A 114237-nucleotide genomic window follows, 5' to 3' on the forward strand; every position below is an offset into this window, starting at 1 on the left:
TTTCCCTGTTCCCCGGCGTGGACCGCACGCTGTCGCTGGTCGATGGCGGCAGTGTCGTGCTGGACGTGGGCAACGAGCGCAAGGTGGCGCTCAGCGACCGCGAACCGGTGGTCGCCTTTCCCGGCGAGATGCCTGTTTCCGCCACCGTGGACGGCACCCCCACCGTCGATTTCAACGTGATGACGCGCCGTGGCCGCTGCTCGCACCAGGTGGAACGCCGCGTGTTCCGCGACTATTCCGAGCTGGAGCGGCGCAGCGCGCTGACGGTGCTGTTCCTGGCCGAAGGCGACGCGCTCACCGTGCACAGCGAGCGCGAGCGCATGTCGATGGTGCTGTACGACGCCGTGGTGCTCGACCGCGAACACACGTGGATGCTGGAGGCGCCCCGTGCCACCGTCTATATTGTTGATATCATCCCCGATCACGACAAGGATGAGGATATGGCCGAATGAGTGGATGGGACCTGCTGATCGAGAACGTGCACCTGGCCACGCTGGCCGGCGATGCGGGACATGACGGAAACGAAGGCTATGGAACCATCCGCGACGGCGCGATCGCCGTGCGCGGCGGGCGCATCGCCTGGCTCGGCCCACGCGCCGAAGCGGCGCTGCACGGCAGCGCCCGTGAAGAGCGCGACGGCGGCGGCTGCTGGCTTACGCCGGGGCTGATCGACTGCCACACGCACATCGTCCATGCCGGCAACCGCAGCGACGAATTCGAAGCGCGCCTGAACGGCGCCACCTACGAGGACATCGCCCGTGCCGGCGGCGGCATCATGTCCACCGTGCGCGCCACCCGCGCCGCCAGCGAGGAAGCGTTGCTCGCGCAGAGCCTGCCGCGCATCCGCAGCCTGCTGGCGGAGGGCGTGACCACGCTGGAGATCAAGTCCGGCTATGGCCTCGACGAGGCCTGCGAAGCGAAGATGCTGCGCGTGGCAAGGCGCGTGGGGCAGGTGCTGCCGGTGCGCGTCGCCACCACGTTCCTGGGCGCGCACGCGCTGCCGCCCGAGTACGCGGAGCGGGCCGACGACTATATCGACGCGGTGTGCGGCATGGTGCCGGCGCTGGCGGCCGAGGGGCTCGTCGATGCCGTCGACGCGTTCTGCGAGCGCATCGGTTTTACGGCGGCGCAAACGGAGCGCGTGTTCGAAGCGGCGCGCCGCGCGGGCCTGCCTGTCAAGCTGCATGCCGAGCAGCTGTCCGACGGGGGCGGTGCCGAACTGGTGGCCCGCTATCGGGGGCTGTCCGCCGACCACCTGGAACATGTGAGCGGGGCGGGCATCGCCGCGATGGCGGCAAGCGGCACCGTTGCCGTGCTGCTGCCCGGCGCGTATTACTTCCTGCGCGATACGACGCCGCCGCCCATCGCGGCCTTGCGCGCGGCCGGCGTGCCGATGGCGGTCGCCACCGACAACAACCCGGGTACTTCGCCGATGACGTCGCTGCTGCTGGCGCTGAACATGGCCTGCACCTTGTGGCGGCTCACCCCGCAGGAAGCGCTGGCCGGCGCCACCGTCCACGCGGCGCGCGCGCTCGGGCTGCACGGCGAGATTGGTTCATTGGCCGTGGGCAAGCGTGCCGATTTCGCGCTGTGGCGGGTCGCCCGGCCGGCGGACCTGTGCTACGCGATCGGCTTCAATCCCTGCGCCGCGGTCGTCAACGGCGGCGTGTGGCGCGCACCGGCGGTGCCCGCGTGAGGGCGGCCGTTCTTGCGGCGTTCCTGTTGCTGTTCGCATCGCTTGCCTGGTCCGCGCCGGAAGACCAGGGCACGCTGCGCATCGGCTCGAAGCGCTTTACCGAATCGTACATCCTCGCCGAGGTGGTGGCGCAGACGGCGGCGCCGCATGTGAAAGTCGAGCACCGGCAAGGGCTGGGCAACACGGCGATCGTGCTGGCGGCGCTGAAGAACGGCGACATCGACCTGTACCCCGAATACGTGGGCACGATCGACCAGGAAGTGCTCAAACACGACACGCCGACGAATCTGGCGCAGATCCGCCGCGAGCTGGCGGCGCTGGGCTTCGGCATCGCCGTGCCGCTCGGCTTCAACAATACCTACGCGCTGGCGGTGCGCGGCGATGCGGGCATCGGCACGCTGTCCGATCTCGGTCGCCACCCGGAGATGCGCTTCGGTCTTTCCCACGAGTTCATCGGCCGCACCGACGGCTGGCCGGGGCTGGCGCGCCGCTACGGCCTGCCGCAGCAGCCGCGCGGCCTCGATCACGGCATCGCCTATGAAGCGCTGGCGGCGCGGCAGGTGGACGTCATCGACATCTATTCGACCGATGCGAAGATCGCCCGCTACGGCCTGACCGTGCTGCGCGACGACCGCGCCTACTTCCCGCGCTACGACGCGGTGCTGCTGTACCGCCTCGATACCGCGCAGCGCTTTCCGCGGGCATGGCGCGCCATCGGGCAGCTGGAAGGCAAGATCACCGAACGCGACATGATCGGCATGAACGCCGCCGCGGAACTGGAGTCGCAGCCGTTCGCCGAAGTGGCGCGGCGCTGGCTGGCGCGGCAGGGCGCGGCGGCCTCGTCGCAACCGGCTGCCGATACCGCGGGGGACCGGGAAAAAACGGCGCGCTCGCTGGCCGGCGTGCTGTTCGGTTCCGATCTCGCACGGCTGACGGGCCAGCATGTGATGCTCGTGGCGCTGTCCGTGCTGCTGGCGTGCATTGCCGGCGTGCCGCTCGGCGTGCTGGCCGCGTTCCGGCCGGGGCTGCGCCAGCCGGTGCTGGCGCTGACGGGCATGCTGCAGACGGTGCCGTCGCTGGCGCTGCTGGCGATGCTGATCCCGCTGCTGGGCACGATCGGCACCGTGCCGGCGCTCGTGGCGCTGTTCGTCTACGCGCTGCTGCCCATCGTGCGCAATACGTGCACGGGCATCCTCGGCATCCCGCCCGGCCTGCGGCAAGCCGCGCTGGCCCTGGGGCTGACGGCGCGCCAGCGGCTGTGGAGCGTGGACCTGCCGCTGGCCTTGCCGGTGATCCTGGCCGGCGTGAAGACGGCGGCCGTGATGAGCGTGGGCACCGCCACCATCGCCGCCTTCATCGGCGCCGGCGGCTACGGCGAACGCATCACCACCGGCCTGGCGCTGAACGACAACACGATGCTGCTGGCCGGCGCGCTGCCGGCCGCCGCGCTGGCGCTGATCACGCAGGGGTTGTTCGAATTGCTGGAGCGGCGGCTGGTTGCCGCGCGGCGCGCGTGAGGGACGGCCGCCGGCTGGTAAGCATTTGTAAAAGCAGGGCAGCGGCGGGGGTGTGCGCACTATATTGAATCCGTTGATTCTCCCCTCCCAATTGACACTGGGTTCCCGCCACGCCGCCAATGCCGCGTGGCTTTTTTTCGCGCTCGCTGGCCGTGTCACGCTCCGAGACAGGCTTGATAAATCTCAGTAAATCTCCTGGGGCCTGGCCCCAGGACATTTACTGACGCAGCGCAAACGTGCGACAGCTCGGAAAACTCAGCCGTTGGAGGCCAGCGCGGTGAGCGCGTCGCCGGTTACGCGGCAGATGCGCCAGTCGGGCAGCACGGCGGCGCCCATCTTTTCGTAGAAGGCGATCGCATTGGCGTTCCAGTCCAGCACCGACCACTCGAAGCGGCCGCACTGGCGCTCCACGGCCAGCGCGGCCAGGGCGTACAGCATGCGCTTGCCATGGCCCGAGCCGCGGCGGTCCTGCTTCACGTACAGGTCTTCCAGGTACAGGCCCTTGCGGCCGAGGAAGGTGGAGAAGTTATGGAAGAACAGCGCGAACGTCACCACCTCGCCATCCGGCTCCGCGCCGACGATCGCCTCGCACGGCGGCCGCGCGCCGAACAGGGCGTCGTGCAGCATCGCTTCGTCGGCGATGACCATGTGTTCCAGTTTTTCGAAGACGGCCAGTTCGCGGATCATCGCGAGGATCGGGGCGACGTCGTCGGGGCGGGCGGGGCGGATGTGCAGCTGGCTCATGAGGCTTTCTTCAACGGTTCGAATTCGAATTCGGGTTCGGCGGCGACGGCACGCGTCGGCGCCGGCGCCTTCAATGCCCACGCCACGCTGGCGAGGCACAGCAGCATGCCCAGGCATTCGATCATGCCGGGGCGGAAATTTTCCAGGCGCATCGACAGCAGCACCGAGATCACGGGCGTGACCACGCCGATATACACGGCCTTGCCGGAGCCGATCCGGTCGATGAGCGTGAAGTAGCAGGCAAACGCGATCACCGAACCGAACAGCGAAAGATACAGCAGCCCGCCCCAGTAGCGCGCCGAAACCGGCAACACGAACGACTGGCCGGTCGCGGCGATCCACAGCACCACCAGCAGCGTGCCCCACAGCATGCCCCACGCCATCGTCAGCAGCACGTTGGATTCCTGCTCGCGCACCTTCACCACGAGCACGTTGCCGACGGAACTGGCCACCGTCGCGACCAGCGCCAGGACCAGGCCCAGCAGGAAGCGGCCGTCGCCGCCGGCGAGGATCTCGCGCACGGCGCCGCCGATCGATTGCGAGAACAGCAGGATGACCCCCACCACGGAAACCGTTCCCGCCACCCAGGTGCGCAACGTCAGCGGCGTGCCGAGGACCATGCGGTTCAGGATCGGGTTCCAGAACACCATCAGCGCGAACAGCACGGCCACCAGCGCCGATACGAGGTATTGCTCGGAAGTGTAGGTGCAGATGTAGCTGAGACCGAACGTGGCGCAGCCTTGCACGATCGTCCAGCGCTGCGCGCGCCAGGGCAGGCGCAGGCTGTCGCCGCGCAGCTTGCACCAAGCGAACAGCACGGCGGACGCCAGTGCGAAACGGTACACGACGGACACGGCGGGCGGCACGTCGCCCAGCTGCAAGGTGATGGCCCAGAACGTGGAGCCCCAGATCAGGCAGGCGATGGCGAAGAGAACGGGAGAGGACATCGGGCAAGTATACGGCGTATCGCAACGCTTGCCCTGGAGCATCAAAAAAAAGACCGATATCGTGGGGTGTTGCGAGGTGTTGTTACCACACCCATGCCACTTGACTCGCCTCAACAGATAGAGAAGCGACAAGGAAGGTGCAAAAAACGCATTTACGATTGAAAAAATCCGTCTTGCCAAGGATCGTGTCATGAACTGGACGCTGCAATGGAAAGTCGTCTCGCTGCTCGGCTACATTGCCGCGCTGACAGCGTTCCTCGTGATGTGCGGCGATGGCGTGCTGCCGTTGCACACGGTCATCCTCCGGCTGCCATCGCCGCTTTGACCGGCAGGCGGCATTGCCGGCAGCCGGCGTTACAATGCGCCGCATGGCATCTCCACCGCTCCTGACCGGCCTGGCGCCGGTCATCGATCCCGACATCCGCATCCTGATCCTCGGCAGCTTCCCCGGCGCCGCGTCGCTGGCGGCGCAGCAGTATTACGCGCATCCGCGCAACCACTTCTGGCGGCTCGTCTCCGCCCTGGCCGGCGAGGACCTGGCGTCATTGCCCTACAGTGAAAGGTTGCCGCGGCTGCTGGCGCACCGCATCGGCCTGTGGGATGTGCTGGGTGCCTGCGAGCGGGAAGGGAGCCTCGATTCCGCGATCCGCTCGCCGGCGGCGAACGATTTCGACCGGCTGCATCACCTGTGTCCGCGACTGGAAACGGTGGGGTTCAACGGGCAGGCTTCCGGCAAGTTCGCGCCACAGTTCGCGGCGCAGGGCTATCGCACCGTCGTGCTGCCATCCTCATCGCCGGCACATGCGAGCGTGACATTCGACCAGAAACTGGCGGCATGGAAGAAGCTGATCAGCTGGCAGGATGAACCTGCCTAGAGCGCAAGCCGTCCACCATGGTCAATGCAACGCGCTCGGCCTCGGCCTCGGCGGCATGCTGGTCCAGGAAGATGCTGTCCGCCGAAACGCGTCGTTTCGGATGAACGACTGTCATATGCATCGGGTTGGCGGAGGGTGCGAATATCGCCACGTATGCTCCCCATTGCTCCGTACCCTCCAGCGCTTCGCCCGTGAACTCGATTTCGTAGGTATCCATGTTTTTGGTGGGCACGGTATTCTCCGGATAAAAAGGCGGGCGGCGCCATACAGGTTATAGCCTGGACCATCAGCGCCGCGCAAGATAAGCCACAAACGCCTCCGCAAACCGTCCGGCCAGTTTCTCATCCGAAGCGGCCAGCGCGATATGCCATAGCGAATACGGTTCCAGCGCGATCGCCTCGATCGACGTCAGCGCCTGCAGCAATGCAAAGCGCAGCGCCGCCTGCGGGTCCGCATGGCCGATCTGCCCGCGATGCACGAGCAACGGTTCGACCAGCAACGCCAGGTTGGCGGCCACGACCGCACGCGCTTCGGCAACGAATTCGGCATCCTAGTCCGAATCGAGGTAACGCGACAGGGCCCTCATCAGGCGCGGATGCTGCCGGTACTGCCGGAACAGCAGCCGCATCAGGCGCAGCGCCGTGTCCGGCAGCGTTTCGCCGGCCGCAACCACGAATATCTCGCTCCGGCTGCGCCGAAGCATCGACAGCAGCGCCGCCTGAATCAACGCATCCTTGCTGACGAAGCGGCGGTAGACACTGGCCGGGGCGACACCGGCCAGCTCGGCGAGCCGCCGGCCGGGGCTGCGGAAAGCACTACAAATTTCTCAGCATAATTTTGTGCGCCGCACAAAGAGTTCTGTGCTATACTTCGTTTCTCGGTGGGTTCATTCACATCGAGTGAGGCAGGCGACGCGAACAGGCAAGTGTAATGCTGTGACGCGGCTGGGTAAGGTACTGCGAGCCATTGGGCTTGAAGCTGCTGAACCGCCTGCTGGGTTGTCGTTCCACACTTTGTCGGATTTACACGCCGGCCGCACCAGGCAGATTGTCCTGGGCGCCCCGGAGTTTCGCACCACGCAGATAGCATGGGCTGAAACAGCGATACAAGCATTGGCAGCACATTGAAACGAAGCCCGCAGCAAGCGGGCTTTTTTTTCTCCACTTCGCCCACATATGTGGTATACGCTTCTGCGGAGTGTGCTCTTCCTGTAGTTCACCAGTTACCGCAGCATCCGTCCGCGTTCTGCGGGCACAATCGAAAGGAAATATGGCTAAAGAAGAACTGATCGAAATGAATGGTCTCGTCACGGAAATTCTGCCGGAAATGCGCTTCCGTGTCGATCTCGACAACGGTCACAAGCTGATCGCTTACACCTCCGGCAAAATGAAGAAAAACCATATCCGCATCATCGCAGGTGACCGCGTGACGCTGGAAATGTCGCCTTACGACCTGAACAAAGGTCGCATCACGTTCCGTCATATCGAAAAGCGTGGCCCAGCGCCTACGCACCACCAGCGTCGTCGTTGATCGACGTTGCACTATTGAGCGCGCCAATCAGCGCCACCTTGTTGGTCACTTCCAGGCGCGCGTAGGCAGTTTTCAGGTAAGTCCGCACCGTTGCCGGCGACAGCGCCAGCACTCGCGCGACTTCCTTGTACGACAGTCCTTGCGCAAACAGCAGCGCAGTACTGAGCTCGCGCGGCGTCAGCGCCAGGGCATTGACTGACAGCGAGACAGCAACCAGCTCGCCAACCGGTTCCAGCGATAATCTCGCGCCGGCAAACCGGATACAACGCGGCGCATCATGCAGCGCCGCGATCAACGCGGGCGGCAACGTCGTTCCGCGCCAAATACCCTCATGGCCATCCGATGGCCCGTGTGATCGTCCGCCTGGTGGGCCACGCAGTGGCCCCCGCGGTCGCTCGCCCAGTTGCTTGTTGAACAGCGCGGCAATCCGCCGGCCGAGATAGCACAGGCGGCCCTCCCGGTCGCATAGCGCCATCGCGTCGAGCGGCCCGGGCATGCGCAGGTCCGCCAGCCGGTGCCGCCACGCCTGCACCAGGTGCCGGGTGAACTCGGCAAACAGCGCCCCCTCCGTATCGCCGAAGCCGTCGTGCGGGTCATGGCGGTACAGCGCGATGAAAAATTGCAGCCCGCTGCCGGGCAGCGCCACCGTGATTGCCATGATCGCGTGCAGGCGGTGCCGGTCGATGAAGTCGGCGATGGCGCCGGGCGGGCCCCGGTAGCCGCCGCTGGCGCGAAACACCGTACCGGGTTGTGCCATCGAGCCCTGCGCAAAGGTATCCTGCGCGGCGATCAGGCGGTTCCATTCGTCCGCGAATTCGGCATCCAGCCCGATACTGCCGTGCAGAAGGTTGCGCGGCCGATCGGCCGCCACCTCGCCCCACCATCCCGCATCGAACGGCACGAGCCGGCGCCATGCCAGCAATGCGTCGCGCACCAGCATGTCCGTGCGGGCATGCCGTGCCAGCGTGCCAAGCTCCAGCAGGCAGGCGCTGAAGTCCGCATGCAGCGCCAGCGGCAGGGTGCCGCCGGGGCGGATGCCCGTGGTCCAGTCCTGTTTCATATTGTTCCATTCCCCTCCGCATTTGCGGAGGTCCGTGGCCGCAAGGTGCGCCGTATGATGGTCTTGATATCAGATTGCCTGATATTCAACGATACCATACAGGAGACGGAATGAACTTCACCACCACGATGCAACAGCGCCTGCGCAGGCTGCTGCCGATGTTGTCGCTGTCATGCTGCCTGGCAGCCGGCGGCGCGGGCGCCGTCACGCTCACGCCGGCCACGGCCGGCACCGATCTGTGGAACGTCTACGGGGCGCCGCCGGCCGGTGCGCAACCCGGCGATATCCTCCAGGCGCAGAAACGCACCGACGCGCCGAAGGGTTCGGCAGGCTGGAATGTCGTCTACGTGTCCGAAATCGCGCCGGGCCGGCTCGCCTACGTGTCGGGCGAGATCTACCTGCCGCCGGCCGCCGGCGGCGAACGCCGCGACGTGGTCTTGTGGAACCACGAAACGGCAGGGCTGGCGGATGCCTGCGCGCCTTCGCGCCGCAGCGCAAAGGAGGGCGGCCATGAGCGCGTGCCCGCGCTCGGCGCGCTGCTGGCTCGCGGCCATGTCGTGGCGATGAGCGATTACCCCGGCCTGGGCCTGCCGGGGCCGGCCTTCTACATGGCCGGCCAGCCGAACGCGCGGGCCTCGCTGGACATGCTGCGCGTGGCCCGCAACTTCCCCGGCGCACGGGCTTCGAACCGCTACGTGATGTATGGCTGGTCGCAGGGCGGGCAGACCACGATGTGGGCGGAAAGCATCGCCGCCGGCTACGCGCCCGAATTCACCGGCCTGGGTGCGGCATTGATCGCGCCGGCGGTGCGCATCCGCGATCTCACGCTCAATTCCATGACGACCGCCGAGAATGCCGGCTATGTGATCTCCACGCTGCCCGGCATCCAGGCCTCTTTCCCCGACCTGAAGTATCGCGACTTCCTGGCGCCGGACGCCATGGAGCAATTGCCCGTGCTGGCGAACGGCTGCTTCGACGTGTGGAGCGCGGCGGCCGGCGTGCGGGATGCCTACCAGCCCGATGCACTGGTGCCCGGCTCGCCGTGGTGGCAGGCAATGACGGCGGTGGACGACTTCGCGCCGAAGGGTTCGATGCCGTTCGCGATCTTCCAGGGTTCGGCGGATACGACCACGCCGCCCGGCCTCACGCTGCGCGAACGCACCGCGCTGTGCAGCGCCGGCAGCGCGGTCGATTACCACGCGTTCGAAGGGCTCGACCACACGGCGGTGGTGCCCGAGGCGGCGCGGCGGCTGCCGGCCTGGTTCGCCGACCGCTTCGCCGGCAAGGCGGCGCCCGACAACTGCGCCGCGCAGTAACACCGGCTGTCGGCTACACCGGTTATCATCGCGGGCAGCGCCAACGAATCGCTCCCTCCCGATGCCCGCCCGCAATGCCCAAGAACGCACCAGCCGCTTCCTCTCGCTGATCCTGCGCCACGCGCCCGACACGATCGGCCTGGCGCTGGATCAACACGGCTGGGCCGACGTTGCCGAGCTGCTCGACAAGGCGGCGCGGCACGGTACCCCGATCGCGCCCGAAGCGCTGCACGAGCTGGTGGCCACGAACGACAAGCAGCGCTTCGCGTTCAGCGCGGACGGCACGCGCATTCGCGCCAGCCAGGGCCATTCGTTGCGTTCCGTCGACCTGGCGCTGCCGGCGGAAGCGCCGCCAGCCGTGCTGTACCACGGCACCGCCAGCCGCTTTGTCACGTCGATCCGCCAGTCCGGCCTGCGGCCGGGTTCGCGGCGGCACGTGCACCTGTCGACGGAGCGGGAGACGGCGACGAGGGTCGGCGCGCGCTACGGCGTGCCGGTGGTCCTCGAGATCCGCGCCGGCGCGCTCCATGCGCTGGGCCATGTCTTCCATCGCGCCGACAACGGCGTGTGGCTCACCGATGCGGTGCCGGTGCGGTATATCGATTTTCCGGGCACCGCCCGGTAGCGGGGATCACGCCGCGGTCGGCGTATCGTCCGGCAGCGGCTGCGCAGCTGCCTGGATGGCGGGCTGGATGATGGGCTGCATCAGCGGCGCCATCTCTTGCTGGAGGGTCGGCTGCAAGAGCGGCTGCCCGAGCGGCGGCAGGACCGGCTGCATGACCGGCTGCATGGGCGGCTGCGGCTGCATGAACTGCGTGGTCAGGAACTGCGCGATCTTCTGCTGCGTGGCCGGCAGGTAGGGAATGTTCATGTGGTCGGACTCGGGAATCGTCTCGTCCATGTGCACGCGCATCAGCTTGGCCACGAGCACATCGGTATGCATGTGGGGCACCACGTCGTCGGTGGCGGCGCGCAGCACATAGGTGGGCGCGGACAGCAGCGATGCGTACTTGATCGATTCGAAGCGGTGGCGCAGCAGGTAGCTCACCGGGATGCCGCGGAACTTGCGCTGCGCCAGCGCCAGGATCGAGTCGTATGGCGTGACCAGTACCACCGAGTGCGCGGAGCGTTCCTTCGCCACCTGCACGGCGACGCCGGAGCCGAGGCTGCGGCCGACCACGGCCACGCGCTGCCTGTCCACGTTGCTGCGGCCGCCCAGCCAGTCGAACAGCATGCAGCCGTCCTCGACCATGTGTTCCTCGCCGGGCTCGCCGCGCGAATCGCCGTAGCCGCGGTAATTCATGGCCAGCACGGCCATGCCGGGGAACAGGCTGCCGGCATCGCGCACCACCCACGACACTTCCTCGGAGCGCCCGCCGAAGTAGACCACGGCCGGGTGCGGGCCCGGCGTGTGCGGCGTCATCAGCCAGCCTGCCAGGCGCGTGCCGTCATGCGCGCGCAGCACCACGGCGCGCGTGCGATGCGCGCTGCTGCGCGGGCTTTGCACTTCGCGCACCAGCGTGGGATTGAACAGCAGCTTGCGCTGGCCGGCCGCGATCGCGGAGACCATGCCAGCCCAAAGGAAACCGACCACGCCGACGGCGGCGGCAACTTTTCTCGAAGTACTCATGAGCCAAGTCTACCGCCAAACGCAGCGGCACGTCGCGCATGCTGTTGCGTTTTCGCTAAAGATTGTTTCGTTCCGCTAAAACGGCCATGGCGGGGCCCGCCGAGGCCGAGCCGGGCTGGTCGCTACCTGGCAACCGGCAGCTGGCAAGGCGGGGCACGCTATTGGCGTTCGACCGTTCCCGATGGCGCGGGCCGCGCCGCATGGGCGCGCAGCCGGTCCAGCTTGGCGGCATACAGCGCATGGTCCGCCCGCGTGGTGCTGCCCGCCATGGCCTTTTTCATGTGCTGGTCGGCACGGCGGTATTCGCCCAGCTGCCACAGGGCGGCGGCCAGCCAGGCGTGGAATTCATGGTAGTCCGCATCGCGCTGCAGTTCGCGTTCGAACAGCAGGCGGGCGCGGCGATAGTCGCCCATTTCCATCGCCTTGCGGCCCAGGTTGAAGTAATGGAAGGGCGTTTCCGGCTGCAGCCGCGCCAGCCTTTCCCGCAGCACCGCCGCTTCGTCCTTGCGGCCGACCGCTTCCATCAGCTGGGCCAGGTTGTTCAACACCATCGTGCTCTTCGGCTGGCGCTCGAGCGCCCAGCGCAGCGTGCGTTCGGCCAGCGCCGCGTCGCCATGGCGGCGGTAGACGATGGCCAGCGTGTTGTACGCATACAGCAGCGCGGGATCGGCGGCCACCGCCTGCCGCGCCCACCAGTAGGCATCGTCGAAACGGTCGCGCGCCAGCGCCTCGGCGGCGCGGTTGTTCATGAACATCGCCACCACGGTGTGGCGGCCGATCGCCGTGCCTTCGGGCAGCTTGCCATCGGGCGGCGGCTGGAAGTCGACCACCATGTAGCTGGCGCTGTCGTAGCTGCTCACGCTTTCGCGCAACGCCCGGCCGAGTTTCAGGTTTACGTGGCCGCTGTTGAAATACAGGTCGCCGCTGCGGCTCCACGCCGCGTCCACGGGCACGTCCTGGAACACGACTGGAATGTTCAGCTCGTTTGCCAGCGCCGCCGTCATGATCACCAGCGACAGGCAATTGCCCTGGCGTGCTTCGAACGCCTGGGAGGCGGTGCGCGTCATCGCTGAATCGTATTCGAGCTGCAGGCCGTCGCGCTGGTACAGCGCTTCGAACAGCGCGCGCCGCACTTCGCGGCCGCGGCGGTGGCGCTGTACCTCGCGCGCGTAATCCCGCATCGCCGGGGTGAGGCCGAAGATCTGTTCTTCGGTGAGCGTGGCGGTGGAAGGGCCGAACAGGTGATCGGCGAACAGCGCCACCGGCGGCGCCTCGGGGCGAGGCGCCGTTGCACAGCCGGAGAACATTGAAGAAACAAGCAGGACCAGTGCGAAAAACGCGGCCCGTGGCAAGGAAGCAACCATGGCACTCCCTCCTTACGGGCAGTATCCTCCCCGCCGTTTTGCTTGTCAAAGCACCGTTTTCAGCGGGACGGCAGCACCAGCAACTGCAGGCCGGAAGGCGTTTCGGGCGCGTGGTAGACGCGCTGCGTCGCCTTCCTGAAATCCTCCGGCCCGGCCTTGGCGATGTCGGTGAACGTCTGCGGATTCAGGTCGATCAGCGGGAACCACGAGCTTTGCACCTGCACCATGATGCGGTGGCCGCGGCGGAACGTGTGGTGCACGTCGCCCAGGTGGAAATTCACGGCTTCGACCTTGCCCGGCACGAACGGCTCAGCCCGCTCGAAGCTGTTGCGGAACTTGCCGCGCAGCGGATTGCCGCGCACCAGCTGCTGGTAGCCGGCCATCGTGGCCTGCGGCGGCGGCACATCCTTGCCGCGCTTGCGTTCCTCGCCGTCGCCGGGGTATTCGTTCGGGTACACGTCGATCAGCTTCACCACCCAGTCGGCATCGGTGCCGCTGGTGGAGACGAACAGCTTCGGCGTGACCGGGCCGGCGATCGTCACATCCTCCTGCAGCGGCGCCGTCTGGTAGACGAGCACGTCGGGCCGGGTGGCGGCGAAGCGCTGGTCGGACACCATGTACTCCTTCGGCACGCCGGTGGCCGGGTAGCCGACGAACGGCACCGGCTTTTTCGGATCGCTCACGTATTCGTCGTAGCCGCTGTCGCGGTCGGCTTCGGTGGCGGGTTTTTGCCAGCCCAGCCCGCCGTTCGCGCCGAAGTACAAAATGCGCGGTTTGGCCCCCTGCGGCGGCCAGGCGGTGTACTGGCGCCACACGTTGGTGCCGGTTTCAAAGGCGGTCACTTCGGCGATCGGCTTGCCCGGCTTGACGCCTTTCAGGTATTGCTCGAAGAACGGGAACTGGATCTCCTTGCGGAAGTGCTCGCCCGTATTGGCATCGAACTGCACGCGGCCCAGGCTCCTGCCATCGCCGCCGGCCCAGCCGCCGTGTACCCACGGGCCCACCACGAGACCGTTGAACGTGCCCGGATTGTGTTTCCCGATCGCGTGATAGGTGGTGAACGGGCCCTGCAGGTCTTCCGCGTCGTACCAGCCGCCCACCGTCAGCACGGCCGCCTTCACGTTCTTCAGGTGCGGCGCGATGTTGCGGTTTTTCCAGAACTCGTCGTAGGCCGTGTGCTCGATCATCGGCGCGAACAGCACGCGCTGCTTTTCCGACAGGCTCGATGCGATGTTCGACAGCGTGAGCCGGTGCAGGAAGTAATCGTAGCCGTCCGGCACGCCGTAGTCGAAGTCGCCCCACGTTTTCGGCAGCGGCGTCGGGTTCGGTTCTTCGGTGAACGCGGCGTAGAAATCGAAGTTCGCGGCCAGCATGAAGGCGCCGCCATGGTAGGCATCGTCGCCCATGTACAGGTCGGTGACCGGCGCCTGCGGCGACGCGGCCTTGATCGCCGGGTGCGAATCGATGATGCTGGCCGACGTATAGAAGCCGGGGTAGCTGATGCCGAGAATGCCGACCTTGCCGTTATTGTTCGGCACGTTCTTCAGCAGCCAGTCGACGGTATCGTGCATGTCCTGGCTCTCGTTGCCTTCGCCGGCCGCGCGCCGCGCGTTGACATGCGGCGTCATTTCCTGCCACTTGCCTTCCGACATGAAACGGCCCCGCACATCCTGCTTCACGAAGATGTAGCCGCTGTCCTCGAATTCCTTCGAAGGTCCGATCTGCTTCGGCATGTAGTTCACGCCGTAGTGCAGCTGGTCATCCGCGTGGACGCCGGCACTGTAGGGCGTGCGCTGCATCAGGAACGGGTAGCTGCGGCCCGTGTCCTTCGGCACGTAGACCGCCGTGAACAGCTTCACGCCGTCGCGCATCGGGATCTGGAATTCATACTTCGTGTAGCGCTCGCGCAGGTCGCTCCTGGCTTCCTTTGCCGGTGCATCGTCGTGAATATCCCTCGCGTGGACCTCCAGCGCGGCGGCATGGGTGGCGCCGAACGCGAGCAGCAGGGACAGGGCAACGGGGGCGAGGCGGGACATCGGTCGGAACATCGTTTCCTTCATTCGGTGAACACATGAGCGTGCCAGTGTAGCCGAATTGCCGGACGGCCAAGCCCCGCCGGTGCGCCTGCGTGTTTCCTGCCGGCCAGCCGTTGCCATCAATCCAGCGGCTGCGGGTCGACCGGGTTGCCCTGCGCATCGAAGCGCGCGGCCACGGCCACGTCGTCGATGCCCAGCGTGGCCAGCGCATCGCGCACGTCGTCCACTTCCACCGCGAGATCGCTGCCCAGCTCGAGCGGGCGCTCGCCGGTGGCCAGGAGATTCCCGTTCCCGTACACCTGCACGCGCAGCACCATGTCGCCCTTCACGTCCGCCGGTCCGATCACGGCGCGCGCCGGACCGTCATGCTCGGCCAGCGCCGCACCCAGCGTGGCCATCAGCGCCAGCATCGCCTGTTCTGCCAGCCCCTGGGCACGCGCGCCGAAGAACAGGTCCTGGTACAGGAAGTTCAGTTGCAACGCGCGGCCGGCCGGCGCCAGCAGGCGCTGCACCAGCGGCGCCGCGTCTTCCGTCCAGCGGCGGTAGCGTTCCATCCTTGCCTCGAACCAGTCTTCGGCCGCCTGTTCACCGGCGGGCGGCACGTAGAACGGATCGTCGGCATGCTTTTGCGAAAAGCCGACCAGGAAGCGCAGTTCGACCGCCGTGTCGTCGGGGCCGAAGGTGGCGCCGATCCAGCCCGTGATGCTGCGTTCCAGCGCCGGCGCGTCGATCACTTTCTTGTTGCCCAGCATGGCGGACGCTTCGCGCGCCATCGTGTGCAGCTGGCTGTAGGTGATGCGACTCGCCTCGGCCGCGTCGAACGCGTGGCGCAGCAGCACCAGCCTGGCCTTCGGGCTTTCCAGGCCCGCGCTCTTCATGCTGTCGAGCAGCGCATCGTAGGCGGCGTCGTCCTGGAACCCTTCCGTTTCCACCAGGCCGCCGGTGCTGCCGACGAACACGGGAATGGCGAACACGTCGATTTCCAGCGCCGGCGCATTCTCCCGGCGGATCGGCACGCTGGCCGCCGCTTCCTCGATGGCGCCGCGCAGCATCTGGAACGCGCCGATGTCTTCGTGGCTGGCCTGGTCGATCGCGCCATACAGCACGTCGTCGCGGTTCTGGTTCAGGTAGCGCCGCAGCAGGCGCTGGAAGTCGAATTCCTTCTGGCGCAGCGCATCGCCCAGCGTGTCGCTGTCTTCCTGCTCGGCCAGTTCGAGCGCGAGCGTGCACAGCGCGGCGACTTGCGCTTCGTCGGCGTCTTCTTCCACCGGGGCGGCGGATTTGCGGGGAACGGGTTTCTTATTCTTGGGCATGGGTTTCCCGATGCCCGGGCGGGCATCGTCAGTGATCGATGTGGTAAGTGTCGTGCAATTCCTCGAGCAGGTCTTCAGCCTCCCCGGCATCCAGGCCGAGGTGGCGGCAGGCCGGTTCGCCGCCTTTTTCCCACTCCAGTGAATCGTGGTTGCCATGGTAGCGCGCAATCCCCCGTTCGGCCAGCACCGAGGCGGCCACCAGCGAGCGGATCGCGTCGTCGGTGGCGTCGTCGTCCAGCACCGCGTAGTCGTGATGGTGCAGGATGGCCCAGGACACATCCGGCGACAGCCCCCAGTTGCGTGCCAGCAGGCAGCCGATCGCTGCATGGTTGGTGCTGTGGCGCGCATCTTCCACCTCGGTGAAGCTGCGCGAGGCGTCATGCGCGGCAACGGCCAGCGTATCGGCGTAATCCGGGAAGCGGTCCATCAGCAGCGGCACGCCGATGTCGCAGAACAGGCCGAACGTGTGGGCGATATCCGGCGGCGCCAGGCGCAGCCGGCGCGCAATGAACACCAGCGACTGGGCGCGCCGCGCGCTGGTGTCCCAGAACTGGTTCAATGAACCGTCGCTACCGTCGATGGCCTGCCGGGCGAGCAGGCCCGTCAGCAGGGCCGCGCACTGGTTCAGGCCCAAGAAATTGATCGCCTGCTCGACCGACTTGGCCTTGCGGGCGGCGCCGAAGAACGGCGAATTGGCCAGCTTGAGCAGCGCGCCGGACATGCCCACGTCGCTGCCGATGATGCGCGCGATGCGGCGCGGCGACGGATCGTCCTCGGCCAGCTCGCCCTGCAGGTCCACCAGCATGCTCGGGCGCGGCGGAATGCGGATCGAACGCAGCAGGGCGTCTTCAACGGTAAGGTCCCTGGCGGGGGCTGCTGCTGTGGTCATGGTCGGAAAAGGGAACGGCGAACGTGCCATTATCCACTGTTTCGATACGGCAATATCATTTTTGACCGGTTTTTGTTCAGGACGGGGGTACGGGTGTTGCCGCCACGCGCCGCTTCGATAGCGAAATGAACAGTTTACGCTTGCCATGAAGTCAACACCGCCGAGCCCGGCGCTGCCATTCGCGGGCCGGCGCTAGAATCGCGGCATGACTACTTATCTGGCAGGAATCGACTTCAATGCGCCATCGCACGAGGTGGCCCGGCTGCTGATCGGTGTCACGGTGCTGGTCGACGGAGTCGGCGGCCGCATCGTGGAAACCGAGGCCTACGACCGCGAGGACCCCGCCTCGCACACCTACAACGGCCCCACCATCCGCAACGCCGCGATGTTCGGCCCGTCCGCCCATGCCTATGTGTACCGCTCGTACGGCATCCACTGGTGCCTGAACTTCGTGTGCCGGGAAGAGGGCCATGGCGCCGGCGTGCTGATCCGTGCGATCGAACCGCTGCACGGCCTGGAAACGATGGCGGCGCGGCGCAAGCTCGACGATCCGCGCCTGCTCACCTCCGGTCCGGGGCGCGTGTGCCAGGCGCTGGGCATCACGCGCGAGCACAACGGCAAGCCGCTGGCGCTGCCGCCGTTCCAGTTGCTGCCGCGCGATGCCGTGGCGCCGGACCTGCCGGTGGCGGCCGGCCCCCGCATCGGTATCTCGAAGGCGATGGACACGCCGTGGCGCTTCGGCGTGGCCCGCTCGCCTTACCTGAGCAAGCCGTTCCGCTAGAAGCAGGAATTTTCAAGGCCGTGTACTGCGTCAGCTGCGATGCTGGCGGCGGGCGTTGCCGGCCGGGGGCGCTTCCAGCTGGCCGCGCATCCGGCTGTCGGTCGCGCGGCGCTCGCCGGCAGGCGGCCTGGCCGCGCGTGCCGGCCGGTCCACCCCCTCCACGCCGGCATCGAGCTCGAACACGGCCACGGCGCGCGACAGGTTTACCGCCTGTTCTTGCAGGCTTTCCGCGGCGGCGGCGGCTTCTTCGACCAGGGCCGCGTTCTGCTGCGTGACGTCGTCGATCTGGCCCACCGCCTGGTTCACCTCGGAGATGCCCTGCGCCTGTTCCGCGCTGGCCGCGCTGATGCGGCCGATGATGTGGTTCACCTGCTGCACCGACGAGACGATATCGCCCATGCTGCGGCCGGCCAGGCTGACCGACTCGGCACCGTCGTCGATGGTGGATACCGAGGTGGCGATCAGCTCCTTGATTTCCTTCGCGGCGGAGGCCGAGCGGGCCGCCAGCGTGCGGACCTCACTGGCGACCACGGCGAAGCCGCGGCCCTGTTCGCCGGCACGGGCCGCTTCCACGGCCGCGTTCAGTGCCAGGATGTTGGTCTGGAACGAGATGCTGTCGATCACACCGGTGATTTCCACGATCTTGCGCGAGCTGGCGCGGATCGACTCCATCGTGGTCACCGCCTGGGAGACGGCTGCGCCGCCTTTCTCCGCCATCGAGCTGGCGGTGGCGGCCAGCTTGCAGGCTTCGCGGGCATTCTCGGCGTTCTGCCGAACCGCCGTCGTCAGCGTGGCCATCGCGCTGGCCGTTTCTTCCAGCGAGCCGGCCTGGCGTTCGGTACGGCTGGACAGGTCGAGGTTGCCCACCGCGATTTCATGCGACGCCGTGTCGATCGACTGCACCGCGCCGCGGATCGTGCGCAGCGTCTGGTTCAGGTTGGCAATGCTCTGGTCCAGCACGCGCGAGGTCTCGGCGATCTCGTCGCGCCCGTCGTTCGGCTTGGCCGTGGTGAGCCTGCCCGATGCCAGGCTGCGCACCACGTCGGCGATCGAGCGGATATCGCGCAGCAACGCCGCGCGCACCAGCATCGATACCAGCAGCGACAGCGCCACCGACAGCACGCACAGGGCGGCCATCGCGATGCCCAGCTGGCGGAACTCCGCCTTGGCATCGGCATGCGCCGTTTCCGACAGCGATTTTTCCAGCGCCGCCAGCCGCTGCAGGTCGCCTTCGAGCAGCACGAACTGGCGCTCCGCCTTCTGCATCGAATTGGTGGCGATCGACTGGTCCATCTGCGCTATCTCGATCGTTTCCAGCACGCCCTTGCGGTAGGCGATCAGCGCGTGGCTGGAGGCGTCGACCAGCTTGCGTTCTTCCGGATCCGACACCCGCGCCAGCTGCACCAGGTGCTGCTCGATGCTGCGGTGGCGGGAGTGGATCGCGGTGGTCAGCTCGTCGAGCCGGCTCTTGGCGAAGCTGCCGTTCACCCATGCCAGCAACTGGTAGATGTTGGCATGGGCGAACTTGGCTTCGCCGGCGATGTCGGCCACGGCCTTCAGCCGCGCCGCGCGCACCTGCACCAGGTTTTCCAGCGATGCGTTCTGGCGCACCATGCCGAACCAGGCGCAGGCGGTGATCGCCACCAGCAGGACCAGCACGACACTGGGTGCCAGCAGCAGTTTGGGACCGATACGTAATTTATTCAGCATGACGACTCCTGCTCGACGACGGGACGGTTTGCAACTCAGTTTTTATAGATGCCGGCTTCCAGCACCACGTCGCCGACCCGCAGGATGTACGTGGTCTTCGGTTCGATCTTGCCGCTGACCGGGTTCTTGTACATATAGTCGACCCAGCCTTTGCCTTTCTTTGCCGCGAGCTCGATGATTTCGCGGCGATACACCTTGCCGCTGGCATCGGGCACGTCGGTCAGGTTCTTGCCGACGATGGACGGGTTGATCGGATGCGCCACCACGATGCCGGTATTGATGTCGCGCATGTCGACATACAGTTCGCCCTGCACGAAATCCGGATCCTTGGCGTTGAGTTTCTTGATCAGCGCTTCCTTGCCGTTCGCCTTGAGGAAGGCGGCGCCGCGCTCGGCCATCGCGATCGCGTCTTTTTCGGTCGGTTCGTTGTTGGCGAAGGCGCCGGCGCTGGCACCGGCGATCAACAGGCAGGCCATGCTGCGGATCAGTACTTGTTTCATGAGGAGCTCCTCGAGGTTGGTTACGGTCAAAACATTGTGCGCTGATGCTGCTCATAGGAAATTGCGCTAGCGCAAAGTGTAAAGAGCAGCGACGCAGAGTTTCCACAGGGATATTGAGTTTCAGCAACACGCACTGCTGGACAGCGGCCTACGATGTGGGTTCCTTTTCCAGGAGATAAAAATGACGACCCAATTCGCCCCGCAAAAATTCAAGCCCTACACCCGCCAGAGCATCCGCCAGGCCCGCCAGTGGCAATGGCTGCCGCCGGACCAGCAGGAAGCCGTGCAGGTGGTGTCCCACGTGATGCCGTTCCGCACCAACGAATACGTGCTGGAGAACCTGATCGACTGGCGCAACGTGCCGGACGATCCGATCTACCGCCTCGTGTTCCCGCACCGCGACATGCTGCCGGTGGACGAATACCGCCAGCTGCGCGACCTGGTAATGGTCAAGCAGGACGACGCCGCCATCGCCGCGCTGGTGCACAAGATCCGCATGCGCATGAATCCGCACCCGGCCGGCCAGATGACGCACAACGTGCCGCGCGTGAACGACCACGTGCTCAAGGGCCTGCAGCACAAGTACAAGGAAACGGTGCTGTTCTTCCCCAGCGCCGGCCAGACCTGCCATGCCTACTGCACGTTCTGCTTCCGCTGGCCGCAGTTCGTGGGCATGGAAGACATGAAGTTCGATGCCAGGGAAACCACCGAGCTGGTGTCATACCTGAAGTCGCACGAGGAAGTGACCGACGTGCTGATCACCGGCGGCGACCCGATGATCATGAACACGCGCTCGCTGGCGGAGTTCATCGAACCGTTGCTGGCGCCGGAAATGGCGCACATCCAGAACATCCGCATCGGCACCAAGTCCGTGGCGTATTGGCCACAGCGCTTCGTTACCGACAAGGATGCGGACGATCTGCTGCGCCTGTTCGAGAAGGTGGTCGCCAGCGGCAAGAACCTGGCGATCATGGGCCACTACAACCACGCGGTGGAACTGCGCCAGGACATCGCGCAGGCGGCCGTCAAGCGCATCGTCGGCACCGGCGCCACGCTGCGCATGCAGGGCCCGCTGATCCGCCACATCAATGAAGATCCGCACAGCTGGGCCGAACTGTGGCGCACCGGCGTGCGCCTGGGCGCGATCCCGTACTACATGTTCGTCGAGCGCGATACCGGTCCGAGCGAGTATTTCCAGCTGCCGCTGGCGCGCGCGCACGAAATCTTCCAGCAGGCTTACCAGATGGTGTCCGGCCTGGCGCGCACGGTGCGCGGCCCGTCGATGAGCGCGTTCCCCGGCAAGGTGGCGATCGACGGCGTGGTCACGATCAACGGCGAGAAGCTGTTCGCGCTGCAGTTCCTGCAGGCCCGTAATCCGGACTGGGTGCGCAAGCCGTTCTTTGCGAAATACGATCCCGAGGCAACCTGGCTCGATCACCTGAAGCCGGCCTTTGGCAAGGAAAAATTCTTCTTCGAGGAAGGCGACGACGCCCAGCCCGTACCGCAGGCGCGCAAGGTGATCCCGATCACCCGCGCACGCGACGGCGCCAGCAGCAACGCCGCCTGAGCATGGGCACGCCAGCGCACGCGCCGGCATCGGCGTCCATGGCGGCATTCGCGCCAGCGCCATCCCCGGTTCTGGCAACGGCACCGTCCATGGTGCTCGCGCCCGCGCCGTCCCCGGCGTTTTTCAGCCAGGGGCGGCAGCACGTGCCGGGCCGGCTGTCCGGCATGGCGGTATTGTGCCTGGTGTTCCTGCCGTACGCGCTGGGGCATTACCTGTCATGCCTGCTGCGCACGGTGAACGCGGTGCTCGCGCCGCAGCTGGTCGGTGCGGCGGCGCTGACGCCGGGAGACCTGGGCCTGCTCACCAGTGCCTACTTCCTGGCGTTCGCGGTGGCCCAGCTGCCGGTCGGCATCGCGCTGGACCGCTACGGCCCGCGCCGCGTGCAATTCCCGATGCTGCTGCTGGCGGCGCTGGGCACGGTGGGGTTCGCGGTCGGCAGCGGCTTCACGCAAATGCTGTGCGCGCGCCTTGTGATGGGGCTGGGCCTGGCCGGCTGCTTCATGGGCGCCGTGAAGGCCATCTCCACGTGGGTCGCTCCGGCGCGGCTGCCATCGGTGCAGGGGTACCTGATCGCCGCCGGCGGGCTGGGCGCCGCGACATCCACCTTGCCGGTGCAGGTGTTCCTGAAACATGTCGACTGGCGCTGGCTGTTCGTCGTGCTGGCGCTGTGCTGCGTGGTCGCGGCGGTGCTGGTCCTGATCCTGGCGCCGACGCCACAGGCCGCGCCGAATAAAAAATCCGATGGCGCGGGCCTCGGCAACGTATTGAAGCACCCGGTCTTCCGAGAGACGGCCGGGCTGGTGCTGGTGCCGCACATGGTGTTCTTCGGTATCCAGGGCCTGTGGATCGGCCGCTGGCTGACCGACGTCGGCCGCTTCTCCGAACAGGGCGTGGCATGGCTGCTGTACCTCGGCATGGGCGCCGTGATCGTCGGCGCGATCGCCGTCGGCAAGGTAACCGAATGGGCGGCCCGGCGCGGTATCGATGCGATCACCGTGGCCTGCCTGGGGGTGCTGCTGTTCGTCGTCGTGCAATGGGCTTTCGTGATGGGCTGGCAGCCGGGCATGCCGGTACTGGCGGTGCTGTTCACGCTGGTGGGCACGATCACCGGCATCGAGTACACGATCGTGGCGCAGGCGATGCCGCCGGCGCTGACGGGCCGCGCATCGACGTGCCTGAACCTGTTGATCTTCACCGGGGCCTTCGCCGTGCAGGCGGGCTTCGGCCTGGTCGTCAGCCTGTGGCAGCCGGACGCCGCGCAGCACTATCCCGCGGCGGCCTACCAGGCCGCATTCTTCGTGCTGGTGCTGCTGCAGCTCCCAGGCATCGGATGGTTCGTCTGGCGGCGCCGGAGGCCGCTCGCGGCGAACACTGTAGAATCTCTCATTTGACCGGAGGCCAGCGCGCTTCCGCCGCATCATCAGTGGGAGAATGAAGAATGAAACTGGTTCGTTATGGCCGCATCGGTAAAGAAAAACCTGGCCTGATCGATGACGAAGGCAAGCTGCGCGACCTGTCCGGCGTGATCGGCGATCTCGCCGGCGCCAACCTGTCGGACAAGGTGCTCAGGAAGATCGCCAAGATCCCGCACGACACGCTGCCGCTGGTGCGCGGCACGCCGCGCTTCGGCGTGCCGGTGGGGCAGGTCGGCAAGTTCATCGGCATCGGCCTCAATTACGCCGACCACGCCGCCGAGTCGAACCTGCCGGTGCCCAAGGAACCGATCGTGTTCATGAAGGCGACCACCAGCCTGTCCGGCGCGGACGATCCGGTGATGCTGCCGAAGGGTTCGAAGAAAACCGACTGGGAAGTGGAGCTGGGCATCGTCATCGGCACGCGCGCCCGCTACGTCAGCGAGGCCGACGCGGAAAAATTCATCGCCGGCTACTGCGTGGTGAACGACGTTTCCGAGCGCGAGTACCAGCTCGAGCGCGGCGGCCAGTGGGACAAGGGTAAAGGTTGCGATACCTTCGGCCCGGTGGGCCCGTGGCTCGTCACGCGCGACGAAGTATGGAATGTCGACGACCTCGACCTGTACCTGGAACTGAACGGCAAGCGCATGCAGACCGGGAACACGGCCACGATGATCTTCAAGGTGCCGCAGATCGTTTCGTACCTGTCGCAGTTCATGACGCTCGAACCGGGCGACATCATCACCACCGGTACCCCGCCCGGCGTGGGCATGGCGCGCAACCGGTTCCTGAAGAAGGGCGATTTCCTGCGCCTGGGCATCGCCGGCCTCGGCGAGCAGCAGCAGGACGTGATCGGGTTCCAGCAGTTCTGAGTCCGCGAACGTTGCGCCGCCGGGCGGCGCAACGGACAACCGCCGGAATGCCTGTCTCCGGCGAGCTTCAAGCCGGCGTAACCGCCTTCAGCGCAAGCGCCACCGCGTCCGACAACCGGGTGACGACCTGCGCCAGGTCCGCCTCGGTGGCGATGAACGGCGGCGCCAGCAGGATGTGGTCGCCGCGCCTGCCGTCGGCGGTGCCGCCCATCGGATACACCATCAGCCCGCAATCCATCGCCTTTTCCTTCACAGCCGCGAACAGTTTCAGGTCCGGGTCGAACGGGCGCATGGTGTCGCGGTCCTGCACCAGTTCCAGCCCCACCAGCAGGCCGCGCCCGCGGATATCGCCCATATGCGGATGGGTGCCGAAGGCATCGCGCAGCATGCGGCGCAGCGTGGTGCCGCGCACCGTGGCCGCGCCCAGCAGGCAATCGCGCCGGATGACCTTCTGCACCGCCAGCGCGGCGGCGGCGGCCACCGGGTGCGCGTTGTAGGTGTGCCCGTGCTGGAAGATGCCGCTGCCGTTGCGCAGCCGTTCCACCACGTGGTCGCGCGCCAGCACGGCGCCGATCGGCTGGTAGCCGGCGGCCAGGCCCTTGCCCAGTGCCACCAGGTCGGGCACTACGCCATCCTGCTCGATCGCATACAGCGTGCCGGTGCGGCCCATGCCGCACATGACTTCATCGGCGATGAACAGGATGCCGTACTTGTCGCACAGCGCGCGCACGCCCTTGAAGTAGCCGGGCGTGGCCGGCACGGCGCCCAGCGTCGCACCGACCACCGGTTCGGCGCAGAAGCCGATGATGCTGGCCGGGCCGGTTTCGAGGATCGTCTGTTCCAGCTCGGCGATCAGGCCGGCGGTATAGTCGTTGATGTCCTGGCCGGCCGGGCGATGGCGGTATTCGTAGCACGGCGACACGCGCGCCACATCCATCAGCAGCGGTTCGAACTGCCTGCGCCGCGCTTCGTTGCCGCCCAGCGCCAGCGCGCCCAGCGTATTGCCGTGATAGCTCTGCCTGCGGGCGATGAACACGCGGCGCTCCGGTTCGCCGTTCTCCACGAAGAACTGGCGCGCCATCTTCAACGCCGATTCCACAGCCTCGGACCCGCCGGAAACCAGGTATACGTTGTTCAGGTCGCCCGGTGCATCGGCGGCCAGGCGCTGCGCCAGTTCCTCGGCCACGTCGGTGGTGAAGAAACCGGAATGGGCATAGGCCGTCGTCTTCATCTGCGCGCCCATCGCGGCCAGCACGTCCGGGTGGCTGTGGCCCAGCGACGACACGGCGGCGCCGCCGCTCGCATCCAGGTAGGTATTGCCGTCGCTGTCGCGCATGTACATGCCGAACGCGCACACGGCGGTGGGTGGCGTCCGGCGCAGGTTCCGGTGGATCATATGGGTCATGATGTCCTCGTCGTGGTTGGTCTTCCGGTCGACAGTAGCCTTCAAGAAACATCAAGACTTTGATTTTTCCCCTGCTTTCAGCGAATATTTCCCATATGACAGACCGTTTCCCGCCCATTTCCCCGGAACATATGACGCCGGAACAACAGGCTGCCGCCCGGGCCGTCATCGACGGGCCGCGCGGCGCGCTGTACGGCCCGTTCGTGCCGCTGCTGCGCAGCCCGGAACTGATGGGTGCAGCCCAGCAGATGGGCGCGTACCTGCGCTACCGCAGCGCGCTCGGCACGCGGCTGTCCGAACTGGTCATCCTGGTCACCGCGCGGCACTGGAACCAGCAGGTGGAATGGGCGATCCATGCGTCGCTCGCGGCGCAGGCCGGCATAGCCGCGGCCGTGATCGACGCGATCGCACAGCGCCGCCCGCCGCCGGGCCTGGCGCCGGACGAGCAGGCCGTGTACGACTTCTGCACCCAGCTGCACGAACGCAAGCGCGTATCGGACGATGTGTACGACGCGGCGTTGCGCCTGTTCGGCGAACGCGGCGTCATGGATCTGATGGGATTGAACGGCTACTACACGTTCCTGGCGATGGTGATGAATGCGGCGCAGACGGCGGCGCCGCCGTCGCCTGCCGCGCCGCTGCCGGAATAAAAAAAAACCCGGCAGTGCCGGGTTTTTCGTTACTTCAGGATCTTGTGCAGCCAGCCGGAAATGTCGTTCACTTCTTCCGGCGACACGGAGTGCTGCATGTAGTAATCGTGCCACTCCACCTGGTAGCCGAGCGTTTGCAGCAGGTCGCGCGAGGCGGTGGCGCGGGCCAGCGGGATCACCTGGTCGAGCCGGCCGTGCACGAGGAAGATCGGCGTGTCCTGGTTGGCCGGGCTGCGCTCGGCGGCCACCTTGTCGGCCAGCGGCACGTAGCCGGACAGGCACAGCAGGCCGCCCAGCTTTTCCGGGTAGCGCAGGCCGGTCTGCAGCGTCATCGCGCAGCCCTGCGAGAAGCCGCCCAGGATGATGCGGTGGGCGGGAATGCCGCGCGCCTTTTCACGGGCGATCAGCGCTTCGACCTGCAACTGCGATGCGCGCAGGCCTTTTTCGTCTTCCTGGCGCCCCAGGTCGGTGTGGACGATGTCGTACCACGAGCGCATCGTGTAGCCGCCGTTGATGGTCACGGGCATCGTGTTCGCGTGCGGGAAGATGAAGCGGATGCCGGGCAGGCCGGACAGGTTCAGTTCCTGCACGAACGGCACGAAGTCGTTGCCGTCCGCGCCCAGGCCGTGCAGCCAGATGATGGCGACCTGCGGGTTGTCGTTGGTGGCGACTTCGATGTTCGGTAGCACGTCAATCATGCGTTTTCCTCGTTACAGTGGAGTGGCCGCCGCACGGTTCCTGATGGCGGACTTCGGCCGGAATGCCTTGCACACGGCGCTGTCGGTTTCGATGTACGGGCCGCCGATCAGGTCGATGCAGTAGGGAACGGCGGCGAAGATGCCCGCGGCGACCTGGTTGCCGGCATCGTCCTTCAGGCCTTCCAGCGTTTCCCGGATGGACTTGGGCTGGCCCGGCAGGTTCATGATCAATGTGGCATGCGGTGCGGTGGCACGATCGTCGGATTCACGGATCACCGCCACCTGCCGCGACAGGATCGCGGTCGGGACGAAGTGCAGGCTGATCTGCCGCATCTGTTCGCCGAAGCCCGGCATTTCCTTCGTGCCCACCGCCAGCGTGGCTTCGGGCGTCACGTCGCGCCGCGCCGGGCCGGTGCCGCCGGTGGTCAGCACCAGGTGGCATTTCACCGTATCGGCCAGTTCGACGAGCGTGGCTTCGATCGTGGCACGGTCGTCCGGGATCAGGCGCGTCTCGACGCGGAACGGCGTGGTGATCGCGCCATTGAGCCATTCTTCCAGCGCGGGAATGCCCCCGTCCTGGTAGACGCCGCTGCTGGCCCGGTCGGAGACGGAGACCAGGCCGATGACGAGCAGGTTCGCCAGCTCGTCCGGCCCGGGGGCCGGCTTAGCCGCATCAGTCGTCGCGGTCGTCATCTTCGTCGTCCTCGCCTTCGGCGTCGGCGGCAGCCTTCGCCGCGCCGCGCGTCTTCGTGTCCAGGTCCTTCAGGATCTGGAAGATCTCGCGGTACGCCTTCGGCGGCTTGTTCTCGGCCTGCTCCTTGCGCGCGTTGCGGATCAGCGTGCGCAGGTGCTGGCCGTCCAGCTCCTGGTGCTCGGCCAGCAGCACGGTCAGCGCCTGGTCGTCCGCCAGCAGCTTGTCGCGGCGGCGCTCCAGCGCGTGCAGCGCGGCCGTATCGGCCTTCGACGCGCCCTTCCAGCCTTCGATGGTGCGCTGGATGATGGCCACTTCCTCTTCCGAGAGGGTGCGCATCTTCTTGCCCACGAACTGCAGCTGGCGGCGGCGGCCTTCGTGGTTCTTGATGGTCTGGCATACCAGGATGGCATCCCGCACGTCGTCCGGCATCGGCACGCGCTTGACGCGGTCGCGCGGTTGTTCGACCAGTTCATTGCCGAGCGCCTGCAGCGCGTCGGACTGGCGTTTCAGTTCGGTCTTGGAAGGACGGTCGTATTTTTCCTCGAATTCGGAGGAATCGAAGCCGACGGCCCCGCGGTTTGCATTTGGCATGATGAAGAACGCGCCACTTCAGGCGCGCCTGTAAAATCGGTAAACGGCTGCTATGATAACTGTTTTAAAGTTTAGCCGGCCAAAACACCCTATGAGCGAATCGCATTTCACCCACAGCCAGGACCAGTTGAAACAGATCGCGCGAGACGTATTGGGTTACGCGCGCGAGACCGGCGGCACCGATGCCGCCGTCGAGATCAGCGAGGGCAGCGGGCTGTCGGTATCGGTTCGCAAGGGCAAGATCGAAACGATCGAGCAGAACAAGGACAAGGGCCTGGGCATCACCGTCTTCGTCGGCCAGAAGCGCGGCAACGCGTCGACGTCCGACTTTTCCACCGCTTCGCTGCGCGCCACCGTGGAAGCGGCGTTCAACATCGCCCGCTTCACGGCGGACGACGAAGCGGCCGGCCTGGCGGAAGAGGAATTGCTCGAGCGCGATCCGCGCGACCTGGAACTGTTCTACCCGTGGCCCATCACCACCGAGGAAGCGGTCGTGCTGGCGCAGCGCGCCGAGGCGGCCGGCTTCGCGGTCGATCCGCGCGTGACCAACAGCGAAGGCGCCGGCGTGCACGTGCAGCAGTCGCACTTCGTCTCGGCCAACTCGCGCGGCTTCATCGGCGGCTACCCGTATTCGCGCCACACCATCTCGGCCACGCCGATCGCCGGCAAGGGCGCCAACATGCAGCGCGACGACTGGTACAGCTCGGTGCGCGATCCGAGCAAACTGGCCACGCCGGAATCGATCGGCCGCTATGCGGCGGAGCGCGCGCTGGCCCGCCTGAACGCGCGCCAGATCACCACGCGCACCTGCCCGGTGCTGTTCGAGGCACCGCTGGCCGCCGGCCTGCTGGGCGCGTTCGTGCAAGCCACGTCGGGCGGCGCGCTGTACCGCAAGTCCACGTTCCTGCTCGATACGCTCGGCCAGCAGGTCTTCCCGGACCACGTGCAGGTCACCGAGGACCCACACGTGGTCGGCGGCATCGGTTCGGCGCCGTTCGACGAGGAAGGCGTGCGCACCCAGTACCGCGACGTGGTCAAGGACGGCATCCTGCAGGGCTATTTCCTGTCCACGTACACGGCCCGCAAGCTGGGCATGAAGACCACCGGCAATGCCGGCGGCTCGCACAACCTGGCGCTGACGTCCTCGCTCACGCAGCCGGAAGACGATTTCGCCGGCATGCTCAGGAAAATGGGCACGGGCCTGCTGGTCACCGAACTGATGGGGCAGGGCACCAACTACGTGACGGGCGATTACTCGCGCGGCGCGTCCGGCTTCTGGGTCGAGAACGGCATCATCCAGTACCCGGTCGAGGAAATCACCATCGCCGGCAACATGAAGGACATGCTGCGCGAGATCGTGGCCATCGGCAACGACGTGCTGATCCGTGGCACGAAGCAGACAGGTTCGATCCTTCTGGAGAAGATGGTGGTCGCCGGTAACTGAACGGTTGCGGCGTCCCCGGCGTTTCCCTACACTGTCCTGAGCAGTAGCGTTTTCCGTAACCGCATTCCCTTACGAAAAAAAATCCTCAGGAGACCGTATGGAACGTCGACGCTTCATTGCGAAGGCTGCCGCGGGCGCCGGTGCGGGCATCATCGCCGCACCGGCCATCGCACAGTCCCAGCCCACCATCACCTGGCGCCTCGCCTCGAGCTTTCCCAAGTCGCTGGACACGATCTTCGGCGCATCCGATACCTTCACCCGCCGCATTTCCCAGCTCACCAACGGCAAGTTCACCATCCGCTCGTTCGCGGCGGGCGAGATCGTGCCCGGCCTGCAGGTGCTCGACGCCGTGCAGGCCGGCACCGTCGAGTGCGGCCACAGCGCCTCCTACTATTACTTCGGCAAGGACGCCACCTTCGCTTTCGACTGCGCGGTGCCGTTCGGCCTCACGTCGCGCCAGCATACGGCGTGGTACGACCAGGGCGGCGGGCGCGAACTGATGCGCGCCTTTTTCAAGGACTACAACATCGTCAATTTCCTCGGCGGGAATTCCGGCACGCAGATGGGCGGCTGGTTCCGCAAGGAGATCAAGTCGCTGGCCGACCTGAAAGGCACCAAGATGCGCGTGGCCGGTTTCGCCGGCAAGGTGCTCGAACGCCTCGGCGTGGTGCCGCAGCAGCTGGCCGGCGGCGACATCTACCCGGCGCTGGAGAAGGGCACGATCGATGCCGCCGAATGGGTGGGGCCGTACGACGATGAAAAGCTCGGCTTCTTCAAGGTGGCGCCGTTCTACTACGCGCCGGGGTGGTGGGAGCCGTCGGCCTCGTTCTCGTTCTACGTGAACATCAAGGATTGGGAAAAGCTGCCGAAGGATTACCAGGCCGCCGTCGAAGTGGCCACCTACGAGGCGCACGTCGCGATGCAGGCCGAGTACGACGTGAAGAACCCCACCGCGCTGGCGCGGCTGCTGAAGAACGGCGTCAAGCTGCGCACCTGGCCGCGCGACACGATGGATGCCTGCTACAAGACCGCCACCGCCGTGATGGAGGAGGAAGCATCGAAGAACGCCAAATTCCGCAAGGTGTACGACCCGTGGAAAAGGTTCCGGCAAGACCAGAACCAGTGGGCCTCGGTGGCCGAGGCGCCGATCCAGAATTACCTGATCAGCGCGGGGCGGGGCAAATGATGCATCGGCATTAAAGCGAACTCTATTCGATCGACTATTGAAATAAAAGCCGGCATGGATTATTTCCATGCCGGCTTTTTTTATGCCGCTTATTTGGCCGTTGAATCTTCCTTGTGGCATCGCCGTGCGCCGAGGTATATAAAAAGCATATAGGGAATTATCTTCCTGGAATACCTCGCTGTAGTTCGGCTGGTGCACTTGAATATACGTATTTGGTTTTCTACAACAATCAGGCGATTTCCATCGACAGGTCATGTTGCGCCGCAAAAATTTCACTGAATGGTCAATAACCGATCAATACAATGAGCAATTTCCTGCAATTCTGCGCTATTGATATCGTGATAACGATTCCAGCAAGCGCTCCGCTGGGCGTTTTCGCGGCGAGGCAAAGTTAATTATGCTGCAACTGCGCTTTTTCTTATCCAATCAACTTGCTGAGCAATGGGATACCGGGAGTTAAAAGCTCCCGATATGCCGCTTAAATATACCCGGCAGGGTTAAAGCAAAAATTCGATTAAAAAAAGTGGAGTAGAAAATGCAAAGGTTCACCATGAAGCCAGCGCGGCTCGGCACGCTGAGCGGTGCCGTTTCGCTGGCGCTTGCCTCGATGGCCGGCAGCACCCCCGCGATCGCGCAGCAGCAGGCCGCCACCGAGTCCGCCGAACCCATCCAGAAGGTGCAGGTGGTTGCCACCCGCGCATCGCAGCAGTCCGGCATCGAACGCAAGAAGAACGCCGCCACGGCGATGGACTCGATCGTGGCCGAGGACGTGGGCGCGTTTCCTGACCGGAACGTGGCCGAGGCGATCTCGCGGATCGCCGGCATCGCCGTCGAACGCGGCGACTTCGGCGAAGGCACCAGCGTGGCCGTGCGCGGCAACTCGCCGGACGTGACCCGGGTGGAAATCGACGGCCAGGGCGTGCAGGCCGGCGGCGGCACCGATCTCAATGGGGGCGGCAGCGGCCGGGGCGTGGAACTGCGCGAGATCTCCGCCGACCTGATCAAAAGCGTGGACATCGTCAAGGGCGCCACCGCCGACATGACCGAAGGCTCGTTGGGTGGCGGCGTGATCATCAAGACCCGCACAGGCCTCGACTTCAAGAAGCCTTTCTATTCGCTGCGCCTGGCCGGCTCGCAAACCTCCTTGAACAAGGACTGGACGCCGGACGGCAACCTGGTGCTGGCCAACCAGTTCCTCAAAGGGCGGCTGGGCGTCGTGTTCAACGCCTCAGCTTCGCAGGTGCGCAACGAAGGGCACTCGGCGCAGAATTCGGCCAACAGTTCGGGTTATGCCCGCGCCATCGATTTCGACGGGTCACCGGAAAAAACCTTTTCATACCAACCGGGCACGGTCGACACGGGCAACGCCAGCGCCACCCAGCCATTCGTGCGCAGCGAGCTCGCTTCCGGCAGTGGCTACTTCGACGCGGCTACGCCGCTGGACCTGATCACACGCTCGGCGGCGGCACAAAGCAAGGCGGATTGCTATGCGGCGTTTCCGAACCTGACACAGGCGCAGGTCAATTCGATCAAGGAAGGCAATACCCGCACCGGTGCGATCAACCAGCGCGGCAACGAACAGCTGACCTGCCTGAACCAGTGGAACGACTACACGCCGGCATTGCTGCGCTACATGCAGAAAAAGCAGATCGACAAGCGCCGCTCGTTCGACCTGCGGCTGGACTTCAAGGTGAACGACGAGCTGACCGTATACGGCAAAGGCAGTTACCAGCGCCGCCGCGTGGACGACAACGCCCTCACCTATGGCCTCGGTGGCGTGTCCATCAATCCGGCAGCGACCGCCAGCCCCACGTACAGCGGCGCGGCATACACTGAAAATAGCGCCACCAACACGCTCGTGCCAGTAGCGGGGTCCGGCTACTACAGCTATGCGACGCCGACATGGCGGACCGGCAACTACCCATGGTCGAACTCGGTTGTCAACATCAACCCGGCTTCCGTAACGGTGGACGCGAACCACCACGTGACCGGTTTCACGATCGCCGATGGCAACGCCAGCACGGACCAGATCCACAATATCATGGAAACCAGCAGCCGTTACCTGCAGCTGGGCGGTACCTACCGCAAGGGCGGCCTGCTGGCCGAGTTTATGGCGGGCGATGCAAAGTCCGATTTCACGCGCGGCGACAAGCGCACCACCTTCACCTACAACTATGGACCGGCCACGCTCTCGGTGCTGCCGAATGGCCTGTGGTCATACGCCTTCCCGGAAGGCGGCGGCCCGTCCGCCGCCACACCGGCGCAGTATGCGACGCTGCGGCCCGCATCAGCCGCCCTGGCCGCGGTGAAGGCAGCCGGCAATGTCGTCAGCGGCGTGCCGGCCTATACGATCGCGCAGCAACCCCTGACGAGCCAGGCGCCGCAGATCACATGGACGCCCAAGATCAGCGACACCAGCGAACGCACCGCGAAGCTCGACCTGACCTATGCGCTGCCAGGTGAAGTGCCTTTCCTGACCCGGCTGAAGACGGGCTTCAATTTCCGCGATACGTCGGGCAACAGCTGGGGTGCCGGTGGCTATGAGGCGAAGACGGCCGTTGGCACCTACGGCGAGGCGGGCTACCAGCGCGCCGTGCTGGTGCCGTCGGCCAACGTGCGCAGTTCGTTCATCGCCTGCCAGGACACACCGGGCTCGCTGGGTGCGGGCGGCAAGCCATGCCAGTACGGTTATGTGCCGAGCAATTCCTATGCGGCGAACTCGATCCAGTCCGGCCAGGCCGTGCTGACCCAGGCACAGTTCCAGGACATTATCGCGCAGTCGATGAATCAGGCCGCCAACCAGTTCTTTTCCGGCGCAAAAGATCGTCCGGCCGAGCTGATCAATGGCTGGACCGGGCTCGATGTCGAGAAAGTATTCGCCATGGCAAACCTGCCGAACGTGAACTACAACTGTGTCAAGGAGTGCACCGGCACGGATGGCCAGGTGTACCAGCAGCCGGTGAGCAAGTTCCGCGAGCGCACCCGGTCCGGCTACCTCATGACCGACTTCGCGCTCGACCATGTACCCTTCAGCGAGCGCCCGCTTCCGTTTGGCATGGAGTTCGACGGCAATGCCGGTGTCCGCATCGTCAATACCCGGGTCGAAGGGTCGGGCAACATGACGTTCACCTCGATCGTTCCGACAGCCAATTACGACCCGCTGAGGCCGAATGCCGCCGGCGGTACGGTGACGGCGTCGGTCACGAAAGCCACTACCATGCAGGCCAGCGCGACGGATTACCTGCCGATCTGGAACCTGGCGCTGTGGGTGGTGCCGGACCAGTGGGTGGTGCGCTGGCACCAGTCCAAATCGGTGGCACGGCCAGGCGTGAGTTCTCTGCTGCCATCGGGGACCTGCACGTTTGACGCAAGGAACCTGCTCACCAACGACGACGCGGACATGCGCTGCTCCGGCACGATCGGCAATCCGGCGTTGCGGCCGCAGTCGAACCGTAATCAGAACTTGTCCGTGGAGTGGTACCCGAACATCGACTCGACGTTCTCGGTTACCGCGTTCCGCCAGAAAGGCAAGATCGGCCCGGCATTTACGACCGGTGTCAGCGGCGTGAAGGTGTTCCAGGGCTCGAACCTGGTCGATCCGCAAACCGGCGCACCGCTCGACGACGTCGACTTCAGCTACAACACATACGAGAACGGTGCCGCCACCACACGCAAGGGTTTCGAGGTCTCGTCGAAGACGGCGTTCACCTTCCTGCCATGGCGCCTGCGCTACTTGGGCGTGGACCTGAACTACACGAAGCTGCGCTCGGCGACGTCTGCCGTCAACGTGGTGGATCTGCTCACGGGTGATCCACTGCCGCCGGCACGCGAGTCGAAGTACTCGTACAACTGGTCGCTGTGGTACGACGACGGCAAGCTGTCGGCCCGCGTGGCGGTGCAGGCGGTCGCCGAGTACTTCACCTGCATCGCGTCGTGCGGCGGCACCGCGGTGAACAACTATCCGAGCGCCGGCGGCGGCAGCCGGATCAATGTGCAACCTTATAACCCGGGTTCGCCGAACTTCCGCGATGCCAACCGCTTCATCGATGCCAAGATCGCGTACCGCATCAACGATTCGATCGAGGTATTCGCCGAGGGCCGCAACCTGGGCAAGGAAGGCACGTCGAACAGCCAGGGAAAATATGCCGCATTCGCCGATGGCACGCCGAACCTGAACGACTACGCATATCCGGGCCGGCGCCTCATGGTGGGCATCAACCTGCGCAACTGATGGGGCAGCAAAGCGATGGCGACAGGCCGCGCGCCTGCCGCCGCGCCATCATCGGCACAGCGCGCTGCGCGGCCGGCCGCAGGCGATCAGGCTGCCGATATCCGGGTTCGACAGGTACTCCGTGTGCCCCCGCACGGGGTCCTGGAACAACCCGAAATACGTGGGCGCGTTCGACACCAGCACGTTGAACACGCCGGCGCCCGCCTCGCGGTAACGCTCCGGCGGCAAGGTATAGCTCAGCACGTCGCTGGGGTCGCTGAACGCCACCAGCATCAGCGTCGGCACGGCGCGCGGGATGGCCAGCGGGTTGGCCAATGGGTTGGCCAATGGTACCCGGCGCTTCTGCAGCAGGCGTTGCAGGCTGTCCGGCGACGGCGCCTGCATGACTGTCCGTTTTTCCGTAGCCGTTCCCGCCTCCGCGCCGGACGGCGCACGCGCCGCTTCATCGAGCGGCTGGTCCGCCAGGTGCAGCAGCGGAAGCTGGTTGGCGGCCATCACCAGCCACACGGCCCGCCGCATCTCGCGCGCCGCCACCTGGGCCGCGCGGCTGGCGGCCGGTTCTTCCGCCATTCGCAGCAGCGTGTCGAACAGGATCTTGCTGCCCAGGCTTTCCGAGATCACCACCAGCGGCGCCGTCGGATCGGCTTCCTCGGTGGCCGCCAGGATCGCTTCGCGCATCCGCAGCTGGATCTGGTCGCGCGCCGCGCCCTGGTAGACCAGCGCATCGGGCAGGCAATCGTCGAGCAGCCAGTCCTTCACCTTCGCATTGAGTTTCGCGCGCACGGCCGTGAACGGCGGCGCGCCGGTGCAGATGGGGGATTTGTCGGTCTGGTCGTAGCACAGCTGCTGCTTGAGCGGTGTCGTCAGCGGAGACCAGATCAGCGACGTGAAGCGGATCCTGCCGTGCGGCGTGCCGACATCGATCGGCACGATCTCGATGGCCGGCCCCGCCAGGCGCTGCGTTTGTCCCTGTGGCACCGGCGTCACGTTCGCCGCCAGCTGGGCAGCCAGCGTGCCCACCGTCGCCTTCGCCCATGCCGCATCGTGGGTGCAGATGCCGTGCACCAGCAGCACGTCCGCCTTGCGGTCCGGGGCACGCGCCGTGAAATCGATCAGGCCGGGAAACCTGGCATCCGCTTCCAGGAACTGGGGCGGGCGGTAGGGCAGCGTGCAGCCGGCAAGGCATGCCGCGGCCAGCAGGAGAAGGGTGCGCATGGCGGTTTCCTCGGTGGGGGCGAATCCCCATCTTTGCGCTGCCGAACTCTCTTCGCTTGCGGCAGATCAAACCATGCGCATGAATGCCGTCATTCGACGACGATCACCCTGGCCGCGCCATCCACGTTCCGCACGAAGCGCACCACCGCATCGGTCGACACCGTGTCGATCTGGCCCGCCATGCGGCGGTCGAACGGGTGATCGTCGAACGCCACGTTGGCGCGTAACATGCGCGCGCCCAGCCGCGTGACGCTGGGCACGTACACGGTGATCGGCGCGAAGCCCGCCCCCTTCAGCCAGGCCTGCGCTTCCTCGCGCGTTTCCACCTGGCCGGCGGGCGCGCCCGCCGCCGCATACGTTTCGAGCACCCACTGGTTCGAATTCTGGTAGCGCGTCGACCAGGCGTAGGACAGCATGTTGTAGTTGGCATGGTGCAGGCGGCGCGCGGTGCGGGTCGTCACCAGCTGTGCCAGCCGCGCTTGCGCGTCGGGGCCGGGAATGACCACCTGCGCTTCATAGCGGAACAGGCCGGCGAGGAAGAAGTTGCCCAGGCCTTCGTTGTATAGCGCGGAGGCCGCGGTTCCGCACCCGTTCAGTTCGTGCACGACGGTCCAGCGCCCGGCCGGGTGGTCGCGCACCACGATGCCCATGTGGGAATAGCGCAGCCCGTACTTGCCCAGATCCTGGCCGGCGCGCGATACCAGCGCCACCTGGGCACCGCTCGCATCGAGCGCCTGGAACGTGCGTTGCGCGAGGTCGAGCGACTTCACGGCGTCCGTCACCGCCATCGGCGCTTCGTCGCACGGCTGGCCCGCCCACGCGGGCGCGGCCAGCGCCACCCAGGCCGCAAGCAGCAGCCGCTGTTTCACTTCACCTCCGCATGATGCAGCAGCGCCTTGCCCGCTTCGTTCGGGATGAACGCGATGGCCTTGCCGGAGGCGACCAGCAGGTGGCCGGTGGCCGTCGCCGACACGTCCACCACGGTGCCGGCGGCCACCGACAGGCCCTCGGCCGCCTTGCCGGACAGCCGCACGGTGGCGCGGCTGCCGTCCGCCGCGCTGCGCAGCAGCAGGTCGACGCCTTCGCCGGTCTTTTCCATCGCGACGAAGACGACGCTGCCGGCAATCGCCACCGACACGAGCGAACCGCCGACGACGATGCCCGACACTTCGCCGGCTGCATGGGACGGACTGGATGCATCGGCGGCCCGCGCCGCGACAGGAGCGGTGGCACAGGCAAGCGAGAGCAGGGTGGCGAGCAGCAGGCGTTTCATGATGCGTTCCGTATGAGTACAGTGAGCACGCATCATCGGCCCGGCCGCGCAGGCCGGCAACCGCAATCCCGCCAGTCGCGCGGCACCCCTGCTAGAGTATCGGAAAGCGATACTTTTTGACGAGGAGGGACGTATGTCGAGCAGCGTGATGCTGGTGGAAGGGCTGAAACGGGAGTTGAAGGCGCATGGCATCACCTATGCCGAACTGGCGCGGCGCATCGGCATGTCCGAAGCCAGCGTCAAGCGCATGTTCGCGCAACGCAGCTTCACGCTGCAGCGGCTCGACGAGGTGCTGGCCGCCGCCGGCATCGACCTGCTCGACCTGACCCGCTCCGCGCTGGAGGCGCCGAAGCTGATCGACCAGCTCACGCAGGCGCAGGAGGAAGAACTGATCGGCGACCCGAAGCTGCTGCTGGTCGCCGTGGCGGCGCTGAACGGCGTGCCGGTCGATGAAATCGTGGCGGCGTTCACGCTGACGGAAGCGGAAGCGGTGAAACACCTGCTGCGGCTGGACAGGATCGGCTTCCTGGTGCTCAAGCCGAACAACCGCATCAAGCTGCTGGTGGCGCGCACCTTCGGCTGGATTCCGAACGGCCCGATCCAGACATGGTTCCGGCACGAGGCCGCCGGCGATTACCTCGATGCGCGTTTCGACGGCCCCGGCGAGCTGCTGCGCCTGTTCAGCGTGATGCTGTCGCCGTCCTCCACGAGCGCGCTGCTCGAACGCCTGCGCCAGGTGGCGGACGACTTTTCGCAGCAGCACCAGGCCGACGCCCGGCTGCCGTACGAAGGGCGGCGCGCCATCACGTTCATGCTGGCCGCGCGGCCCTGGCTGCCGGAGGCCTTCGCGGCGCTCCGGCGGCCAGGCGCCGCGGTGGCGCAATGAACCGAAAACTTACCGGCGCAGCGCGCGCAGTACCGGCTGCAGCACCGCGGCACCCAGTTTCATCGAGCGGGCGCCGTTCCAGCCGTTGACCGGGTCCGGGTCGTTGGCGTTGTCCTTGAACGGCAGTTCCAGCGTCAGCGACAGGCAGCCGAACAGGTGGGTGATGTGCGGCGAACCCATCGTCAGCACTTCGGGCGAAAACGGCGCGTCCGGGTAGCCGAATTCGCTCTGGAAGTCGGGGCTGGCGATCTTGAAGTCCTCGATGAAGCTGTCCTGCTCGGCCTTCTGCGCGGGCGTGAAGTTTTCCAGCGAATCGCTGCCGGCCACGAACACGTAGGGCAGGCCTTCGTCGCCGTGCACGTCCAGGAACAGGTCGCAGCCGGTTTCCCGCATCTTTTCCTTGACCAGGAAGACTTCCGGGCTGCGTTCCATCGTCGGCGTGTTCCACTCGCGGTTCAGGTTCGCGCCGGCCGCGTTGGTGCGCAGGTTGCCGCGCACCGAGCCGTCCGGGTTCATGTTCGGCACCACGTAGAACACGGCATCCTTCAGGCACTGGCTGGCGAACGCATCGGCCGGGTCGAGCAGCGCTTCGACCATGCCTTCGACGAACCACTCGGCCATCGTTTCGCCCGGATGCTGGCGCGCGATGACCCACACCTTCTTCGGCGCATCCGGGTCGCCGATGACCAGCATGTTCAGGTCGCGGCCATCCACGGTGGAACCCAGGTCGACCAGTTCGGTCAGCGGCGAAAGCTGGGCATTGTCGAGCAGCGACAGGTGGCGTTCCCACGAATACGGCTCGAAGTAGGCGTAGTACACGCTGTCGTACTCGGGCGCATGCTCGATCGTCATCATGTCGCCGTCGAAGCTGGTGGGCACGCGGAACCACGTGTCGCGGTCGTAGCTGGCCACCGCCTGGTAATCCTTCCAGCCATCCGGGTAGGCGGCGCTGCCGGCGTTCAGGAAGCGGATCGTCAGCGGCACGTCGCGCGCGCCCTGCACGCGGAAATAGAACCACTGGGTGATGTCCGCGTGGGAGTCGCTGCGGATGTTCAGGTCGATGTCGCCGGCGCTGGTAACGCCGACGAGATCGATGGCGCCGGCGTCGAACTGGCTGCTGATCTTGATAGACATTGTGTGTCCCTGTTGTTGAATTGGCGCGCCGTGGCGCGAGGCCGCCATGATAACGGCTTTGTAGCGGAAACGCAGCCGGAAGGACTACAATGGCTCGTCCATTCAAGAGGAGGCCGACGATGCAGCGCCGTTCCTTTCTGACCCGGTCCGCCGCCGTGGCGGGCACCGCTTCCCTGGCCGGCGGCATCACCACGCCCGCCATTGCGCAAACGCAGCCGGCCGTCAGCTGGCGCCTGGCATCGAGCTTCCCGAAAACGCTGGACACGATCTACGGCTCGGCCGACGCATTCGCCAGGCGCGTGGCCCAGCTCACCGGTGACAGGTTCCAGATCCGCCAGTTCGCGGCCGGCGAGATCGTGCCCGGCCTGCAGGTGATGGACGCGGTGCAGGCCGGCACGGTCGAGATCGGCCACACGCCGGCCTACTATTATTTCGGCAAGGATGCCACGTTCGCCTTCGATTGCGCGGTGCCGTTCGGGCTCACGTCGCGCCAGCAGACGGCCTGGTTCGACCAGGGCGGCGGCCGCGAACTGCTGCGCGAGTTCTACCGCGGCTACGGCATCGTCAATTTCATGGGCGGCAATACCGGCGTGCAGATGGGCGGCTGGTATCGCAAGGAAATCCGCTCGGTGGCCGACCTGAAGGGCCTGAAGATGCGCGTGGCCGGTTTCGCGGGCCGCGTGATGGAGCGGATGGGCGTGGTGCCGCAGCAGATCCCTGCCGGCGACGTCTACGCCGCGCTCGAAAAGGGCACGATCGATGCGGCCGAATGGGTCGGCCCCTACGACGATGAAAAGCTCGGCCTCGTGCGCGTGGCCCCGCATTACTACGCGCCGGGCTGGTGGGAAACGGGGCCGCAGCTGTCGTTCCTCGTCAACGGCAGGCAATGGGACCGGTTGCCGAAGCAATACCAGGCGGCGATCGAGGCGGCAGCGTACGAATGCCATGTGCGCATGCAGGCCGGCTACGACGCGCGCAACCCCGGCGCGCTGGCGCGGCTGCTGAAGAACGGCGCGAAGCTGCACAACTTCGGCAAGGATGTGATGGATGCGGCCTACCGGCACGCCGGCGCGGTGATGGAGGAAGAAGCGGCGAAGAACGCGAAATTCCGCAAGATCTACGAGCCGTGGAAGAAGTTCCGGCACGACCAGAACCAGTGGGCGTCCGTGGCCGAGGCGGCGATGCAGAATTACCTGATCACCGCGGGCCGCCGCTGAGCCCGGTTTTTACCGTTCGACAGGGCTAGGTCAGCCCACCGAAGCGCTCGAAGAACGCGGGCGCGGCAGCGGCGATATCGGCCTGCTCGCGTTGCAGCGTGGCGAGCACGTGCTCTCCAGCCAGGGCATGGGTGAGCCGGTACAGCTCGCGCGCGAGATCGTAGGCGGCGGCGCCCGGCCACGGCTCCGGCAGCAGTTCGACCGGCAGCTGCGGATCGTGCAGCTGCACGCGCCGGTAGGCGTGGATCAGCAGCGTGCGCACGATGAATGCCTGTTGCGGCGAAAGATCTGCTGCAAGCAGCGACCGTAGCGGCGCGAAGCGGTCGATGAACCGTTCGTAGCCCGCCGCCACTTCGCTCAAATCCCATCCTTCGGCGATCAGGTCCGCCAGGGGCTTGCCCTGCACGCCGGGCAGCTGGGCCGCCTGCACCACGTACACCTTGCCGCGCATGTCCAGCCGGGCCAGCAGGTCGTCCAGCGCCTCGGCATTGCCGGCGGGATGCCCGGCGATGCCCGGCGCCACCACGCTGTAGCCCTCCCACAGCAATTCCTTGCGCAGCGACGCCCGCTCGGCCGGCGACAGGGCGTTGGTGCCGAGCACGAACGTCCAGCTGCCGTGCCAGTGCACGCTGGGTGGCGCGTACACGCGCCGGTACGCCCGCGCGAAGCGCTGTACCGCCGCCGGCGTGATCGTGTAGTTGCTGCGCCGCCCGTCGCGCTGCGATACCAGCCAGCCCTCCTGCGCCAGCCGGAAGACGGACGTGCGCAGCAGCCGGTCGTTGACGCCGAACGGCGCCAGCAGCTCGATCAGGCTGCCCAGCCAGGCCAGCCCGCCGTGGGGGACGATCGCATCGCCGAAGATCGTCATCACCAGCGACTTCGAGCGCGGTGGCTCCTCCGTCAGGAAGCGGTCGATCCAGTCATTCAAATCATTGTTCATGCCGCCATTGTACCCAGCCGAACAAGATACGGAATTTGGATATGACACACAAAATTCGTTTTCAAATAAAATTCTGTATCGTATGATGGATGAAACAGGAGGAGGCGAGCATGTACGCACAAATGGTGGAGACCGGGCTGAAGAACGTCCGCACCGCGGAAGAAATGAGCGAGCAGGAGCGTGCCTTCCAGGCGCGCATCGACGACGGCATCCGGATCGAGCCGAAGGACTGGATGCCCGAGGCTTACCGCAAGACGCTGATCCGCCAGATCTCGCAGCATGCCCACTCGGAGATCGTGGGCCAGCTGCCGGAAGGGAACTGGGTGACCCGCGCGCCCACGCTCAAGCGCAAGTCGATCCTGCTGGCGAAGATCCAGGACGAGGCGGGCCACGGGCTGTACCTGTACAGCGCGGCCGAAACGCTGGGCGTCTCGCGCGACGAGCTGCTGCAGGCGCTACACGCCGGCAAGGCGAAATATTCGAGCATCTTCAATTACCCCACGCTGTCGTGGGCGGACATGGGCGCCATCGGCTGGCTCGTCGACGGCTCCGCGATCATCAACCAGATTCCGCTGTGCCGCTGCTCGTACGGCCCGTACGCGCGGGCGATGATCCGCGTCTGCAAGGAAGAGTCGTTCCACGCCCGCCAGGGCTACGACATCATGATGGCGCTGGCGCGCGGCACGCCTGAACAGAAGGCGATGGCGCAGGATGCGCTGAACCGCTGGTGGTGGCCGTCGCTGATGATGTTCGGCCCGTCGGATGCGGAATCGGTCAACAGCGCGCAATCGAGCCGCTGGCGCATCAAGCTGTTCTCCAACGACGAGCTGCGCCAGCGCATGGTCGACCAGACCGTGCCCCAAGCCGAATTCCTTGGCCTCACGGTGCCCGATCCCGACCTGAAATGGAATGCGGAACGGGGCCACTACGACTTCGGCGCCATCGACTGGCAAGAGTTCCACGAGGTTTTGAAAGGCAACGGCCCCTGCAACCGCGAGCGCCTGCGCACGCGCGTGAAGGCTTACGAAGACGGCCAGTGGTTCCGCGATGCGCTGGTGGCCCATGCGGACAAGCATGCGCAGGCCCGGGCGGCGGCCTAGTTCAAAAAAATACATGGAGACAAGCATGAGCAAGGAATGGCCCCTGTGGGAAGTGTTCATCCGCAGCCAGCACGGCCTGGCCCACAAGCACGTGGGCAGCCTGCACGCGCCGGATGCGGAAATGGCGATGAACAACGCGCGCGACGTCTACACGCGCCGCAACGAGGGCGTGTCGATCTGGGTGGTGCGCGCGGCGGACATCGCCGCCAGCAGCCCGTTCGACAAGGGCGCGCTGTTCGAGCCCGCCAACAGCAAGGTCTACCGCCACCCCACGTTCTTCCCGATGCCGGAAGAAGTCAAGAACCTGTAAGGCGGCACGATGGACGCGAAAACTGCTGACTTGACCACGTATCTGCTGCGCCTGGGCGACAACGCCCTGGTGCTGAGCCAGCGCCTCTCCGAGCTGTGCGGCAAGGGCCCGGCGCTGGAAGAAGACATGGCGCTGACCAACGTGGCGCTCGACCTGCTGGGCCAGGCGCGCCTGTGGTTCACCTATGCCGGCGAACTCGAAGGCCGCGGCCGCGACGAGGATGCGCTGGCCTACCGGCGCGACGCGCACGATTTCCATAACGTGCTGCTGGTCGAACAACCGAACGGCAACTACGCGCACACGCTGATGCGCCAGTTCTACTTCGACACGTGGCATTACTTCCTGATGGGCGCGCTGGTGCGGTCCTCCGACCCGCGCATCGCCGGCATCGCCGAAAAATCGCTGAAGGAAGTCACTTATCACCTGCGCCGCAGCGGCGACCTCGTCGTGCGCCTCGGCGACGGCACGGCGCTCAGCCACGAATACACGCAAACCGCCGCCGACGAGCTGTGGATGTTCACCGGCGAAGTGTTCAACTACGACGGCGTGGACGGGCAGATGGTGGCCGCCGGCATTGCCCCGGCCGCGAGCGAACTGCGCGCGCAATGGCTGGCCCACGTGGCGGAGATCTTCGCCGAAGCCACGCTGGCGATGCCGTCGCCCGATGCATGGATGCAGAAGGGCGGCAAGCAGGGCCGCCACAGCGAACACCTGGGCTACCTGCTGGCCGAGATGCAGTTCCTGCAGCGCGCCTATCCCGGCGCGCAGTGGTGAAAATGCGGGTGATTGCGATGATGACCGCCGCCCCCGATGAAGCCACCGTGTGGACCTGGCTCGCCGACGTGGCCGATCCCGAGATCCCCGTGATCTCGGTGGTCGACCTCGGCATCGTGCGCGCCGTCGATGTCGACGATCAAAGCGTCACCGTCACCCTCACGCCCACCTATTCCGGCTGCCCGGCCACGCACGTGATCGAAGCGGCCGTGCGCGAGGCGTTGCAGGCGCAAGGCGTGGCGGATGTGCGCATCGTCACCCGGCTGGCGCCGGCATGGACCACCGACTGGCTCAGCGAAGCGGGCAGGCAAAAGCTGCAAGGCTACGGCATCGCCCCGCCGGCGCAGCGGGTGATCGACATTTCCGGCCTGCGCGGCGGCCTGGCCGCCGCCGTCTCGCGCTCGCCGCTGCACCGCGCCGGCGCGCCCGCGGTCGCCTGCCCGCACTGCGGTTCCATGCATACCGAGCTCACGAGCCAGTTCGGCTCCACGCCGTGCAAGGCGCTGTACAGGTGCCGCGACTGCGCCGAACCGTTCGATTACTTCAAGTGCCACTGAGATGAGCAAATTCTATCCGCTGACCGTCGCCCGCGTGCACAACGAAACCCGCGACTGCGTCGCCGTCACGTTCGCCGTGCCGCCCAAGCTGCAGGGGAGCTTTCAATACCGGCAGGGCCAGCACCTGACCCTGCGCACGCGGATCGGCGACGAAGACGTGCGCCGTTCGTATTCCATCTGCTCGGCCGTTCAGGAGGGCGCGCTGCGCGTGGCCATCAAGCGTACGCCGGGCGGCATGTTCTCCAGCTGGGCCAACGAATCGCTGAAGCAGGGCGCCGTCATCGAAGTGATGCCGCCGATGGGCCACTTCAACGTGCCCCTCGATGCGCAGAACGAACGGAACTACCTGGCGTTCGCGGCCGGCAGCGGCATCACGCCGATCCTGTCGATCGTCAAGACCACGCTGCTGGCGGAACCGCGCAGCCGCTTCACGCTGTTCTACGGCAACCGCTCCTCCTCCTCGGTGATCTTCAGGAACGAACTGATGGAACTGAAGGACCTGTACCTGGATCGCCTGAACATCGTCTACGTGATGAGCCGCGAGCAGCAGGATATCGAACTGTTCAACGGCCGCATCACGAAGGAAAAGACGCAGCAGTTCCTGCAGCACTGGATCGATATCGCCGACTACGACACCGCCTTCATCTGCGGCCCGGAAGACATGATGCTCGGCGTCTCGGCGGCGCTGCAGGAAGCGGGCATGCCGAAATCCGCCATCAAGGTCGAGCTGTTCGCCGCGTCGATCCCGAAGCACCAGCACACGCCGCGCGCGCAGCTCGATGCGCAGGCGGCGCATCATCTCACCGAAGTCACCGTGATCCAGGACGGCAGCGCCGCCACGTTCACGATGGAAAAGGACAAGGAATCGATCCTCGACGCCGGCCTGCGCGCCGGGCTGGAAATGCGCTACTCGTGCAAGGGCGGCGTGTGTTCCACATGCCGCTGCAAGGTGGTCGACGGCAAGGTGGACATGGATGTGAACTACGCGCTGGAAGACTACGAGATCGCGCGCGGCTTCGTGCTGAGCTGCCAGGGTTTTCCGGCGACGGACCGGGTCGTCATCGATTTCGACCAGGCCGAGTAAGTCGAATTACCCCCACAGCAACCCCTGGGGTCAGACCCATCGGGTCTGACCCCGGCCTCTGACTCTGGGTGAAAAGGAGACGCCAATGACCTACGAAAACATCCTGTTCGGCATCGAGAACGGCATCGCCACCCTCACGCTGAACCGTCCCGACAAGCTGAACAGCTTCACCCGGGCCATGCACCTGGAAGTGCGCGACGCCTTCGACAGGATCCGCGCCGACGGCTCCGTGCGCGTGCTGGTGTTCACCGGCGCCGGCCGCGGCTTCTGCGCCGGGCAGGACCTGTCGGACCGCGCCGTGACGGCCGGCGACACCCCGGTCGACCTGGGCGACTCGGTCGAGAAATACTATGCGCCGCTGGTCATGGCGATCAAGGATCTGCCGATGCCGGTGATCTGCGCCGTCAACGGCGTGGCGGCCGGTGCCGGCGCCAACCTGGCGCTGGCGTGCGACATCGTGCTGGCCGCGAAATCGGCCTCGTTCATCCAGTCGTTCTGCAAGCTGGGCCTGATCCCGGACACGGGCGGCACCTGGCACCTGCCGCGGCTGGTCGGGCCGGCGCGGGCGATGGGGCTGGCCATGCTGGGCGACAAGCTGTCCGCCGACCATGCCGAGCAGTGGGGCCTGATCTGGAAGGCGCTGCCGGACGACGTGCTGATGACCGAGACGATGGCGATGGCCGAACACTTCGCCTGCGCGCCCACGAAAGGCCTTGCCTTCACCAAGCGCGCGATGCAGCTCGGTGCCTGCAACTCGCTGCACGCCCAGCTGAAGCTGGAAACGGACATGATGCGCGAGCTGGGCAACAGCCACGACTACCGCGAAGGCGTGGCGGCCTTCATCGCCAAGCGCACTCCGCACTTCAAGGGGGAATGATGGTTGCAATCGCACGGGATTCCGTCATCGCCGTCGTCGGCAGCGGCGCCATGGGCGCCGGCATCGCGCAGGTGGCGGCGGCCGCCGGCCATACCGTCAGGCTGTACGATGCCCGGCCGGACGCGCTGAACAAGGCCATCGACGATATCGCCGGCACGTTCGGCAAGCTGGCGGCGAAAGGCAAAATGAGCACCGCCGATGCCGAAGCCGCGCGCGGCCGGCTGCATGCCGCGGCATCGCTGGACGAGCTGGCCGATGCCGCGCTGGTGATCGAGGCGATCGTCGAGGACCTCGATGCAAAGCGCGCGCTGTTCATGGCGCTGGAAGGCATCGTCGCGGACGATGCGATCCTGGCCACCAACACATCGTCGATCTCGGTGACCGCGATCGCCGCGCCGCTGCGCCGGCCGGAACGCCTCGCCGGCATGCATTTCTTTAATCCGGTGCCGCTGATGGCGCTGGTGGAAGTGGTCAGCGGCCTGGCCACCGACCGCGCCGTCGCGCAAGCCGTGCACGCTATCGCCGCCGCCTGGGGCAAGAACCCGGTGCATGCGAAATCCACGCCCGGCTTCATCGTCAACCGGGTGGCACGGCCGTACTACGCCGAAGCGTGGCGGCTGCTGAACGAGGGCGCCGCCGATCCGGCCACGCTGGACGCGGTGATGCGCGAGGCGGGCGGCTTCCGGATGGGACCGTTCGAACTGATGGACCTGATCGGCCACGACGTCAATTACGCCGTCACGAAATCCGTGTTCGACGCGTATTACGGCGATCCCCGCTTCACACCCTCGGTGCTGCAGCGCGACATGGTCGATGCCGGCTTCCTGGGCCGCAAATCGGGCCGCGGTTCCTATCGCTACGGCGACAACGCGATGCCGCCGCAGGCAAGGCATGAGCCGACCTGCCCGCGGCCGGACTACGTGGGCTACAGCCTGGAGGCGGGCGCCAGCAGCGCGCTGACGGCGCCGATGCTGGCGCGCCTCGAAGCGCATGGCATGCAGGTGGCGCGGCGCGTTTCCGCCGAAGGTCACCAGCACCGCGAAGCCCCCGCGTTCCATTGCAACGGCGCCGCCATCTACATGACCGATGGACGCACCGCCACCGCCCGCGCCAGCGCGAACGGGCATGACGATACCGTGGTGTTCGATCTCGTGCTGGATGCGGCCAGCGCCACGCGCATCGCCGTGGCCCGCGCCGACCAGTGCGGCGAAGCCGCGTACCAGGCCGCCGTGGCGCTGTTCCAGTCCGCCGGCTTCGCCGTGACGCGCCTGGACGACGTGCCGGGCCTGGCCGTAATGCGCACCGTGGCGATGCTGGCCAACGAGGCGGCCGACACCGTGCACCAGGGAGTGTGCAGCGCACCGGCCGTGGACATGGCGATGCAAAAGGGCGTCAACTACCCGCGCGGGCCGCTGGCCTGGGCCGACGCGGTGGGCGTGGGCCACATCGTCACGGTGCTCGATAATCTCGCCGCCACATATGGCGAGGACCGCTACCGCGTGTCGCCGATGCTGCGCCGCCGGCAGGCCGCTGGAAAGGCCATCCATGCCGAATGACGCCTCGCCCGTGGATGCGGACCGGGACCCGCTGGCGCTGGCCGAGGCGGCCGGCGCGGCGATGTTCGGGCGCGATCCCGCCAGCCGGGGGCTGGGAATGACGCTCGACGAGATCCGCCCGGGCTACGCCCGCATGTCGATGCGCGTGCGCGGCGACATGCTGAACGGCCACGCAACCTGCCACGGCGGCTTCATCTTCGCCCTGGCGGACAGCGCGTTCGCCTTTGCCTGCAACAGCCATAACCACAACACGGTGGGCGCGGGCTGCACGATCGATTATCTGGCGCCGGGACGCCAGGACGACCTGCTCACCGCCGAGGCGGTCGAGCGGGCGCTCGCCGGCAAGACCGGCATCTACGACGTCGACGTCGTCAACCAGGATGGCCGGCTGATCGCCACGTTCCGGGGCAAGTCGCACCGGGTGGGCGGCACGGTCGTCTGAAGCCCGAGTTTCAAACTGGAGGAGACCCATGACCGAATTTTCCACTGCGCGCATTCCCGCGCCCGCCGAGCTGGAGCCGATCGAGCGGGCCAGCCGCGACGAGCTGCAGGCATTGCAGCTGCAGCGGCTCAAGCAGACGCTGCGGCATGCGTACGACAACGTGCCGCACTACCGCGCCGCCTTCGATGCGAAGGGCGTGCACCCGGAAGAGCTGCGAACCCTGGCCGACCTGGCGAAATTCCCGTTCACGGACAAGAAGACGCTGCGCGACAACTACCCGTTCGGTATGTTCGCCGTACCGCGCGAACAGGTGGTGCGCATCCACGCCTCGAGCGGCACTACCGGCAAGGCCACCGTCGTGGGCTACACCCGCAACGACATCGACACCTGGGCCAATGTCGTGGCCCGCTCGATCCGCGCGGCCGGCGGCCGGGCCGGCGACATGGTGCACATCTCTTACGGCTACGGCCTGTTCACCGGCGGGCTGGGCGCGCACTACGGCGCCGAGCGGCTCGGCTGCACGGTCATTCCCATGTCCGGCGGGCAGACCGAAAAGCAGGTGCAGCTGATCCGCGACTTCGAGCCGTCGATCATCATGGTCACGCCGTCGTACATGCTGAACATCATCGAGGAATTCCAGAAACAGGGCCTGGACCCGGCCGCCTCGTCGCTGAAGGTGGGCATCTTCGGCGCCGAACCATGGACCGACGCGATGCGCCACGAGATCGAAGGGCGCGCCGGCATCGACGCGGTGGATATCTACGGGCTGTCCGAAGTGATGGGCCCCGGCGTGGCCAGCGAATGCATCGAAAGCAAGGATGGCCCGGTCATCTGGGAGGACCATTTCTACCCGGAGATCATCGACCCGGAAACGGGCGAAGTGCTGCCGGACGGCGTGGAGGGCGAGCTGGTGTTCACGTCGCTGACGAAAGAGGCGATGCCGGTGATCCGGTACCGAACACGCGACCTGACGCGGTTGCTGCCGCCGACCTCGCGCGCGATGCGCCGCATGGGCAAGATCACCGGCCGGTCGGACGACATGCTGATCATCCGCGGCGTGAACGTGTTCCCCACGCAGATCGAGGAACTGATCCTGACGATACCGAAGCTGGCGCCGCAATACCAGCTCGTCGTCACGCGCGACGGGCACCTGGACAGGCTGGAGGTGGTGGCCGAGCTGCGCCCGGACGTTTCCGGGGGCGAGGGCGGGGCGCTGGCGGCGGAGTTGGCAAATGAGCTGGAGCGCTGCATCAAGACCCACGTGGGCGTGTCCACCCGCGTGACCGTGGTGGCCACGGATGGCATCGAACGCACGCTGACGGGCAAGGCCCGCCGCGTGGTCGACAAGCGGCCGAGGAACTGAGCGGCCATGGTCAAGGTCTATGAAATCAACGGCGTGCGGCCGGTCGTGCACCCGTCCGCCTATGTGCACCCGACCGCCGTGCTGATCGGCGACGTGATCGTCGGGCCGCGCTGCTATGTCGGCCCACTGGCCTCGCTGCGCGGCGACTTCGGCCGGCTGATCCTGGAAGAAGGGTCGAACGTGCAGGACGGCTGCGTGATGCACGGCTTCGAGAACAGCGATACCGTCGTCGAAGTGGATGGCCACATCGGCCACGGCGCCGTGCTGCACGGCTGCCGCATCGGGCGCAACGCGCTGGTCGGCATGAATGCGGTGGTGATGGACAACGCGGTGGTCGGCAGCGAAAGCATCGTGGCGGCCATGAGCTTCGTGAAGGCGAACATGCAGATCCCGCCGCGCAGCATGGTGATGGGCACGCCGGCGCGGATCGTGCGCGCAGTCACGGATGCGGAAATCGCGTGGAAGAACACCGGCACCGCCCAGTACCACGAACTGGCGGTGCGCTCGCGCGACACGATGCGCGAAGTCGAGGCGCTCGCGGCGCCGGAGCCGGACCGGCCGCGCATCGCGTGGGACGGTTCGGTACCGCTGCACGTGCACAAGAAAACAACCTGAACGGAGACGGAACATGGGTACATTGCAGAGCTTCATCGGCGGCCGCTGGCACGGCAGGGAAGCGCACCAGCCGCTGCACAGCGCGCTGAACAACAGCCTGATCTACCACACGCATGCCGAAGCGATCGACTTCGGCGAAGTGCTGGACTACGGCCGCAAGACCGGCATCCGGGCGCTGATGGCGCTCGACTTCCAGGGGCGCGCCGCGCGGCTGAAGGCGCTGGCGTTGTACCTGATGGAACGCAAGGAGCAGCTGTACGAGATTTCCCGCTTCACCGGCGCCACGCGGCCGGACAGCTGGGTGGATGTCGAAGGCGGCATCGGCACGCTGTTCGCCTATGCCGGCATCGGCAGCCGGGAGCTGCCGTCGTCGAACGTGCTGCACGAGGGGCCGGCGATGGCGCTCGGCAAGCGCGGCGGCTTCTCCGGCACGCACATCCTGGTGCCGCGGGGCGGCGTGGCGGTACACATCAATGCCTTCAACTTTCCGATCTGGGGGCTGCTGGAAAAGTTCGCGCCCAGCTTCCTGGCGGCGATGCCGTGCATCGGCAAGCCGGCCACCGCCACCAGCTACCTGACCGAGGCGCTGGTGCGGATGATGCACGAGTCCGGCCTGCTGCCGGACGGCGCGCTGCAGCTGGTGATCGGCAGCACCGGCGACCTGCTGGAGCGGCTGACCGGCTTCGACGCCGTCACCTTCACCGGCTCGGCCGATACGGCGCGGAAGCTGCGGTCGAACCGCAACCTGATCGCCAATTCGGTGCCGTTCACGGCCGAAGCCGATTCGCTGAACTGCGCGATCCTGGCGCCGGACGTGACGCCCGACGACCCGGAGTTCGACCTGTTCGTGAAAGAGGTGGCGCGCGAGATGACGGGCAAGGCGGGGCAGAAGTGCACGGCGATCCGCCGCATCATCGTTCCCGCCGCGCAGGCCGGTGCGGTGGCGGAACGGCTGCGCGACCGGCTGTCGAAGATCACGATCGGCGATCCGTCCGTCGAAGGTGTGCGGATGGGTTCACTGGCGTCGAAGGACCAGCAGCGCGACGTGGCGGCGCAGGTCGAGCGGCTGCTGGCGGGGAACGAACTGCTGCATGGCGGTGCACTGGAACTGGTGGGCGACGGCGTGCAGGACGGCGCGTTCTTCGCGCCCACGCTGGTCATGTGCCGCAATGCGATGGACAACGATGCAGTGCACGACGTGGAAGCGTTCGGGCCGGTCAGCACGCTGATGACCTATGACGGGATCGCGCATGGTATCGATGCTGCGCTGGACCTGGCCGCGCGCGGCAAGGGCAGCCTGGTGTCGACGCTGGTGACGAAGGACCCGAAGACGGCTGCGTATGCCGTGCCGGTGGCGGCGTCGCACCATGGCCGCGTGCTGGTGCTGGACCGCGAGGCATCCGTCGACTCGACCGGTCACGGTTCGCCGCTGCCGCAGCTCAAGCACGGCGGCCCGGGGCGTGCCGGCGGCGGCGAGGAGCTGGGCGGCATCCGCGCCGTGAAGCACTTCCTGCAGCGCACGGCGGTGCAAGGCTCGCCGACGATGCTGTCGGCCATCACCGGCGAGTATGTGCGCGGCGGCGCCGTGCGCGAATCGGAGGTGCATCCGTTCCGCCGGCACTTCGAGGAACTGCGGGTGGGCGACTCGCTGCTGACGCACCGGCGCACCGTGAGCGAGGCGGACATCGTCAACTTCGGCGGCGTTTCGGGCGACTATTTCTACATGCACTTCGACGACATCGCCGCGAAGGACACCCAGTTCGGCAAGCGCATCGCGCACGGCTACTTCGTGCTGTCGGCGGCGGCCGGGCTGTTCGTCTCCCCGGCACCGGGCCCGGTGCTGGCCAACTACGGGCTGGACAACCTGCGCTTCATCACGCCGGTGGGCATCGGCGACACGATCCGCGCCCGGCTCACATGCAAGCGCAAGGTCGACCGCAACCGCACCGACGACAAGGGCGTGGGGCAGGGCGTCGTGGCCTGGGATGTGCAGGTGACGAACCAGAACGATGAGCTGGTGGCCAGTTACGACATCCTGACACTGGTGTCGAAGAAGGCATAGGCCTTCAGGCCGGGTCGAATGGATTCTCGATCGAACGGGCCGGCCGGGTGAACCAGCGCGGCCCGTTTTCCGTCATGTAGAAGTGGTCCTCATGGCGGATGCCGAATTCGCCCGGCACGCAGATCATCGGTTCGTTCGAGAAGCACATGCCCACGTCCAGCGGCGTCCTGTCGCCGCCCACGAGGTACGGCCATTCGTGGATGTCGAGGCCGATACCGTGGCCGGTGCGGTGCGGCAGGCCGGGCAATCTGTAGCCGGGGCCGAAACCGCTGGCTTCGAGCGAGCGGCGTGCCGCCGCATCCACTGCCTCGCACGGCACGCCCAGCCGCGCCGCATCGAACGCCGCCTGCTGCGCCGCCTTTTCCGCGTTCCACACCGTGCGCTGGCGTTCCGTCGGCGTGCCGAACACGTAGGTGCGGGTGATGTCGGAAATGTAGTCGTGCAGCTTGCAGCCGGTGTCGATCAGCACCGTGTCGCCATCCTTTAACGTCTGCACCCAGGAAACGCCGTGCGGGAACGCCGTCGCCGCGCCGAACAGCACGATGACGAAATACGAGCCGGCCGGCGCGCCCACCTTGCGGTGCGCAAGGTCGATGAACGCTTCCACTTCCTTCGTGGTGATGCCTTCCCTGAGGATACTGGCGGTGGCGATGTGGACGGCCATCGTCATGTCCTTGGCGCGCTGCATCAGCGCTATCTCCCCCGGCGACTTGCGGGTGCGGCAATGCGCGGTGACGTTCTTCGCGTTTTCCACCTTGTAGCCGTCGGCCGCCTGGCGGATGCCGTCGGCCGTGAAGAACGGCGTGCTTTCGTCGAGGCCGATGCGCGCTCCCGGCTCGATACCCAGCTCCTTCAACGACTCGACGAACAGCGCGCACGGATTCTCGTGCTCGTGCCACGTGCGCACCGGGCCGTCGACCAGCATGAAGTCCTTCAGCGTATCTTCCTCGAACGCCGGCGCCAGGTAGGCCAGTTCGCCATCGGCCGGCAGGATCGCCCCCACCATCCGCTCGCTGGCATGCCACTTCAGGCCGGTGAAGTAGAGCAGGTTGGTGCCCGCGTTCAGCCACACCGCCGCGATCCCCTGCGCCCGCATGAAGGCCTGCGCCTTCCCGATCCGCGCCAGGTGCTCGTCGTGCCCGATCGGCACCGCCCCCGCCGTCATGTCCGACAACGCCGCAAGTGCCTGCTCGATAGTCTTCCCGCCAATGGCCATGCCCGCTCCTTCAGATTCGAAGGGCAAATGATATCAGTGCCGTATCGCAATGTTGCCCAAAACCGGGGTCAGACCCCGGTTTTCAGAAATATTTCCAGATTTCGGGGGGGGGCAGGGAAGGAGTGCAGGCTTGCAAGCCTGCACCGTTTCGCAGGCGCGGAGCCGTGCTCCGCGAAACCCCTGCTACACCCCCGGTTTCAGGAAACTATTGCGTTACCACACTCACCTTGTCGACCACGAACGAGGTCTGCAGCGACGAGTCCTCCGTCGCGGCGAACGACAGGCGCACGGTCTGCCCCTTGTAGGCAAGCAGGCTGAAGGTGCGCACCTGGTAGCCGCTGGCGGCGTTGGCGTTGGAGTACGTGGCCAGCGTGCCCAGCGTGGTGCCGGCGGTGTTCTTCACCGTGACCGCCAGACGGTCGTAGATGGTGGTGCCCGTTTCGGCGGTGTCGATGTGCAGCGCGAACGTCAGCGAGGCGGCGGTGGCCGTCGACGGGATCGCGATATCCTGCGTCAGCGTCTCGGTCGACGTCCTGCCGTTGCCGCCCAGCCAGGCGAAGCGGCTGCCTTCATAGGCGCTCTGGCCGGTGAAGGTGCCGATGGCGCCCGTGGTGCCGGCCCAGCCGGTGGTGCCGGATTCGAAGCCGCCGTTGGTCACGCGTTCGCTGCCGGTGCCGCCGCCGGTGCCGCTGACGGTCAGCGTGGCGTTGGCGGAGGTCACCGTGGCCGGCGTGGCGGCCGAGTCGGTGACGGTCGCCTTGAACACGGCGCCGTTGTCGGCCGCCTGCGCGGTAAACGAATACGTGGCGGCGGTCGCGCCGCTGACCAGCGCATTGTTGCGATACCACTTGTAGGCGTACGGCGCGGTGCCGCCGGAGGCGGCCACGGTGAAGCGCGCGGTGCCGCCGGCGGAGACCGTCATGCCGGCCGGCTGCGCGGTGATCGACAGCGCGGCGCCGGCGCCGCTCTCGGCCACGTCGGTGCCCACGTTGATGGCGGCATACGCGCGCTTGACGGCGACCGCCTCGCGGCTGCCGGCGCCATACAGTTCCTCGGCGGCGACGATCATCTTCGCGCGGGCATCGGCGTAGTTGCTCGACGACGTCAGCTTCGTCGTGTTCGCCTTGAACCAGATGCGGAACGCCTTGTCGTTACCGATCCCGGTCATCGCCAGCGGCTGCTGCGTCAGGTAAGAGCTGTAGTACTCGCTGCTGCTGGTGGCGTTCGATCCCTGCGACAGGAAGTAGAACATGCGGTTGTTCGGCCCGCTGCTGTAGTGCACGTTCAGGTTCTTCAGCGTGCTGCTCCACGCGTTCGGGCTGGCGCCATCCTTGCTCGGCTTGTACAGGTAGCGCAGCGGCTGGCCGGTGCGGCTGATCTCGCGGCCCATCACCCAATCGTTGCCGGTGGCGGGAATCAGGCTGCCGGTGCCGCCGGCGCGCGCATAGGCCTCCGTCATCTCGCCGCCGATGTCGGACGACGATTCGTTCAGGCCACCCGATTCGCCGGCGTAGGTGAGGTTCGACGTCGCATCCGTCACGCCGTGGTGCATCTCGTGGCCGATCACGTCGATCGAGCCGAGGTTGTAGAACGAGCTGCCGCCGTCGCCGATGTACATGCACTTGCAGCCCGGGTCGAAGAAGGCGTTGTCGTACTGGTTGTCGACGTGGACGGCGATGTAGGTCGACGTGTTGTTGCCGTCCAGGCTTTGCCAGCCCAGCGTGTTCTTCATCGCGTCGTAGGTGTTCATCAGGCCCCACAGTGCGTTCACCGCCGCGGTCTGGCCGTTGGCGTTCGTGGTGCTGCCGCCGTTCACGTATTGCAGGCCGTCGCCCCAGGTGTTGGTGGTGTTGGTGTAGATGGTGCCGGGGTTCGGATTCGTTTCCGGGCTGTGGTTGGCGTTGGTGATCGCCATGCCGCCGTATTTGCCGCCGGTGCCGCGCGAACCGTCCAGCATCTGGTAGGTGCTGCCGGCCAGCGTGGTATTGATCGGCACCGTGCCGTTGTACTGGCTCTTGCCGCTGCCGGTCACGGTCTGCAGCGCATCCCACTGGGCGATCAGCTCGCCCGTATGCGCATCGACGATGCTGTCGCGGTAGACCAGCTTCTTGCCGTTGACCATGCGGGTCTGCACCAGGTAGGCCAGCGCGTAGCGGTCCACCACTTCCTCGACATCGAGCGCGTTCAGCGCCGCTTCGGCCTTGTTCTCGGCGCCGGCCACGCGCACGGTCTTCATCACCGGATAGATCAGCAATTCGGCCTCGGGCTTCCAGCGATGCTTGCCGAGCGGCGCCACGCGGCTCACCACGCTGGTGATGGCCTCGTCCTTCGTGATGGCCGGCGTCACGTCCGGCGCCGCCGTCGCGCTGGCCGCCGCGGCGCGCGAACCGTCGAGCCCGGCACGGCGTTCGGAAGCCGATTCGCTGACGATGTCGCCGTTGTCGTCGGTGACCACGACCGATTCGGAACCGAATACCCGCAAGCCCTTCCACGTGTGCTGCGCGCGCACGATGCGCGTGCCCTGCGTGCCGGGATGCTGCCGTCCGATCCGGAAACCATGCTCATCGTCCAGGCCGGCGGCGGCACGTCGCGCGGCCAGGCGGCCCTCGAGGCCGGCCTTGGCGGCCGCGGTCATGTCCTGGGCCGGCGCGGCCATCAGGCTTTCCGGCAGGATGCCGCGGTTTTGCGCGGAGGCGCCGGCGAACGGCAGGATGGCAATGGTGGCGGCCAGGATGCTCAAGCGAAGGTTCATTTCTTCTCCAATGTAGGTAACGGGTGCGCTGTCCCGGCTGAGGCCAGCGCGACAACAAACCCGACACTAAGCAATCGGTGCGCGGCATGTCAAAAAAGTTACGAAATGAGTCGGACCGGGCCATTTGTTCAAAATGGGACATTCCTGAAAGCACGAACGTTCGGCCGCCGGCGCACGATTGGCGTGGTTGTATACGGCATGCAACGGTCCTGGAATGTGCCGTATTTTCCCGCGCGCAGGACACAATCCGGCCTTACACTAGAGTTGTACCGACGGGCCACGCATGCCCGCCGGGCCCATAAAACAGTGCGACCGGGGAGGCGCCACACGATGACGACCTCAAGGCACAAGCGCTGAGGCACACTTCAGGGAAGCAACCATGATCAAGCATGCACACTGCCGCTGCACCCAGCCTTCGCACCGCGCGCCACCCACATAGCACGCCTCGCATCCTCCACATTCCGAGCCCCCGTTCGCCGCACCAGCGGCGCGCGGCCCGTGACATTTCAAGGAGTGCCCTCGCGGGCATCGAGCCATGCTGTCCATCGCCACCAGAGTAGAACGCATCGTCATGGAATCGCCCTTCCTCAGCGAGGGCTTGCGCCGCGGCCTGATCAATCTTTCCGAGCTGGCACGCCAGCTGCAGCCGCAGCTCGAAAGCGATTCATGGAAACCCGTCGGGCAGGCCGCCGTGGTGATGGCGTTGCGGCGCGTGTCGGAACGCCTGCCGGTTTACGGCGACGAGGGCGTGCAGGAGATCGTGCTGGCGCGCAAGACCGGCCAGCTGACGGCGCGCACCGACCTGGTGGAGCTGACCTGGCGCGAATCGCCCGGCACCGATGCCTGCCACCGCGAGCTGCTGGCGCAGCACGACCGCCGCGGCGACATGTTCCTGACGGTGACGCGCAACGTCAACGAAGCGATGGTGATCTGCAGCCGGCCCCTGATCCCGCTGGTGGAGTCGGTGTTCGACGGCGAGTGCCTGCTGGCGCGGCTGGACAACCTGAACGCGGTGACGCTGCAGCTGACGGCCGATTCGCACCGCACGCCCGGCATCTACCACGCGATCCTGAAAAAACTGGCGTGGGACAGGGTCAACCTCGTCAACCTGATCTCCACGCACTCGGAGCTGACGCTGATCCTCGACCGGCAGCATACCGGCGCCGCCTTCGCGGTGCTGTCGGCCCTGGTGGCGCACTGAGCGCCACCAACACAGGCCCCATGGCTGCGTTGCATTCGTCTCGCCGTACTGAAGTACTGTCTTCGACGATGCGCCTTGCCCTGCGGCCCGTGTTGGAGGCGCATTAAAGAGGACGCTACTTTTTTTCTGCCTCGTCCGTCGAGAAATTCAGCTCCGGCGCCTCGCCTTCCTTCGATTCCTCCGCCGGCGCGCCGTAATCGGCCGGCGCATCGATCTTCAGCTCCACCTCCTCGGTCATGTCGGTGCGCGTCTCGACCGATACCAGCTTCGGAAACGCGATGATCAGCGCCACCATCAGCACCTGGATGCCGACGAACGGGATCGCGCCCCAGTAGATGTCCGACGTTTTCACCGCCTTCGGCGCCACCGAGCGCAGGTAGAACAGCGCGAAACCGAACGGCGGGTGCATGAACGAGGTCTGCATGTTCACGCCCAGCAGCACGCCGAACCAGATCAGGTCGATGCCCAGCTTTTCCGCCACCGGCCCCACCAGCGGCACCAGGATGAAGGCCAGCTCGAAGAAATCGAGGAAGAACGCCAGCACGAAGAACAGGATGTTCACGGCGATCAGGAAGCCGGTCGACCCGCCGGGCAGGCTGGTCAGCAGGTGCTCCACCCACAGGTCGCCGTTCACGCCGCGGAACACCAGCGCGAACACGGTGGAACCGATCAGGATGAAGATCACGAAGCACGACAGCCGCGTGGTCGACATCATCGCCTGCGACAGCAGCGGCCACGTGAGCCGCCGGTTCAGCAGCGCCAGCACGAGCGCGCCCACCGCGCCCATGCCGCCGCCCTCGGTCGGCGTGGCCAGCCCGATGAAGATCGTGCCCAGCACGAGGAAGATCAGCGCCAGCGGCGGAATCAGCACGAACACCACCTTTTCCGCCATGCGCGACAGCAGGCCCAGTTTCGCATGGCGATTGGCCAGCGCGAAGGCGAACGCGCCGAGGATGCCGAGCGAAGCGGAGAAGATGCCCACTTCGTCGCGGTGCGCCTCCGGGTGGCGTGCCTCGTACCAGTACGCGAACGCCCAGGATGCCGCGGCGGCGGCCGCCAGCAGCACCAGCAGGGAGCGCACCCCCGAGTCGCCGTTCGGCTCGCGCAGGTTGCGCGCCTCGAGCGGCAGGGCCGGCGCCTTGTGCGGCTGGAAGATCGAGATCGCCAGCACGTAGCCGGCATACATCGCCGTCAGCAGCAGGCCGGGGCCGAACGCGGCCTTGTACATGTCGCCCACCGAGCGGCCCAGCTGGTCTGCCATCACGATCAGCACCAGCGACGGGGGAATGATCTGCGCCAGCGTGCCGGATGCGGCGATCACGCCGGATGCCAGCCGCTTGTCGTAACCGTAGCGCAGCATCACCGGCAGCGAGATCAGTCCCATCGAAATGACGGAGGCGGCCACCACCCCGGTGGTGGCCGCCAGCAGCGCGCCGACGAAGATCACCGCATAGGCCACGCCGCCGCGGATCGGGCCGAACAGCTGGCCGATCGTGTCGAGCAGGTCCTCGGCCATGCCGGACCGTTCCAGGATCAGGCCCATCAGCGTGAAGAACGGGATGGCCAGCAGCGTATCGTTGGCCATGATGCCGAAGATCCGGTTCGGCAGCGCCTGCAGCAGCTCCGGCCTCAACAGGCCCAGTTCGATGCCGACCAGGCCGAAGAACAGCCCGTTCGCGGCCAGCGCGAACGCCACCGGGAAACCGCACAGCAGGAACAGCACGAGGGTGCCGAACATGATCGGCGCGATGTTGGCGATGATGAAGGTTTCCATGTGCCGTACCCCCCTCAATCGATCCGGTTGGCTTGCCGGATGGCCTCGATCTCCTGCTGCGGCGTGGGCGCCTGTTTCGTGAACGCGCTCTCGTCGAGCCGCCCGCGCAGGTATTCGATGCGCTTGATGATTTCGGAAAGGCCCTGCAGGATCATCAGCGCGAAGCCCAGCGGCACCAGGATCTTGGCCGGCCACACGATCAGGCCGCCCGAGTTGCTGGACATTTCAGCGCTGCGCAGCGACTGCAGGCCGAACGGAATCCCGTAATACAGGATCACGAGGCAGATGGGGAGCAGGAACAGGAAGAAGCCGAACAGGTCGATCCAGACCTGCGTGCGGCGGGAAAAGCGGCCGACGACGACGTCGATGCGAACGTGTTCGTCGCGTCGGAGGGTGTGGGGCGCGGCCAGCATGAAGACCGCGGCGAACAGGTACCACTGGATCTCCAGCCACGCGTTGGAACTGGTATTGAGGGAATACCGGATCAGCGCGTTGCCCGCGCAGACCAGCACCGCGGCCAGCAGGGCCCATGCCACCACCGCCGCGATCCGGTCGTTCAGTTTGTCGATTGCCCTGGATAATGCCATGAACATCCTGTCTCCTTTGCTTCCGTGAATGGACGCTGCGTTGGCGCCCGGATTGCTTAGGTGATGCGGTGGTGACCAGGGCAGCGGCTTACATGGCGGCTTGCTCCCCGGCTTGCCCGCCCAGCTGCGCGCGCAGGCGGGCGATCGCGGCGCGCACCTGGTTCGGCGCGGTGCCGCCCACGTGGTCGCGCGCGGCCACGGAGCCTTCCAGCGTCAGCACTTCGAACACGTCGTCCTGCACCAGCGGCGAGAAGGCGCGCAACTGCTCCAGCGACAGGTCGGCCAGGTCGACATTGCCGTCCACGCAGGTGCGCACGGCATGCGCCACGGCTTCGTGCGCATCGCGGAACGGCAGGCCCTTCTTGACCAGGTAGTCGGCCAGGTCGGTCGCGGTGGCGTAGCCCTGCAGCGCGGCGGCGCGCATCGCTTCCGGCTTGACGGTGATGCCGCCGGCCATGTCGGCGAAGATGCGCAGCGTGTCGACCACGGTGTCCACGGTGTCGAACAGCGGTTCCTTGTCTTCCTGGTTGTCCTTGTTGTAGGCCAGCGGCTGGCCCTTCATCAGCGTGAGCAGGCCCATCAGGTGGCCGTACACGCGGCCGGTCTTGCCGCGCGCCAGTTCCGGCACGTCCGGGTTTTTCTTCTGCGGCATGATCGACGAGCCGGTGCAGAAGCGGTCGGCGATGTCGATGAAGCCCACGCGCGGGCTCATCCAGATCACCAGTTCTTCCGACATGCGCGAAACGTGCGTCATGATCAGCGAGGCGGCGGCCGTGAATTCGATCGCGAAATCGCGGTCCGACACGGCGTCCAGCGAGTTGTGGCACACGTCGTCGAAGCCCAGGCTGCGCGCCACGCGCAGGCGGTCGATCGGGAACGTGGTGCCGGCCAGCGCGGCGGCGCCCAGCGGCAGGCGGTTCACGCGCTTGCGGCAGTCGGCCATGCGCTCGGCATCGCGGCCGAACATTTCGACATAGGCCAGCATGTGGTGGCCGAACGTGATCGGCTGCGCCACCTGCATGTGCGTGAAGCCGGGCAGGATCGTGTCCGCGTGCTGTTCCGCCAGGTCGACGAGGGCCGAGCGCAGCTGGGTCAGCAGTGCGGTGATGTCGTCGATCGCCGAACGCACGTACAGGCGGATGTCGGTGGCCACCTGGTCGTTGCGCGAACGGCCCGTGTGCAGGCGCTTGCCCGCGTCGCCGGCCAGTTCGGTCAGGCGCTTCTCGATGTTCAGGTGCACGTCTTCCAGGTCGAGCAGCCATTCGAACCGGCCGCCTTCGATTTCGCTGGTGATCTGCGCCATGCCGCTCTGGATCGCTGCCAGGTCGGCGGCGGGGATGATGCCTTGCGCGGCCAGCATTTCGGCGTGGGCCAGCGAGCCTTGAATGTCGGCCTTCCACATGCGCTTGTCGAAGAACACCGAGGCGGTGTAGCGCTTGACGAGATCGGAAACGGGTTCGGAGAAGCGGGCCGACCAGGCTTCGCCTTTTTTGGAGAATTGTTCAGTCATGATGAGTGGAGTCCGGGTAATTGTCCCGATTATATCCGGGCGAGAAGCACGTTGGCCCAATGATGGCCTTTGCCGGCGATTCCGGCCCATGACCGGTTGTGATGTTTGCGCGCCACGGCGAAGGCAGGCGCATTTGAGTTTTACGGCAGACCTGCGTACATTAGGCTGCAAATGTAAATTTTGACAAAAAACAATCAATATTTAGCTATAAATTCAGCTATAAAATCAGCTATAAAGCGGAGCGCGGCAGCCATGGGCAAGTCTCATTACCACAAAACACAAAATAAAATTCGTTTCCGTCTGGCGGCGGGTGCCGTGATGGCATTGGCCGTGCACGGCGCCTGGGCGCAGGAAACGCTTGCCACGGCACCGGTACCGCGGGTGGAAATCACCGGTTCCGCGATCAAGCAGATCGAGTCTGAAACGCCGCTGCCGGTGCAGGTGATCACCCGCGCGGAGATCGACAAGGCCGGCGTGACCACGGCGGCCGAGCTGATGACGCGCATCGCCGCCAACGTGGGCGGGCTGACCGATGGCGTGTCGATCAACGTGGGCGGCGTCGACCAGCGCGGCATGAACAGCGCCAACCTGCGCGGCATCGGCACGTCGTCCACGCTGGTGCTGCTGAACGGCCGGCGCATGGCCAACTTCGCCTCCCCGGGCGACGACACGGGCGTTGACCTGAACAACATCCCGGCCGCGGCGCTGGCCCGCGTCGAAGTGCTGCTCGATGGCGCCTCGGCGCTGTACGGCACCGATGCGATCGGCGGCGTGATCAACTTCATCACCCGCAAGGATTTCCAGGGCGTCGAGCTCAATGCCTATGGCGGCGGCACCGACGAAGGCGGCGCCGCCAAGCGGCAGGCCACGATCACCGGCGGCATCGGCAACCTGCAGAAGGACGGCTACAACGTGTTCGCCACCTTCGATGCGCAAAGCACCCAGGCGCTGCGCTCGTCGCAGCGCGAATTCATCGGCGACCTGCGCATTCCCGAGCGGCTGGGCCACCTGCTGTCGAGCTATACCAGCCCGGCCAACATCCGCCTGTCGGGCGACCAGCGCGACTACCTGAACAGCATCGGCTTCACGCTCAACGGCAGCCCGCTGACGAACCAGACGATCAACCTGTCGGTGCCAAACTGTAACCCGCCGGCCAACCTGTACCTGCCCGCCGGTACCGGCGGCATCGATGCCTGCACCTACGACTACATGCGCGACACGGAGCTGTTCCCGAAATCGAACAAGCAGAGCTTCCTGTCGCGCGGCGTACTCGACCTGGGCGGCGGCCACCAGCTGTATGGCGAGGTGGTGCTCAGCCGCGCGCGCACCAGTTACGTGGGCTCGTCGACCCGCGTCACCGGCGATATCGATTACAGCCTGGTACCGCAGCTGGCCGGAACGGGGCTGGAAAACTCGGAAGACGGCGACCGCATGCTGCAGCTGCGCATGCGCCTGCTGGAGGCCGGCAACCGTACCAGCGAGCTGACGAGCGTCGGCCAGCGCTACGTGGTGGGCATCAACGGCACGCTGGGCGCGTGGGATTACGACGTGGCCTACAACCACAGCGTGAACACCGTGAAGGACAAGGACACGCATGGCTACGTGCTGTACAACGAGCTGATCGAAGGCGTCACGGCGGGCCTGATCAATCCGTTCGGCCCGTCCAGCGCGGAAGGACGCGCCTACCTCGAAAGCATCCAGGTCAACGACGTGGTGCGCTATGCGAAGGGCGTGATGGACTCGGTCGATTTCAAGGCCACGCGCACGCTGATGCCGCTGCCCGGCGGCGACCTGGCGGTGGCCGTGGGCGGCGAATGGCGCCGCGAGAAGACCGACTTCACGCCTTCCGAACTGCTCCTGTCGGACAACATCAACGACGATTTCGCCCCCGAGGGCGGCCGCGCCACGCACGACAGCCGCAAGGTGGCCGCCGTGTTCGGCGAACTGCAGGCGCCGTTCGCGAAGGAGTGGCAGGCCCAGCTCTCGGCGCGCTACGACCACTATGAAGCGGTGGGCCGCGCCTTCAGTCCGAAAGCGGGCCTGTCGTACACGCCGGTGAAATGGGCGATGCTGCGCGCCTCGGCGGGCCGCGGCTTCCGCGCGCCGTCGATGAACGATCTGCACCGCCCCACCGTCTACAGCGCCACGGCCACGCTGCCCGATCCGGTGCTGTGCGCCGAGCTCGATTTCAACTACGCCGACTGCGCCAACAACTGGGATACGCGGCGCTACAGCAACGCCAACCTGAAACCGGAGCGCAGCCGCCAGTACTCGATCGGCGCCGTGCTCGAACCGAGCCGCAACATCACCACCAGCATCGATTACTGGAAGATCAAGCGCACCAACCTGATCAGCGAAATCGGCGACGACGTGATCCTGGCCAACCTGGAAAAATACGGCGACCTGGTGTTCCGCGACGAGGACAACGAGATCGAGTACATCGAGCTGCACAAGGAAAACCGCGGCGCGCAAATCGCCAGCGGCATCGACCTGGTGTTCGACGTGCACGGGGTCGACACGCCCGTCGGGCGCCTGGGCGGCCGGCTGACCGGCACCTACGTGCTCGACTCGAAGATCCAGACCGCGCCGGACGATCCGTTCATCAGCAACCTGGGCCGCTTCGTCACCGACGGCGTGGTGCAGCGCTGGCGCCACACCATCACGTTCGACTGGGAGCGCGGGCCGTTCTCGGCCAGCCTGTCGAACACGTTCTCGTCGTCGTACGAAGACCAGAACTCGGCGATCAACATCGACGACGGCAGCGTGGTCGAACCGAACCACGTGACGTCGTACACGCTGTGGGACATGTCCGCCGCCTGGCAGGCCAGCCGCGCGCTGAAGATCCGCGCCGGGGTGCAGAATATGTTCGACCGCAGCCCGCCGTATTCGAACCAGGCGTACCACTTCCTTTCAGGTTACGACCCCACGTACACGGACCCGCGCGGCCGCCGCTTCTATGCCAGCGTGAATTACGCGTTCAAATAACAGGAGAGCCGATGTTGGGGACGAAGTGCAAGCCGCCGCCGATGCTGAAGCCGAACTTCAAGCCGATCTTCAAGCCGATCCTCGTCATGTCCCTGGTCCTCGCCAGCCTGGCCGCCACCGCGCAGACGCTTGAAAAGGCACCCCAGGAACCCGTGGCGCCGCGTGCGCCGCTGCCGGCGGCCAAGGGCTCGCTCGTGATCATCGGCGGCGGCCTGCGCGCCGACAATGCCGATGTCTGGCAAAAGATCGTCAGCCTGGCCGGCGGCAGGGGTGCCCGGATCGCGGTGTTCCCGTCCGCCTCCGGCACGCCCGAGCGGGCCGCGGCCACCAGCATCGCCTACCTGAAGAAATACGGCGCCGAGGCGTTCGCGGTGCCGGTGGCGCAGCGGCTGGCCAACAGCGACTACCGCAAGGCGGCGGACGACGCGGCGCTGGCGGAAAAAATCCGCAAGGCCGATGGCGTGTATTTCGCCGGCGGCGACCAGGCCCGCATCACGCAGGCACTGATCCGCGAGAACGGCACCCGCACGCTGGCGCTGGAAGCGATATGGGACCTGTACCGCCGCGGCGGCGTCGTCGCCGGCACCAGCGCCGGCGCGGCCATCATGAGCAGCACGATGTTCTACCGGCCCGATGCGATCCTGGCAATGCTGCGTGGCGGCGTCAAAGACGGGCAGGAAATCGCTCCCGGCCTCGGCTTCATCGGCGACGACGTGTTCGTCGACCAGCACCTGCTGGTGCGCGGGCGCTTCGCGCGGATGATCCCGGTCATGCTGGCCAAGAACTACAAGCTCGGCCTCGGCGTCGACGAGGACAGCGCGATGGTCATCAATGCCCAGCGCGAAGTGGAAGTCATCGGCTACACGGGGGCGCTGCTGATGGACCTGTCGCTGGCGGTGACGGACACCAGCAAGCCCGATTTCAACGTCAGCAACGTGCGCATCAGCTACCTCGACCGCGGCGACAAGTTCAACATCATCACGCAAAGCTTCACGCCATCGCCGGACAAGGCGGGCGGCCGGATCGATCCGGCCCGCACGGCATTGCGCGGGCCCGTGTTCAGCAACGACATCCTCGGCAACAGCGCGGTGGTCAACATCATGGAGCGGCTGATCGACAGCGACCAGGAAGAAGCGATCGGCATCGCCAGCGGCAACCCGCGCTCGACGGCGCCGGAAGTGGGCTTCGAATTCCGCTTCACCAAGACACCGGAAACAGTCGGCTACCTCTCCAATACGGTGGACGCGTATTCGGTGCTGAACGTGCGGCTCGACATCCGCCCGATCGACATACCGCGCCCCCTCTACAAATACCGCTGAGAGCCGCCAACACAGGCCCCATGGCTGCGTTGCATTCGTCTCGCCGTACTAATAAAGTACTGTCTTCGACGATGCGCCTTGCCCTGGGACCTGTGTCGACGGCTCGGTCTCCCAGGTGTCTGGCACCGGTTTTCCGCCGGAGCATCCGATAACTTAAAAATAATTGAATCCGCCCGCGCCCCCGGTGCGTATAAGGCCACGCTGTACTCCACTACATAAAGGGGGATATCGTGGTCAACCTGATTCAACGTTCTTTACCCGTGGTTCTGCCTGTCGCGTTCACCATGCTCGCGTCGACGGCGGTGGCATCGAGCCACCGCGAAGCTCCGTTCATCGCCGGCATGCCGCGCGCCGACGCGACGGATTTCTACATGTTCCGCAGTTACGAGCCCGGCCGCGAGAAATTCGTGACGCTGGTGGCCAACTACCTGCCGCTGCAGGATGGTTATGGCGGGCCGAACTACTTCCAGCTCGATCCGAACGCGCTGTACGAGATCCATGTCGACAACAACGGCGATGCGAAGGAAGACATCACGTTCCAGTTCCGCTTCGCCAGCACCAACAACAACGATTCGTTCGTTGTTGGCGGCAAGAAAGTGCCGATTCCCCTGATCATCAACGGCGGGGCGATCAACGATGTCAATCCGCCGGGCCTGAACGTGCGCGAGACCTACACCGTGAACGTGGTGCGGGGCGACCGCCGCACCGGCACGCGCGAACGGATCGCCAATCCCAGCGGCGCGAAGGTGTTCGACAAGCCGGTCGACAATATCGGCAACAAGGCCATTCCCGACTATGCCGGCTACGCGGCGCGCCACGTATATGACGTGACGCTGCCCGGCTGCGCCACGCCGGCGCGCATGTTCGTCGGCCAGCGCAAGGATTCGTTCGCCGTCAACCTCGGTGAAACGTTCGACCTCGTCAACTACAAGTCGCCGGCGGTGGAGTTCGATGCGAACGCCGAGCGCAGCGCGCGCGACGACCTGGCCGACAAGAACGTGACCACGATCGCGCTGGAAGTGGCCGCCAGCTGCCTGGTGGCGCCGGGCAGCGCCGATCCCGTCATCGGCGGCTGGACCACGGCCAGCGTGCCGCAGGCACGGGTGGTGAACCCGGTGCCGTTCAATACCAACAACGCCACGAAAGAGGGCGGCGCGTGGACGCAGGTATCGCGCCTGGGCATGCCGCTGGTGAACGAAGTGGTGATCGGCCTGAAGGACAAGGACCGCTTCAACCACAGCCGCCCCAGCGGCGACACGCAGTTCCTCGCCTACGTGACGAACCCCACCTTGCCCGCGCTGGTGGAAACGCTGTTCGCCGGCGCCGGCGTGAAGGCGCCCACGAACTTCCCCCGCAACGACCTGGTGACCGTGTTCCTGACGGGCGTGCCCGGCCTGAACCAGCCGGCCAAGGTCACGCCGTCGGAAATGCTGCGGCTGAACACATCGATCGCGCCGGTGGCGAAAGGTTCGCAGAAGCGGCTCGGCGTGATCGATGGCGACAACGCCGGCTTCCCGAACGGCCGCCGGCCCGGCGACGACGTGGTGGACATCGAGCTGCGCGTGGCGATGGGCAAGCTGTGCACGCTGAACCTGGGCTGCGCGCCGGCCAATGCGCCCTCCGGCGCGATCCGGTTCACGGATGGCGCCTTCCTGGACGATGCCGCGTTCAACAATGCCTTCCCTTACCTGACCACGCCGATTCCGGGTTCGCCGCAATCGGTCGCGTCGCGGCAGTGAGGAGGCGATCATGAAAACAGTTTCCTTCCTGGCGGCGCTGCTGCTTGCCGGATGCGGCGGCGGGGGCGGCGGTGATTCCGCCGGCGCGGCCACGGCCGGGGTTGCCATGCCATCGACCGCGCCGGTCGCGGCGCCGGTCACCATGGCCGATGCCTTTTTCTCCAGCGTGCAAGGCCTGCTGGGAGGCGATGCCGACGGCGAGCCGGTGGCGGTCGATGGCGTGGCAACCCCGGCCGAAGGCCAGGAACCGCAGGCGTTGAACTGAGCCGGAGCGCGTCGTGAAAAACATCATTGCCAGCGCGGTGCTGGCGCTGCTGCCCCTGATGCAAGGGGTGGCGGCGCCGCGCACACCGGCATCGGGCAACGAGGTGATCACCGAACTGCCGCGGCAGGACGACGGCCTGCGCGCATTGCGGGCCGCCGTGGTGGCGGCGCCGCGCGACCCGGAGCCGGCGCTGGTGCTGGCCCGGCGCTATGTGATGCTGGGCCGCGCCAGTGCCGACCCCCGCTACTACGGGCAAGCCCAGGCGGTGCTGGCACCCTGGTGGGACCGGCCGGATGCGTCGAACGGCGTGCGGCTGCTGCGCGCGACCCTGCTGCAGAACGGCCACCATTTCACCGAAGCGCAAGCGGAGCTGGGCCGGATCGTGGCCGCCGACCCCCGCGCGGCGCAAGCCTGGCTGACGCTGGCCACGGTGCAGGCGGTGCAGGGCGACAGCGCCGGCGCCATTGCCAGCTGTGGCCGGCTGTCGTCGCTGGCCGGCCAGCTTGAGACGTTCGCCTGCCTGGCCGTGGCCAGCGCCAATACCGGCCGGATGCGCGGGGCCGAGCAGCTGCTGGCGCTCGGTCTCGAGCGGGAACGCGAGGCCGGGAACAATCCGGCGCCGGAAATCAGGACGTGGGCGCTGACCATGCTGGCGGAACTGGCGGCGCGGCGCGGCGATGCGCCCGTGGCGCAACAGCGCTTTCTTGCCGCGTTGCGCGTGGCGCCTGCGGACAGCTACCTGCTGGGCGCCTACGCCGACTTCCTGCTCGACCGGGGCAGGGCGGCCGACGTGCCGGCGCTGCTGCGCGATCATCACCGCAACGATGCGCTGCTGCTGCGGCACGCGCTGGCACTGCAGGCGCTCGGCAGGCGCGATGCGCTGGTTCCCGTGCGGGCCGAACTGCAGGCGCGGTTCGATGCGGCGTCGCTGCGCGGCGACGCGGTGCACCTGCGCGAACAGGCACGCTTCACGCTTCACGTGGTCAAGGATATGCCTGCCGCGCTGGCGCTCGCACAGCGCAACTGGCAGGTGCAGAAGGAACTGGCCGATACCCGCATCCTGCTCGAAGCGGGGCTCGCCGCGCGCGACAGCGCGGCACTGCAGCCGGTGCTGCGCTGGATCCGTGCGCAGGGCCTGCAGGACGTGGTCGTGGCGCGGCTGGTGGAGCGGGCATCATGAAGGCGCTCCTTGCACTGCTGTTCCTGCTGTGGACAGTGCCGGCATCCGCGCACAAGCCCAGCGACAGCTACCTGTCGCTGCGCGTGGACGGCACCCGCATCGAAGGCCGCTGGGATATCGCGCTGCGCGATCTCGACCTGGCGCTGGGCCTCGACGGCGACGGCGACGGCCGGCTCACATGGAACGAGCTGCGCGCCCGGCACGGCGCGATCGAGGCTTACGCGCTGTCGCGGCTGAGCATTGCCGCCGGCGGCGCGCCATGCACGCTGGCCGCCGGCAGCCAGCTTGTCGACGAGCACACCGACGGCGCCTACACGGTGCTGCCGCTGCGCGGCACCTGCACCGTCAAGCCGGCCGAACTGACCATTGCCTACCGGCTGTTCGGCGATGTCGATGCGCAGCATCGCGGGCTGCTCCGCATCGGCGATAACGGCGATGCGCGCACGGCGATCCTCGGCGGCGAGCGGCCGGTGCAGACGGTGCCGCTGGCGCAGGCGAGCGCCTTCCAGCAATTCCTTGCCTACGTGCGGCACGGCGCGTGGCATATCTGGATCGGCTACGACCATGTGCTGTTCCTGGTCTCGCTGCTGCTGCCGGCCGTGCTGGTACGGCGCGACGGCGGCTGGCAGCACGTGCCGGCCTTCCGCGGCGCCGCCACCGATGTGCTGAAAACGGTGACCGCGTTCACGCTGGCCCACTCGCTCACGCTGGCGCTGGCCGCGCTCGGCGTGGTGGCGCCGCCGTCGCGCTGGGTCGAATCGGCGATCGCGGCGTCGGTGGCCGTGGCCGCGCTGAACAATGTCTGGCCGGTGCTCCCGGGGCCGCGCTGGGCGGCGGCATTCCTGTTCGGCCTGGTGCATGGCTTCGGCTTTGCCGGCGTGCTGGCCGACCTGGGCTTGCCGCGCGGCGCGCTGGCGGCATCGCTGTCCGGCTTCAACCTGGGCGTCGAGCTGGGCCAGCTGGCGATCGTGGCCGTCGTGCTGCCGCTGGCGTTCGCACTGCGCGCAACGCGCGCGTACCGCCGCGTATTGCTGCCGGCGGGCTCGCTGGCGATCGCACTGGTCGCCTTCGCCTGGCTGGGCGAGCGCGCCTTCGACCTCCCCGCATGGACCTTCCCGTTTTCCGGAGCCTGATCATGTTGCGAACCGTTTTTACCGCGGGCTGCGTGTTCGCGGCGGGCGCCTGCGCGGCCGCTGCCGGATTGCCCAGCGCCGGCATGGCCGTCGTCCAGGTCGTCGGGCAGCGCGGCGACGCGGCCGATGCCGCCAGCGCCGGCAGCGTGGGCGCGGCGGAAATCGCCGCCCGGCCACTGCTGCGCACCGGCGAACTGCTGGAATTCGTGCCGGGGCTGGCCGTCACCCAGCACAGCGGCGCCGGCAAGGCCAACCAGTACTTCCTGCGCGGCTTCAACCTGGACCATGGCACCGATTTCGCCACCTTCGTCGACGGCATGCCCGTCAACATGCGCAGCCACGCGCACGGGCAGGGCTACACGGACCTGAACTTCGTGATCCCGGAACTGGTGCGGCGCATCGATTACCGCAAGGGGCCGTACGCCGCCGCGGATGGCGATTTCGCGTCCGCCGGCAGTGCCCGCATCGCGCTGGCCGACGACGTGCCGGGTTTGGCCACCACGATGGCCGGCATCACGGTCGGCCGGCATGGCTATCGGCGCGCGCTGCTGGCCGGCGCCACGGCGGGCAACCTGCTGTACGGCCTCGACGTGCAGCGCAACGACGGGCCGTGGACCGTGCCCGAGGACGGGCGAAAAGTATCCGGCCTGCTGCGCTGGAGCGGCGGAGACAGGGACGATGGCTGGAACGTGACCGCGATGGCTTACCGCAACCGGTGGACCGCGACGGACCAGATTGCGCTGCGCGCCGTGGACCAGGTCGGGCGGTTCGGCAGCCTCGATCCCACCGATGGCGGCCGCGCATCGCGCTACAGCCTGTCGGCCGCGCGGCATGGCCAGTGGAGCAGCGGGCGCGTCGAGCTGAGCGCCTATGCCGTGCGCTCGACGCTGGACCTGTACAGCAATTTCACCTATGCGCTCGAGCGGCCGGAGGAAGGCGACCAGTTCCGCCAGGGCGAACGGCGCACGATGCTGGGGGCCGATGCCGCGTGGTCGTGGCAGGGCACGCTGGCGGGGCTGGATTTGCACAACCGGGCCGGCGTGCAGGTGCGCAGCGACCGGCTGTCGCCCGTGGGGCTGTACACGACCGTGGCGCGCCGCACCGCGGCTGTCGTGCGCGAGGACCGTGTGCGCGAAACGAGCGCCGGCGTGTTCGCCGAAACGTCGGTGCGGTGGGCACCGTGGCTGCGCACGGTGGCCGGGCTGCGCGGCGACGCGTACCGCTTCGATGTGAACGGGCGCCGCGCCGATGCGACGATCGCGACACCGAAGCTGTCCGTGATCGCCGGGCCATGGCGGAACATGGAACTGTTCTTCAACGCCGGGCACGGCTTCCACAGCAACGATGCGCGCGGCGTGGTGGACGGCGTCACGCCGCTGGTGCGCACGCGGGGTGTCGAAGCCGGCGTGCGCAGCGAGCCGGTGCCGGGGCTGGAGACGTCGTTGACGGCATGGCGACTGTCGAGCGGCTCGGAACTGGTGTACGTGGGCGACGCCGGCACCACGGAACCCAGCCGTGCCAGCCGGCGCCATGGCATCGAATGGAATACGCAATACACCACGGGGCCGCTGCGGTTCGACCTGGACCTGGCCGTTTCCCGGGCCCGCTACACGCAGCCTGCGGAGGAGGGCGATCGCGTGCCGGGGGCGCTGGAGCGGATGGCTGCGTTCGATGTGAGCTACGCGCCGCTGGGCAAGCGGTGGTCCGGCGGTTTCAATGTGCGGTATCTGGGGCCGCGTGCGTTGACCGAAGACGACGGCGTGCGCTCGCGGGCCTCCACGCTGGCTTCGGCCCGTATCGCTTACCGGTTCAACCCGCGCACGCAGCTCACGCTCGATGTGTTCAACCTGTTCGACCGGAAGGCCAGCGATATCGAGTACTACTATGCTTCGCGGCTGCCGGGCGAGGCCGCAGCGCGGGACGACGTGCATTTCCACCCGGTCGAGCCGCGCACCGTGCGGCTGGCGCTGAATTACACCTTCTGAACCACAGCTTCTGAAAAACGCCCGGCCTACAGCACGCGGACCCAGGCGCCCTTGTACAGCACCGGCCCGGTAGGCGCGTTCGGGTTCGGCGAGCCGCCCTTCGGTTCCAGGCTCACGGCCAGCACCGCCACGTCGCGGCCCAGCGCCCGGTCGCTGAACGCGATGGTGGCCGTGCCACGTTCGTCGAGGATGCCCAGCGAGCGCGGCGTGCCCGCCTGCGTGATGGCCCACAGCTGCAGCGTGCGGTCGTCCGGTACCGGCGTGCCGCCCACGGTGCGGATGGCGATCACGCGGTTGCGGCGGTCCGCCGTTACCAGCAGCGCGGCCTGGGCGCGTTCATCGGTCAGCGCGGCGAAGGTGTCGATGCGCGGCGCCGGCTCCTGTACCGCGAGCGTGACCGCCAGCGCGATGGCTGCCGCTGTCGATGCGCCGGCCAGCGTGCGCCATGACCGCAACGGGTCGCCTTTCCAGAACTGCCACCACCGGGCAGCCGGTTCCAGGCGCAGGCGCCCCTCGATGGCACGCCATACGTGCGCCCCGGGAGACTGCGACGGCGTGAATTCGGCCAGCGGCACCAGGCGTTCCTGCCACTCGGCCACGGTGCGGCGCAGCGCGGCGTCGCCATGCAGCCAGCCTTCGAAGCGGCGCCGGGCGCCGCCCTTGAGCGTGCCCAGTACGTATTCGGCGGCCAGGCGGTCGCACAGGTCCGGGTGATCGCGATGGTTCACGGCGCCTCCCGGCGTGCCAGGCAGTTTTTCAGCTTTTCGAGCCCCCGGCGGATCCAGGTCTTGACCGTGCCCAGGGGCAGTGACAGCTGTTGCGCCACTTCGCCATGGGTAAGGTCATGGAAGAACGCCAGCCCGATCGCCTGCTGGTGGCGCCGCTCCAGCGTGGCCATGCAGTGCGCCAGCGCCTGCGCCTCGGTGGATCGCTGCAGCGTTTCCGCCGGTCCCGGGCCGGCTGCGGCCAGCGCCGCGATCACTTCGCTGTCGAAGCCGTCGGCATCGATTTCCACGGGCTGGTCCAGCCGGCGCCGGATATCGAGCGCCTTGTTGCGCACGATCGTGGTCATCCATGTCATCGGCGCGGCCAGCGCCGCCTGGTACGTGCCGGCCGCGTGCCAGATCGCCACGTAGCCATCCTGCAGCGCCTCTTCGGCCAGTTCGCGTTTGTGGAGGATGCGCAGTGCAAAGCCGAACAGCTTCGGCGAGGTGGCGTCGTACAGCGTGCGGAACGCCTGCGCATCGCGGCGGCCGGCGGCCAGCAGCAGACCATGCAGTTGATCCGGATCGTGGGGGGTGTCGTAAGGCACGGGGCTCGGTGGCTGGCAATTTGTAAGCACAGGTTATCGTGCTTTGCGCTGCCGGGCAAGGCCAGCCGGCGCGACGGTTACAATGGCCGCCTCTTTCCCGATCGGAGCTTTGCATGCGCGCTTCCTTCCTTGCCGGCCTGGCCTGCCTGTTTTCCGCCGGCGCCGCCCTTGCCGCACCCGCCGGCCAACCCGCCACCGTGCGCGTCGACTACATCCACAGCGGCAACGCACTGTCCGAGCACTACGCGATGGACCGCGTGCTGATCGAGCCGCTGCCGTGGCCGGGCGACGTGACGCGCACGCTGGACGACACCGACCGCGGCATCAACAGGGTCGAGGTGGTGGATGCGAAGACGGGCAGGCTGCTGTACTCGCGCGGCTTTTCCACCGTGTTCGGCGAGTGGAAGAGCACCGATGAAGCCGGGAAGATGACGCGCGCGTTCGGCGAATCGGTGCGCTTCCCGAAGCCGGACGTGCCGGTCAAGGTACGCATCCTGAAACGCGACGAAAGAAACCAGTTCTCGATCGTTTGGACGGCCGACGTCGACACCGACGCGCCCGATGTCGTACGCCGGCAGCCGCCGGCACCGGCGCAGCCGATCCCGATCAGGATCGGCGGGCCGTCGCCGCAGAAGGTGGACCTGCTGATCCTCGGTGACGGCTACACCCGTGCCGAACTGGGCAAGTTCGAAGCCACGGCGAAGCGGCTGGCCGATTACCTGTTCACCGTGTCGCCGTTCAAGGAGCGCGCACAGGACTTCAACGTGTGGGGCCTGGCCGTGCCCACGGAGGAGTCGGGCGTGAGCCGGCCGTCGACCGGCACGCACCATGCATCGGCACTGAACACGCGCTACGACATCTTCGGCAGCGAGCGCTATGTGCTGACGACGGACAACCGCGCGCTGCGCGACCTGGCCCAGCACGCGCCATACGAGTTCATCGAAATCCTCGTCAACAACGACACCTACGGCGGCGGCGGCATCTACGGCCAGTTCAGCACGGCGGCCGCGAACAACGACTGGGCCAACTACCTGTTCGTGCACGAGTTCGGCCATCACTTCGCCGGCCTGGCGGACGAGTACTACACGTCGCCGGTAGCCTACCAGTCGACCGCGGAACGCCCGGAACCGTGGGAGCCGAACGTGACGGCGCTGCACGACCCGGCCAACCTCAAGTGGCGCCGCTTCGTGAAGGCGGGCACGCCGCTGCCCACGCCATGGCCGAAGGCGGCATATGAATCCCACTCGCGTGAATACCAGAAGGTGCGCGCGCAGCTGCGCAAGGACAACCGGCCCGAAGCCGAGATGAACAGGCTGTTCACGCAGGATCTCGCCTGGACCAATGCGCTGTTCTCGAAGGCGCCGCACGCGAAGGCTGTGGGCGCGTTCGAGGGCGCGAACTACGAAGCGAAAGGCTACTACCGCTCGCAGCAGCAGTGCCTTATGTTCGACCGCAGCGAGGCATTCTGTGCCGTGTGCGCGGAGGCGGTGGGGCAGACGATCGACCTGTATTCGCGGCCGGGACAGTAACGGCCGGGGTATTCATCGACGTCGACGAAAGATAGTAAGAATGGCAACAGAATGTTACTAGGTTCGCTACCGCACAGAGGATAGCGTTTGGAAACTTTATTCTGGATACGTGACAAGAACAAAGCACATTCCAAATAACACTAGAAAGGTGACAACCATGAACAAACTGCTCGCAACCCTGATCGCCGGTGTCTTCGCAACTGCTGCTGCAACCGGTGCTTACGCCCAGTCCAACGATGTCGCCAAGGCCCAGGCCGAAGCACAGAAAGACATCGCCAAGGCCCAGGAAAAAGAAGCGAAAAAAGTGGCTGATGCGGATAAGGATGTAGCGAAAGCCCAGTCCAAGGCTAACGAGAAAGTCGCCAAGGCCCAGCACAAGGCCAACAAGGAGCACCTGAAAGCAGGTGAGAAAGTGGCCGACGCCGATCCGGAAGACCGCCTGAAAGCCGAAGCCAAGGCCGACAAGAAAGTGGCGGCCGCCGATGCCAAGGCCACCAAAGCCATTGTCAAGGCTGACACCAAGGTCGCCGAGAAAGCAGTGGAAGCCGACAAGGAAAAAGCCCTGGCCGCCGCCAAGACGGACGAAGCCATCGCCAAGGCCAATGCCGACGTGAAGAAGGAAGCTGCCAAGCACTAAGCTGACAGCGCAGTAATCGAACGGCTGAGCCCGTGTCATGGGGTCTGACCCCATGACACGGGCTCAGCCGTTTTTGCGTTGGTGTTGCTTTCCGTGACTTGTTGATACAGGTCAATACCGCACCGCTTGTGCCCGGCACTCTGTCACTTCTCTTGATCTGTTCGATGGAGGAGTCATGAAAAAGCCGATGGCATTGGTCCTGCAAGGTGGTGGCGCGCTGGGCGCGTTCGAATATGGCGTGGTGACGGCGCTGGTCGAGGAAGGCTGGTATCCGAAGGCGGTCACCGGCGTGTCGATCGGCGCGATCAACGCGGCGTCGATTGCCGGCGCGAAGGGGGGCGACATCGCCGCCAGCCTGCGCAACATCTGGCAGGCGATCACGCTGCCGACCGTGCCGTTCCTGCCGGCGGACAAGCAGGCCAACCTGTCGCTGCTGGGCAATCCGAACTTCTGGCTGTCGCGCACCGACTACTGGAACGTCCTGAACTGGACCAGTTTCTGCACCACCGCGCCGATGCTGGCCACGCTGGCTTCCCACCTGGATTTCGACCAGCTCAACAATCCCGACCACATCCGTTTCGGCGTCACCGCCACCAGCCTGCACACCGGCGGGCAAACCACGTTTTCCAACCACATGGCGCAGGGCGCGCATACGCATACGTGCCACCTGCAGGCCGTGCGGGCAAAGCTCACGCCATCGCACATCGTTGCCAGCGGCAGCCTGCCGCCGGGCTTCCCGGCCACCCGCATCGACGGCACCGACTACTGGGATGGCGGCCTGTTCAGCAATACGCCGATCGATTCGCTGCTGAACCTGCTGGAGCCGGACGAGATCGGCACGTTGCCGATTTTCGTGGTCGACCTGTTCCCGACAAATGGCCAGCCGACACCGGCCACGATGCAGGAAGTGCAGACGCGCGCGATCGCGCTGCAATACCAGAACCGTTTCTGGGACCAGTTCGGCGGCGATGCCAAGCTCGACGGCTTCGTGGCGATGCTCGACAAGCTGGAGACGGTCACGGCCGGTACGGCCGTGGAGGGGATGCCGGCGTTTGCGTGGCTGATGCGCCTGCGCGCGCTGAAGAACCTGCACGTGATCGCCGCCACGCCGGCACCGGCCGGCGGCGACCACGATTTCTCGCAGCAGGGCGTGGCGAACCGTTACGAAGCCGGCTACGCGGCGGCGCAGCAGTACCTGGCGCGCACGGCGCCGCGGCCGCTGCTGCGGTCGGCGGCGTAAAAAGTCTGGGTAGAAACGGAAAGAGCAGACCCGGATGTGCTTGCCCCAAAGGCGAGGCACCGGGGTCAGACCCCCGTTACCGGCGGCAGCAAGCTCTGTCGCCGACAGTATCGGGGGGCTGGCCCCAGTCTGCACCTGGTCCTCGGCGCCGATCGACGGCCATAAAAAAAGCCCGGGTCACCCCGGGCTTTTTGCATCCGCGGCGCGAGAGCACGCGCCCGCCGGTCAGTTCGCCAGCAACCCGGTCGGCTTGATCCGCGTCGGCATCGGCTTGCCCTTCCTGGCCCGCTTGCCGAAGTGTTCGCCCTCGGCCAGCGCATGCGGCGTCATGCGCTCTTCCTTGACCTTTTGCGCATTGCCGATGCCCAGCACGGTCACGCCCTTCTGCGTGATCGCACAGGCGGCCACCAGCTTTTCCTTCGGGTCCAGTTCCATCAGCGTCACGCCGCGGCCGCCGTTCGACAGCACCTTCATCTCGTCCATGCCGAACACCAGCAGGCGCGATTTTTCGGAGATGACGGCGATCGCGCTGGCATCGGGCAGCACCACGCTCGGTGCCAGCGGCTTCGCGCCGTCGTCCAGCGTCAGGAACGACTTGCCGCTCTTCTGGCGGCTGACCATGTCGCCCGCCTTCGTGATGAAGCCGAAGCCGGCGTCGGACGCCATCAGCAGCTGCGTCGAGGCCGGGCCGGCGAAGTAGTGCAGCAGGCGCGCGCCGCCGGACAGGTCGACCAGTGTGGTGATCGGCACGCCGTCGCCGCGCGCGTTCGGCAGGGCCGCCACCGGCACCGAGTACACGCGGCCGTTGTCGCCGAAGCCGAGCAGCGTGTCGACGGTGCGGCATTCGATCGCATCGTGCAGCGCGTCGCCGGCCTTGAAGGTGAACTGGCCGCGGTCGTGGCCGGTGCCGGTGCGCGCCCGCACCCAGCCTTTTTGCGAAATGATCACGGTCACCGGTTCGTCGACGATCTTCTGCTCGACGGAGGCGCGCTGCGCCTCTTCGATCACCGTGCGGCGCCCGTCGCCGTACAGCTTGGCGTCCGCCTCGATCTCGCGGATGATCAGCCGCTTCATCGACGACGGATTGTCCAGCAGGTCCTGCAGCGATTGCCGTTCCTTGCGCAGTTCGGCCAGTTCCTGCTGGATCTTGATCGCTTCCAGGCGGGCCAGCTGGCGCAGGCGGATCTCGAGGATATCCTCGGCCTGCCGTTCGGAGAGGTTGAAGCGCTCGATCAGCGCCGCCTTCGGCTCATCCGCATTGCGGATGATGTGGATCACCTCGTCGATGTTCAGCAGGATCGTTTCGCGGCCTTCCAGGATATGGATCCGGTCGTCGACCTTGGCGAGGCGGTGCTGCGTGCGGCGGGTGACCGTGGCGAAGCGGAAGGCGATCCACTCCGTCAGGATCTCGGTGAGGCCCTTCTGGCGCGGGCGGCCGTCGCCGCCGATCATCACCAGGTTCATCGGCGCCGACGTTTCCAGCGACGTGTGCGCCAGCAGCATCAGCATGAATTCGTTCTGGTCCTGGTTCTTCGACTTCGGTTCGAACACCAGGCGCACCGGCGCGGCGCGGCCGGATTCGTCGCGGATCGTGTCGAGCGCGCCGAGGACCTGCTGCTTCAGCGCCAGCTGTTCCGGCGACAGCGCCTTCTTGCCCAGCTTGATCTTCGGGTTGGTCAGTTCCTCGATTTCTTCCAGCACCTTCTGCGACGAGGTGCCCGGCGGCAGTTCGTAGACGACCGCCTGCCACTGGCCGCGCGCCATTTCCTCGATCTTCCAGCGCGCCCGCACCTTCATGCTGCCGCGGCCGGAAGCGTACATGTCGGCGATCTGCGCGGCGGGGGTGATCAGCTGGCCGCCGCCCGGGAAGTCCGGGCCCGGCACCAGTTCCATCAGTTCGGCGTGGGGCAGTTTCGGATTGCGGATCAGCGCCACGGCGGCACCGGCCACCTCGCGCAGGTTGTGCGACGGGATCTCGGTGGCCATGCCGACCGCGATGCCGGAGGCGCCGTTCAGCAGCGCCATCGGCAGCCGCGCCGGCAGCAGGGCCGGTTCTTCGGTCGAGCCGTCGTAGTTCGGGATGAAGTCCACGGTGCCCTGGCCGATTTCGTCCAGCAGCAGCTTCGCGATCGGCGTGAGGCGCGCTTCGGTGTAGCGCATCGCCGCGGCGCCGTCGCCGTCGCGCGAGCCGAAGTTGCCCTGGCCGTCGATCAGCGGGTAGCGCAGCGAAAAGTCCTGCGCCATGCGCACCAGCGCGTCGTACACCGACTGGTCGCCGTGCGGGTGCAGCTTGCCCAGCACGTCGCCGACCACGGTGGCGGACTTGCGGGGCTTGGCGCTGGCGTTCAGCCCCAGTTCGTTCATCGAGTACAGGATGCGGCGCTGCACCGGCTTCTGGCCGTCGCACACGTCGGGCAGGGCGCGGCCCTTCACCACCGAGATGGCGTAATCGAGATAGGCGCGTTCGGCGAACGTCGACAGGGTCAGCGATTCGCCGCCGTTGCCGCCGTCGCTGTTACCCATGCCATTGTTGTCCGCGCCATCCGGCGGCGGTGCGTCAAAGAGGTTTGCTTGGCTCATAGTGCTCGTGATTTAGATATCTGCTTCGACTTCGTTGCCGTGTTCTTCGATCCATGCGCGGCGGGCGGCGGCTTCGCCTTTGCCCATCAGCATGTTGAAGCGGGCCGCCGCCTCGGTGTGGGCAAAGTCGCCCAGCGCCACCGGCAGCAGGCGCCGCGTGTCCGGGTTCATCGTGGTTTCCCACAGCTGTTCGGCGTTCATCTCGCCCAGGCCCTTGAAGCGGGAAATGCTCCAGCTGCCATCCTTCAGGCCATCCTTGCGCAGCTTGTCCTCGATCGCGGTCAGTTCGCCGTCGTCCAGCGCGTAGAGCTTCTGGATCGGCTTCTTGCCGCGCGCCGGCGCATCCACCCGGTACAGCGGCGGGCGGGCCACGCAGATGTTGCCGTTCTGGATCAGCGCCGGGAAGTGGCGGAAGAACAGCGTGAGCAGCAGCACCTGGATGTGCGAGCCGTCCACGTCCGCATCGGACAGGATGCAAATCTTGCCGTAGCGCAGGTTCGACAGGTCCGGCGTGTCGCTGAAGCTGTGCGGATCGACGCCGATCGCCACGGCGATATCGTGGATCTCGTTGTTGGCGAACAGGCGGTCGCGGTCGGTTTCCCAGGAATTGAGCACCTTGCCGCGCAGCGGCAGGATCGCCTGGAATTCCTTGTCGCGGCCCATCTTCGCCGAGCCGCCGGCGGAATCGCCCTCGACCAGGAACAGCTCCGTGCGCGCGATGTCGGTCGATTCGCAATCGGTCAGCTTGCCCGGCAACACGGCCACGCCGGACGATTTCTTCTTTTCCACCTTCTGCGCCGAGCGCAGGCGCGACTGGGCCTGCTTGATGACGAGTTCGGCCAGCTTCTTGCCCCAGTCGATGTGCTGGTTCAGCCACAGTTCCAGCGCCGGCTTGCTGTAGGTGGAGACGAGGCGCACGGCGTCGCGCGAGTTCAGGCGTTCCTTGATCTGGCCCTGGAACTGCGGGTCCAGCACCTTCGCGGACAGCACGAACGAAGCGCGCGCAAATACGTCTTCCGGCAGCAGTTTCACGCCTTTCGGCAACAATGAATGCAGTTCGACGAAGTTCTTCATCGCTCCGAACAGGCCTTCGCGCAGGCCGGATTCATGGGTACCGCCGTTCGGCGTGGGGATCAGGTTGACGTAGGATTCGCGCATGATCGCGCCTTCTTCCGTCCACGCCACCACCCACGAAGCGCCTTCGCCCTCGGCGAAGCCCTCGGCATCCGGGCCGGCGAACTGCTCGCCCTCGAACAGCGGCACCCAGGTCTCGCCGTTGCCGGTCTGCGCCAGCGCCTCGTTCAGGTAGCCGCGCAGGCCGTCGTTGTATTGCCAGGTCTGCACGTCGCCGGTCTTGCCGTTCTTCAGCGTGACGGTCACGCCGGGCAGCAGCACGGCCTTCGAGCGCAGCAGCCGCTGCAGCTCCACCTGCGAGATCAGCGGCGAGTCGAAATACTTCGGATCCGGCCAGGCGGTGACGCGGGTGCCGGATTTCTTGCCGTTCGGCGCCGGCTGCGACGTCAGGGGCTGGACCAGGTCGCCATTCTCGAACGCCAGCGTGTGGTAGCCGTTGCCCTTGTCGTCCTTGCGCCAGACGTTGATTTCCAGGCGCTTGGAGAGCGCGTTGGTGACGGACACGCCCACGCCGTGCAGGCCGCCGGAGAACGCGTACGCGCCGCCCGAGCCCTTGTCGAACTTGCCGCCGGCGTGCAGCCGCGTGAACACGATCTCCACCGTGGGCACGTTTTCTTCCGGGTGCAGGCCGACCGGGATGCCGCGGCCGTCATCCTCGACGGTGATGCTGCCGTCGGCGTTCTGCGTGACGGTGATATTGCGGCAATGCCCGCCCAGCGCTTCGTCCGATGCGTTGTCGATCACCTCCTGGATGATGTGCAGCGGGTTCTCCGTGCGGGTATACATGCCGGGGCGCTGCTTGACGGGCTCCAGGCCCTTCAGCACGCGGATCGATGATTCGCTGTAGTCGGAAACTGTTTTTTTCGTGGCCATACGTGACGATTGCTGAGTGAGTGCACCGGGTTGGCGCTGGGTTGGTACTGGTTGCTGCTGTTCGTGCTGTGCTCGTGTTGCGCTTTGTGCCGCGCCTTTACCGCTGCGTTTAGTCCGGCATTCTATCCGAGGCGCCGGCCCGACGAGCAAGCAGCCCTGAAAACATCTGTATAAATATACAGTGAAAGGCCGCTTTTATACCTTGTTTACACCTGCCGTACAAGTCTTTACCCCGTTTTTAGACGCCCGTCGATAACCTGCCTTCCTTCACAACACCTGGGAGGAAAGCGATGGATATCGTGTTTTTGGCCGCGATCGGCGTGTTCGCGGCGCTGGCCTGCGCCATGGCGGCCGGGTGCGCCCGGCTGGGAAGCAAGCCATGAACGCCGTCTACCTGATCGGCGCGCTCACCGCGGGCGGGCTGCTGGTCTACCTGCTGGCAGCACTGCTGAAGGCGGAGGACCTGTGACCGCCCAATCGCTGACTTTGCTGGGGGCCTTCCTGCTGGTGCTGCTGGCGCTGGCCTGGCCGCTCGGCGCGTTCCTGGCCAAGGTAGGCGCCGGCGACGCGCCCATCCCCGGCCTCCGCTGGCTGCACAAGGCCGAAGGGTGGCTGTACCGCGCCGCCGGGCTGCCGGCGGACCGGGCAACGGGCTGGAAAAGCTATGCGATCGCGCTGGTCGTCTTCAACGCGCTGGGCGCGGTGTTCGTCTACGCCGTGCAGCGCCTGCAGGCCTGGCTGCCGCTGAACCCGCAGCATCTGCCCGGCGTGAGCCCCGATTCCTCGTTCAACACGGCCGTGAGTTTCGTCGCCAATACCAACTGGCAGGGCTACTCGGGCGAGCAGACGATGAGCTACTTCACCCAGATGGTGGCGCTGGCGGGCCAGAATTTCCTGTCCGCCGCCACCGGCATCGCCGTCGTGTTCGCGCTGGTCCGCGGGTTCGCGGCACGCTCCAGCGCCTCCGTCGGCAATTTCTGGGTCGATGTCAGCCGCGCCACGCTGTACGTGCTGCTGCCGCTGTCGCTGCTGCTGGCCGTGCTGCTGATGGGCGAGGGCGTGATCCAGAACTTCGATGCGTACCGGCAGGTCGCCACGCTGGAAGGCGGCGCGCAGACGCTGGCCATGGGGCCGGTCGCCTCGCAGGAAGCGATCAAGCTGCTGGGCACCAACGGCGGCGGCTTCTTCAACGCCAATTCCGCGCACCCGTTCGAGAACCCCACGGCGCTGGCCAATTTCATCCAGATGATCGCGATCTTCCTGATCCCGGCCGCGCTGTGCTTCGCCTTCGGCCGGCTGGTCGGCGACATCCGCCAGGGCTGGGCCGTGCTGGCGGCGATGACGATCGTGTTCGTGCTGATGACGCTCGCCGTGTTTTCGGCCGAGCAGGTGGCGCACCCGGCGCTGCAGGGGCTCGGCGTCGACCAGGCGGCGAGCGCGCTGCAATCGGGCGGCAACATGGAAGGCAAGGAAACCCGCTTCGGCGTCAAAGGTTCGGCGCTGTTCGCCGCCGTGACCACGGCCGCCTCCTGCGGCGCCGTCAACGCGATGCACGATTCGCTGATGCCGCTGGGCGGCGCGGTGCCGCTGCTGCTGATGCAGTTCGGCGAAGTGATCTTCGGCGGCGTGGGTTCGGGGCTGTACGGCATGCTGGTGTTCGCGATCCTGGCGGTGTTCATCGCCGGGCTGATGATCGGCCGCACGCCGGAATACCTGGGCAAGAAGATCGGTCCGTACGAAATGAAGATGACGTCGATCGCCATTCTCGTCACGCCGGTCCTCGTGCTGTCCGGCACGGCGATTGCCGTCGTCACGGGCGCCGGCACGGCCGGCATCGCCAACCCGGGCGCGCACGGCTTTTCCGAGATCCTGTACGCGTTCAGTTCCGCCGCCAACAACAACGGCAGCGCGTTCGCCGGGCTGTCCGCCAACACGCCGTTCTACAACACGATGCTGGCGATCGCCATGTGGTTCGGCCGCTTCGCCGTGATCGTGCCGGTGCTGGCCATCGCCGGTTCGCTGGCGGCCAGGCAGCGCCTGCCGGCGACCGGCGGAACGATGCCGACCCATGGCCCGCTGTTCGTGTGCCTGCTGATCGGCGTGGTCGTGCTGGTCGGCGTGCTGAACTACGTGCCGGCGCTGGCGCTCGGCCCCGTCGTCGAACACCTGCAACTTTTCCATTGAGAGGCTTTCCATGTCACGCACACCGCTGACACTTTTCGATTCGCGGCTGGCCGTTCCCGCGCTGGGCGACGCGTTCCGCAAGCTGCACCCGCGCGTGCAGCTGCGCAGCCCGGTCATGTTCGTCGTCTATATCGGCAGCATCGCCACCACGCTGCTGGCCGCGCAGGCCGCCGTCGGCGGCGGCAAGGCGGGCTTCATCGCGGCGATCGCCGTCTGGCTGTGGTTCACGGTGCTGTTCGCGAACTTCGCCGAGGCGCTGGCCGAGGGGCGCAGCAAGGCGCAGGCGGCATCGCTGCGGGCGCTCAAGACCACCGTCACGGCGAAGAAGCTGGCCACGCCCAGGTACGGCACCACGTGGCTGCCGGTGCCGGCCTCCGACCTGCGCAAGGGCATGACGGTGCTGGTCGAGGCGGGCGACGTGATTCCCGTCGACGGCGAAGTGACCGAGGGCGTCGCGTCGGTCGACGAAAGCGCGATCACGGGCGAATCGGCGCCGGTGATCCGCGAGTCGGGCGGCGATTTCGCCAGCGTCACGGGCGGCACCCGCGTGCTGTCGGACTGGCTGGTGGTGCGCGTGGCCGTCAACCCGGGCGAAGCGTTCATCGACCGGATGATCTCGATGGTGGAGGGCGCGAAGCGGCAGAAGACCCCGAACGAGATCGCGCTGACCATCCTGCTCGTCGCCCTGACGATCGTGTTCCTGGTGGTGACGGTGACCCTGCTGCCGTTCTCGCTGTTCGCCGCCGGCGCGGCCGGCGGCGGCACGCCGGTGCCGGTCACCGTGCTGATCGCGCTGCTGGTATGCCTGATCCCCACCACGATCGGCGGCCTGCTGTCGGCCATCGGCGTGGCCGGCATGAGCCGGATGATGGGGGCGAACGTGATCGCCACGTCCGGCCGGGCCGTCGAGGCGGCCGGCGACGTGGACGTGCTGCTGCTGGACAAGACCGGCACGATCACGCACGGCAACCGCCAGGCCGCCGCCTTCCTGCCGGCGCACGCCGTGACGGAGGAGCAGCTGGCCCGCTCGGCGCGGCTGGCATCGCTGGCCGACGAAACGCCGGAAGGGCGCAGCATCGTCGCGCTGGCACGCCAGCGCTTTACAGTTGAAGAACGGGAACACGAGCTGGCCACCGCCGGCGGCGAGGAGGAAATCTCGTTCGTCGAATTCACCGCGCAGACGCGGATGAGCGGCGCCGACATCGGTGCCCGGCGCCTGCGCAAGGGCGCGATGGACACCGTGCGGCGCTATGTGGAAGGGCAGGGCGGGCGCTGGCCGGCCGAGGTGGCGCGCATGGCGGACGACGTGGCCCGCCGCGGCAGCACGCCGCTGGTGGTGGTCGACGACGGCAAGGTGATGGGCGTGGTCGAGCTGAAGGATATCGTCAAGGCCGGCATCCGGGAACGGTTCGCGGCGCTGCGCAAGATGGGCATCCGCACCGTGATGATCACCGGCGACAACCGGCTGACGGCGGCGGCGATCGCCGCCGAGGCGGGGGTCGACGATTTCCTGGCCGAAGCCACGCCCGAGGAAAAACTGAAACTGATCCGCAGCTCGCAGGCCGAAGGCCGGCTGGTGGCGATGACCGGCGACGGCACCAACGACGCGCCCGCGCTCGCCCAGGCCGACGTGGCGGTGGCGATGAACACCGGCACCCAGGCCGCCAAGGAGGCCGGCAACATGGTCGACCTGGATTCGAACCCGACCAAGCTGCTGGAAATCGTGGAGATCGGCAAGCAGATGCTGATGACGCGCGGCGCGCTGACCACGTTCTCGATCGCCAACGACGTGGCCAAGTATTTCGCCATCATCCCGGCGGCCTTCGTCGGCACGTATCCGCAATTGCGCACGCTGGACGTGATGCGCCTGACCAGCCCCGATTCGGCGATCCTGTCCGCCGTGATCTTCAACGCGCTGATCATCGTGTTCCTGATCCCGCTGGCCTTGAAGGGCGTGAAATACCGGGCGGTGGGCGCGGCCGCGCTGCTGCGCCGCAACCTGCTCGTCTATGGCCTCGGCGGCCTGGTGCTGCCGTTCGTCGCCATCAAGCTGATCGACATGGCGCTGGCAGCCCTGAACCTCGTCTGAAAGGAACCACCATGACTTCCCACCTGCGCCCCGCCGCGACCATCTTCATCGCCCTCACGCTGCTGTGCGGCATCGTGTACCCGTACGCGGTTACCGGCTTCGGCAGGCTGGCCTGGTCCGGCCAGGCGGCCGGCAGCCTGATCACGCATGACGGCAAGACCATCGGCTCGCGCCTGGTCGGCCAGGCGTTCGCCACGCCGCGCTATTTCTGGGGCCGCCCGTCGGCCACCGCGCCAATGCCGAACAACGCGGCCGGCTCCGGCGGTTCCAACCTGGGGCCGTCGAACCCGGCGCTGTCCGACGCCGTCAAGGGCCGCATCGCGGCCTTGCGCGAGGCCGATCCGGACAACCGGGCGCCCGTACCCGTGGACCTCGTCACCGCGTCGGCCAGCGGCCTGGACCCGGATATCAGCCTGGCCGCGGCGCGCTACCAGGCCGCCCGCGTGGCGCGTGCCCGCGGCGTCGATCCCGTGACGGTGCGCGGCCTGATCGAGCGTCAGGCCGAACGGCCGCTGTTCGGCTTCCTCGGCGAGCCGAAAGTCAATGTGCTGGCGCTGAACCTGGCGCTGGATGCGCAACTGGCCTCCCGGTAGGGAACAGCGTCCGTTGCGATCGGCTACACTCCCCACGACATGATTCCCATCGACAGCCAACGCCCCGATCCGGACGCCCTGCTGGCGCAGGTGCAGGCCCGCGAACAGCGCGAGGCACGCGGCCGGCTGCGCATCTACTTCGGCGCTTCCGCCGGCGTGGGCAAGACGTACGCGATGCTGTCGGCCGCGCGCAAGCTGCAGGGCGAAGGCTCGCGGCCGCTGGTGGGCATCGTCGAGACGCACGGCCGCGCCGATACCGCCGCGCTGCTCGATTCGCTCGACGTGCTGCCGTTGAAACAGGTGGCATGGCGCGGCAAGGCGCTGCCGGAATTCGACCTGGATGGCGCACTGGCCCGCAAGCCCGCACTGATCCTGGTGGACGAACTGGCGCACTCGAATGCGCCGGGCGCGCGCCACCCGAAGCGCTGGCAGGACGTGGAGGAGCTGCTCGATGCCGGCATCGACGTGTTCACCACGGTCAACGTGCAGCACCTGGAAAGCCTGAACGACGTGGTCGGCGGCATCACCGGCATCCGCGTGGCCGAAACGCTGCCCGACACCGTGTTCGACCGCGCCGACGAAGTGGTGCTGGTGGACGTGCCGGCCGACGAACTGCTCGAACGCCTGAAGGACGGCAAGGTGTACCAGGGCGAGCAGGCCGGCCGCGCCGCCCGCAACTTCTTCCGCAAGGGCAACCTGATCGCGCTGCGCGAACTGGCGCTGCGCCGCACCGCCGACCGCATCGGCGGCGACGTGCAGGCCTACCGGGTGGAAAAGGCGATCAGCCCGCTGTGGAAATCGGGCGTGGCGCTGCTGGCGTGCGTGGGGCCGCGGCCGGGCGGCGAGCACGTGGTGCGCAGCGCGGCCCGGCTGGCCAGCCAGCTGAACACGGACTGGCACGCGGTATATGTCGAAACGCCGGCGCTGCAGCGGCTGCCGGCCGCGCGCCGCGAAAAGATCCTGCAGACGCTGAAGCTGGCGCAGGAACTGGGGGCCACCACGGCGGTGCTGGCCGGCGACGACATCGGCGCGGCGATCGCCCGCTATGCGCTGGCCCGGAACATTTCAAAGGTGGTGCTGGGCCGGGCGACGAAATCATGGCCGTGGCGCCGGCCGCACCTGCGGCGGATTGCCGCCGCCGCGCCGGCGCTGGACATCGTGGAAACGGGCAACGACGCGCTGCGCGGCGGCGACCGCCCGGCGCCGGCGGCGAGCGCGGTGGAAGAAGCGGCCCCGAAGGGCTGGCGCCGCTACCTGCTGGCGATGCTCGGCAGCGGGCTCGTCGCGCTGGCCGGCCTGCCGCTGGCGGGCGCGCTGGAAATCACCAATATTGCCATGCTGTTCCTGCTCGGCGTGCTGGTGGTGGCGTTCCGGCTGGGGCGCGGGCCGGCGGTGCTGTCCAGTTTCGTCAGCGTGGCCGCGTTCGACTTCCTGTTCGTGCAGCCGGCGTTCTCGTTCGCCGTCAGCGATTTGCAGTACCTGATCACGTTCGCCGTGATGCTGATCGTGGGCCTGATCACGAGCCACCTGACGGCCGGCCTGCGGTTCCAGGCGCGGGTGGCGTCGCACCGCGAGGAACGGGTGCGCGCCCTGTATGAATATGCGCGCGAGCTGACCGGCGTGCTGCAGGCGGGGCAGGTGCACGACATCACGCGGCGCACGTTGGCGCAGGCGTTCCGCGCACGCGTCACGCTGCTGCTGCCCGACGCCGCGGGGCGGCTGGAAATGCCGGAGCCGCCGGCACCGCCGGGGACGGACACGGAGGCGCAACCGCCGGACCCGGGCATTGCCCAGTGGGCCTTCGACCATGCGGAGCCTGCCGGCATCGGCACCGGTACGCTGCCGGCATCGCCGCTGTTCTACCTGCCTCTGGTCGCGCCGATGCGTACCCGCGGCGTGCTGGTCGTGGAACCGCAAGACCGCCGCTGGCTGCTGATTCCCGAGCAGCGCCGCCAGCTCGACACGTTCGCCGCGCTGGCCGCGATCGCGCTGGAACGGGTGCATTACATCGACGTGGCCCAGGGCGCGCTGGTGCAGATGGAATCGGAACGGCTGCGCAATTCGCTGCTGGCGGCGCTGTCGCACGACTTGCGTACGCCCCTCACGTCGCTGGTCGGCCTGGCCGAATCGCTGGCGATGTCGAAACCCGCGCTGTCGGCCGGGCAGATGGACCTGGCGCGCGCGCTGCAGGAAGAAACCGTGCGCATGAGCACCCTGGTGGCGAACCTGCTCGACATGGCGCGCATCGAAAGCGGCGCCGTCCGCCTGAACCTGCAGTGGCAGGCGCTGGAGGAAACGGTGGGCAGCGCGTTGCGCGCCAGCCGCACGCTGCTGGGCGGCCACCGCGTCGTCACGCAGCTGCCGGCGGACTTGCCGCTGGTGCGCTATGACGCCGTGCTGGTCGAGCGGGTACTGTGCAACCTGCTGGAAAACGCGGCGAAATACACGCCGGCGGGCAGCACGATCACGCTGGCGGGCCGGGTCGGCGACGGCATGCTGGCGGTGACCGTCGCCGACGACGGCCCCGGCCTGCCGGCCGGGCAGGAAGAAGCGATCTTTGAGAAATTCACGCGTGGCGAGCGCGAGTCCGCCAAGCCGGGCGTGGGCCTGGGGCTGGCGATCTGCCGCGCCATCGTGGAAGCGCACGGCGGCCACATCGATGCGCAGCGCGTGCTGCCGACTGGCGCGGCCCTCGTCTTGACGCTGCCGCTGGGCACCCCGCCCGCGCTGCCGGAGGAACCCCTGGAATGACCGATAAATTGATGCCGACCGCGCTGCTGGTCGAGGACGAGCCGCAGATCCGCCGTTTCGTGCGGATGGCGCTGGAGGAAGAAGGCTGGAACGTGCAGGAAGCGGCCACGCTGCAGCGCGGCCTGATCGATGCCGGCACGCGCCGCCCGGACCTCGTGATCCTCGACCTGGGCCTGCCGGACGGCGACGGCGTGGACCTGATCGCCGACCTGCGCAAGTGGTCGACGGTGCCGGTGATCGTGCTGTCCGCCCGCGTCGGCGAAGACGAAAAGATCCGCGCGCTGGACGCCGGCGCAGACGATTACCTGACGAAACCGTTCGGCGTGGGCGAGCTGCTGGCCCGGGTGCGGGCCATGGCGCGGCGCCGGCGCACGCCGGAACAGGATGCGGGCGGCGTGGTGCGGTTCGGCGACGTGACGGTGGACCTGCCGGCGCGCATGGTCACCCGCGGCGGCCAGATGGTGCACCTGACGCCGACCGAGTACCGGCTGCTGGCGGTGCTGGTCAACAATGCCGGCCGGGTCGTGACGAATCCGCAATTGCTGCGCGAGGTGTGGGGCCCGTCCCACGCCGGGAACGGCCATTACCTGCGCATCTACATGGGCCACCTGCGCCAGAAGCTGGAGCGCGACCCCGCCCAGCCGGTGCACCTGCTGACCGAAACGGCGGTCGGCTACCGGCTGCTGCTCGCGGCCGGCTAGGGCACACCGGCACGAACCACCCATTCGCAGCACCAGGCCAGCTGCGCCGCCACGCCCACCGCGTGGCGGCGAAGGCCAGACTCACCCTTTATTTTCGAAAGACCCTCATGAAACGACTGATTTCAGGCATTTCCCTCGCCCTCGTTTTCGCCGCCAACGCTTCGGCGCAGATAACGTACAACATTGCCGGCGTGTCCGATTACCGCTACCGGGGCATCTCGCAGACGCGGCTGCAACCGGCGCTGCAGGGCGGCGCCGACTGGGCCGACAGCGGCTCCGGTCTGTACGCCGGCACGTGGCTGTCGACGATCAGGTGGACGAAGGATGCCGGCGGCGATGGCGCCATCGAGTGGGACGTGTACGCCGGCAAGCGCGGCAGCATCGGCGGCGACGGCGGTTTTGCGTATGACGTCGGCGTGCTGGGCTATGCCTATCCATCCAACGGTCTCCATCCCGATGCCGATACGCTGGAGGTGTACGGCCAGCTTGGCTACGGCACGGCCACGCTGAAGTACTCGCATGCCGCCACGAACCTGTTCGGTTTCGCGGACAGCCGGAACAGTGGCTACCTGGATGCATCGGTCAACCACGACGCGGGTGGCGGCTGGATCGTCAACCTGCACGCCGGCCGGCAGAAGGTGCGCAACCACGGCAATGCCAGCTACACCGACTGGAAGGCCGGCGTGACGAAGGATTTCGGCTTCGTTGCCGTGGCATTGGCCTATATCGGCACCAATGCCGGCAGATCCGCGTATGCCTCGCCCGCGAACGGCAAGTTCACCGGGCGGGATGCGCTGGTGCTGACGGTTTCAAGGGTGTTTTGACCGCTCGGCCCGGACACCGGTTTTTTGCGCCGATGTTGGCAAAAACCGGTGTCCGACACCAGAACGTCGGATGCGCCGGTGCTGACGGTGTCGGAAGTGTTCTGAGTGTAATCAGCCGCGAATCAGCCGCGAAACACGCTGGCGTACAGGGTATCGGCGCCGGCGGCCAGCTCGGCGCCGGGCAGCCGGGCGTGCAGCGCGATGGCGGCATGCGCATCGCCGGACCCGCACGGCACGATGACGATCCGCAGCCCCGGGTTGAACAGCCGCGCGTTGCCGATGCGTTCGGCGAGCCGGGCGGTGCGGGCGGGATCGCCCTGCAGGGCGTCGGACGGGACCACGACGACGCCGGCGGCGATCAGCGCGGCGCGGCTGCCCAGCGAGTCGCGGCCGTCGGCGTCGACGACGATGTCCTGGAAGCGCATGCCGAGGTTTTCCAGTTCCGCTTCCACGCCCTTGCCGCAAACGGTCCGTGCCGGCTGGGGGAGCGGCGGATGGGGTTGGGAATCCGCGTCCACCAGCAACACCTTGCGGCCCGACAGCGTGCGCTGCGCCGCGAGCCGTTCGGCCAGCGCGAGCTTGGCGTCGCACGCGCCTTCGCTGACGACGGTGACGATCATGATTTCACCATGCGGCCGGCGGCGAACGGGGGAAAGAAGAGAAAGGGGGAATCTGGAACGGTATCGGTCATGGTGGCCATCGCCAGTGAGTTGGACTGGATTCACGATAGCAGCGCCCGCCGAACGGCTGCGTAAAGAAACGGGGCACGGTCGTAACGGTTTTGCAAAGGCGCCGCCGCGGCGGCAGCGCCTTGCAAAAACGGACATGCCTACTTCGACAGCACCCGCATCGCCCGTTCGAGCCCTTCGAGTGTGGTGGGAAACATACGGTTGTTCATGATTTGCCGTACGATGGCGATGGACTGTCGATACTGCCAGTACTGTTCCGGCTCCGGATTGAGCCAGGCGAACTTGGGAAACGCATGCGTGAACCGGGCCAGCCATTCGGCGCCCGCTTCCTCGTTGTTGTACTCGACCGAGCCGCCCGGCTGCAGGATTTCATAGGGGCTCATCGTGGCGTCGCCGACGAAGATCAGCTTGGTATCCGGCGTGTACTTGCGCAGCACGTCCCAGGTGGGAAAGCGTTCGGCGTTGCGGCGGCGGTTGTTCTTCCACAGGTAGTCGTAGACGCAGTTGTGGAAGTAGAAGAATTCCATGTTCTTGAATTCCGAGCTGGCCGCGGAAAACAGTTCCTCGGTGCGCCCGATATGGTCGTCCATCGTGCCGCCCACGTCGAACAGCATCAGCACCTTCACGTTGTTGCGGCGCTCCGGCTGCATGCGGATGTCGAGCCAGCCGGCGTTGTTGGCGGTGGCGCGGATCGTCTGGTCCAGCGCCAGTTCCTCGGCGGCGCCGTCGCGGGCGAAGCGGCGCAGCCGGCGCAGGGCCACCTTGATGTTGCGGGTGCCCAGTTCCTTGTCCGCGTCGTAGTCCTTGTAGGTGCGCTGGTCCCAGACTTTCACGGCGGTGCGCCCGCCGCCTTTTCCACCGATGCGCACGCCCTCGGGGTTGGTGCCGCCATTGCCGAACGGCGACGTGCCGCCGGTGCCGATCCACTTGCCGCCGCCTTCGTGGCGTTCCTTCTGTTCCTTCAGCAGTTCGGCCAGCCGGTCCAACAGCTTGTCGTAGCCGAACTTTTCCAGCGCTGCCTTCTGCTCGTCGGTGAGCTCGCGCTTCATCCGCTCCATCAGCCAGTCCAGCGGGATCGAGGCCTTGCCGTCGAACGCGCCGTCGATGCCCTTGAAGTACTGGGCGAACGCGCGGTCGAAGCGGTCGTAGTGGGCCTCGTCCTTCACCAGCACCAGCCGCGCGAGGTAGTAGAAATCGTCGAACGACTGCGTGACGACATGGCGTTCCAGCGCCTCCAGCAAGGTGAGGAACTCCTTGATGGTGACGGGGATTTTCGCGTCCTTCAGCGTGAAGAAGAAGTCGATCAGCATGGGCGTTCCATGGCGGGCGGGGGAAGGGCCTGCGAACGATCCTGCAGGTAGGCGAGGTGGGCGCGGACCTCCGGCCATTCGCCGCGCATGATGCTGTACATGACGGTGTCGCGCACGGTGCCGTCGCGCCGCACCGCATGGTGGCGGATCACGCCATCCTTCTTCGCGCCCAGGCGCTCGATCGCGGCCTGGGAAGCGTGGTTGAAGTTGTCGGTGCGCAGGCCGACGACGGCGCAGCCCAGCGTGTCGAACGCGTGCGACAGCAGCATGCGCTTGCAGCTGGTGTTCACGTGGCTGCGCTGGCGGCTCCTGGCATACCACGTGTAGCCGATCTCCACGCGGTCGATGGCGGGCACGATGTCATGGTAGCTGGTGCTGCCGACGACGGTGCCGGTGGCGGCATCGATGACGGCGAACGCCAGCCGGGCAGGGCGCATCTCCAGCGCGGCGGCGATGTACGCGTCCACGTTTTCCGGCTCCGGCACGGACGTCACGCGCAGCTTCCACAGCTCGCCGTCGCGTGCCGCGGCGCGCAGGCCCTCGGCGTGTTCCTGGCCCAGCGGCTCCAGGCGCACGCCGTGGTATTCGAGCGTTACAGGCTGGACTGAAATCATGGCTGCGCGGCGGTCACCGGTTGGTCCGCGACATGAACACGAGGCGCTCGAACAGGTGCACATCCTGCTCGTTCTTCAGCAGCGCGCCATGCAGCGGCGGCACGATGGCACGGCTGTCCTTGCCGCGCAACGCTTCCGGGGGGATGTCCTCGGCCAGCAGCAGCTTGAGCCAGTCGAGGAATTCGGAAGTGGACGGTTTCTTCTTCAGGCCGGAAACATCGCGCACTTCATAGAACGTCTGCAGGGCCTGCGCCAGCAATTCCTGCTTCAGGTGCGGGAAGTGCACCTTCACGATCGCTTCCAAGGTATCCTTGTCCGGGAATGCGATGTAGTGGAAGAAGCAGCGGCGCAGGAAGGCGTCCGGCAGCTCCTTCTCGTTGTTCGACGTGATGATGACGAGCGGGCGGTGCCTGGCCACCACCATCTCGCGCGTTTCGTACACGTAGAACTCCATGCGGTCCAGCTCGCGCAGCAGGTCGTTGGGAAATTCGATGTCGGCCTTGTCGATCTCGTCGATCAGCAGCACCACGGGTTCCGGCGCGGTGAACGCCTGCCACAGCACGCCCTTGACGATGTAGTTGTGGATCTCGCGCACGCGCTCGTCGCCCAGCTGCGAGTCGCGCAGGCGGGAAACGGCGTCGTACTCGTACAGGCCCTGCTGCGCCTTGGTGGTGGATTTGACGTGCCATTGCAACAGCGGGCGATCGAGCGCGGCGGCCACTTCCTCGGCCAGCATCGTCTTGCCGGTGCCCGGTTCGCCTTTCACCAGCAGGGGGCGCTGCAGCGTGAGCGCGGCGTTGACGGCGAGCTTCAGGTCGGGGGTGGCAACGTACTGCGCGGAACCTTCGAATCGTTGATGCTTGTGGTCGGCGGTCATGGACGAACTTCCGGTGGGAGGAAAAAAGGCCAGTATACGGTAGTTCCGCGCACGCCAGAACGTACTGGAAACGTGGTGGACGACCGGATACAGCTGCGCTAGAATCGGCCGCTGGTAGCACGAAAAGCAAGTATTTATGCAAGCAGCAAGGGGACACGGAGACCGCGATGAAAATGAGTCCCCTCCAATTACTCTTTTGGACTCGACTAGCCACCCATGAACAGACTCACAGCAGTGCTCCTGCTTGCCGGCGCCTTCCAGGCCACCCCGGCCGCCCTTGCCGCGGACGTCGTCGGCAACCCGGCCGCCGCGCCATCCAAGATCGAAATGTGCATCGGCTGCCATGCCATTCCCGGCTACAAGGCCACGTTCCCCGAAGTGTTCCCGGTGCCGAAGATCGGCGGCCAGAGCGCCAAGTACATCGAGGCGGCGCTGAAGGGGTACCAGAAGGGCGACCGCAAGCATCCTTCGATGCAGGGCATCGCCGTCAGCCTGTCCGACCAGGACATCGCCGACATCGCCGCCTACTACGCCAAGCAGAAATGAGGAAGACCGCCATGAAGAAGACACTGCTCGCCGTGGTCTGCTGCATCGCTTCGGCCGCCGCCGTGGCCGCCGGCAACATCAACAACGGCAAGGCCCTTGCCGAGAAGTACGCCTGCGCAACCTGCCATGGCAAGGATTACAACTCGCCGATCGATCCGAGCTACCCGAAACTGGCCGGCCAGCACCGCGATTACCTGGCCCACGCGCTGACCGCCTACAAGCGCGGCGATGCCCCGAACGGCCGCAACAACCCGATCATGGGCGGGCTGGTCAAGCCGCTGTCGAACAAGGATATCCAGGACCTGGCGGCGTACTTCAACAGCCTGCCGGGAACGATGGTCGTCAAGCGGTAAGTTCGCGGCATCGTTGCAGAAACCGGTGCAGGACACCATTTCCCTGTGGGAAATAGTGTCCTGCACTGGTTCCGTCTACTGTTGCGCGCGCCGCTTCACGGCGTCGATATACGCTTCGCCATCCGGCGGCAGCCCATTGCGCTGCGACTTCCAGATCATCTCTCCAAGACACTCCATGATCTCGTGCTGCGCCTCGTGCGTGGAATCGCGCTTCTTCGACAGCGCCTCGTAAGCGGCGCGGATGCCGCGCGGCGAGTCGATCGATACCTGCTCGGAAATCGACAGGTGCATCGCCAGGTGCAGGAACGGATTCGCTTCGCCGCCTTCGACGGAGTAATCGCGCGCGAGTGCCGCTTCCACGTCGGTCAACGCTTCGTCGTACTCGGGATGCAGCCGCACCCAGTCCAGCGCCATCGCTTCGAGGGGGGTGAGGATTTCATGGGCGCGGTCCTTGCGGAACACTTCGCAGAAGAAGCGGCGGACGTCGTGGGAAGAGGGGGTGAACATGGGGCTGGCGGCGGCAGGCGTTGTGCGGGGAGGCGGACATTGTACAAAGAAATGCCCGCCGGCGCAGGTTGCCCCGCGCCGGTTGCATGAACGTCAAGAAAGTGCCTGGCCGGCGCCGCGGCCGGACTAGCGGCTAGCGCTTGCCGGAGGCGGCCAGCGCCGCGCCGTCGCAGCCGACCACTTCCTGCGGCGGTGCCACGATCGCCTGCTGCGACGTTCGCTGCCCCTGCTGGCCGCGGCCGTGCGGCTGGCGCAGGTAGCGCGACGAATGCCGGCGTTCGCCATGCGCGGGCCACGTGAGGAACCGGGAAAGTTCCTGCAGCGCGCGCTGGTACACCTCGCGCTTGAACTCGATGACCACGTCCAGCGGCACCCAGTATTCGTGCCAGCGCCAGGCGTCGAATTCGGGGTGGTCCGTCAGCCGCAGGTTCACTTCATTGTCGCGCGCACACATGCGCAGCAGGAACCAGATCTGCTTCTGCCCGCGGTAGTGGCCGCGGATCTCGCGCTTGATGAAATGATCCGGCACTTCATAACGCAGCCAGTCGCGCGTGCGGCCCACGATTTTCACGTGCTCCGGACGCAAGCCGATTTCCTCCTGCAACTCCCGGTACATGGCCTGCTCGGGTGTCTCGCCGTACTTGATTCCTCCTTGCGGAAATTGCCATGAGTGCTCGCGCACCCGCTTGCCCCACCACACCTCATTATGAGAGTTCAGCAGGATGATGCCGACGTTGGGGCGGAACCCTTCCCGATCGAGCATAGTGCACCTCAAACTTTCTGCGGCCGATGCAGTCCTTTACATCTATCTTTCTTACATTTTTGCCCACAAGTCCGCCTGCCGACACCGCCTTCCTGGTACGGAGGCATCCGGCAAGCCCGCGCTTGAACGCGACAGTTGCACCTGCGGCTGAGTGCGCCGTTGGACGCGCAATCGATCACGCAGTTGGACCCGCAGTTGAACCCATTGTATAAATGATGGATGCATCAGCCAGCTAATCCTTTAAAATTAGGTTGATTATAACCCCCTCTTTTTGAAAAGAATTCACAGATATGCGTGCGTCACGGTTTTTTATTTCCACACTCAAAGAAGCGCCTTCCGATGCGGAAATCGTCAGCCATAAACTGATGATGCGGGCAGGCATGATCAAGCGGCTGGGCTCGGGCATCTACACGTACATGCCGATGGGCCTGAAGGTCATCCGCAAGGTCGAGGCGATCGTGCGCGAGGAGATGAACCGCGCCGGCGCCATCGAGCTGCTGATGCCGCTGGTGCAGCCGGCCGAGCTGTGGCAGGAGACGGGCCGCTGGGACAAGATGGGCGCGGAACTGATGCGCGTGAAGGACCGGCACGGCCGCGAATTCGCGATCCAGCCTACCTCCGAGGAAGTGATCACCGACGTGGTGCGCGGCGAGATCAAGTCGTACCGCCAGCTGCCGTTGAATTTTTACCACATCCAGACCAAGTTCCGCGACGAGCGCCGCCCCCGTTTCGGCCTGATGCGCGGCCGCGAATTCACGATGAAGGATGCATATTCGTTCGACCGCGACCTGGAAGGCATGCAGAAGTCCTACCGAGTCATGTTCGATGCGTATACGAAGATCTTCACCCGCTTCGGCCTGAAGTTCCGCGCGGTGGCGGCCGACAACGGCGCCATCGGCGGCACCGGATCGCACGAATTCCACGTGATCGCCAGCACCGGCGAGGATGCGCTGGTGTACTGCCCCACGTCCGATTACGCGGCCAACATGGAAGCGGCGGAAGCGCTGCCGACCGGCACCCGCGCGGCCCCTGCCTTTGATCTGGTCAAGACGTCCACGCCGAAAGCGGCCAAGTGCGAAGACGTGGCGAAGCTGCTGGGCATCGAACTGTCGAAAACGATCAAGACGATCGCGCTGACCGTCGAAACGGAAGCGGACGGCAAACTGGATAAACAGTATTTCATGCTGCTGCTGCGCGGCGACCATGAGCTCAACGAGATCAAGGCATCGAAGGTGCCCGGCCTGCAGGGCGCGTACCGCTTTTCCACCACGGAGGAAATCGAAGAAGTGTACGGCTGCAAGCCCGGCTACCTCGGGCCGATCGGCACGAAGGCGCCGGTCACCATCGTGGCCGACCGCACCGTGGCCAACATGTCGGATTTCGTTACCGGCGCCAACGACGAGGATTTCCACTTCACCGGCGCGAACTGGGGCCGCGACGTGCCCGAGCCGCACATCACGGCCGACCTGCGCAACGTGGTCGAAGGCGACGCTTCGCCGGACGGCAAGGGCGTGCTGGCGATCGAGCGCGGCATCGAAGTGGGCCACGTGTTCCAGCTGGGCACCGCGTATTCGGCGGCGATGAACGCCACCTTCCTGGATGAAAACGGCAAGCCGGCACCGCTGCAGATGGGCTGCTACGGCATCGGCGTGACCCGCATCCTGGGCGCGGCGATCGAGCAGAACTTCGACGACAAGGGCATCGTCTGGCCGACGTCGATCGCGCCGTTCGAGCTGGTGCTGTGCCCGATGGGTTACGACCGCAGCGAACTGGTGAAGGAGGAGACCGACAAGCTGTATGCGGCGGCTCTCGCGGCCGGCATCGACGTGATCGTCGACGACCGCGGCCTGCGCCCGGGCGCCATGTTCGCCGACTGGGAACTGATCGGCGTGCCGCACCGCGTGGTGATCGGCGACCGCGGCCTGAAGGAAGGCAACCTGGAATACCAGGGTCGCCGCGATACCGAGGCGACCAATGTGCCGCTGGCCGACATCGTGGCCTTCGTCAAGGCCCGAGTGCAGCAGTAATGAAGGCGGGCCGGGAACGGCGCCGCTGGTGGGCGCGCCCCTTGCGGTGGTGGCACACGATCGCGTTTGCCACCGGCGTGCTGTGCGCGCCGTTCGGCTTTGCCGGCAACCAGAAGGAAGAAGCGCTGGCCGACTCGGTGCGGGTGGCGCTGTCCACCGCCATCCTCGACGCGCGCCCGCCGAAGCCTGCTTTCGTCAATCCGGCCGACCAGGCGCGCTACGACGCGTGGGTGGCCGACATGTCCGGCCGCCTGAAGCGCAAGCTGCCGGACGAGCAGCACCGCCGCGAATTCCTGGAAACCGTGTGGTATGAAGCGCGCCGCGCCGGCCTCGAACCTTCGCTGGTGCTGGGGCTGATCCAGGTGGAATCGGCCTATCGCAAGTACGCGGTGTCGATCGTCGGCGCGCGCGGCTACATGCAGGTGATGCCGTTCTGGACCAACGTGATCGGCGACAGCGACCGCCGCAAGCTGTTCAACATGCAGACCAACTTGCGCTACGGCTGCGCGATCCTGCGCATGTATGTCGACATGGAGCGGGGCGACCTGTTCCTCGCGCTGGGACGCTACAACGGCAGCCGCGGCAAGCCGGCTTATCCGAACGCGGTGCTGAAGGCCTGGAACAACTGGCGGTAGTTGCCGAACGCCGGGGACAGGGAAACTTCGGGACGAAAAAAGCCCCCGGTCGCATCGCGAGCCGGGGGCTTTGTCCGTAACGGCCTGGTATCCCGAATCAGAGATTCGTTGAATAAATTCGACGAGAATCGCCCCGATGCTGCGTTGAAAATACCCGGAAAGGCCTCGGCCTTACCGGGTATTTCCGCCTTGCCTCGAGACGATTTCGTCAAATTTATTGGTCAACGAACTTCTGATTCGGGACACTAGCCAATGAGGAGCTTATTTCAGGTGATCGGAAATGAGCTTCGTCATCTCGAACATGGAGACCTGCGCCTTGCCGCCGAAAACGGCCTTGAGCTTGTCGTCCGCGTTGATCATGCGGCGATTGGCGGCATCCTGCAGGTCGTGCTTCTTGATGTATTCCCAGACTTTCTTCGTGACTTCCGTGCGCGGCAGCGGGGAGGCGCCAACTACCGGGGACAGCTCTGCGGACGGAGTCATCTCTTTCATGAATGCTGCATTGGGCTTGCGTGCTGCGGGTTCTGCCTTTTTCGCTGCCGGCTTGGCTGCAGCTTTCGCTGGAGCGGCGGCTGCCTTCTTTGCCGGAGCCGCTTTCGTTGCGGCTTTCTTGGCAGGTGCTGCCGTGGATTTCTTGGCTGTTGCCATATTCGAGCCTCCTTAACATACACATGGAAATTTGCGCACTACAACGCACGGCTAATATTGGTTGCCTTTTTAAGAGGATGCAAGCGTTTTTCGCGTTTTTTGTGGGAAACGGCACGTAAAGAAAGGTTAATAATGAAAAAACCGCCGCTGTGCCTGCACACAGGGCGGTTTTTGACAGCTGGCAGGCCGGAAAGCCGCGCCGTTACAGCGTTTCAGCGACTCGCGCCCTGACCTGGTTTTTAATGCCATGACCTTTGTTTTCAACGCACGTATGGGGACTGTGCTGCAACGGGGTCACGGCAAGACGCCGCGCCGCCATCCTGGTTTGCTTTAGCGCACCCGGTATGGCCTGCGCTGCAACGGGGTCAGGGCAAGGCGCGGCAACGCAGACAGTACACTGGTACGGCAAGTTGCCGCGCCGCCGCCATGGCCCCGTTTCAGCGCAGGCCAGGCATCATGCCCTTCATGGAGCGCATCATCTTCATCATGCCGCCGCCCTGCAGTTTCTTCATCATCGTCTGCATCTGCTCGAACTGGTTCAGCATGCGGTTCACTTCCTGCACCTGCACACCGGCGCCGGCGGCGATGCGGCGCTTGCGGGTCGCCTTGATCAGGTCGGGCTTGGCGCGTTCGGCCGGCGTCATCGAATCGATGATGCCGACCATCCGGCGTACCTGCTTCTCCGCCTGGTCCATGTTCGCGTTGCCGGCGGCCTGCTGGAACTGGGCCGGCAGTTTATCCACCAGGCCGGCCATGCCGCCCATCTTCTTCATCTGGCCCAGCTGCGCCTTGAAGTCGTTCAGGTCGAACTTGCCGCCCGCCTTGACCTTGGCCGCCAGGTCCGCCGCCGCTTTCGCATCGACGCCCTTGCGCGCTTCTTCCACCAGGGCGAAGATGTCGCCCATGCCGAGGATGCGGTTGGCCATGCGGGCCGGGTCGAACGCTTCGAGGCCATCGAGCTTTTCCGACACGCCGGCGAACTTGATCGGCTTGCCGGTGATGTGGCGCACGGACAGCGCCGCGCCGCCGCGCGAATCGCCATCGAGCTTGGTCAGCACGATGCCGGTCAGCGGCAGCGCGTCGTTGAAGGCCTTCGCGGTGTTGATCGCATCCTGGCCCAGCATCGCGTCGACGACGAACAGCGTTTCGATCGGCTTGACCGCGCCGTGCACGGCGGCGATTTCCTTCATCATTTCCTCGTCGATACCGAGGCGGCCGGCGGTGTCGATGATCAGCACGTCGTGGTAGTGCTTCTTCGCCCAGTCCAGCGCGGCCAGCGCGATATCGACCGGCTTGTCCTGCGCGGTGGACGGGAAGAAGTCCGCACCCACCTGGGACGTGACCGATTGCAGCTGCGCGATCGCCGCCGGGCGGTACACGTCGGCCGACACGGTCAGCACTTTCTTCTTCTTCTGCTCGCGCAGGTACTTGGCCAGCTTGCCGACGGTGGTGGTCTTGCCCACACCCTGCAGGCCGGCCATCAGGATGATCGCCGGCGGCTGCTGCGCAAAGCTCAGCTGCGCGGCTTCGGGGCCGAGATCGGCGCCCATCAGCGCGCCCAGCTCGCGCTGGACCACGCCCACCAGCGCCTGGCCCGGCGACAGCGAGCCCACCACTTCCTCGCCAAGCGCCTTTTCCTTGACCTTGCCGATGAATTCGCGCACCGCGGGCAGCGCCACGTCGGCCTCGAGCAGGGCAAGGCGCACTTCGCGCAGCATCTCGGCGGTATTGGCCTCGGTCAGGCGGGCCTCGCCACGCATGGTCTTGACGACCTTGGCGAGGCGTTGAGTCAGATTGTCTAGCATGTCGGATGATCAGGTAAGAGAGGGCGGGCAGGTGCCCGGAAACGGTGCCATTTTACAGCAGTGCGGGGACGCCGGTCCGACGATGGCGCGGGGCGACACTCTCCAATTGTCACAGCCGTGCACACACGGCAGGATAGTTTGCTATTTCAGATTGACAACTTTTAGGGCGGCCGGCATCGTGCTCCTTCACTTCAAGAGGGGAGGGCAGCATGGGCACCATGTTGAGCGGCGCAGCAGTGCCGCAGGCGGAACCGCAAGTCCGCGAAGAGCGTTTCGTGTTTACCGCGACCGGCGGCGAGTATTTCCGGATCTGGATCGTCAACCTGTTGCTGACGGTCGTCACGCTGGGCATCTATTCGGCGTGGGCCAAGGTGCGGCGCAACCAGTACCTGTATTCGAATACCCGGCTGGCCAGCGGCGGCTTCGAGTACCACGGCTTGCCCATCGCGATCCTCAAGGGGCGTATCGTGGCCGGCGTGCTGTTCGGCGGCTATTACGTGGCCGCCGCAGTGTCGCCGGTGGCTGCGCTGGCGGTATTCGCCGTATTGATGGGGGTGATGCCATGGCTGATCTGGAAGGGCCTGCAGTTCGCGCTCCATAACAGCAGCTATCGCGGCATCCGTTTCGGGTTCGACGGCAGTGCCAGGGGAGCGTACTTCCATTACCTGGTGCTGCCGCTGCTGGCGGCGCTGACGCTCGGCCTGCTGTATCCGTTCGTGCACCAGCGCATCAAGCGCTTCCAGCACACGCACAGCCGTTACGGCAGCGTGCCATTCTCGTTCGATGCACCGGTGAGCGGCTTCTACAAGCGCTATCTCGTGATGGCGCTGGTACTGTTCGGCGGGCTGGGGCTGAGCATCGTCGCGGCAGGACTGCTCGTCAGCGCACTGGGTGTCCCGGTCGCGCAGGCGCAGGCAGCCGGCGCGATGATCGGCCTCTTCCTGGTGTATCCCTACCTGCTGTGCGTGCTGTGGATCTTCTACGCCACGCTGCAGAACCTGATCTGGAACCACACGCAGCTGGGGCCGCACCGCTTCCGTTCCACGATGAAGGCTGGCCGCATCGCCTCCATCTACATCACCAATACGCTGGCGATCCTGTTCACGCTCGGCCTGTTCATTCCGTTCGCCACGGTGCGGGCAATGAAGTACCGCCTGGAATGCACGTCGCTGCTGGTCGCCGGCAGCCTCGACGACATTGCCGCCGGCCAGCGTGCCGAGATCGGCGCGATCGGCGACGGTGCGGCCGACCTGGGCGGCTTCGACCTGGCGCTGTAGGCGATGGGTATCGAGCTGACCGGAAATTACTTCGACGGCCGCACGTCGCGCGCGCACCGCGTGACGCTGGCCGTGCGCGATGGCATGGTGCACCTTGGCGGGGATATCGAGCGCAGCACACCGCTGGCGCAGATGCGCGTGGCCGAACGCATCGCCCGCGCACCCCGCAAGCTCACCTTCCCCGACGAGGCCACGTTCGAGGCGGATGACCAGGGAGCGCTGGACGCGCTGCTGCAGGCGACCGGCCACCGCGACAGCCCCGTGGTGCGTGCCCAGCAAAGCTGGCGCGGCGCACTGGCCGCGCTCGGCGTCACGGTGGGCGTGGTGGTGCTGGGCTACCTGTTCGTGCTGCCGGCCGGTGCCGACCTGGTCGCGCGCACCCTGCCGGTGGCGGTGGAGCGGCAGATGGGGCAGGGCACGCTGGCCCTGCTGGACCGCCATGTGTTCGCGCCCAGCCGCTTGTCCGAAGCGCGGCGCGGCGAACTGGCCGCACGGTTCGCGCGGCTGGTGCCACCCGGCACGGTGGAAGGACCGGCGCCCGTGTGGCGCCTCGTCTTCCGCAAGAGCCGGATCGGCCCGAACGCGTTTGCGCTGCCATCCGGCGACATCGTGCTGACGGACGAGATGGTGGCACTGCTGAACGACGACGGCGCCGTGATGGCCACGCTGGCGCACGAGCTGGGCCACCTGCACGGGCGCCACCTGACGCGGCGGCTGATCCTGGGATCGGCGGTCGCCGCCGCCAGCCTGCTGGTGTCGGGCGATGCCAGTTCGCTGGTCGCCGGCGTGCCCGCGCTGGCGCTCGACCTGCGCCACTCGCGCGACGCGGAACGGGAGGCGGACGATTACGCGGTCGCGCTGCTGGAGCGCAACGGCTTGCCGCTGGCGTACCTGGAACGCGTGTTCGTGGCGCTGGACGGGCTGGAGGAAAACGGCGCGGTGCCGGCTTACCTGTCCAGCCATCCGGCCACGGCCGAACGGCTGGCCAGGGTGCGCGCACACACCCGGTAAGGCGAGCGGGCCTTTCGCGCCGGCCGGAAGTGCGTCCCCGCCGCCGCCGCTGCCCTCGCGGTTGTTTTACTCTTTGCCCGCGAAAGGCGTCGTGGTCCCATCCGCGTTCAGCACGTCGACCTGGGTGGCGCGTACAAGCACCACGCGCTGGCCGCCGTTGCCGGCGATCTGGCGCACCGTATTGCCCGGCAGCGTGGCGATGGTCGTCACGCCGGCCTGGGTAACCTTGCGCAGCGTGGCGTTCGGGAGACCGCTCAGTGTGTCGAGTACCAGCACATCGCCCTGGCTGTCGACGGCCAGGCCGAACGGCGCAAGGAAGCGTGCCTGGGAGCCGGTGCCGTCCTGCGGCAATGCCGCGCCCGGGCTGCCGGCCAGTGTCGTCACCACGCCGGCCGGCGTGACCTTGCGGATCAGCGTATCGTCGATGACATACAGGTTGCCCTGCCGGTCGCTGGTGGCCGCCTTCAGCGAGCGGAAGCGCGCGGTGCCGGCCGCGCCATCGACCGGTACGGGCGAGCCAGCCCCGGTAACGGTGCCGGCCAGCGGCGCCACGCTGCCGTTTTCGGCGATCGTGACGATGCGTTCGTTCCCGATGCCATACAGCTTGCCGTCCACCGTGCCATGCAGCTCGAATGCTTCGTTCGGTGACAGCGGCAGCGTGGCGACCGTGGTGGACTGCAGGTTGTCGTCCAGCCGGCGAACCGTGACGGACCTCGCCGCGGCGTCGACCTGGGCGTAAGCGAGCAGGCTGGATGCCGACGGCGCCACGCTGCCGACCGCGTCGGCGGACGCCAGCGTGACGACGGCGCCATCCGGCGCGATGTGGCGCAGCACCTTGTCATCGGCCACCAGCAGCGTGCCATCGGCAGCCATCGCCAGGTCGCGGATGTTCGCGAAGCGGGCGTTCGTGCCCTGGCCGTTGATCACGCCGACGATATCGGGCAGTGGAGACAGCGTGGCTTCGATCGACTTCGTGACGCCGCCGGCGGCTGGCGCATCGCTGCCGCCGCCGCATGCGGTAACAGCCAATGCCAGCAGGACAGCAGGCAGCGCCCGCTGCAGGATATCGTTTTGCATCGTCATATCTCCCTTGTGGTTATCGGTCTCGCGCGACGGATGGATGCCATGTCGCTCTTGTGGTTCCCAGGCGATTATGGATAACAAAACAGGCGGCAAATCTCACGAAATCCCACTTGTCACGAATCGTTACAAAAAATACACGCTTCCTGGTTTTTTCAACGCGACTTCAACGGGGCGCCCGATCTTGCGCTCATGCACGCCGATAGCCGGGGTATGATGCCCTGGCAGTCCGTCGGGCTTGCGGTCAGGCCTGGTCGTTTCTTTTTCGCCAAAGGAGTGGGAATGAAGCTGAAGTCGGTGGCAATGGCATTGATGCTGGGCGCGCTGTGCGCGGCCGGCGCGCAGGCGCAGGAAGTGGTCCGCCTGGGCAACCTGAAATTCGCCCATTACGGTGCCGTTTCCTATATCAAGGAAATCGCGCCCAAGTGCGGCATCAAGGTCGAGGAACACGTGTTCGCCAAGGGACTGGACGTGATGCAGGCGATCATCGCCGGCGAACTCGACGTGGGCGCCACGGCGTCCGAGGCGGCCATTTCCGGCCGCGCCGGCGGCGCGCCGATCTACGTGGTGGCCGGCTTCGCGAAAGGCGGCGCGCGGCTCGTCGGCCGCACCGACCTGAATCTCAAGTCGATCAAGGACCTGAAAGGCAAGCGCGTGGGCGTCACGCGCGGCGGCATCCAGGAAGTGCTGCTGCTGGCCGAGCTGCAGCAGGCCGGGCTCACTGCGTCGGACCAGCCGGGCAAGGATGTGCGCCTGGTGTTCCTGGCCTATGCCGACCTCAACCAGGCGCTGCTGGGCAAGAACATCGACGCGATGATGCAGTCCGAACCGCAATCCTCGCAGGCGATCAACAAGGGCTTCGGCAACGAGATCATGAAGCCGTACAACACGCCGATCGGCGAACCGGTGCGCACCATGGTGATGACCGAGAAGTTCTACAAGGAGCGCCGGCCGGTGGCCGAGAAGTTCATGCGCTGCTTCGTCGAAGCCACCCGCACCTTCATCGACAACAAGGCGGTAGCCGAGAAATACGTGCGCGAAGTGGTGTTCAAGGGCCAGATCACGAAGGACGACTTCGAGGATGCGATCGGCAATTCGCCCTATGTCCACGATATCACGGTGGAACACATCCAGACCACCACGGATGTGATGGTGAAGACCGGTGTCGGCCGCATGAGCCGCCCGCCGGTGGCCAAGGACTGGGTGCGTACCGACCTGCTGGAGCAGGCCCGCAAGAACCTGGGCATCAAGTAAGGGGGGCGCCATGGCGCGGATCGACTGGCGCGAAGCGGGCATCGGCCTGGTGGTACCGGTGGCCGTGGTCGCCGTGTGGCAGCTGGCGTCGAGCCAGGGCTGGGTCAATCCCCAGGTGCTGCCATCGCCGTGGGCGGTGGTGACGAAATGGGTCGAATACCTGCTGCCGCTGCAGCCGCACGATCCGGCCACGCAATCGTGGCTGGCGTGGGCGTTCTCCGGGGAGCTGATCCACGATTCGCTCGGCTCTCTATATAGAGTGGTGGTCGGTTTCCTGATCGGCGCCGGGCTGGCGCTGCCGATCGGGCTGTCGATGGGTGCCAGCCCGCGCGTGTATGCGTGGTTGAATCCCCTGGTGCAGCTGCTGCGGCCGATTCCTCCGATCGCCTACATCCCCCTGTCGATCCTGTGGTTCGGGCTCGGCAACCCGCCGGCCATTTTCCTGATCGCGCTGGGCGCGTTCTTCCCCGTGCTGATGAACACGATCGCCGGCGTGCGGCAGGTCGATGGCATCTATATCCGCGCGGCGCGCAACCTGGGCGCTTCGGGCAGCACGATGTTCGTGCGCGTGATGCTGCCGGCGGCCGTGCCGTACATCCTCTCCGGCGTGCGGATCGGCATCGGTACCGCGTTCATCGTCGTCATCGTGGCCGAGATGATCGCCGTGAGTAATGGATTGGGCTTCCGCATCACCGAGGCGCGCGAATATTTTTGGTCCGACAAGATCATCGCCGGCATGTTCACGATCGGGATCATCGGGCTCGCCATCGACGTGGGCGTGAACCGCCTGAACAACCACCTGCTGCGCTGGCACCGCGGCCTGGAGAACTGACCGGCATGGGCACAAACATGAGCAAGGACATGGGCAGGGATACGGACGATGCGCACATCACGATCGCGGGCGTGAGCAAGGTGTTCGCGACGGGCGGCCGGGAAGTCGTCGCGCTGAAGGACATCGATCTCGCCATTCCGCGCGGCCAGTTCGTCTGCCTGCTGGGGCCTTCCGGCTGCGGCAAGTCGACACTGCTCAACGCGGTGGCCGGCTTCGCGCCGCCGTCGTCCGGGCTGATCAGGGCGGATGGCCAGCTGGTCGTCGCGCCCGGCCCGGAGCGGGGGATGGTGTTCCAGGAATACGCGCTGTTCCCGTGGATGACGGTCGAGGACAATGTCGCCTTCGGCCTGGAGATCAAGGGCCAGCCGAAGGAGCGCATCCGCGCTACCGTCGACAAGCTGCTGGCGATGCTGTCGCTGTCCGACTTCCGGCAGCGCTATCCGAAGGACCTGTCGGGCGGCATGCGGCAGCGCGTGGCGATCGCCCGCGTGCTGGCGCTCGATTCGCCGATCATGCTGATGGACGAACCGTTCGGCGCGCTCGACGCGCTCACGCGCCGCAACCTGCAGGACGAGCTGCTGCGCATCTGGTTCGAGCTGAAGAAGACGATCATTTTCGTCACGCACTCGATCGAGGAAGCGATCTACCTCGCCGACCGCATCGTGGTGATGACCTACCGCCCCGGCACGGTCAAGCGCGACATCCTCGTCGACCTGCCGCGGCTGCGCGACCCGTCCGCCGCCGATTTCAACGCGCTCAAGCGCGAACTGGGCCAGCTCGTGATGGAAGAGCAGCAGCGCCATCACAACGACGAGCTGCGCCTCGCCGCGGTGGACTAGGCACACCGGCGGCGTCGAGGCCGTGGTGTCGGACATTTTTCCTGGACGGGTTATCCAGGAAAAGTGTTGGACACCGGTTTTCTTTCGAGGCATTCGGGAAAACCGGTGTCCGACACCATTTTCCCTTGGAAAATAGTGTCCGACTCCAAGCTTCGGCCAGGCTTCGACAAGGCTGCGGCGGGCTTGCCCTCCCGCCGGCATGGCCGCGTTAGTGTAAACTGCGCGGATGCAGACCATTTTCTTGATCGCAGCAGCGCTGCTGTATATCGTGTGCGCCGTCCTGCCTGCCGCGAAGGCCAGGCAGATCGCCGCCGTCACGTCGCTGGCCTGGCTGGTGCATGGCGCGGGGCTGTGGATGGATGTCGTGGTGCCCGGCTCGCTGCGCCTCGGCTTCGCGGCGATGCTGTCGTCCGCGCTGTGGATCTCGGTGGGTGCCTACTGGATCGAAAACCGCAACTTCGCGCTCGATGGCCTGCGCCGCATGGTGATGCCGTGCGCCGCCATCGCGTGCGCGCTGCAGGCGCTGTTCCCGGGTGCGCTGATCGCGCTGGCCGGCCGCACGCCGATGTTCGGCTGGCACATCGCGGTCGCCACGCTGGCCTACAGCACGCTGACGATCGCCGCGTTCCACGCGGTGCTGATGGCATTGCAGGAATCGCGCCTGCACACCCGCTCCGAGCAGGTCACGTTCCTCTCCGCCGCGCTGGACCAGCTGCCGGCGCTGCTGACGATGGAAAAGCTGCTGTTCCGCCTGATCGGCTTCGGCTTCGTGCTGCTCAGCCTTACTGTCCTGTCCGGCATCGTGTTTTCCGAACAGCTGTTCGGGCAGGCGCTGAAGTGGGATCATAAGTCCGTCTTCACGCTGCTGTCGTGGATCCTGTTCGCGGCGCTGCTGGCCGGCCGGCGCTTCCGCGGCTGGCGCGGCAAGACGGCGCTGTCGTTTACGCTGGCGGGATTCGCCACCTTGCTGCTGGCCTATGTCGGCAGCCGTTTTGTCCTGGAAGTAGTGCTACACCGAGGTTTCGCATGACACGTGTTCTGTTCTGGCTGGCGCTTGCGGTGCTGGTGTATTTCGCCATCCGTTCCAAGCTGAAGCAGTCGCAGCGCCGGCAACAGCCGCCGCCGCAGCCACCGCAGCCATCCTCGTCGGTGCGGCAGGTGGCTCCGCCCGAAGCCATGCTGTGCTGCGCACAGTGCGGCGTGTATTTCCCGGCATCGGAAAACGTGCCCGCGAACGGGCGGGATTATTGCAGCCCCGCCCATGCGCCGCTGAAATGAGGCGGCGGCGGGGCGATGCGCGCGCCCTTGGTGCCGCCCATCGGCGGTCAGCGCGGTGGCGCTGATGGGCGGCATCGCGCCTGACACGGCAAGCCCGCTGCCGGGCTTGTCGCCCGCGGCCCGCGAAACGTTCTGGCGCTCGCTGCAGACGCTCAACGGCACGCGCGTGGTCATCGCGCTCGTGCTGCTGGTCTACCTGAGCTTCGACAGCCGCGGCCCGCACTCCACCGGCGACTTCCTGTACGCGCAAACCTGCGCGGCCTACCTGTTCCTGGCGATCGTGTTCGCGCTGACGGCCGCCTGGTGGCGCCGGCGCTTCCTGCTGCAGCTGCTGTCCCAGGTCGCCTGCGACCTCGTCGTGATTTCGCTGTTGTATACGGCGGCCGGCGGCGTGCGCAGCGGGCTGGCGATCCTGTACCTGTTCCCGCTGGCCGGCTCGGCCATCCTGGCGCCGCTGATGCTGGCGCTTTTCTGGGCCGCGCTGGCATCGCTGTTCATGCTGGGCGAGAGCATCTGGCGCGCGGTGGCCGACGGCGGCGACATGGCCGTGCTGCAGGCCGGCCTGTACGGCGCGGCGTTCTTTTCCGCCGTGCTGGTGGTGAACCGCATGGCGGCCAGGCTGATCAACCAGGAAGAGCTGGCCGTGCAGCGCGGCATCGAGATCGGCGTGCAGCAGGCCGTCAACCGGCTGGTGATGTCGCAGGCGGAGGATGGCATCATGGTGGTCGGGCCCGATGGCGAACTGCTGGCCGGCAACCCGGCCGCGCGCCGGATGCTGGGCCTGCCCGGCACGCTGGGCATGCGGCTGGGCGCCATGTCGTCGCTGCACCCGGTGGCGCTGGCCTACGAGGACTGGCGCGCCGACCCGGCCCGCCACACCGTGTATGTGACGATCAAGCCCTCCACCGCCCCCGCGCTGCAGGACATGGCCACCGCGTGGAGCGCGCGCGCCGACCTGGCAGCGCACCTGAAAGTGCGCTTCGCCGCCGCCGAAACGCTGGAACACGGCACCGAACGCAACGTGATTTTCCTGCAGGACGTGTCGGCGATCGAAAACCAGGCGCAGCAACTGAAGCTGGCATCGATGGGCCGGCTCACCGCCAGCATCGCGCACGAGGTGCGCAACCCGCTGTCGGCGATCGGGCATGCCAATTCGCTGCTGGCCGAGGACCTCGTCACGCCGGTGCACCTGCGCCTGCTGAAGATCATCGGCGACAACGTGGCCCGCGTGAACCGGATGGTGGAGGATATCCTGCAACTGTCGCGCAAGGCGCATGTGCATGGCGAGCCGCTGGCGCTGGCCGCGTTCGTGGCCGAGCTGAAGGCGGAATTCGACGAGACCAACCGGCTCGACCCGCAGGTGCTCGACATCGCCCGCGTCGCCGGGGTGATGGTGCGCTTCGATCCGCTGCACCTGCGCGAAGTGCTGGTGAACCTGCTCGGCAATGCGATCCGCTATGCCAGCCGCAAGCCATCGTCGATCCGCCTGTTCGTGGTGGCGGTGCCGGGCCGCCCGCCGGAGCTGCACGTGCAGGACGACGGGCCCGGCATCACGACCGACGTGCGCGCCCACCTGTTCGAACCGTTCTACACTACCTCGTCGAAAGGCACCGGCCTGGGCCTGTACCTGGCGCGGGAGCTGTGCCTGAACAACGAGGCGATGCTCGATTACGAATACCGCTTCGACACCGGCCCGGTGGCCGCGCCGGTTTCCAGCGGCCGGTTCGTCATCACGTTCGCGCACCCGTCGCGAGAAAGCAACGCATGAGCTCTTCCCCCCGCGGTTCCCCGCGCGTGCTGGTGGTCGACGATGAAGACGACCTGCGCGACCTGCTGGAAATCACGCTGCTGAAGATGGGCCTGGACGTGGACGGCGCCGCCGACCTGGCGCGCGCCCGCGCGCTGCTGGCCGCGCACGACTATGACCTGGTGCTGACCGACATGCGCCTGCCGGACGGGCTGGGGCTGGAACTGGTGCGGGAAATCGGCGCCGCCGGCCGCAACCTGCCGGTGGCCGTGGTGACGGCGTTCGGCAGCGCGGAAAATGCCGTGGTGGCGCTGAAGGCCGGCGCGTTCGACTACGTGACCAAGCCGGTGCAGCTCGACCAGTTGCGCCTGATGGTGCAGTCGGCCCTGAAACTGGCGGCGCCCGCCGGCCCCGCCGCGCCCCGCGCGGAACCGGTGGACAGCCGCCTGAAAGGGCAATCGGCGGCGATGCAGGCGCTGCGCGCCCAGATCGCCCGGCTGGCCCGGTCGATGGCGCCGATCGCGATCACCGGCGAATCGGGCTCGGGGAAGGAACTGGCCGCCCGCGAAATCCACGCGCAGGGCGCGCGCGCCGACAAGCCGTTCATCGCCGTGAACTGCGGCGCGATTCCCGAAGCGCTGATGGAAGCCGAGTTCTTCGGCTACCGCAAGGGCGCCTTCACCGGCGCGGCGGACGAGCGCGACGGCTTCTTCCAGGCCGCCAACGGCGGCACGCTGATGCTCGACGAAGTGGCCGACCTGCCGCTGGCGATGCAGGTCAAGCTGCTGCGCGCCATCCAGGAACGGCGCGTGCGCAAGATCGGCGCCACCGCCGAGGAACCGGTGGACGTGCGGATCGTCAGCGCCACCCACCAGGACCTGGCGCGCTGCGTGGAGCAGGGCAGGTTCCGGCAAGACCTGTTCTACCGGCTCAACGTGATCGAACTGTCGCTGCCGCCGCTGCGCGACCGGCTCGACGACCTGCCGGTACTGATCGATGCGATCCTGGTCCGCCTGTCCGCCGCCGGCGGGCAGCCGGCCGTGCTGGGCCCGGGCGTGCTCGATGCGCTGCGCGGCTACAGTTTCCCCGGCAATGTGCGCGAGCTGGAAAACATCCTGGAACGGGCATTGGCGTTTTCCAACGACGGCGTGATCGACGCGGCCGACCTGGCGCTGAAGGGCGCGAAGCGGGTGGAAGCACCCGCTGCGGCCGTCCCGGCTTTATCCGCGGCTGCATCCGCGGCAGTTCCAGCGGCGCCGGCCCCGCTGCCGGATGCGGCATTGTCCATGCCGGCCGGGGCGCAAGCCGGGGAGCGCAGCGGCGAGCGGATGCCGCCGCTGCCGGATCTGTCTGTGCTGCCGTCGAACCTGCCTGCGTATCTCGAGCGGGTCGAGCGCGAGATCCTCCTGCGCGCCCTCGCGCAAACGCAGTACAACCGCACCCAGGCCGCGCAACTGCTCGGCATCAGCTTCCGGCAATTGCGCTACCAGATGCAGAAACTGGGCATCCAGGAGCCGGAGGGCTGACAGGAATGGCTGAGGTAACTCGGCTATAATGCCCGGCTGCCGCTTCCGGGGGCCTCATCCAGGGACTGGTGCCGGACACTTTTCCGGGCGCATGAGGACTCGTGCCGGACACTTTTTCCGGGTGCATGAGAACTGTGTCGGACACTTTGTCCGGGTGCTTCCATCCGGAAAAGGTGTCGGACACCGGTGTTGGCCTGCGTGCCCCGAGAACCGGTGTCAGACATCCTTTTCTTCGGAAAAGGTGTCGGACACCAGACGCGTCAGCGCTGCACGGGCGATGACATTTGCCTCATTCCGATGCCAAACCGGCAATCATGAAAGCGCTCTGCTGAAACAGTAGGCAAACGTCCGCGCCTAGCACAATTGCCAGGTTAGCGCTTGCTTACCCAAGAACGCCTTTCCTTATCGAGGCCCTTAAATGTCAACCGAATTATTAGCCATTCTGGCAAAAATAATCAGTCCCGAACGCTTGTCTCAGTCCCCCGCGCTCACTACAATTAGTGTCATAGGTTGTGTGGTCCACTAAATCTAGTGATTTGGTGGATAAGCTGGTGAGTATCGGGTGGATAACCCGTTGATAACCCAGTTGAATGTGCTCGGTGACATGTTAATAACCGTGTTCATAACTGCGTGGATAACTTTACAGGCCGCCTGGCCGGAACGGCAGGTACTCGCAGCGCCGCCACACGACAAGCCACCGGCTGAACCCGGCAGCCGGCGAATCATTCGGACCTCCGTTCGAGGGGGCCGGATTTGCCGTTTTTGCTGCACGTTTCTTCGCCGCGGGTTTTCCCGCGTTGGCAACAGAATTTTTCCGAACACCTAATCGGGAGCTTACATACAATGCAATCGAACCAAGACATCACCACCTCCCCGGCACAGCAGCCACAAGATGCCGTGCCGGCGTCCGCAACGCAACCGAGCGGCCTGACCACGGCCGCGGCCATGGGCGACTACCGCATCATCCGCCGCAACGGCGCCGTCGTCGCCTTCGAGCCGTCGAAGATCAATGTCGCGATGACCAAGGCCTTCCTGGCCGTGCAGGGCGGCCCAGGCGCCGCCTCGGCGCGCATCCGCGACCTGGCCGAGCAGCTGACGAACAACGTGGTGAATGCCCTGGTGCGCCGCCAGCCCTCCGGCGGCACGTTCCATATCGAAGACGTGCAGGACCAGGTGGAACTGGCGCTGATGCGCTCCGGCGAGCACGACGTGGCCAAGGCCTACGTGCTGTACCGCGCCAAGCAGATGGAAGAGCGCCGCGCCAAGAAGGCCGCTTCCGGCGCCACCGACGTGGCCGAGCCGCAGCTGCACGTGACCGACAACGGCCAGCGCCGCCTGCTGGTGGTGCAGGAAGTGCGCGACCTGGTCGATGCCGCCTGCTCCGGCCTGGAAAAGCACGTGGATGCCGATGCGATCGTCGCCGAGACGTTCAAGAACCTGTATGACGGCGTGCCCGTCGAAGAGCTGTACAAGTCCGCCATCCTGGCTGCCCGCGCGCTGATGGAAAAGGACCCGGCCTACACGCAGGTCACCGCCCGCATCCTGCTGCACGTGATCCGCCGCGAAGTGTTCGGCAAGGAAACCCCGCAGGCACAGGCCGCCGCGGCCTATGTCGACTATTTCCCGCAATATATCGCCAAGGGCATCAGCGCCGAGCTGCTCGATCCGAAGCTGGCCGAGTTCGACCTGGCCAAGCTGGCCAAGGCCCTGGTGGCCGACCGCGACCTGCAGTTCGGCTACATCGGCCTGCAGACGCTGTACGACCGCTACTTCCTGCACATCCGCGACGTCCGCATCGAAATGCCGCAGGCGTTCTACATGCGCGTGGCGATGGGCCTGTCGCTGAACGAAGAGAACCGCGAAGCCCGCGCGATCGAGTTCTACAACCTGCTGTCGTCGTTCGACTTCATGTCGTCGACGCCGACGCTGTTCAACTCGGGCACGCTGCGCTCGCAGCTGTCGTCGTGCTACCTGACCACCGTGTCCGACGACCTGGAAGGCATCTACGACGCCATCAAGGAAAACGCGCTGCTGGCGAAATTCGCCGGCGGCCTGGGCAACGACTGGACGCCGGTGCGCGCACTGGGCGCCCACATCAAGGGCACCAACGGCAAATCGCAGGGCGTGGTGCCGTTCCTGAAAGTAGTCAACGACACGGCCGTGGCCGTGAACCAGGGCGGCAAGCGCAAGGGCGCCGTGTGCGCCTACCTGGAAACCTGGCACATGGACATCGAGGAATTCCTCGACCTGCGCAAGAACACCGGCGACGACCGCCGCCGCACGCACGACATGAACACGGCGAACTGGATTCCCGACCTGTTCATGAAGCGCGTGATGGAAAAGGGCGACTGGACGCTGTTCTCGCCGTCCGAAACGCCGGACCTGCACGATAAAGTCGGCAAGGCGTTCGAAGAAGCCTACCTCGGCTATGAAGCCGCGGCGGCGCGCGGCGAAATCCGCGTG

The 114237-nt window shown here is 66.4% G+C and carries 101 protein-coding genes and 1 pseudogene (2 of these 102 running past the window's edge); 61 read left to right on the forward strand and 41 right to left on the reverse strand.

The annotated features are described in order from the left end of the window. The 3 genes in view from GJV26_RS17130 to GJV26_RS17140 are tightly spaced (each overlapping or abutting the next) and all read left to right on the forward strand, a layout consistent with a single transcriptional unit that may run on beyond the window. Positions 1 to 452, forward strand: the 3' portion of a protein-coding gene (locus GJV26_RS17130) for a HutD/Ves family protein (protein WP_155709893.1). Its footprint begins 154 nt before the window's first position; only the last 452 of its 606 coding nucleotides appear in the window; the start codon falls outside the window, past its left edge; the stop codon is at positions 450 to 452. Beyond that, complete coding sequence (gene hutI, locus GJV26_RS17135) at positions 449 to 1696, forward strand: imidazolonepropionase (RefSeq protein ID WP_155709894.1); 1248 nt, start codon at positions 449 to 451, stop codon at positions 1694 to 1696. The genes GJV26_RS17130 and hutI overlap by 4 nt, the downstream gene beginning before the upstream one ends. Continuing rightward, on the forward strand, positions 1693 to 3213 hold the full coding sequence (locus GJV26_RS17140; protein ID WP_189441643.1) for an ABC transporter permease/substrate-binding protein: 1521 nt from the start codon (positions 1693 to 1695) through the stop codon (positions 3211 to 3213). Before hutI ends, GJV26_RS17140 begins: the two co-directional genes overlap by 4 nt. A gap of 255 nt (positions 3214 to 3468) precedes the next feature. Here the strand turns inward: GJV26_RS17140 and GJV26_RS17145 are convergent, their stop codons facing one another. Both GJV26_RS17145 and GJV26_RS17150 read right to left on the reverse strand, forming a co-directional pair. Continuing rightward, a complete protein-coding gene (locus GJV26_RS17145) occupies positions 3469 to 3957 on the reverse strand; it encodes a GNAT family N-acetyltransferase (RefSeq protein ID WP_155709895.1) in 489 nt (162 codons plus the stop codon). Beyond that, positions 3954 to 4904: a DMT family transporter gene (locus GJV26_RS17150; protein WP_155709896.1), complete on the reverse strand. Its 951-nt coding sequence runs from the start codon at positions 4902 to 4904 to the stop codon at positions 3954 to 3956. The genes GJV26_RS17145 and GJV26_RS17150 overlap by 4 nt, the downstream gene beginning before the upstream one ends. Positions 4905 to 5094: 190 nt before the next feature. Between GJV26_RS17150 and GJV26_RS30465 the strand changes: the two genes are divergently transcribed. Both GJV26_RS30465 and GJV26_RS17155 read left to right on the forward strand, forming a co-directional pair. Then, positions 5095 to 5229 (forward strand): hypothetical protein, encoded by a 135-nt coding sequence (locus GJV26_RS30465; protein ID WP_260114805.1) that lies wholly within the window; start codon positions 5095 to 5097, stop codon positions 5227 to 5229. A gap of 43 nt (positions 5230 to 5272) precedes the next feature. Continuing rightward, complete coding sequence (locus GJV26_RS17155; RefSeq protein ID WP_229419334.1) at positions 5273 to 5779, forward strand: DNA-deoxyinosine glycosylase; 507 nt, start codon at positions 5273 to 5275, stop codon at positions 5777 to 5779. On the opposite strand, the gene GJV26_RS17160 is transcribed toward GJV26_RS17155, so the two are convergent. The 4 genes and pseudogenes from GJV26_RS17160 to GJV26_RS30725 all read right to left on the reverse strand — a co-directional run. Continuing rightward, on the reverse strand, positions 5754 to 6011 hold the full coding sequence (locus GJV26_RS17160) for a hypothetical protein (RefSeq protein ID WP_189441641.1): 258 nt from the start codon (positions 6009 to 6011) through the stop codon (positions 5754 to 5756). The genes GJV26_RS17155 and GJV26_RS17160 overlap by 26 nt on opposite strands. 54 nt (positions 6012 to 6065) lie before the next feature. Then, entirely contained in the window at positions 6066 to 6296 is a 231-nt protein-coding gene (locus GJV26_RS17165) for a hypothetical protein (protein WP_155709898.1), read from the reverse strand. A gap of 33 nt (positions 6297 to 6329) precedes the next feature. Then, complete coding sequence (locus GJV26_RS30470) at positions 6330 to 6452, reverse strand: hypothetical protein (protein ID WP_260114806.1); 123 nt, start codon at positions 6450 to 6452, stop codon at positions 6330 to 6332. 51 nt (positions 6453 to 6503) lie between these two features. Next, positions 6504 to 6602: pseudogene (locus GJV26_RS30725) on the reverse strand (TetR family transcriptional regulator); the annotation flags it as partial. A 446-nt stretch (positions 6603 to 7048) separates the two neighbouring features. Between GJV26_RS30725 and infA the strand changes: the two are divergent. Beyond that, positions 7049 to 7309, forward strand: coding sequence for a translation initiation factor IF-1 (gene infA / locus GJV26_RS17175; protein ID WP_155709899.1), 261 nt, complete (start codon positions 7049 to 7051; stop codon positions 7307 to 7309). Here infA and GJV26_RS17180 read toward each other — a convergent pair. Then, the gene (locus GJV26_RS17180; RefSeq protein WP_155709900.1) at positions 7284 to 8369 is read right to left on the reverse strand and encodes a helix-turn-helix transcriptional regulator; all 1086 of its coding nucleotides are present in this window, start codon (positions 8367 to 8369) and stop codon (positions 7284 to 7286) included. The two genes, infA and GJV26_RS17180, sit on opposite strands and share 26 nt — an antisense overlap. Positions 8370 to 8479: 110 nt before the next feature. On the opposite strand from GJV26_RS17180, the gene GJV26_RS17185 reads away from it, so the two are divergent. Continuing rightward, positions 8480 to 9685 carry a lipase family protein gene (locus GJV26_RS17185; protein ID WP_155709901.1) on the forward strand — a complete coding sequence of 402 codons (1206 nt, stop codon included), beginning with the start codon at positions 8480 to 8482 and terminating at the stop codon, positions 9683 to 9685. 61 nt (positions 9686 to 9746) lie between these two features. Continuing rightward, positions 9747 to 10310, forward strand: coding sequence for an RNA 2'-phosphotransferase (locus GJV26_RS17190; RefSeq protein WP_155709902.1), 564 nt, complete (start codon positions 9747 to 9749; stop codon positions 10308 to 10310). Positions 10311 to 10316: 6 nt separating this feature from the next. Here GJV26_RS17190 and GJV26_RS17195 read toward each other — a convergent pair whose 3' ends face one another. The 5 genes from GJV26_RS17195 to GJV26_RS17215 all read right to left on the reverse strand — a co-directional run bounded on the left by GJV26_RS17195 (position 10317) and on the right by GJV26_RS17215 (position 16917). Next, positions 10317 to 11315 carry a serine aminopeptidase domain-containing protein gene (locus GJV26_RS17195; RefSeq protein ID WP_155709903.1) on the reverse strand — a complete coding sequence of 333 codons (999 nt, stop codon included), beginning with the start codon at positions 11313 to 11315 and terminating at the stop codon, positions 10317 to 10319. Positions 11316 to 11473: 158 nt separating this feature from the next. Beyond that, on the reverse strand, positions 11474 to 12679 hold the full coding sequence (locus tag GJV26_RS17200; protein ID WP_155709904.1) for a tetratricopeptide repeat protein: 1206 nt from the start codon (positions 12677 to 12679) through the stop codon (positions 11474 to 11476). Positions 12680 to 12738: 59 nt separating this feature from the next. Then, positions 12739 to 14715 carry a CocE/NonD family hydrolase gene (locus GJV26_RS17205; protein WP_155709905.1) on the reverse strand — a complete coding sequence of 659 codons (1977 nt, stop codon included), beginning with the start codon at positions 14713 to 14715 and terminating at the stop codon, positions 12739 to 12741. Positions 14716 to 14834: 119 nt separating this feature from the next. Continuing rightward, complete coding sequence (locus GJV26_RS17210) at positions 14835 to 16028, reverse strand: hypothetical protein (protein WP_155709906.1); 1194 nt, start codon at positions 16026 to 16028, stop codon at positions 14835 to 14837. Positions 16029 to 16056: 28 nt separating this feature from the next. Further along, positions 16057 to 16917: an HDOD domain-containing protein gene (locus GJV26_RS17215; protein ID WP_155709907.1), complete on the reverse strand. Its 861-nt coding sequence runs from the start codon at positions 16915 to 16917 to the stop codon at positions 16057 to 16059. A gap of 205 nt (positions 16918 to 17122) precedes the next feature. Here GJV26_RS17215 and GJV26_RS17220 point away from each other — a divergent pair, with 205 nt between their 5' ends. Next, complete coding sequence (locus GJV26_RS17220; protein ID WP_155709908.1) at positions 17123 to 17698, forward strand: DNA-3-methyladenine glycosylase; 576 nt, start codon at positions 17123 to 17125, stop codon at positions 17696 to 17698. 30 nt (positions 17699 to 17728) lie between these two features. Here the strand turns inward: GJV26_RS17220 and GJV26_RS17225 are convergent, their stop codons facing one another. Together GJV26_RS17225 and GJV26_RS17230 are read right to left on the reverse strand one after the other, a co-directional pair. After that, positions 17729 to 19408: a methyl-accepting chemotaxis protein gene (locus GJV26_RS17225; RefSeq protein WP_155709909.1), complete on the reverse strand. Its 1680-nt coding sequence runs from the start codon at positions 19406 to 19408 to the stop codon at positions 17729 to 17731. Positions 19409 to 19443: 35 nt separating this feature from the next. Beyond that, positions 19444 to 19908, reverse strand: coding sequence for a cache domain-containing protein (locus GJV26_RS17230; RefSeq protein WP_155709910.1), 465 nt, complete (start codon positions 19906 to 19908; stop codon positions 19444 to 19446). A gap of 181 nt (positions 19909 to 20089) precedes the next feature. Here GJV26_RS17230 and GJV26_RS17235 point away from each other — a divergent pair, with 181 nt between their 5' ends. The 3 genes from GJV26_RS17235 to GJV26_RS17245 all read left to right on the forward strand — a co-directional run bounded on the left by GJV26_RS17235 (position 20090) and on the right by GJV26_RS17245 (position 23759). Then, the gene (locus GJV26_RS17235) at positions 20090 to 21475 is read left to right on the forward strand and encodes a KamA family radical SAM protein (protein WP_155709911.1); all 1386 of its coding nucleotides are present in this window, start codon (positions 20090 to 20092) and stop codon (positions 21473 to 21475) included. A gap of 89 nt (positions 21476 to 21564) precedes the next feature. Further along, positions 21565 to 22866, forward strand: coding sequence for an MFS transporter (locus GJV26_RS17240; protein WP_173346225.1), 1302 nt, complete (start codon positions 21565 to 21567; stop codon positions 22864 to 22866). 47 nt (positions 22867 to 22913) lie between these two features. After that, on the forward strand, positions 22914 to 23759 hold the full coding sequence (locus GJV26_RS17245; RefSeq protein WP_155709912.1) for a fumarylacetoacetate hydrolase family protein: 846 nt from the start codon (positions 22914 to 22916) through the stop codon (positions 23757 to 23759). A 67-nt stretch (positions 23760 to 23826) separates the two neighbouring features. Here GJV26_RS17245 and GJV26_RS17250 read toward each other — a convergent pair whose 3' ends face one another. Beyond that, positions 23827 to 25164 (reverse strand): aspartate aminotransferase family protein, encoded by a 1338-nt coding sequence (locus GJV26_RS17250; RefSeq protein ID WP_155709913.1) that lies wholly within the window; start codon positions 25162 to 25164, stop codon positions 23827 to 23829. 95 nt (positions 25165 to 25259) lie between these two features. Here GJV26_RS17250 and GJV26_RS17255 point away from each other — a divergent pair, with 95 nt between their 5' ends. Next, entirely contained in the window at positions 25260 to 25814 is a 555-nt protein-coding gene (locus GJV26_RS17255) for a carboxymuconolactone decarboxylase family protein (RefSeq protein WP_155709914.1), read from the forward strand. A gap of 29 nt (positions 25815 to 25843) precedes the next feature. On the opposite strand, the gene GJV26_RS17260 is transcribed toward GJV26_RS17255, so the two are convergent. The 3 genes from GJV26_RS17260 to yjgA are packed head-to-tail and all read right to left on the reverse strand — an operon-like array spanning position 25844 to position 27797. After that, positions 25844 to 26512, reverse strand: coding sequence for an alpha/beta hydrolase (locus GJV26_RS17260; RefSeq protein WP_155709915.1), 669 nt, complete (start codon positions 26510 to 26512; stop codon positions 25844 to 25846). 12 nt (positions 26513 to 26524) lie between these two features. Beyond that, on the reverse strand, positions 26525 to 27205 hold the full coding sequence (gene mog / locus GJV26_RS17265) for a molybdopterin adenylyltransferase (protein WP_155709916.1): 681 nt from the start codon (positions 27203 to 27205) through the stop codon (positions 26525 to 26527). Further along, positions 27186 to 27797 carry a ribosome biogenesis factor YjgA gene (gene yjgA, locus GJV26_RS17270; RefSeq protein WP_155709917.1) on the reverse strand — a complete coding sequence of 204 codons (612 nt, stop codon included), beginning with the start codon at positions 27795 to 27797 and terminating at the stop codon, positions 27186 to 27188. Before yjgA ends, mog begins: the two co-directional genes overlap by 20 nt. Positions 27798 to 27888: 91 nt before the next feature. Here yjgA and pmbA point away from each other — a divergent pair, with 91 nt between their 5' ends. The 3 genes from pmbA to GJV26_RS17285 all read left to right on the forward strand — a co-directional run bounded on the left by pmbA (position 27889) and on the right by GJV26_RS17285 (position 34658). Continuing rightward, positions 27889 to 29241 (forward strand): metalloprotease PmbA, encoded by a 1353-nt coding sequence (gene pmbA / locus GJV26_RS17275; RefSeq protein WP_155709918.1) that lies wholly within the window; start codon positions 27889 to 27891, stop codon positions 29239 to 29241. A gap of 97 nt (positions 29242 to 29338) precedes the next feature. Next, positions 29339 to 30427 carry a TRAP transporter substrate-binding protein gene (locus GJV26_RS17280; protein WP_155709919.1) on the forward strand — a complete coding sequence of 363 codons (1089 nt, stop codon included), beginning with the start codon at positions 29339 to 29341 and terminating at the stop codon, positions 30425 to 30427. Between the two features lie 535 nt (positions 30428 to 30962). Then, complete coding sequence (locus tag GJV26_RS17285; protein ID WP_229419336.1) at positions 30963 to 34658, forward strand: TonB-dependent receptor; 3696 nt, start codon at positions 30963 to 30965, stop codon at positions 34656 to 34658. 48 nt (positions 34659 to 34706) lie between these two features. On the opposite strand, the gene GJV26_RS17290 is transcribed toward GJV26_RS17285, so the two are convergent. The 3 genes from GJV26_RS17290 to GJV26_RS17300 all read right to left on the reverse strand — a co-directional run bounded on the left by GJV26_RS17290 (position 34707) and on the right by GJV26_RS17300 (position 37146). Then, positions 34707 to 35873, reverse strand: a complete 1167-nt coding sequence (locus GJV26_RS17290) for a hypothetical protein (protein ID WP_155709920.1) — start codon at positions 35871 to 35873, stop codon at positions 34707 to 34709. A gap of 89 nt (positions 35874 to 35962) precedes the next feature. Beyond that, positions 35963 to 36742, reverse strand: a complete 780-nt coding sequence (locus GJV26_RS17295) for a DUF2145 domain-containing protein (RefSeq protein WP_229427895.1) — start codon at positions 36740 to 36742, stop codon at positions 35963 to 35965. Beyond that, positions 36739 to 37146 (reverse strand): hypothetical protein, encoded by a 408-nt coding sequence (locus GJV26_RS17300; RefSeq protein WP_155709921.1) that lies wholly within the window; start codon positions 37144 to 37146, stop codon positions 36739 to 36741. The genes GJV26_RS17295 and GJV26_RS17300 overlap by 4 nt, the downstream gene beginning before the upstream one ends. A 133-nt stretch (positions 37147 to 37279) precedes the next feature. Between GJV26_RS17300 and GJV26_RS17305 the strand changes: the two genes are divergently transcribed. Further along, positions 37280 to 38032 (forward strand): helix-turn-helix domain-containing protein, encoded by a 753-nt coding sequence (locus GJV26_RS17305; protein WP_155709922.1) that lies wholly within the window; start codon positions 37280 to 37282, stop codon positions 38030 to 38032. Positions 38033 to 38041: 9 nt separating this feature from the next. Here GJV26_RS17305 and GJV26_RS17310 read toward each other — a convergent pair whose 3' ends face one another. After that, a complete protein-coding gene (locus tag GJV26_RS17310) occupies positions 38042 to 39166 on the reverse strand; it encodes a M14 family metallopeptidase (RefSeq protein WP_155709923.1) in 1125 nt (374 codons plus the stop codon). Between the two features lie 119 nt (positions 39167 to 39285). Here GJV26_RS17310 and GJV26_RS17315 point away from each other — a divergent pair, with 119 nt between their 5' ends. Beyond that, positions 39286 to 40383, forward strand: a complete 1098-nt coding sequence (locus GJV26_RS17315) for a TRAP transporter substrate-binding protein (protein WP_155709924.1) — start codon at positions 39286 to 39288, stop codon at positions 40381 to 40383. Positions 40384 to 40408: 25 nt separating this feature from the next. Here GJV26_RS17315 and paaX read toward each other — a convergent pair whose 3' ends face one another. After that, entirely contained in the window at positions 40409 to 41323 is a 915-nt protein-coding gene (gene paaX, locus GJV26_RS17320) for a phenylacetic acid degradation operon negative regulatory protein PaaX (RefSeq protein WP_155709925.1), read from the reverse strand. A gap of 110 nt (positions 41324 to 41433) precedes the next feature. Here paaX and paaA point away from each other — a divergent pair, with 110 nt between their 5' ends. The 11 genes from paaA to paaZ all read left to right on the forward strand — a co-directional run bounded on the left by paaA (position 41434) and on the right by paaZ (position 52063). Beyond that, entirely contained in the window at positions 41434 to 42423 is a 990-nt protein-coding gene (gene paaA, locus GJV26_RS17325) for a 1,2-phenylacetyl-CoA epoxidase subunit PaaA (RefSeq protein WP_155709926.1), read from the forward strand. A gap of 25 nt (positions 42424 to 42448) precedes the next feature. After that, positions 42449 to 42733, forward strand: coding sequence for a 1,2-phenylacetyl-CoA epoxidase subunit PaaB (gene paaB, locus GJV26_RS17330; protein ID WP_155709927.1), 285 nt, complete (start codon positions 42449 to 42451; stop codon positions 42731 to 42733). Between the two features lie 9 nt (positions 42734 to 42742). Next, complete coding sequence (gene paaC, locus GJV26_RS17335) at positions 42743 to 43507, forward strand: 1,2-phenylacetyl-CoA epoxidase subunit PaaC (RefSeq protein ID WP_155709928.1); 765 nt, start codon at positions 42743 to 42745, stop codon at positions 43505 to 43507. Positions 43508 to 43524: 17 nt separating this feature from the next. Continuing rightward, positions 43525 to 44064, forward strand: coding sequence for a 1,2-phenylacetyl-CoA epoxidase subunit PaaD (paaD, locus tag GJV26_RS17340; RefSeq protein ID WP_155709929.1), 540 nt, complete (start codon positions 43525 to 43527; stop codon positions 44062 to 44064). A 1-nt stretch (position 44065) separates the two neighbouring features. Beyond that, positions 44066 to 45148 (forward strand): 1,2-phenylacetyl-CoA epoxidase subunit PaaE, encoded by a 1083-nt coding sequence (paaE, locus tag GJV26_RS17345; protein ID WP_155709930.1) that lies wholly within the window; start codon positions 44066 to 44068, stop codon positions 45146 to 45148. Positions 45149 to 45233: 85 nt separating this feature from the next. Further along, positions 45234 to 46025 carry a 2-(1,2-epoxy-1,2-dihydrophenyl)acetyl-CoA isomerase PaaG gene (gene paaG / locus GJV26_RS17350; protein WP_155709931.1) on the forward strand — a complete coding sequence of 264 codons (792 nt, stop codon included), beginning with the start codon at positions 45234 to 45236 and terminating at the stop codon, positions 46023 to 46025. Next, complete coding sequence (paaH, locus tag GJV26_RS17355; RefSeq protein ID WP_155712550.1) at positions 46025 to 47581, forward strand: 3-hydroxyacyl-CoA dehydrogenase PaaH; 1557 nt, start codon at positions 46025 to 46027, stop codon at positions 47579 to 47581. Before paaG ends, paaH begins: the two co-directional genes overlap by 1 nt. Next, entirely contained in the window at positions 47571 to 48023 is a 453-nt protein-coding gene (gene paaI, locus GJV26_RS17360; protein ID WP_155709932.1) for a hydroxyphenylacetyl-CoA thioesterase PaaI, read from the forward strand. The genes paaH and paaI overlap by 11 nt, the downstream gene beginning before the upstream one ends. Before the next feature lie 28 nt (positions 48024 to 48051). Next, positions 48052 to 49386, forward strand: coding sequence for a phenylacetate--CoA ligase PaaK (gene paaK / locus GJV26_RS17365; RefSeq protein WP_155709933.1), 1335 nt, complete (start codon positions 48052 to 48054; stop codon positions 49384 to 49386). 6 nt (positions 49387 to 49392) lie between these two features. Then, positions 49393 to 50001 (forward strand): phenylacetic acid degradation protein PaaY, encoded by a 609-nt coding sequence (locus GJV26_RS17370; RefSeq protein ID WP_155709934.1) that lies wholly within the window; start codon positions 49393 to 49395, stop codon positions 49999 to 50001. Between the two features lie 13 nt (positions 50002 to 50014). Beyond that, a complete protein-coding gene (paaZ, locus tag GJV26_RS17375) occupies positions 50015 to 52063 on the forward strand; it encodes a phenylacetic acid degradation bifunctional protein PaaZ (protein ID WP_155709935.1) in 2049 nt (682 codons plus the stop codon). 4 nt (positions 52064 to 52067) lie between these two features. On the opposite strand, the gene GJV26_RS17380 is transcribed toward paaZ, so the two are convergent. Beyond that, on the reverse strand, positions 52068 to 53279 hold the full coding sequence (locus GJV26_RS17380; protein WP_155709936.1) for a M24 family metallopeptidase: 1212 nt from the start codon (positions 53277 to 53279) through the stop codon (positions 52068 to 52070). 205 nt (positions 53280 to 53484) lie between these two features. Continuing rightward, on the reverse strand, positions 53485 to 56031 hold the full coding sequence (locus tag GJV26_RS17385; RefSeq protein ID WP_155709937.1) for a M4 family metallopeptidase: 2547 nt from the start codon (positions 56029 to 56031) through the stop codon (positions 53485 to 53487). 535 nt (positions 56032 to 56566) lie between these two features. On the opposite strand from GJV26_RS17385, the gene GJV26_RS17390 reads away from it, so the two are divergent. Next, positions 56567 to 57232: a hypothetical protein gene (locus GJV26_RS17390; protein WP_155709938.1), complete on the forward strand. Its 666-nt coding sequence runs from the start codon at positions 56567 to 56569 to the stop codon at positions 57230 to 57232. A gap of 115 nt (positions 57233 to 57347) precedes the next feature. On the opposite strand, the gene GJV26_RS17395 is transcribed toward GJV26_RS17390, so the two are convergent. The 3 genes from GJV26_RS17395 to argH form a co-directional block, all read right to left on the reverse strand. Beyond that, positions 57348 to 59006, reverse strand: coding sequence for a TRAP transporter large permease (locus tag GJV26_RS17395; RefSeq protein ID WP_155709939.1), 1659 nt, complete (start codon positions 59004 to 59006; stop codon positions 57348 to 57350). A 14-nt stretch (positions 59007 to 59020) separates the two neighbouring features. Then, positions 59021 to 59593, reverse strand: a complete 573-nt coding sequence (locus tag GJV26_RS17400; RefSeq protein ID WP_155709940.1) for a TRAP transporter small permease subunit — start codon at positions 59591 to 59593, stop codon at positions 59021 to 59023. Between the two features lie 88 nt (positions 59594 to 59681). Then, entirely contained in the window at positions 59682 to 61103 is a 1422-nt protein-coding gene (gene argH / locus GJV26_RS17405; RefSeq protein ID WP_155709941.1) for an argininosuccinate lyase, read from the reverse strand. 318 nt (positions 61104 to 61421) lie between these two features. Here argH and GJV26_RS17410 point away from each other — a divergent pair, with 318 nt between their 5' ends. The 7 genes from GJV26_RS17410 to GJV26_RS17440 all read left to right on the forward strand — a co-directional run bounded on the left by GJV26_RS17410 (position 61422) and on the right by GJV26_RS17440 (position 71709). Beyond that, positions 61422 to 64088, forward strand: coding sequence for a TonB-dependent receptor (locus GJV26_RS17410; RefSeq protein WP_229419624.1), 2667 nt, complete (start codon positions 61422 to 61424; stop codon positions 64086 to 64088). Positions 64089 to 64099: 11 nt separating this feature from the next. Further along, the gene (locus GJV26_RS17415; RefSeq protein ID WP_229419337.1) at positions 64100 to 65407 is read left to right on the forward strand and encodes a cyanophycinase; all 1308 of its coding nucleotides are present in this window, start codon (positions 64100 to 64102) and stop codon (positions 65405 to 65407) included. A gap of 284 nt (positions 65408 to 65691) precedes the next feature. Beyond that, on the forward strand, positions 65692 to 67146 hold the full coding sequence (locus GJV26_RS17420) for a DUF4331 domain-containing protein (protein WP_155709943.1): 1455 nt from the start codon (positions 65692 to 65694) through the stop codon (positions 67144 to 67146). A gap of 10 nt (positions 67147 to 67156) precedes the next feature. After that, complete coding sequence (locus GJV26_RS17425) at positions 67157 to 67411, forward strand: hypothetical protein (protein ID WP_155709944.1); 255 nt, start codon at positions 67157 to 67159, stop codon at positions 67409 to 67411. A gap of 13 nt (positions 67412 to 67424) precedes the next feature. Beyond that, positions 67425 to 68591: a tetratricopeptide repeat protein gene (locus tag GJV26_RS17430; protein WP_229427894.1), complete on the forward strand. Its 1167-nt coding sequence runs from the start codon at positions 67425 to 67427 to the stop codon at positions 68589 to 68591. Next, a complete protein-coding gene (locus GJV26_RS17435; RefSeq protein ID WP_155709945.1) occupies positions 68588 to 69724 on the forward strand; it encodes a HupE/UreJ family protein in 1137 nt (378 codons plus the stop codon). The genes GJV26_RS17430 and GJV26_RS17435 overlap by 4 nt, the downstream gene beginning before the upstream one ends. Positions 69725 to 69726: 2 nt before the next feature. After that, positions 69727 to 71709 (forward strand): TonB-dependent receptor, encoded by a 1983-nt coding sequence (locus GJV26_RS17440; protein WP_155709946.1) that lies wholly within the window; start codon positions 69727 to 69729, stop codon positions 71707 to 71709. 26 nt (positions 71710 to 71735) lie between these two features. On the opposite strand, the gene GJV26_RS17445 is transcribed toward GJV26_RS17440, so the two are convergent. After that, complete coding sequence (locus GJV26_RS17445) at positions 71736 to 72437, reverse strand: anti-sigma factor (protein WP_189441639.1); 702 nt, start codon at positions 72435 to 72437, stop codon at positions 71736 to 71738. Further along, positions 72434 to 73021 (reverse strand): sigma-70 family RNA polymerase sigma factor, encoded by a 588-nt coding sequence (locus tag GJV26_RS17450; protein ID WP_229427893.1) that lies wholly within the window; start codon positions 73019 to 73021, stop codon positions 72434 to 72436. Before GJV26_RS17450 ends, GJV26_RS17445 begins: the two co-directional genes overlap by 4 nt. A 113-nt stretch (positions 73022 to 73134) precedes the next feature. Here GJV26_RS17450 and GJV26_RS17455 point away from each other — a divergent pair, with 113 nt between their 5' ends. From GJV26_RS17455 to GJV26_RS17465, 3 genes are all read left to right on the forward strand, one after another. Next, entirely contained in the window at positions 73135 to 74550 is a 1416-nt protein-coding gene (locus GJV26_RS17455; RefSeq protein ID WP_155709948.1) for an IgA Peptidase M64, read from the forward strand. A 157-nt stretch (positions 74551 to 74707) separates the two neighbouring features. Then, entirely contained in the window at positions 74708 to 75187 is a 480-nt protein-coding gene (locus tag GJV26_RS17460; RefSeq protein ID WP_155709949.1) for a hypothetical protein, read from the forward strand. A gap of 175 nt (positions 75188 to 75362) precedes the next feature. Continuing rightward, positions 75363 to 76427 (forward strand): patatin-like phospholipase family protein, encoded by a 1065-nt coding sequence (locus GJV26_RS17465; RefSeq protein WP_155709950.1) that lies wholly within the window; start codon positions 75363 to 75365, stop codon positions 76425 to 76427. 225 nt (positions 76428 to 76652) lie between these two features. Here GJV26_RS17465 and parC read toward each other — a convergent pair whose 3' ends face one another. Together parC and GJV26_RS17475 are read right to left on the reverse strand one after the other, a co-directional pair. Further along, complete coding sequence (gene parC / locus GJV26_RS17470) at positions 76653 to 78950, reverse strand: DNA topoisomerase IV subunit A (RefSeq protein ID WP_229419626.1); 2298 nt, start codon at positions 78948 to 78950, stop codon at positions 76653 to 76655. Between the two features lie 69 nt (positions 78951 to 79019). Then, a complete protein-coding gene (locus GJV26_RS17475) occupies positions 79020 to 81014 on the reverse strand; it encodes a DNA topoisomerase IV subunit B (protein ID WP_155709952.1) in 1995 nt (664 codons plus the stop codon). Between the two features lie 379 nt (positions 81015 to 81393). Here GJV26_RS17475 and GJV26_RS17480 point away from each other — a divergent pair, with 379 nt between their 5' ends. From GJV26_RS17480 to GJV26_RS17510, 7 genes are all read left to right on the forward strand, one after another. After that, entirely contained in the window at positions 81394 to 81483 is a 90-nt protein-coding gene (locus GJV26_RS17480) for a potassium-transporting ATPase subunit F (RefSeq protein WP_155709953.1), read from the forward strand. Next, positions 81480 to 83198 carry a potassium-transporting ATPase subunit KdpA gene (kdpA, locus tag GJV26_RS17485; RefSeq protein ID WP_189441637.1) on the forward strand — a complete coding sequence of 573 codons (1719 nt, stop codon included), beginning with the start codon at positions 81480 to 81482 and terminating at the stop codon, positions 83196 to 83198. The genes GJV26_RS17480 and kdpA overlap by 4 nt, the downstream gene beginning before the upstream one ends. A 10-nt stretch (positions 83199 to 83208) precedes the next feature. Next, positions 83209 to 85287 (forward strand): potassium-transporting ATPase subunit KdpB, encoded by a 2079-nt coding sequence (gene kdpB / locus GJV26_RS17490; RefSeq protein ID WP_155709954.1) that lies wholly within the window; start codon positions 83209 to 83211, stop codon positions 85285 to 85287. 11 nt (positions 85288 to 85298) lie between these two features. Beyond that, positions 85299 to 85880, forward strand: a complete 582-nt coding sequence (kdpC, locus tag GJV26_RS17495; protein ID WP_155709955.1) for a potassium-transporting ATPase subunit KdpC — start codon at positions 85299 to 85301, stop codon at positions 85878 to 85880. Between the two features lie 39 nt (positions 85881 to 85919). Beyond that, positions 85920 to 88631: a DUF4118 domain-containing protein gene (locus GJV26_RS17500; protein WP_155709956.1), complete on the forward strand. Its 2712-nt coding sequence runs from the start codon at positions 85920 to 85922 to the stop codon at positions 88629 to 88631. Continuing rightward, on the forward strand, positions 88628 to 89332 hold the full coding sequence (gene kdpE / locus GJV26_RS17505; protein WP_155709957.1) for a two-component system response regulator KdpE: 705 nt from the start codon (positions 88628 to 88630) through the stop codon (positions 89330 to 89332). The genes GJV26_RS17500 and kdpE overlap by 4 nt, the downstream gene beginning before the upstream one ends. 107 nt (positions 89333 to 89439) lie before the next feature. After that, entirely contained in the window at positions 89440 to 90156 is a 717-nt protein-coding gene (locus GJV26_RS17510) for a TorF family putative porin (protein WP_155709958.1), read from the forward strand. Between the two features lie 122 nt (positions 90157 to 90278). Here the strand turns inward: GJV26_RS17510 and GJV26_RS17515 are convergent, their stop codons facing one another. From GJV26_RS17515 to GJV26_RS17530, 4 genes are all read right to left on the reverse strand, one after another. Next, the gene (locus GJV26_RS17515) at positions 90279 to 90776 is read right to left on the reverse strand and encodes a cobyrinic acid ac-diamide synthase (RefSeq protein ID WP_155709959.1); all 498 of its coding nucleotides are present in this window, start codon (positions 90774 to 90776) and stop codon (positions 90279 to 90281) included. A 209-nt stretch (positions 90777 to 90985) separates the two neighbouring features. Then, on the reverse strand, positions 90986 to 92155 hold the full coding sequence (locus GJV26_RS17520) for a vWA domain-containing protein (protein ID WP_155709960.1): 1170 nt from the start codon (positions 92153 to 92155) through the stop codon (positions 90986 to 90988). Continuing rightward, positions 92149 to 92769: a GNAT family N-acetyltransferase gene (locus GJV26_RS17525; protein ID WP_155709961.1), complete on the reverse strand. Its 621-nt coding sequence runs from the start codon at positions 92767 to 92769 to the stop codon at positions 92149 to 92151. The genes GJV26_RS17520 and GJV26_RS17525 overlap by 7 nt, the downstream gene beginning before the upstream one ends. 13 nt (positions 92770 to 92782) lie before the next feature. Further along, positions 92783 to 93646, reverse strand: a complete 864-nt coding sequence (locus GJV26_RS17530) for an AAA family ATPase (protein WP_155709962.1) — start codon at positions 93644 to 93646, stop codon at positions 92783 to 92785. 216 nt (positions 93647 to 93862) lie between these two features. Between GJV26_RS17530 and GJV26_RS17535 the strand changes: the two genes are divergently transcribed. Beyond that, positions 93863 to 94192: a c-type cytochrome gene (locus GJV26_RS17535; protein ID WP_155709963.1), complete on the forward strand. Its 330-nt coding sequence runs from the start codon at positions 93863 to 93865 to the stop codon at positions 94190 to 94192. 11 nt (positions 94193 to 94203) lie between these two features. Continuing rightward, a complete protein-coding gene (locus GJV26_RS17540; RefSeq protein WP_155709964.1) occupies positions 94204 to 94545 on the forward strand; it encodes a c-type cytochrome in 342 nt (113 codons plus the stop codon). Between the two features lie 75 nt (positions 94546 to 94620). Here GJV26_RS17540 and GJV26_RS17545 read toward each other — a convergent pair whose 3' ends face one another. Together GJV26_RS17545 and GJV26_RS17550 are read right to left on the reverse strand one after the other, a co-directional pair. Then, a complete protein-coding gene (locus tag GJV26_RS17545) occupies positions 94621 to 95052 on the reverse strand; it encodes a DUF1841 family protein (RefSeq protein ID WP_155709965.1) in 432 nt (143 codons plus the stop codon). A 133-nt stretch (positions 95053 to 95185) separates the two neighbouring features. Next, positions 95186 to 95815, reverse strand: a complete 630-nt coding sequence (locus tag GJV26_RS17550) for an RNA pyrophosphohydrolase (protein WP_229419338.1) — start codon at positions 95813 to 95815, stop codon at positions 95186 to 95188. A gap of 290 nt (positions 95816 to 96105) precedes the next feature. On the opposite strand from GJV26_RS17550, the gene GJV26_RS17555 reads away from it, so the two are divergent. Beyond that, positions 96106 to 97842, forward strand: a complete 1737-nt coding sequence (locus GJV26_RS17555; RefSeq protein ID WP_155709966.1) for a proline--tRNA ligase — start codon at positions 96106 to 96108, stop codon at positions 97840 to 97842. Continuing rightward, positions 97842 to 98477 (forward strand): lytic transglycosylase domain-containing protein, encoded by a 636-nt coding sequence (locus GJV26_RS17560; protein WP_155709967.1) that lies wholly within the window; start codon positions 97842 to 97844, stop codon positions 98475 to 98477. Before GJV26_RS17555 ends, GJV26_RS17560 begins: the two co-directional genes overlap by 1 nt. A 261-nt stretch (positions 98478 to 98738) precedes the next feature. On the opposite strand, the gene GJV26_RS17565 is transcribed toward GJV26_RS17560, so the two are convergent. Next, the gene (locus tag GJV26_RS17565) at positions 98739 to 99125 is read right to left on the reverse strand and encodes an SWIB/MDM2 domain-containing protein (protein WP_155709968.1); all 387 of its coding nucleotides are present in this window, start codon (positions 99123 to 99125) and stop codon (positions 98739 to 98741) included. Positions 99126 to 99562: 437 nt separating this feature from the next. After that, positions 99563 to 100930: a signal recognition particle protein gene (gene ffh / locus GJV26_RS17570; protein WP_155709969.1), complete on the reverse strand. Its 1368-nt coding sequence runs from the start codon at positions 100928 to 100930 to the stop codon at positions 99563 to 99565. 209 nt (positions 100931 to 101139) lie between these two features. Here ffh and GJV26_RS17575 point away from each other — a divergent pair, with 209 nt between their 5' ends. Both GJV26_RS17575 and GJV26_RS17580 read left to right on the forward strand, forming a co-directional pair. Then, a complete protein-coding gene (locus GJV26_RS17575; protein ID WP_229419339.1) occupies positions 101140 to 102207 on the forward strand; it encodes a YjgN family protein in 1068 nt (355 codons plus the stop codon). Between the two features lie 3 nt (positions 102208 to 102210). Continuing rightward, entirely contained in the window at positions 102211 to 103218 is a 1008-nt protein-coding gene (locus GJV26_RS17580) for a M48 family metallopeptidase (RefSeq protein WP_155709970.1), read from the forward strand. A gap of 66 nt (positions 103219 to 103284) precedes the next feature. Here the strand turns inward: GJV26_RS17580 and GJV26_RS17585 are convergent, their stop codons facing one another. After that, complete coding sequence (locus GJV26_RS17585) at positions 103285 to 104295, reverse strand: NHL repeat-containing protein (RefSeq protein WP_155709971.1); 1011 nt, start codon at positions 104293 to 104295, stop codon at positions 103285 to 103287. 285 nt (positions 104296 to 104580) lie between these two features. Between GJV26_RS17585 and GJV26_RS17590 the strand changes: the two genes are divergently transcribed. The 8 genes from GJV26_RS17590 to GJV26_RS17625 form a co-directional block, all read left to right on the forward strand. Then, on the forward strand, positions 104581 to 105552 hold the full coding sequence (locus tag GJV26_RS17590; protein ID WP_155709972.1) for an ABC transporter substrate-binding protein: 972 nt from the start codon (positions 104581 to 104583) through the stop codon (positions 105550 to 105552). Between the two features lie 10 nt (positions 105553 to 105562). Continuing rightward, positions 105563 to 106384, forward strand: coding sequence for an ABC transporter permease (locus tag GJV26_RS17595; RefSeq protein ID WP_155709973.1), 822 nt, complete (start codon positions 105563 to 105565; stop codon positions 106382 to 106384). A gap of 29 nt (positions 106385 to 106413) precedes the next feature. Beyond that, on the forward strand, positions 106414 to 107223 hold the full coding sequence (locus tag GJV26_RS17600) for an ABC transporter ATP-binding protein (protein WP_155712556.1): 810 nt from the start codon (positions 106414 to 106416) through the stop codon (positions 107221 to 107223). A 226-nt stretch (positions 107224 to 107449) separates the two neighbouring features. Further along, the gene (locus GJV26_RS17605) at positions 107450 to 108253 is read left to right on the forward strand and encodes a cytochrome C assembly family protein (protein ID WP_155709974.1); all 804 of its coding nucleotides are present in this window, start codon (positions 107450 to 107452) and stop codon (positions 108251 to 108253) included. Next, complete coding sequence (locus tag GJV26_RS17610; RefSeq protein WP_155709975.1) at positions 108250 to 108501, forward strand: PP0621 family protein; 252 nt, start codon at positions 108250 to 108252, stop codon at positions 108499 to 108501. Before GJV26_RS17605 ends, GJV26_RS17610 begins: the two co-directional genes overlap by 4 nt. Before the next feature lie 64 nt (positions 108502 to 108565). Then, positions 108566 to 110269 carry a sensor histidine kinase gene (locus tag GJV26_RS17615; RefSeq protein ID WP_155709976.1) on the forward strand — a complete coding sequence of 568 codons (1704 nt, stop codon included), beginning with the start codon at positions 108566 to 108568 and terminating at the stop codon, positions 110267 to 110269. After that, positions 110266 to 111774 (forward strand): sigma-54-dependent transcriptional regulator, encoded by a 1509-nt coding sequence (locus GJV26_RS17620; protein ID WP_155709977.1) that lies wholly within the window; start codon positions 110266 to 110268, stop codon positions 111772 to 111774. Before GJV26_RS17615 ends, GJV26_RS17620 begins: the two co-directional genes overlap by 4 nt. Positions 111775 to 112617: 843 nt before the next feature. Beyond that, positions 112618 to 114237: the 5' portion of a ribonucleoside-diphosphate reductase subunit alpha gene (locus GJV26_RS17625; protein ID WP_155709978.1), read on the forward strand. 1332 nt of this gene lie beyond the right edge of the window; only the first 1620 of its 2952 coding nucleotides appear in the window; it begins with the start codon at positions 112618 to 112620; its stop codon lies beyond the right edge, outside the window.

It is taken from the genome of Pseudoduganella dura, from assembly GCF_009727155.1.
Taxonomy (GTDB): domain Bacteria; phylum Pseudomonadota; class Gammaproteobacteria; order Burkholderiales; family Burkholderiaceae_D; genus Rugamonas; species Rugamonas dura.

Bases quoted from the DNA above. Each gene is read 5' to 3' on its own strand.
- paaX (WP_155709925.1), bottom strand. From the start codon at position 41,323: ATGAACAATGATTTGAATGACTGGATCGACCGCTTCCTGACGGAGGAG.
- GJV26_RS17225 (WP_155709909.1), bottom strand. From the start codon at position 19,408: ATGCTGAATAAATTACGTATCGGTCCCAAACTGCTGCTGGCACCCAGT.
- infA (WP_155709899.1), top strand. From the start codon at position 7,049: ATGGCTAAAGAAGAACTGATCGAAATGAATGGTCTCGTCACGGAAATT.
- GJV26_RS17610 (WP_155709975.1), top strand. From the start codon at position 108,250: ATGACACGTGTTCTGTTCTGGCTGGCGCTTGCGGTGCTGGTGTATTTC.
- GJV26_RS17435 (WP_155709945.1), top strand. From the start codon at position 68,588: ATGAAGGCGCTCCTTGCACTGCTGTTCCTGCTGTGGACAGTGCCGGCA.
- GJV26_RS17400 (WP_155709940.1), bottom strand. From the start codon at position 59,593: ATGGCATTATCCAGGGCAATCGACAAACTGAACGACCGGATCGCGGCG.
- GJV26_RS17255 (WP_155709914.1), top strand. From the start codon at position 25,260: ATGACAGACCGTTTCCCGCCCATTTCCCCGGAACATATGACGCCGGAA.
- GJV26_RS17465 (WP_155709950.1), top strand. From the start codon at position 75,363: ATGAAAAAGCCGATGGCATTGGTCCTGCAAGGTGGTGGCGCGCTGGGC.
- pmbA (WP_155709918.1), top strand. From the start codon at position 27,889: ATGAGCGAATCGCATTTCACCCACAGCCAGGACCAGTTGAAACAGATC.
- GJV26_RS17605 (WP_155709974.1), top strand. From the start codon at position 107,450: ATGCAGACCATTTTCTTGATCGCAGCAGCGCTGCTGTATATCGTGTGC.
- GJV26_RS17185 (WP_155709901.1), top strand. From the start codon at position 8,480: ATGAACTTCACCACCACGATGCAACAGCGCCTGCGCAGGCTGCTGCCG.
- GJV26_RS17575 (WP_229419339.1), top strand. From the start codon at position 101,140: ATGGGCACCATGTTGAGCGGCGCAGCAGTGCCGCAGGCGGAACCGCAA.
- GJV26_RS17395 (WP_155709939.1), bottom strand. From the start codon at position 59,006: ATGGAAACCTTCATCATCGCCAACATCGCGCCGATCATGTTCGGCACC.
- GJV26_RS17380 (WP_155709936.1), bottom strand. From the start codon at position 53,279: ATGGCCATTGGCGGGAAGACTATCGAGCAGGCACTTGCGGCGTTGTCG.
- GJV26_RS17145 (WP_155709895.1), bottom strand. From the start codon at position 3,957: ATGAGCCAGCTGCACATCCGCCCCGCCCGCCCCGACGACGTCGCCCCG.
- GJV26_RS17410 (WP_229419624.1), top strand. From the start codon at position 61,422: ATGGCATTGGCCGTGCACGGCGCCTGGGCGCAGGAAACGCTTGCCACG.
- GJV26_RS17415 (WP_229419337.1), top strand. From the start codon at position 64,100: ATGTTGGGGACGAAGTGCAAGCCGCCGCCGATGCTGAAGCCGAACTTC.
- GJV26_RS17155 (WP_229419334.1), top strand. From the start codon at position 5,273: ATGGCATCTCCACCGCTCCTGACCGGCCTGGCGCCGGTCATCGATCCC.
- GJV26_RS17250 (WP_155709913.1), bottom strand. From the start codon at position 25,164: ATGACCCATATGATCCACCGGAACCTGCGCCGGACGCCACCCACCGCC.
- GJV26_RS17560 (WP_155709967.1), top strand. From the start codon at position 97,842: ATGAAGGCGGGCCGGGAACGGCGCCGCTGGTGGGCGCGCCCCTTGCGG.
- GJV26_RS17550 (WP_229419338.1), bottom strand. From the start codon at position 95,815: ATGCTCGATCGGGAAGGGTTCCGCCCCAACGTCGGCATCATCCTGCTG.
- paaK (WP_155709933.1), top strand. From the start codon at position 48,052: ATGACCGAATTTTCCACTGCGCGCATTCCCGCGCCCGCCGAGCTGGAG.
- GJV26_RS17565 (WP_155709968.1), bottom strand. From the start codon at position 99,125: ATGGCAACAGCCAAGAAATCCACGGCAGCACCTGCCAAGAAAGCCGCA.
- GJV26_RS30465 (WP_260114805.1), top strand. From the start codon at position 5,095: ATGAACTGGACGCTGCAATGGAAAGTCGTCTCGCTGCTCGGCTACATT.
- paaI (WP_155709932.1), top strand. From the start codon at position 47,571: ATGCCGAATGACGCCTCGCCCGTGGATGCGGACCGGGACCCGCTGGCG.
- GJV26_RS17590 (WP_155709972.1), top strand. From the start codon at position 104,581: ATGAAGCTGAAGTCGGTGGCAATGGCATTGATGCTGGGCGCGCTGTGC.
- paaB (WP_155709927.1), top strand. From the start codon at position 42,449: ATGAGCAAGGAATGGCCCCTGTGGGAAGTGTTCATCCGCAGCCAGCAC.
- GJV26_RS17190 (WP_155709902.1), top strand. From the start codon at position 9,747: ATGCCCGCCCGCAATGCCCAAGAACGCACCAGCCGCTTCCTCTCGCTG.
- GJV26_RS17460 (WP_155709949.1), top strand. From the start codon at position 74,708: ATGAACAAACTGCTCGCAACCCTGATCGCCGGTGTCTTCGCAACTGCT.
- argH (WP_155709941.1), bottom strand. From the start codon at position 61,103: ATGACTGAACAATTCTCCAAAAAAGGCGAAGCCTGGTCGGCCCGCTTC.
- GJV26_RS17440 (WP_155709946.1), top strand. From the start codon at position 69,727: ATGTTGCGAACCGTTTTTACCGCGGGCTGCGTGTTCGCGGCGGGCGCC.
- kdpE (WP_155709957.1), top strand. From the start codon at position 88,628: ATGACCGATAAATTGATGCCGACCGCGCTGCTGGTCGAGGACGAGCCG.
- yjgA (WP_155709917.1), bottom strand. From the start codon at position 27,797: ATGCCAAATGCAAACCGCGGGGCCGTCGGCTTCGATTCCTCCGAATTC.
- GJV26_RS17150 (WP_155709896.1), bottom strand. From the start codon at position 4,904: ATGTCCTCTCCCGTTCTCTTCGCCATCGCCTGCCTGATCTGGGGCTCC.
- GJV26_RS17220 (WP_155709908.1), top strand. From the start codon at position 17,123: ATGACTACTTATCTGGCAGGAATCGACTTCAATGCGCCATCGCACGAG.
- kdpB (WP_155709954.1), top strand. From the start codon at position 83,209: ATGTCACGCACACCGCTGACACTTTTCGATTCGCGGCTGGCCGTTCCC.
- GJV26_RS17510 (WP_155709958.1), top strand. From the start codon at position 89,440: ATGAAACGACTGATTTCAGGCATTTCCCTCGCCCTCGTTTTCGCCGCC.
- GJV26_RS17245 (WP_155709912.1), top strand. From the start codon at position 22,914: ATGAAACTGGTTCGTTATGGCCGCATCGGTAAAGAAAAACCTGGCCTG.
- GJV26_RS17540 (WP_155709964.1), top strand. From the start codon at position 94,204: ATGAAGAAGACACTGCTCGCCGTGGTCTGCTGCATCGCTTCGGCCGCC.
- GJV26_RS17455 (WP_155709948.1), top strand. From the start codon at position 73,135: ATGCGCGCTTCCTTCCTTGCCGGCCTGGCCTGCCTGTTTTCCGCCGGC.
- GJV26_RS17240 (WP_173346225.1), top strand. From the start codon at position 21,565: ATGGTGCTCGCGCCCGCGCCGTCCCCGGCGTTTTTCAGCCAGGGGCGG.
- GJV26_RS17235 (WP_155709911.1), top strand. From the start codon at position 20,090: ATGACGACCCAATTCGCCCCGCAAAAATTCAAGCCCTACACCCGCCAG.
- GJV26_RS17310 (WP_155709923.1), bottom strand. From the start codon at position 39,166: ATGTCTATCAAGATCAGCAGCCAGTTCGACGCCGGCGCCATCGATCTC.
- GJV26_RS17615 (WP_155709976.1), top strand. From the start codon at position 108,566: ATGGGCGGCATCGCGCCTGACACGGCAAGCCCGCTGCCGGGCTTGTCG.
- GJV26_RS17585 (WP_155709971.1), bottom strand. From the start codon at position 104,295: ATGCAAAACGATATCCTGCAGCGGGCGCTGCCTGCTGTCCTGCTGGCA.
- GJV26_RS17305 (WP_155709922.1), top strand. From the start codon at position 37,280: ATGTCGAGCAGCGTGATGCTGGTGGAAGGGCTGAAACGGGAGTTGAAG.
- GJV26_RS17530 (WP_155709962.1), bottom strand. From the start codon at position 93,646: ATGACCGCCGACCACAAGCATCAACGATTCGAAGGTTCCGCGCAGTAC.
- GJV26_RS17535 (WP_155709963.1), top strand. From the start codon at position 93,863: ATGAACAGACTCACAGCAGTGCTCCTGCTTGCCGGCGCCTTCCAGGCC.
- GJV26_RS17390 (WP_155709938.1), top strand. From the start codon at position 56,567: ATGCTGTCCATCGCCACCAGAGTAGAACGCATCGTCATGGAATCGCCC.
- GJV26_RS17280 (WP_155709919.1), top strand. From the start codon at position 29,339: ATGGAACGTCGACGCTTCATTGCGAAGGCTGCCGCGGGCGCCGGTGCG.
- mog (WP_155709916.1), bottom strand. From the start codon at position 27,205: ATGACGACCGCGACGACTGATGCGGCTAAGCCGGCCCCCGGGCCGGAC.
- GJV26_RS17215 (WP_155709907.1), bottom strand. From the start codon at position 16,917: ATGACCACAGCAGCAGCCCCCGCCAGGGACCTTACCGTTGAAGACGCC.
- GJV26_RS17420 (WP_155709943.1), top strand. From the start codon at position 65,692: ATGCTCGCGTCGACGGCGGTGGCATCGAGCCACCGCGAAGCTCCGTTC.
- GJV26_RS17260 (WP_155709915.1), bottom strand. From the start codon at position 26,512: ATGATTGACGTGCTACCGAACATCGAAGTCGCCACCAACGACAACCCG.
- paaH (WP_155712550.1), top strand. From the start codon at position 46,025: ATGGTTGCAATCGCACGGGATTCCGTCATCGCCGTCGTCGGCAGCGGC.
- GJV26_RS17315 (WP_155709924.1), top strand. From the start codon at position 39,286: ATGCAGCGCCGTTCCTTTCTGACCCGGTCCGCCGCCGTGGCGGGCACC.
- GJV26_RS17580 (WP_155709970.1), top strand. From the start codon at position 102,211: ATGGGTATCGAGCTGACCGGAAATTACTTCGACGGCCGCACGTCGCGC.
- GJV26_RS17595 (WP_155709973.1), top strand. From the start codon at position 105,563: ATGGCGCGGATCGACTGGCGCGAAGCGGGCATCGGCCTGGTGGTACCG.
- paaE (WP_155709930.1), top strand. From the start codon at position 44,066: ATGAGCAAATTCTATCCGCTGACCGTCGCCCGCGTGCACAACGAAACC.
- kdpC (WP_155709955.1), top strand. From the start codon at position 85,299: ATGACTTCCCACCTGCGCCCCGCCGCGACCATCTTCATCGCCCTCACG.
- GJV26_RS17205 (WP_155709905.1), bottom strand. From the start codon at position 14,715: ATGTCCCGCCTCGCCCCCGTTGCCCTGTCCCTGCTGCTCGCGTTCGGC.
- GJV26_RS17475 (WP_155709952.1), bottom strand. From the start codon at position 81,014: ATGGCCACGAAAAAAACAGTTTCCGACTACAGCGAATCATCGATCCGC.
- GJV26_RS17230 (WP_155709910.1), bottom strand. From the start codon at position 19,908: ATGAAACAAGTACTGATCCGCAGCATGGCCTGCCTGTTGATCGCCGGT.
- parC (WP_229419626.1), bottom strand. From the start codon at position 78,950: ATGGGTAACAGCGACGGCGGCAACGGCGGCGAATCGCTGACCCTGTCG.
- GJV26_RS17210 (WP_155709906.1), bottom strand. From the start codon at position 16,028: ATGCCCAAGAATAAGAAACCCGTTCCCCGCAAATCCGCCGCCCCGGTG.
- paaG (WP_155709931.1), top strand. From the start codon at position 45,234: ATGACCTACGAAAACATCCTGTTCGGCATCGAGAACGGCATCGCCACC.
- GJV26_RS17285 (WP_229419336.1), top strand. From the start codon at position 30,963: ATGCAAAGGTTCACCATGAAGCCAGCGCGGCTCGGCACGCTGAGCGGT.
- GJV26_RS17600 (WP_155712556.1), top strand. From the start codon at position 106,414: ATGGGCAGGGATACGGACGATGCGCACATCACGATCGCGGGCGTGAGC.
- GJV26_RS17200 (WP_155709904.1), bottom strand. From the start codon at position 12,679: ATGGTTGCTTCCTTGCCACGGGCCGCGTTTTTCGCACTGGTCCTGCTT.
- GJV26_RS17520 (WP_155709960.1), bottom strand. From the start codon at position 92,155: ATGCTGATCGACTTCTTCTTCACGCTGAAGGACGCGAAAATCCCCGTC.
- GJV26_RS17195 (WP_155709903.1), bottom strand. From the start codon at position 11,315: ATGAGTACTTCGAGAAAAGTTGCCGCCGCCGTCGGCGTGGTCGGTTTC.
- paaA (WP_155709926.1), top strand. From the start codon at position 41,434: ATGTACGCACAAATGGTGGAGACCGGGCTGAAGAACGTCCGCACCGCG.
- GJV26_RS17370 (WP_155709934.1), top strand. From the start codon at position 49,393: ATGGTCAAGGTCTATGAAATCAACGGCGTGCGGCCGGTCGTGCACCCG.
- paaZ (WP_155709935.1), top strand. From the start codon at position 50,015: ATGGGTACATTGCAGAGCTTCATCGGCGGCCGCTGGCACGGCAGGGAA.
- hutI (WP_155709894.1), top strand. From the start codon at position 449: ATGAGTGGATGGGACCTGCTGATCGAGAACGTGCACCTGGCCACGCTG.
- GJV26_RS17525 (WP_155709961.1), bottom strand. From the start codon at position 92,769: ATGATTTCAGTCCAGCCTGTAACGCTCGAATACCACGGCGTGCGCCTG.
- ffh (WP_155709969.1), bottom strand. From the start codon at position 100,930: ATGCTAGACAATCTGACTCAACGCCTCGCCAAGGTCGTCAAGACCATG.
- GJV26_RS17385 (WP_155709937.1), bottom strand. From the start codon at position 56,031: ATGAACCTTCGCTTGAGCATCCTGGCCGCCACCATTGCCATCCTGCCG.
- GJV26_RS17290 (WP_155709920.1), bottom strand. From the start codon at position 35,873: ATGCGCACCCTTCTCCTGCTGGCCGCGGCATGCCTTGCCGGCTGCACG.
- paaC (WP_155709928.1), top strand. From the start codon at position 42,743: ATGGACGCGAAAACTGCTGACTTGACCACGTATCTGCTGCGCCTGGGC.
- GJV26_RS17480 (WP_155709953.1), top strand. From the start codon at position 81,394: ATGAACGCCGTCTACCTGATCGGCGCGCTCACCGCGGGCGGGCTGCTG.
- GJV26_RS17555 (WP_155709966.1), top strand. From the start codon at position 96,106: ATGCGTGCGTCACGGTTTTTTATTTCCACACTCAAAGAAGCGCCTTCC.
- GJV26_RS17620 (WP_155709977.1), top strand. From the start codon at position 110,266: ATGAGCTCTTCCCCCCGCGGTTCCCCGCGCGTGCTGGTGGTCGACGAT.
- GJV26_RS17425 (WP_155709944.1), top strand. From the start codon at position 67,157: ATGAAAACAGTTTCCTTCCTGGCGGCGCTGCTGCTTGCCGGATGCGGC.
- GJV26_RS17500 (WP_155709956.1), top strand. From the start codon at position 85,920: ATGATTCCCATCGACAGCCAACGCCCCGATCCGGACGCCCTGCTGGCG.
- GJV26_RS17515 (WP_155709959.1), bottom strand. From the start codon at position 90,776: ATGATCGTCACCGTCGTCAGCGAAGGCGCGTGCGACGCCAAGCTCGCG.
- GJV26_RS17180 (WP_155709900.1), bottom strand. From the start codon at position 8,369: ATGAAACAGGACTGGACCACGGGCATCCGCCCCGGCGGCACCCTGCCG.
- GJV26_RS17300 (WP_155709921.1), bottom strand. From the start codon at position 37,146: ATGAAACGCCTGCTGCTCGCCACCCTGCTCTCGCTTGCCTGTGCCACC.
- paaD (WP_155709929.1), top strand. From the start codon at position 43,525: ATGATGACCGCCGCCCCCGATGAAGCCACCGTGTGGACCTGGCTCGCC.
- GJV26_RS17545 (WP_155709965.1), bottom strand. From the start codon at position 95,052: ATGTTCACCCCCTCTTCCCACGACGTCCGCCGCTTCTTCTGCGAAGTG.